Origin of the sequence: Streptomyces sp. NPDC048434 (assembly GCF_043200375.1) — a bacterium.
Taxonomy (GTDB): Bacteria; Actinomycetota; Actinomycetes; order Streptomycetales; family Streptomycetaceae; genus Streptomyces.
This window is the reverse complement of record NZ_JBICXQ010000006.1, coordinates 1-114061: the sequence shown is the minus strand read 5'-3', so window position 1 is coordinate 114061 and position 114061 is coordinate 1. Positions and strand designations below refer to the sequence as shown.

At 70.8% G+C, this 114061-nt stretch carries 100 protein-coding genes and 1 pseudogene (1 of these 101 cut by a window edge); 41 read left to right on the top strand and 60 right to left on the bottom strand.

Translation table 11 applies throughout. The features are described from left to right. From mmuM to ACGFWI_RS09385, 8 genes are all read right to left on the bottom strand, one after another. A protein-coding gene (mmuM, locus tag ACGFWI_RS09420) for a homocysteine S-methyltransferase (protein ID WP_393905341.1) crosses the window boundary here: on the bottom strand, positions 1-447 show its start. Its footprint begins 474 nt before the window's first position; the window shows 447 of its 921 coding nt (coding positions 1-447); it begins with the start codon at positions 445-447; its stop codon lies off the left edge, out of view. A gap of 168 nt (positions 448-615) precedes the next feature. Continuing rightward, entirely contained in the window at positions 616-3675 is a 3060-nt protein-coding gene (locus tag ACGFWI_RS09415) for a glycoside hydrolase family 2 TIM barrel-domain containing protein (RefSeq protein WP_393905340.1), read from the bottom strand. A gap of 130 nt (positions 3676-3805) precedes the next feature. Beyond that, positions 3806-4969, bottom strand: a complete 1164-nt coding sequence (locus ACGFWI_RS09410; RefSeq protein ID WP_393905339.1) for an LLM class flavin-dependent oxidoreductase — start codon at positions 4967-4969, stop codon at positions 3806-3808. A 48-nt stretch (positions 4970-5017) separates the two neighbouring features. After that, the gene (locus ACGFWI_RS09405) at positions 5018-6223 is read right to left on the bottom strand and encodes an SfnB family sulfur acquisition oxidoreductase (RefSeq protein ID WP_393905338.1); all 1206 of its coding nucleotides are present in this window, start codon (positions 6221-6223) and stop codon (positions 5018-5020) included. A 61-nt stretch (positions 6224-6284) separates the two neighbouring features. After that, positions 6285-6839 (bottom strand): NADPH-dependent FMN reductase, encoded by a 555-nt coding sequence (gene ssuE, locus ACGFWI_RS09400; protein ID WP_393905337.1) that lies wholly within the window; start codon positions 6837-6839, stop codon positions 6285-6287. A gap of 125 nt (positions 6840-6964) precedes the next feature. Further along, the gene (locus ACGFWI_RS09395; RefSeq protein ID WP_393905336.1) at positions 6965-8182 is read right to left on the bottom strand and encodes an acyl-CoA dehydrogenase family protein; all 1218 of its coding nucleotides are present in this window, start codon (positions 8180-8182) and stop codon (positions 6965-6967) included. Between the two features lie 45 nt (positions 8183-8227). Beyond that, positions 8228-9481: a dimethylsulfone monooxygenase SfnG gene (sfnG, locus tag ACGFWI_RS09390; protein ID WP_393905335.1), complete on the bottom strand. Its 1254-nt coding sequence runs from the start codon at positions 9479-9481 to the stop codon at positions 8228-8230. Positions 9482-9667: 186 nt separating this feature from the next. After that, positions 9668-9763, bottom strand: coding sequence for a putative leader peptide (locus ACGFWI_RS09385; protein ID WP_366414974.1), 96 nt, complete (start codon positions 9761-9763; stop codon positions 9668-9670). Between the two features lie 251 nt (positions 9764-10014). On the opposite strand from ACGFWI_RS09385, the gene ACGFWI_RS09380 reads away from it, so the two are divergent. After that, positions 10015-10935: a LysR family transcriptional regulator gene (locus ACGFWI_RS09380; protein WP_393905334.1), complete on the top strand. Its 921-nt coding sequence runs from the start codon at positions 10015-10017 to the stop codon at positions 10933-10935. A gap of 27 nt (positions 10936-10962) precedes the next feature. Here ACGFWI_RS09380 and ACGFWI_RS09375 read toward each other — a convergent pair whose 3' ends face one another. Next, positions 10963-12303 carry an SWF or SNF family helicase gene (locus ACGFWI_RS09375; protein WP_393905470.1) on the bottom strand — a complete coding sequence of 447 codons (1341 nt, stop codon included), beginning with the start codon at positions 12301-12303 and terminating at the stop codon, positions 10963-10965. Between the two features lie 2 nt (positions 12304-12305). Further along, on the bottom strand, positions 12306-15428 hold the full coding sequence (locus ACGFWI_RS09370; RefSeq protein ID WP_393905333.1) for a DEAD/DEAH box helicase: 3123 nt from the start codon (positions 15426-15428) through the stop codon (positions 12306-12308). A gap of 148 nt (positions 15429-15576) precedes the next feature. Between ACGFWI_RS09370 and ACGFWI_RS09365 the strand changes: the two genes are divergently transcribed. Next, the gene (locus ACGFWI_RS09365) at positions 15577-15759 is read left to right on the top strand and encodes a hypothetical protein (protein WP_393905332.1); all 183 of its coding nucleotides are present in this window, start codon (positions 15577-15579) and stop codon (positions 15757-15759) included. Between the two features lie 308 nt (positions 15760-16067). On the opposite strand, the gene ACGFWI_RS09360 is transcribed toward ACGFWI_RS09365, so the two are convergent. Further along, a complete protein-coding gene (locus tag ACGFWI_RS09360) occupies positions 16068-16850 on the bottom strand; it encodes a hypothetical protein (protein ID WP_393905331.1) in 783 nt (260 codons plus the stop codon). Positions 16851-16939: 89 nt separating this feature from the next. Here ACGFWI_RS09360 and ACGFWI_RS09355 point away from each other — a divergent pair, with 89 nt between their 5' ends. After that, positions 16940-17371: a hypothetical protein gene (locus tag ACGFWI_RS09355; protein ID WP_393905330.1), complete on the top strand. Its 432-nt coding sequence runs from the start codon at positions 16940-16942 to the stop codon at positions 17369-17371. A gap of 111 nt (positions 17372-17482) precedes the next feature. Continuing rightward, on the top strand, positions 17483-18379 hold the full coding sequence (locus ACGFWI_RS09350) for an oxygenase MpaB family protein (protein ID WP_393905329.1): 897 nt from the start codon (positions 17483-17485) through the stop codon (positions 18377-18379). 21 nt (positions 18380-18400) lie between these two features. On the opposite strand, the gene ACGFWI_RS09345 is transcribed toward ACGFWI_RS09350, so the two are convergent. Both ACGFWI_RS09345 and ACGFWI_RS09340 read right to left on the bottom strand, forming a co-directional pair. Further along, complete coding sequence (locus tag ACGFWI_RS09345; protein WP_393905328.1) at positions 18401-19012, bottom strand: class I SAM-dependent methyltransferase; 612 nt, start codon at positions 19010-19012, stop codon at positions 18401-18403. Beyond that, on the bottom strand, positions 19009-20490 hold the full coding sequence (locus ACGFWI_RS09340) for a purine-cytosine permease family protein (protein WP_393905327.1): 1482 nt from the start codon (positions 20488-20490) through the stop codon (positions 19009-19011). The genes ACGFWI_RS09345 and ACGFWI_RS09340 overlap by 4 nt, the downstream gene beginning before the upstream one ends. A gap of 307 nt (positions 20491-20797) precedes the next feature. Between ACGFWI_RS09340 and ACGFWI_RS09335 the strand changes: the two genes are divergently transcribed. Beyond that, on the top strand, positions 20798-21412 hold the full coding sequence (locus ACGFWI_RS09335) for an ATP/GTP-binding protein (RefSeq protein ID WP_393905326.1): 615 nt from the start codon (positions 20798-20800) through the stop codon (positions 21410-21412). 51 nt (positions 21413-21463) lie between these two features. Here ACGFWI_RS09335 and ACGFWI_RS09330 read toward each other — a convergent pair whose 3' ends face one another. Continuing rightward, complete coding sequence (locus ACGFWI_RS09330) at positions 21464-21892, bottom strand: PPOX class F420-dependent oxidoreductase (RefSeq protein WP_393905325.1); 429 nt, start codon at positions 21890-21892, stop codon at positions 21464-21466. Between the two features lie 165 nt (positions 21893-22057). On the opposite strand from ACGFWI_RS09330, the gene ACGFWI_RS09325 reads away from it, so the two are divergent. Together ACGFWI_RS09325 and ACGFWI_RS09320 are read left to right on the top strand one after the other, a co-directional pair. Then, positions 22058-22465 carry a roadblock/LC7 domain-containing protein gene (locus ACGFWI_RS09325; protein ID WP_393905324.1) on the top strand — a complete coding sequence of 136 codons (408 nt, stop codon included), beginning with the start codon at positions 22058-22060 and terminating at the stop codon, positions 22463-22465. 79 nt (positions 22466-22544) lie between these two features. Next, a complete protein-coding gene (locus ACGFWI_RS09320) occupies positions 22545-23441 on the top strand; it encodes a DUF6397 family protein (RefSeq protein ID WP_393905323.1) in 897 nt (298 codons plus the stop codon). On the opposite strand, the gene ACGFWI_RS09315 is transcribed toward ACGFWI_RS09320, so the two are convergent. Both ACGFWI_RS09315 and ACGFWI_RS09310 read right to left on the bottom strand, forming a co-directional pair. Then, the gene (locus tag ACGFWI_RS09315) at positions 23372-24241 is read right to left on the bottom strand and encodes an acyl-CoA thioesterase (RefSeq protein ID WP_393905322.1); all 870 of its coding nucleotides are present in this window, start codon (positions 24239-24241) and stop codon (positions 23372-23374) included. The genes ACGFWI_RS09320 and ACGFWI_RS09315 overlap by 70 nt on opposite strands. A 52-nt stretch (positions 24242-24293) precedes the next feature. After that, a complete protein-coding gene (locus tag ACGFWI_RS09310) occupies positions 24294-26807 on the bottom strand; it encodes a DEAD/DEAH box helicase (RefSeq protein ID WP_393905321.1) in 2514 nt (837 codons plus the stop codon). A 1001-nt stretch (positions 26808-27808) separates the two neighbouring features. On the opposite strand from ACGFWI_RS09310, the gene ACGFWI_RS09305 reads away from it, so the two are divergent. Next, positions 27809-28600 (top strand): metal-dependent hydrolase, encoded by a 792-nt coding sequence (locus ACGFWI_RS09305; protein ID WP_393905320.1) that lies wholly within the window; start codon positions 27809-27811, stop codon positions 28598-28600. A 253-nt stretch (positions 28601-28853) separates the two neighbouring features. Here the strand turns inward: ACGFWI_RS09305 and ACGFWI_RS09300 are convergent, their stop codons facing one another. Together ACGFWI_RS09300 and ACGFWI_RS09295 are read right to left on the bottom strand one after the other, a co-directional pair. After that, positions 28854-30635: an ABC transporter ATP-binding protein gene (locus ACGFWI_RS09300; protein WP_393905319.1), complete on the bottom strand. Its 1782-nt coding sequence runs from the start codon at positions 30633-30635 to the stop codon at positions 28854-28856. Continuing rightward, positions 30632-32434 (bottom strand): ABC transporter ATP-binding protein, encoded by a 1803-nt coding sequence (locus tag ACGFWI_RS09295; protein WP_393905318.1) that lies wholly within the window; start codon positions 32432-32434, stop codon positions 30632-30634. Before ACGFWI_RS09295 ends, ACGFWI_RS09300 begins: the two co-directional genes overlap by 4 nt. 223 nt (positions 32435-32657) lie before the next feature. On the opposite strand from ACGFWI_RS09295, the gene ACGFWI_RS09290 reads away from it, so the two are divergent. Further along, positions 32658-33422 (top strand): hypothetical protein, encoded by a 765-nt coding sequence (locus ACGFWI_RS09290; RefSeq protein ID WP_393905317.1) that lies wholly within the window; start codon positions 32658-32660, stop codon positions 33420-33422. 263 nt (positions 33423-33685) lie between these two features. Beyond that, positions 33686-35104, top strand: a complete 1419-nt coding sequence (locus ACGFWI_RS09285) for a cation:dicarboxylate symporter family transporter (RefSeq protein ID WP_393905316.1) — start codon at positions 33686-33688, stop codon at positions 35102-35104. 52 nt (positions 35105-35156) lie between these two features. On the opposite strand, the gene ACGFWI_RS09280 is transcribed toward ACGFWI_RS09285, so the two are convergent. Then, positions 35157-36575: a Gfo/Idh/MocA family protein gene (locus ACGFWI_RS09280; protein WP_393905315.1), complete on the bottom strand. Its 1419-nt coding sequence runs from the start codon at positions 36573-36575 to the stop codon at positions 35157-35159. Positions 36576-36906: 331 nt separating this feature from the next. Here ACGFWI_RS09280 and ACGFWI_RS09275 point away from each other — a divergent pair, with 331 nt between their 5' ends. Next, the gene (locus ACGFWI_RS09275; RefSeq protein ID WP_393905314.1) at positions 36907-38277 is read left to right on the top strand and encodes an alpha-amylase family protein; all 1371 of its coding nucleotides are present in this window, start codon (positions 36907-36909) and stop codon (positions 38275-38277) included. 72 nt (positions 38278-38349) lie between these two features. Here the strand turns inward: ACGFWI_RS09275 and ACGFWI_RS09270 are convergent, their stop codons facing one another. Next, positions 38350-41283, bottom strand: a complete 2934-nt coding sequence (locus tag ACGFWI_RS09270; protein ID WP_393905313.1) for an FAD-binding and (Fe-S)-binding domain-containing protein — start codon at positions 41281-41283, stop codon at positions 38350-38352. A 32-nt stretch (positions 41284-41315) separates the two neighbouring features. Then, positions 41316-41774, bottom strand: coding sequence for a MarR family winged helix-turn-helix transcriptional regulator (locus ACGFWI_RS09265; protein ID WP_393905312.1), 459 nt, complete (start codon positions 41772-41774; stop codon positions 41316-41318). A gap of 138 nt (positions 41775-41912) precedes the next feature. On the opposite strand from ACGFWI_RS09265, the gene ACGFWI_RS09260 reads away from it, so the two are divergent. The 3 genes from ACGFWI_RS09260 (at position 41913) to ACGFWI_RS09250 (ending at position 44747) form a co-directional block, all read left to right on the top strand. Continuing rightward, positions 41913-43730, top strand: a complete 1818-nt coding sequence (locus tag ACGFWI_RS09260; RefSeq protein WP_393905311.1) for an ABC transporter ATP-binding protein — start codon at positions 41913-41915, stop codon at positions 43728-43730. Positions 43731-43872: 142 nt separating this feature from the next. Further along, positions 43873-44268: a hypothetical protein gene (locus tag ACGFWI_RS09255; RefSeq protein WP_393905310.1), complete on the top strand. Its 396-nt coding sequence runs from the start codon at positions 43873-43875 to the stop codon at positions 44266-44268. 17 nt (positions 44269-44285) lie between these two features. After that, entirely contained in the window at positions 44286-44747 is a 462-nt protein-coding gene (locus ACGFWI_RS09250) for an ASCH domain-containing protein (RefSeq protein ID WP_393905309.1), read from the top strand. Positions 44748-44827: 80 nt separating this feature from the next. On the opposite strand, the gene ACGFWI_RS09245 is transcribed toward ACGFWI_RS09250, so the two are convergent. The 4 genes from ACGFWI_RS09245 to ACGFWI_RS09230 all read right to left on the bottom strand — a co-directional run bounded on the left by ACGFWI_RS09245 (position 44828) and on the right by ACGFWI_RS09230 (position 51648). Then, positions 44828-46018 carry a GDSL-type esterase/lipase family protein gene (locus ACGFWI_RS09245; RefSeq protein WP_393905308.1) on the bottom strand — a complete coding sequence of 397 codons (1191 nt, stop codon included), beginning with the start codon at positions 46016-46018 and terminating at the stop codon, positions 44828-44830. Between the two features lie 157 nt (positions 46019-46175). Further along, positions 46176-49382: a glycoside hydrolase family 2 TIM barrel-domain containing protein gene (locus tag ACGFWI_RS09240; protein WP_393905307.1), complete on the bottom strand. Its 3207-nt coding sequence runs from the start codon at positions 49380-49382 to the stop codon at positions 46176-46178. A 294-nt stretch (positions 49383-49676) separates the two neighbouring features. After that, complete coding sequence (locus tag ACGFWI_RS09235; RefSeq protein ID WP_393905306.1) at positions 49677-50495, bottom strand: SDR family NAD(P)-dependent oxidoreductase; 819 nt, start codon at positions 50493-50495, stop codon at positions 49677-49679. A 232-nt stretch (positions 50496-50727) separates the two neighbouring features. Continuing rightward, positions 50728-51648, bottom strand: coding sequence for an SMP-30/gluconolactonase/LRE family protein (locus ACGFWI_RS09230; RefSeq protein WP_393905305.1), 921 nt, complete (start codon positions 51646-51648; stop codon positions 50728-50730). Between the two features lie 89 nt (positions 51649-51737). Between ACGFWI_RS09230 and ACGFWI_RS09225 the strand changes: the two genes are divergently transcribed. Both ACGFWI_RS09225 and ACGFWI_RS09220 read left to right on the top strand, forming a co-directional pair. Next, positions 51738-52178: an Lrp/AsnC family transcriptional regulator gene (locus ACGFWI_RS09225; protein WP_393905304.1), complete on the top strand. Its 441-nt coding sequence runs from the start codon at positions 51738-51740 to the stop codon at positions 52176-52178. Positions 52179-52294: 116 nt separating this feature from the next. After that, complete coding sequence (locus ACGFWI_RS09220) at positions 52295-52882, top strand: NUDIX hydrolase (protein WP_393905303.1); 588 nt, start codon at positions 52295-52297, stop codon at positions 52880-52882. Here ACGFWI_RS09220 and ACGFWI_RS09215 read toward each other — a convergent pair. From ACGFWI_RS09215 to ACGFWI_RS09195, 5 genes are all read right to left on the bottom strand, one after another. Further along, on the bottom strand, positions 52776-53618 hold the full coding sequence (locus ACGFWI_RS09215; RefSeq protein ID WP_393905302.1) for a hypothetical protein: 843 nt from the start codon (positions 53616-53618) through the stop codon (positions 52776-52778). The genes ACGFWI_RS09220 and ACGFWI_RS09215 overlap by 107 nt on opposite strands. 171 nt (positions 53619-53789) lie before the next feature. After that, positions 53790-55244, bottom strand: coding sequence for a hypothetical protein (locus ACGFWI_RS09210; protein WP_393905301.1), 1455 nt, complete (start codon positions 55242-55244; stop codon positions 53790-53792). 79 nt (positions 55245-55323) lie between these two features. Further along, a complete protein-coding gene (locus tag ACGFWI_RS09205; protein ID WP_393905300.1) occupies positions 55324-55983 on the bottom strand; it encodes a lactate utilization protein C in 660 nt (219 codons plus the stop codon). Beyond that, positions 55980-57467, bottom strand: a complete 1488-nt coding sequence (locus tag ACGFWI_RS09200) for a lactate utilization protein B (protein ID WP_393905299.1) — start codon at positions 57465-57467, stop codon at positions 55980-55982. The genes ACGFWI_RS09205 and ACGFWI_RS09200 overlap by 4 nt, the downstream gene beginning before the upstream one ends. Then, positions 57464-58216, bottom strand: coding sequence for a (Fe-S)-binding protein (locus ACGFWI_RS09195; RefSeq protein ID WP_393905298.1), 753 nt, complete (start codon positions 58214-58216; stop codon positions 57464-57466). Before ACGFWI_RS09195 ends, ACGFWI_RS09200 begins: the two co-directional genes overlap by 4 nt. 122 nt (positions 58217-58338) lie before the next feature. Here ACGFWI_RS09195 and ACGFWI_RS09190 point away from each other — a divergent pair, with 122 nt between their 5' ends. Beyond that, positions 58339-59643: an MFS transporter gene (locus ACGFWI_RS09190; protein ID WP_393905469.1), complete on the top strand. Its 1305-nt coding sequence runs from the start codon at positions 58339-58341 to the stop codon at positions 59641-59643. A gap of 439 nt (positions 59644-60082) precedes the next feature. Here ACGFWI_RS09190 and ACGFWI_RS09185 read toward each other — a convergent pair whose 3' ends face one another. From ACGFWI_RS09185 to ACGFWI_RS09160, 6 genes are all read right to left on the bottom strand, one after another. Then, a complete protein-coding gene (locus ACGFWI_RS09185; RefSeq protein WP_393905297.1) occupies positions 60083-61201 on the bottom strand; it encodes an NAD(P)-binding domain-containing protein in 1119 nt (372 codons plus the stop codon). A 195-nt stretch (positions 61202-61396) separates the two neighbouring features. After that, complete coding sequence (locus tag ACGFWI_RS09180; protein WP_393905296.1) at positions 61397-62602, bottom strand: LLM class flavin-dependent oxidoreductase; 1206 nt, start codon at positions 62600-62602, stop codon at positions 61397-61399. Between the two features lies 1 nt (position 62603). After that, positions 62604-63650: an ABC transporter substrate-binding protein gene (locus ACGFWI_RS09175; protein WP_393905295.1), complete on the bottom strand. Its 1047-nt coding sequence runs from the start codon at positions 63648-63650 to the stop codon at positions 62604-62606. 292 nt (positions 63651-63942) lie between these two features. After that, positions 63943-64851, bottom strand: a complete 909-nt coding sequence (locus ACGFWI_RS09170; protein WP_393905294.1) for an ABC transporter ATP-binding protein — start codon at positions 64849-64851, stop codon at positions 63943-63945. Beyond that, positions 64824-65747 (bottom strand): ABC transporter permease, encoded by a 924-nt coding sequence (locus ACGFWI_RS09165; RefSeq protein ID WP_393905293.1) that lies wholly within the window; start codon positions 65745-65747, stop codon positions 64824-64826. Before ACGFWI_RS09165 ends, ACGFWI_RS09170 begins: the two co-directional genes overlap by 28 nt. Before the next feature lie 373 nt (positions 65748-66120). Then, positions 66121-66210, bottom strand: a complete 90-nt coding sequence (locus tag ACGFWI_RS09160) for a putative leader peptide (RefSeq protein ID WP_355780374.1) — start codon at positions 66208-66210, stop codon at positions 66121-66123. 145 nt (positions 66211-66355) lie between these two features. Between ACGFWI_RS09160 and ACGFWI_RS09155 the strand changes: the two genes are divergently transcribed. The 4 genes from ACGFWI_RS09155 to ACGFWI_RS09140 all read left to right on the top strand — a co-directional run bounded on the left by ACGFWI_RS09155 (position 66356) and on the right by ACGFWI_RS09140 (position 68445). Beyond that, positions 66356-66778, top strand: coding sequence for a secondary thiamine-phosphate synthase enzyme YjbQ (locus ACGFWI_RS09155; protein ID WP_393905292.1), 423 nt, complete (start codon positions 66356-66358; stop codon positions 66776-66778). Positions 66779-66961: 183 nt separating this feature from the next. Continuing rightward, positions 66962-67237 (top strand): putative immunity protein, encoded by a 276-nt coding sequence (locus ACGFWI_RS09150; RefSeq protein WP_393905291.1) that lies wholly within the window; start codon positions 66962-66964, stop codon positions 67235-67237. A 348-nt stretch (positions 67238-67585) separates the two neighbouring features. Beyond that, positions 67586-68200 carry a hypothetical protein gene (locus ACGFWI_RS09145; RefSeq protein ID WP_393905290.1) on the top strand — a complete coding sequence of 205 codons (615 nt, stop codon included), beginning with the start codon at positions 67586-67588 and terminating at the stop codon, positions 68198-68200. Continuing rightward, on the top strand, positions 68197-68445 hold the full coding sequence (locus tag ACGFWI_RS09140; RefSeq protein ID WP_393905289.1) for a hypothetical protein: 249 nt from the start codon (positions 68197-68199) through the stop codon (positions 68443-68445). Before ACGFWI_RS09145 ends, ACGFWI_RS09140 begins: the two co-directional genes overlap by 4 nt. A 283-nt stretch (positions 68446-68728) precedes the next feature. Here ACGFWI_RS09140 and ACGFWI_RS09135 read toward each other — a convergent pair whose 3' ends face one another. Then, positions 68729-69304, bottom strand: coding sequence for a DUF6234 family protein (locus ACGFWI_RS09135; protein WP_393905288.1), 576 nt, complete (start codon positions 69302-69304; stop codon positions 68729-68731). 1010 nt (positions 69305-70314) lie between these two features. Here ACGFWI_RS09135 and ACGFWI_RS09130 point away from each other — a divergent pair. Further along, positions 70315-70800: a DedA family protein gene (locus ACGFWI_RS09130; protein WP_393905287.1), complete on the top strand. Its 486-nt coding sequence runs from the start codon at positions 70315-70317 to the stop codon at positions 70798-70800. A gap of 590 nt (positions 70801-71390) precedes the next feature. Here the strand turns inward: ACGFWI_RS09130 and ACGFWI_RS09125 are convergent. Beyond that, entirely contained in the window at positions 71391-71654 is a 264-nt protein-coding gene (locus ACGFWI_RS09125; protein WP_393905468.1) for a transposase, read from the bottom strand. A gap of 346 nt (positions 71655-72000) precedes the next feature. Here ACGFWI_RS09125 and ACGFWI_RS09120 point away from each other — a divergent pair, with 346 nt between their 5' ends. The 3 genes from ACGFWI_RS09120 (at position 72001) to secY (ending at position 75206) form a co-directional block, all read left to right on the top strand. Continuing rightward, a complete protein-coding gene (locus tag ACGFWI_RS09120) occupies positions 72001-72507 on the top strand; it encodes a SigE family RNA polymerase sigma factor (protein WP_393905286.1) in 507 nt (168 codons plus the stop codon). A gap of 10 nt (positions 72508-72517) precedes the next feature. Continuing rightward, entirely contained in the window at positions 72518-72913 is a 396-nt protein-coding gene (locus tag ACGFWI_RS09115; protein WP_393905285.1) for a cellulase, read from the top strand. Between the two features lie 982 nt (positions 72914-73895). Beyond that, positions 73896-75206 (top strand): preprotein translocase subunit SecY, encoded by a 1311-nt coding sequence (gene secY, locus ACGFWI_RS09110; RefSeq protein WP_393905284.1) that lies wholly within the window; start codon positions 73896-73898, stop codon positions 75204-75206. 210 nt (positions 75207-75416) lie between these two features. On the opposite strand, the gene ACGFWI_RS09105 is transcribed toward secY, so the two are convergent. The 5 genes and pseudogenes from ACGFWI_RS09105 to ACGFWI_RS09085 form a co-directional block, all read right to left on the bottom strand. After that, positions 75417-75626, bottom strand: coding sequence for a hypothetical protein (locus ACGFWI_RS09105; protein WP_393905283.1), 210 nt, complete (start codon positions 75624-75626; stop codon positions 75417-75419). 119 nt (positions 75627-75745) lie between these two features. Then, the gene (locus ACGFWI_RS09100; RefSeq protein WP_393905282.1) at positions 75746-76669 is read right to left on the bottom strand and encodes a DUF2306 domain-containing protein; all 924 of its coding nucleotides are present in this window, start codon (positions 76667-76669) and stop codon (positions 75746-75748) included. Between the two features lie 166 nt (positions 76670-76835). Continuing rightward, positions 76836-77081: pseudogene (locus ACGFWI_RS09095) on the bottom strand (PadR family transcriptional regulator); the annotation flags it as partial. A 117-nt stretch (positions 77082-77198) separates the two neighbouring features. Continuing rightward, a complete protein-coding gene (locus ACGFWI_RS09090) occupies positions 77199-77816 on the bottom strand; it encodes a class I SAM-dependent methyltransferase (protein ID WP_393905281.1) in 618 nt (205 codons plus the stop codon). A 144-nt stretch (positions 77817-77960) separates the two neighbouring features. Further along, complete coding sequence (locus ACGFWI_RS09085) at positions 77961-78539, bottom strand: TetR/AcrR family transcriptional regulator (protein WP_393905280.1); 579 nt, start codon at positions 78537-78539, stop codon at positions 77961-77963. Positions 78540-78910: 371 nt separating this feature from the next. On the opposite strand from ACGFWI_RS09085, the gene ACGFWI_RS09080 reads away from it, so the two are divergent. The 10 genes from ACGFWI_RS09080 (at position 78911) to ACGFWI_RS09035 (ending at position 88323) form a co-directional block, all read left to right on the top strand. Beyond that, a complete protein-coding gene (locus ACGFWI_RS09080; protein WP_393905279.1) occupies positions 78911-79519 on the top strand; it encodes a (2Fe-2S)-binding protein in 609 nt (202 codons plus the stop codon). Then, positions 79516-80508, top strand: coding sequence for an FAD binding domain-containing protein (locus tag ACGFWI_RS09075; RefSeq protein WP_393905278.1), 993 nt, complete (start codon positions 79516-79518; stop codon positions 80506-80508). The genes ACGFWI_RS09080 and ACGFWI_RS09075 overlap by 4 nt, the downstream gene beginning before the upstream one ends. Continuing rightward, positions 80505-82646 (top strand): xanthine dehydrogenase family protein molybdopterin-binding subunit, encoded by a 2142-nt coding sequence (locus ACGFWI_RS09070; RefSeq protein WP_393905277.1) that lies wholly within the window; start codon positions 80505-80507, stop codon positions 82644-82646. Before ACGFWI_RS09075 ends, ACGFWI_RS09070 begins: the two co-directional genes overlap by 4 nt. 84 nt (positions 82647-82730) lie before the next feature. Beyond that, positions 82731-83888 (top strand): XdhC family protein, encoded by a 1158-nt coding sequence (locus tag ACGFWI_RS09065; RefSeq protein WP_393905276.1) that lies wholly within the window; start codon positions 82731-82733, stop codon positions 83886-83888. A 105-nt stretch (positions 83889-83993) separates the two neighbouring features. Next, the gene (locus ACGFWI_RS09060; RefSeq protein WP_393905275.1) at positions 83994-84581 is read left to right on the top strand and encodes a GNAT family N-acetyltransferase; all 588 of its coding nucleotides are present in this window, start codon (positions 83994-83996) and stop codon (positions 84579-84581) included. A 218-nt stretch (positions 84582-84799) separates the two neighbouring features. Beyond that, positions 84800-85297 (top strand): SigE family RNA polymerase sigma factor, encoded by a 498-nt coding sequence (locus ACGFWI_RS09055; protein WP_393905274.1) that lies wholly within the window; start codon positions 84800-84802, stop codon positions 85295-85297. Beyond that, positions 85290-85727 (top strand): hypothetical protein, encoded by a 438-nt coding sequence (locus tag ACGFWI_RS09050; protein ID WP_393905273.1) that lies wholly within the window; start codon positions 85290-85292, stop codon positions 85725-85727. Before ACGFWI_RS09055 ends, ACGFWI_RS09050 begins: the two co-directional genes overlap by 8 nt. Positions 85728-85802: 75 nt before the next feature. Continuing rightward, complete coding sequence (locus tag ACGFWI_RS09045; RefSeq protein WP_393905272.1) at positions 85803-87110, top strand: mannosyltransferase family protein; 1308 nt, start codon at positions 85803-85805, stop codon at positions 87108-87110. Positions 87111-87202: 92 nt separating this feature from the next. Continuing rightward, positions 87203-87976 carry a DUF72 domain-containing protein gene (locus tag ACGFWI_RS09040; protein ID WP_393905271.1) on the top strand — a complete coding sequence of 258 codons (774 nt, stop codon included), beginning with the start codon at positions 87203-87205 and terminating at the stop codon, positions 87974-87976. 62 nt (positions 87977-88038) lie between these two features. Continuing rightward, positions 88039-88323 carry an acylphosphatase gene (locus ACGFWI_RS09035; protein WP_393905270.1) on the top strand — a complete coding sequence of 95 codons (285 nt, stop codon included), beginning with the start codon at positions 88039-88041 and terminating at the stop codon, positions 88321-88323. A 111-nt stretch (positions 88324-88434) separates the two neighbouring features. On the opposite strand, the gene ACGFWI_RS09030 is transcribed toward ACGFWI_RS09035, so the two are convergent. From ACGFWI_RS09030 to ACGFWI_RS08995, 8 genes are all read right to left on the bottom strand, one after another. After that, entirely contained in the window at positions 88435-89844 is a 1410-nt protein-coding gene (locus ACGFWI_RS09030; protein WP_393905269.1) for a lanthionine synthetase C family protein, read from the bottom strand. Beyond that, positions 89841-93011: a lantibiotic dehydratase gene (locus tag ACGFWI_RS09025; protein ID WP_393905268.1), complete on the bottom strand. Its 3171-nt coding sequence runs from the start codon at positions 93009-93011 to the stop codon at positions 89841-89843. The genes ACGFWI_RS09030 and ACGFWI_RS09025 overlap by 4 nt, the downstream gene beginning before the upstream one ends. A gap of 92 nt (positions 93012-93103) precedes the next feature. After that, positions 93104-93244: a hypothetical protein gene (locus ACGFWI_RS09020; RefSeq protein ID WP_164993100.1), complete on the bottom strand. Its 141-nt coding sequence runs from the start codon at positions 93242-93244 to the stop codon at positions 93104-93106. A gap of 488 nt (positions 93245-93732) precedes the next feature. Further along, a complete protein-coding gene (locus ACGFWI_RS09015; RefSeq protein ID WP_393905267.1) occupies positions 93733-94761 on the bottom strand; it encodes a UDP-N-acetylmuramate dehydrogenase in 1029 nt (342 codons plus the stop codon). A gap of 309 nt (positions 94762-95070) precedes the next feature. Next, entirely contained in the window at positions 95071-96375 is a 1305-nt protein-coding gene (locus ACGFWI_RS09010; RefSeq protein WP_393905266.1) for a hypothetical protein, read from the bottom strand. Between the two features lie 284 nt (positions 96376-96659). Beyond that, the gene (locus ACGFWI_RS09005; RefSeq protein WP_393905265.1) at positions 96660-97916 is read right to left on the bottom strand and encodes an MFS transporter; all 1257 of its coding nucleotides are present in this window, start codon (positions 97914-97916) and stop codon (positions 96660-96662) included. Positions 97917-98191: 275 nt separating this feature from the next. Next, a complete protein-coding gene (locus ACGFWI_RS09000) occupies positions 98192-99205 on the bottom strand; it encodes a 2-hydroxyacid dehydrogenase (RefSeq protein ID WP_393905264.1) in 1014 nt (337 codons plus the stop codon). Beyond that, on the bottom strand, positions 99202-100371 hold the full coding sequence (locus tag ACGFWI_RS08995; protein WP_393905263.1) for a lactate 2-monooxygenase: 1170 nt from the start codon (positions 100369-100371) through the stop codon (positions 99202-99204). Before ACGFWI_RS08995 ends, ACGFWI_RS09000 begins: the two co-directional genes overlap by 4 nt. A gap of 114 nt (positions 100372-100485) precedes the next feature. On the opposite strand from ACGFWI_RS08995, the gene ACGFWI_RS08990 reads away from it, so the two are divergent. Next, positions 100486-101646, top strand: coding sequence for a PucR family transcriptional regulator (locus tag ACGFWI_RS08990; RefSeq protein WP_393905467.1), 1161 nt, complete (start codon positions 100486-100488; stop codon positions 101644-101646). A 56-nt stretch (positions 101647-101702) separates the two neighbouring features. On the opposite strand, the gene ACGFWI_RS08985 is transcribed toward ACGFWI_RS08990, so the two are convergent. Further along, the gene (locus tag ACGFWI_RS08985; protein ID WP_393905262.1) at positions 101703-102164 is read right to left on the bottom strand and encodes a MarR family winged helix-turn-helix transcriptional regulator; all 462 of its coding nucleotides are present in this window, start codon (positions 102162-102164) and stop codon (positions 101703-101705) included. Positions 102165-102261: 97 nt separating this feature from the next. On the opposite strand from ACGFWI_RS08985, the gene ACGFWI_RS08980 reads away from it, so the two are divergent. Both ACGFWI_RS08980 and ACGFWI_RS08975 read left to right on the top strand, forming a co-directional pair. After that, complete coding sequence (locus tag ACGFWI_RS08980) at positions 102262-103101, top strand: SDR family NAD(P)-dependent oxidoreductase (RefSeq protein ID WP_393905261.1); 840 nt, start codon at positions 102262-102264, stop codon at positions 103099-103101. A 663-nt stretch (positions 103102-103764) separates the two neighbouring features. Next, the gene (locus ACGFWI_RS08975) at positions 103765-104847 is read left to right on the top strand and encodes a sugar ABC transporter substrate-binding protein (protein ID WP_393905260.1); all 1083 of its coding nucleotides are present in this window, start codon (positions 103765-103767) and stop codon (positions 104845-104847) included. Between the two features lie 10 nt (positions 104848-104857). Here ACGFWI_RS08975 and ACGFWI_RS08970 read toward each other — a convergent pair whose 3' ends face one another. Continuing rightward, positions 104858-105580: an HAD family hydrolase gene (locus ACGFWI_RS08970; protein ID WP_393905259.1), complete on the bottom strand. Its 723-nt coding sequence runs from the start codon at positions 105578-105580 to the stop codon at positions 104858-104860. A 26-nt stretch (positions 105581-105606) separates the two neighbouring features. Then, positions 105607-106083, bottom strand: a complete 477-nt coding sequence (locus ACGFWI_RS08965; protein ID WP_393905258.1) for an Lrp/AsnC family transcriptional regulator — start codon at positions 106081-106083, stop codon at positions 105607-105609. Between the two features lie 319 nt (positions 106084-106402). On the opposite strand from ACGFWI_RS08965, the gene ACGFWI_RS08960 reads away from it, so the two are divergent. Continuing rightward, positions 106403-106852 (top strand): nuclear transport factor 2 family protein, encoded by a 450-nt coding sequence (locus ACGFWI_RS08960; protein ID WP_393905257.1) that lies wholly within the window; start codon positions 106403-106405, stop codon positions 106850-106852. A gap of 147 nt (positions 106853-106999) precedes the next feature. Here the strand turns inward: ACGFWI_RS08960 and ACGFWI_RS08955 are convergent, their stop codons facing one another. From ACGFWI_RS08955 to ACGFWI_RS08945, 3 genes are read right to left on the bottom strand one after another with little or no spacing between them, the layout of a single operon-like run. Continuing rightward, the gene (locus ACGFWI_RS08955; protein ID WP_393905256.1) at positions 107000-107956 is read right to left on the bottom strand and encodes an MBL fold metallo-hydrolase; all 957 of its coding nucleotides are present in this window, start codon (positions 107954-107956) and stop codon (positions 107000-107002) included. Beyond that, positions 107953-108486 carry a flavin reductase family protein gene (locus ACGFWI_RS08950; protein WP_393905255.1) on the bottom strand — a complete coding sequence of 178 codons (534 nt, stop codon included), beginning with the start codon at positions 108484-108486 and terminating at the stop codon, positions 107953-107955. Before ACGFWI_RS08950 ends, ACGFWI_RS08955 begins: the two co-directional genes overlap by 4 nt. Before the next feature lie 41 nt (positions 108487-108527). Further along, on the bottom strand, positions 108528-109313 hold the full coding sequence (locus ACGFWI_RS08945; RefSeq protein WP_393905254.1) for an SDR family NAD(P)-dependent oxidoreductase: 786 nt from the start codon (positions 109311-109313) through the stop codon (positions 108528-108530). A 217-nt stretch (positions 109314-109530) separates the two neighbouring features. Here ACGFWI_RS08945 and ACGFWI_RS08940 point away from each other — a divergent pair, with 217 nt between their 5' ends. Then, positions 109531-110022 (top strand): SRPBCC family protein, encoded by a 492-nt coding sequence (locus ACGFWI_RS08940; protein ID WP_393905253.1) that lies wholly within the window; start codon positions 109531-109533, stop codon positions 110020-110022. Positions 110023-110433: 411 nt separating this feature from the next. Continuing rightward, entirely contained in the window at positions 110434-111564 is a 1131-nt protein-coding gene (locus ACGFWI_RS08935; protein ID WP_393905252.1) for a hydrolase, read from the top strand. 217 nt (positions 111565-111781) lie between these two features. Here the strand turns inward: ACGFWI_RS08935 and rfbB are convergent, their stop codons facing one another. The 3 genes from rfbB to ACGFWI_RS08920 form a co-directional block, all read right to left on the bottom strand. Continuing rightward, positions 111782-112756, bottom strand: coding sequence for a dTDP-glucose 4,6-dehydratase (gene rfbB, locus ACGFWI_RS08930; protein WP_393905251.1), 975 nt, complete (start codon positions 112754-112756; stop codon positions 111782-111784). Positions 112757-112802: 46 nt separating this feature from the next. Further along, positions 112803-113708 (bottom strand): methylenetetrahydrofolate reductase [NAD(P)H], encoded by a 906-nt coding sequence (gene metF, locus ACGFWI_RS08925; protein ID WP_393905250.1) that lies wholly within the window; start codon positions 113706-113708, stop codon positions 112803-112805. Further along, a partial coding sequence (locus ACGFWI_RS08920; protein WP_393905249.1) for a vitamin B12 dependent-methionine synthase activation domain-containing protein occupies positions 113705-114061 on the bottom strand: 357 nt, incomplete at its 5' end. The genes metF and ACGFWI_RS08920, both read right to left, overlap by 4 nt.

Sequence of the window (114061 nt, the reverse complement as noted above, 5' to 3'; positions counted from 1 at the left end):
GTGGAAACGCTCCAGCTCGTCCACCGTCAGGCCGTAGCGGCCGCGGTACTCCGAGCCGTCCGCCAGCATCGCCCCGTACGGGCCCGCCGAAGCGGCCACATACAGCGGCCCGGCAACCCCGTCGGCCTGCGCCCGCCCGGCCGCCTCGCGGGCCAGCTCCACACTCCGGGCGAGCAGCGCCGCGGCCCGCTCCTCGCCGATACCGCGCCGCGCGAACCCCTCGAACGTCGCCTGATAGCTGGAGGTGATCGCGACCTGCGCCCCGGCCCCGTAGTACGCCAGATGCGCCTGCACCACCGCCTCCGGCTCCTCGGCCAGCAGCCGGGCCGACCACAGCGCGTCGCTGAGGTCGTGCCCGGCGGCCTCCAACTGGTTGGACAGCCCGCCGTCGAGGACGACCGGCCCCGCGGCGAGGGCGTCGGCGAGCGGCGGGATCGTGCTGACCATGGTGCAAGGCCTCTCGGTGCTGCGGGATGCGTGGGTGCGCACGCCTCACCCCGGATCGTAACGCCCGCCGGTGACAAAGCCCCTGGTCGCAGTGGTGCGCGGGGCCACGGCGTACGGCACCGTGCACCGGCCGTCACGGCATGGCGGCCTGCGCACGTCGGCGTGGATTCAGTGCAGTGACGAGAACACGAACGAGAACCGCGCCGGCGCCGGCGCCAACCGGTGCTGCGGCAGCACCCCCGGCCCGCACGACTGGCTGCCGATGCCGTGCTGCGCATGGTCGAGATGGAGCCACAGGCTCTCACCGGGCCGCAGATCCGTGGTGTGGCGGGCCGCGGCCAGTTCCTCGGTCGACCACCGGCGGGCGGTGAGGAAGAAGTCCGGGTCGCCCTCGATCCGCAGACCCGAGCCGTCCGACCGGGTCAGCTGTGCCCAGCGCACACCGGGCCGCGCACCGTTCTCCTGCGGCCGCACATACGGCGTCTGCAGCGCGTCCACCGGCATCGACCAGCGGCCCACCCGTGCGGCCGCCCGGGTGTCCGGATAGCCCTCGCCCGGCCCGCCGCCGAACCACTCCGCCAGGCCCAGGCTGCCGCACAGCTGCATCCGCACCCCCAGCCGCGGCAGCGGAACCGGCCAGTCGCCCTCGGGGTCGACGCGCAACTCCAGCCGCAGCAGGTCTCGTTGTGCCGTCCAGCGGTAGACCGTCCGCAGCGCCAGCGGTGCGCCGGCCGGGGCGACCCGGGACCGCACCACCAAGGCGTCCGGGCCGGTCTCGACGGCATCGACGCGGTGCCGCATCCGGTGCAGGCCGATCCGCCGCCACTCGGTGGCCGGCCGCGGTCCCGGCTGCCAGGGCGCGGCCTCGTCGTTGTCGGTCGGCGCCCGCCAGACATCCAGCCGGGGACCGCCGATCCGGACGCCGTCCAGATAGGCCAGTGCCCCCGTGGCGGCGTCGAAGGTCCCCGGCCCGAGGACGATCACATTGCCCTCACCGCGGCGCGGTGCCGCGGTGGGCGCCGGGGGAGCGACGGCGCGCCGCGGGGCGGCCGGCAGCTGGCCCCAGGCGACCTCGTGGCCCGCGCGCGCCCAGGCGCTGTCCTCGTCCAGCACGGCCCGGACCGTCCAGAACGCCTCCCCCTCGTCGCCCGGCTCGACCGGCGGTGTCGGCAGCGTCACCGCGACCGACTCGCCGGGCGCCGGGCGGGGCGCCGCCAGCCGGCCGTGGCCGCGCAGCTCACCGTCCAGCTCGTAGCTCCAGCGGAAGTCGAGGTGGCCGAGGTCGGCGAAGTCGTACAGATTGGTGATCCGGACCGCGTTCGCCGTGCCGTCGTCGTCGGTCTCCGCCTCGATCCGCACCGGCTCGATGACCTTCTTGAACTCCAGCAGGCCCGGGGAGGGCACCCGGTCGGGCAGGACCAGCCCGTCGCAGACGAAGTTCCCGTCGTGCAGCTCCTCGCCGAAGTCGCCGCCATAGGCGTGGAACATCTCGCCGGCGGGTGTCTGCTGCCGCAGCCCGTGGTCGATCCACTCCCAGACGAAACCGCCCTGGCAGCGCTCATAGCGCTCGAACAGCCGCTGGTACTCACTCAGCCCGCCCGGACCGTTTCCCATGGCATGCGCGTACTCGCACAGGAGGAAGGGGAGTTGACGTCGCCGGGCGTCGAGCTCCGGGTCCGGCAGCGGCGCCTCGGTGCGCTGTCCGATGCGCTCCACCTCGGCGTGGTCGGCGTACATCCGGGAGTAGACGTCGGTGTCGGCGCAGCTGGGGTCGCCCTCGTAATGGAGCGGCCGGGACGGGTCGCGCTCGCGCATCCAGGCGGCCATGGCGGACAGCCCGCTCCCCGTACCGCACTCATTTCCCAGCGACCACAACACGACGGCGGGGTGGTTCTTGTCCCGCTCGACCATCCGCCGGGCCCGGTCGAGCAGCGCCGGCTCCCAGCGCGGCTCATCAACCGGATTGTCCCGCCAGCCCTGCCCGCCGAACCCGTGCGTTTCGAGATCGCACTCCTCGACGACCCACAGGCCCAACTCGTCACACAGATCGAGGAAGGCGGGGTGCGGCGGATAGTGGCTGGTGCGCACCGCATTGATGTTGTGCTGCTTCATCAGCAGCAGATCGCGGCGCATCGTCTCGGGGCCGACGGCGCGTCCGGAGCGCGGATGGAACTCATGGCGGTTGACGCCGCGCAGCAGGATCCGGCGGCCGTTGACCTTCAGCAGCCCGCCCTCGACGCGGACCGTACGGAACCCGATCCGCAGCGGGATCCGCTCACCGGAGGTGACCAGCCCCCCGTCGTACAGGTGCGGCTGTTCGGCCGTCCAGGGACGCACCGGCACCGTCGCGCTCTCCCCGGTCGCCAGATCGAGGCCGAGCGCCGGGACGGTCACCCGGCCGGCCGGCTCGCACTCCACCCGCAGGGTGCCGTGACCCGTGACGTGATCGAACCCGGCGTGCACGAAGTGGTCGGCGACCGAACCCTCGGGACGGCGGTGGAGCGAGACGTCCCGGAAGATGCCGGGCAGCCACCACTGGTCCTGGTCCTCCAGATAGCTGCCCGACGACCACTGGTGGACGCGTACCGCCAGCACATTGCCGCGCGGCCGCAGCAGCGGCCCGACCTCGAATTCGTGCGGCAGCCTGCTGCCCTTGAAGTGGCCCAGCTCCTGGCCGTTGAGCCAGACCCGGGCACAGGACTCCACCCCGGCGAAGTGCAGCACCGCGGGCCCTTCGCCCCACCCCTCGGGCAGATCGAAGACCTGCCGGTGATCGCCCGTCGGGTTCTCGTCCGGCACCCGCGGCGGATCGACCGGGAAGGGGTAGGCGGTGTTGGTGTACGCGGGCGCCCCGCTCGGCCGCGCGGTGCCATTGCCCTCGTAGGAGCCTTCGGAGGCGAAGCGTCCCTGGAGCGCCCAGTGGCCGGGCACCCGAAGCTCCTGCCACTGCGCATCGTCGAAGTCCGGGCGGGCGAACGAGTCGTCCTCGGCGGTGGCGCTCGGCGAGAGCCGGAACCGCCAGCGGCCGTGCAGCGAGAGGCGGGCGGCATCCGATCTCGCGTACCAGGCGCGGGGCGGCAGGGCCCCGCGTCCCGGCGAGCGGTCCTCGTAGTACGGGGGGTGCCGGTGGTGGCCGGATGGGTGCGGTGCGCTGTCCGTCCCGTCGGCGGTCCGTGGCGGCTGTCGGTACGACGTGTGGTGCGGCGCGTGCGGCGAGGTGCCGGTCACTGGTCCTCCTGCTGCGGGCGAGGTGCCTGGCGGTGGGGGATCAGCTCAGCGAATCATGTGCGGCGGCGCGGCGCAGCCGGATGGGGCGGATTGGGCCAGGGGCGCCGTGGCGAGCCGCCCGGCCCAGGGGTCAGCGGCCCACCCCGGCGGCGAACGGGATCTGCGCGGCGGCCGTGGAACCCTCGGTCCGTGCGGCCGGATGCCGCCACAGCCCGGCGTCCCGCAGCACCGGCAGCACCCCCTCCCCGAACCAGTACGCCTCCTCGACATGAGGGTGCCCGGAGAGGATGAACTCCTCGATGCCCAGCCGCTGATACTCCACGATCCGCTCCGCCACCTCCGCATGGCTGCCCACCAGCGCGGTACCCGCCCCGCCCCGTACGAGCCCGATACCGGCCCACAGATTCGGCGCGATCTCCAGCCCGTCGGTGCGGCCGCCGTGCAGCGCCAGCATCCGGCGCTGCCCCTCCGACTCGCTGCGGGCCAGCCCCTCCTGCACGGTACGGATCGCCTCCGGGCCGAAGCCGTCCAGCAGCCGCTGCGCCTCGGCCCATGCCGCCTCCGCCGTGTCCCGGGTGATCACATGCAGCCGGATGCCGAACCGTACCCGGCGCCCGGCGCGGCCGGCCAGCTCCCGGATCCAGGCGATCTTCCGCTCGACCTCGGCCGGCGGCTCGCCCCAGGTCAGATAGACGTCGGCGGCGCGCGCGGCCACCTCTCCGGCGGCCGGGGACGACCCGCCGAAGTACACCGGAGGCACCGGATCGGGCACCCGGGCCAGCCGGGCGCCCGCCACCCGCAGCTGTTCCCCGGTGTGATCCACCGTCTTCCCGTCCCACAACTCCCGGACGATGTCCAGGAATTCGCCGGTCCGGGCATAACGGGCATCCTTGTCCAGGAAGTCCCCGTAGGCGCGCTGCTCATGACTCTCGCCACCGGTGACGACATTCAGCAGCAGCCGTCCACCGGAGTGCCGCTGGAAGGTGGCGGCCATCTGGGCGGCCAGGGTCGGTGCGATGATCCCCGGCCGGAACGCCACCAGGAACTTCAGCCGTTCGGTCTCGCGGGCCAGCATGGCCGTGGTGAGCCAGGCGTCCTCGCACCAGGCCCCGGTGGGGGTGAGCGCCCCTTCGAAGCCCAGGTCCTCGGCGGCGCGGGCGATCTGCGTCAGATAGCCGAGGGTGGCGGGCCGCTCCCCGCCGGCGGCCCCGGCGGGCAGGCCGTGGCCACCGCCGACGACATGACGGCTGTCGCCGTAGGTGGGCAGGAACCAGTGGAAGGTGAGGGAGGACATGCGGGCTCCGATGGGGAAGACGGGTGGGGGGCGGGTCGGGTCCGGTCGTCAGAGCAGACCGTGCCGTGGCGGCCGGGTGCCGTTGAGGAGATAGCGGCCGATGTGCTGCACCTTCCAGCGGACCGGGTCGTGCAGGGTGTGGGTGCGCGCGTCCCGCCAGTGCCGGTGCAGGTTCAGCCCGTCCAGGGCGGCCCGGGTCCCGGCCACCTCGAACAGTGCGCTGCCGGTCTCCACCGCGGCCTCCGCGGCCACCACCTTCGCCGCGGCCACCGCGATCGACGCCTCCGCCGCGGAGTCGTCGGTGAGTGCCTGCGCCGCGGCATCCACCGTGCGCGCCGCCGTGGCCAGCAGTGATTCGGCGGCCCGCACCCGTACCGCCAGTTCCCCGAACCGCTGGATCAGCAGGGGATCCTCGGCCGCGCTGTCGAGACCGCTCTCGAACCACGGCCGGCTCTTGGTGCGGACGAACGCGGCGGCCTCGGCCAGCGCGCCGGAGGCGATCCCGGCGTCGATCGCCGCGTGCAGCAACTGGGCGACCGCGCCGTGCAGTTGGGGACCCCGGAAGGTGAGGTGATGCGGTACGACCCGGTCGGCCGGCACCGTCACCTCCTCCAGATGCACCGTGCCACTGGCCGTGGTCCGCTGCCCCATGCCGCCCCAGTCGTCGACGACCCGTACCCCCGGCGCCTCCTTGGGCACATACGCCACATAGAGCGCATCGTCCCGCCCGCGCGCCAGCACCGGGATCCAGTCGGCGAACAGCGCACCGGTCGCATAGTGCTTCACCCCGCTCAGCACATACGAACCGTCCGCCGCGGAGACCAGCCGGGTGCGGATGTCCTGCACATGCCGGGTCCCCGCCTCCGACTGCGCATTGCCCAGCCGCCGTCCGGCCAGCACCTCGTCGAAGAAGAACGCCTGCTGCTCAGCGGTTCCCTGCCGGCGCAGCACATTGATGTACACGAAGTGGCTCTGCGGGATCTGGGACAGACTGGCGTCCCCGGTCGCCAGCAGCCGCACCACCTCGGCCAGCGTCTCGGTCCGTACCTGCGCACCCCCATGGGACCGCGGCACGGTGATGGCCAGCAGCCCGCTCGCCGACAGCCGCGCCAGCTCGGTGTGCGGCAGTCGGCGAACGGCGTCCCGCTCCGCGGCACCGGCCCGGAACACCTCGGCCAATTCCGCCGCGACGGCCAGGGCCTCGGCGTCATCGGTGATCACATGAGCGGTGGCGGGCCGCGCGGGAGCGGTCACGGTGCTGCCTCCAGGGGGAGTGTCGAAAGGGCGGGGACGTGGGGGACTTGGGAGCGGTGGGTCAGCTCGCGACGGACAGCAGCGGGCTGCGTCCGAGCGCCCCGGAGAACTGGGCCAGGACCTGATCGAGCCCTTCCTGCGCGCCGGGATCGACGCTCAGCGCGCCGTCGTCCCGTACGGCCAGGTGCCGGTCGAGAACGAACCAGCCCTGGACGATGTGCGCGGCTCCCATGGACGAGAGCACCGGCCGCAGCGCGTAGTCGATCGCCAGGACGTGGGCGGTGCTGCCTCCGGTCGCCAGCGGCAGCACGGTCTTGCCCGTCAGCGCGTACTGCGGCAGCAGATCCAGCAGTGACTTGAGGAGGCCGGAGTAGGCGGCCTTGTAGACGGGGGTGCCGATGACGATGCCGTCGGCCCGGGCGAAGAGTTCGGTGGCCTCGACGATCGCCGGATGGCCGAAATCGGCCCCCAGCAGCGCCTCGGCGGGCAGTTCGCGGACGTCCAGCGGAATGACGTGGTGCCCCTCGTCGGCGAGCCGGTCGTCCAGATGACGCAACAGACGGGCGGTACGCGAGGTCGCGGAGGGACTGCCGGAGACGGAGAGAACGGTGGCCATGGAGACGATCACCTCGAAGTGCGGGAGGGGGAGTGCGGAGCGTGGGGGAGGGGGCGCCCCGTGGGGGAGGGGGCGCCCGGAACCCGTCGGTGCGGCGACGGGCCGGGCGTGGGGGGCGGAGCCGGTCAGGAGTACCAAGTCGGCTCGGGGAGTTCGCCGTCGAGCACGAACCGGCCGACCTCACGGCGCTTGTAGGCCACCGGATCGTGCAGGGTGTGCGTGCGGACATTGCGCCAGAAGCGGTCCAGGCCCTCGGCGGAGGCGGTGGACCGGGCCCCGGTCACCTCGAAGATCCGCTGGGTGACCTCCAGCGCCACCTCCGTGGCGCGGGCCTTGACCGCGGCGACCCGGACCTCGAACTCGCCGCGGTCCTGCGCGGTCACCGCGTCCGGGTCCCCGTGCAGCCGCTGCCCCTCCTCGGACACCCGGTCGGCCAGCGCCTCGGCGGCCCAGAGCTTGCCCGTCAGATCGCCGTAGATGTCGATGACGTACGGCTCGTCGGCCGCCCGCTCCTGGCCGCCGTGCAGCCAGGCGCGCGCCTTGGCGCGGGTGTAGGCCGCGGCCGTCTCCAGGGCGCCCGCGGCGATACCGAGGTAGAAGTGGGCGAAGACCAGCTGGATGGTCGGTACGTTGAGGGTGTTGTAGACCCGTGGCACGAACGCCTTGTCGACGTACCCGGCGGCCGCTGACCACGGCACCCGCACCCCGTCCAGGGTGACGCCGCCGCTCTCGGTGAGCCGCTGCCCGATGTTGTCCCAGTCGTCGTGGAACGCCAGCCCGGCGCTGTCGGACGGCACGATGGCGAAGACATGGTCGTCGGTGCCTTCCAGGACCCCTTCCAGCACGGTGACATCGGAGACCTTGCTCCCGGTGGAGAACGACTTCTGGCCGGTGAAGGCCAGGGTCTCGCCCTCGTCCCGTACCACCACGTCCTTGTCGCGCGGGTTGACCGCGCCGCCGAAGAACCACTGGTGCCTCGCGGCCTCGGCCTCCACGTGCTCCCACTGTTCGCGGGTGCCGACCAGCCGCGCGGCCCAGTTCCACAGATAGTGGTAGCCGAGCAGCTGGCCGATGGACCCGTCCGCCTTGGCGACCTCCCGGATCACCCGGTACGCGGTCGGCCAGTCCTGGCCGGCGCCCCCGTGCGCGGTGGGTCCGAGGAGCGTGACCAGACCGGAGTCCTTGAGCAGCTGGACCTCGGCGTACGGGGTGGCGCCCGCACGGTCACGGGCGACGGCGTCGGTGGCGAGGACGGCGGCAACCTCCGCCGCGCGCTCGATCCAGCCCTGCGGGCCCTCGGGTGCGGGCCGGGCGGCCCAGTCGGACGGTGCGACGGTGCTCATAGGAAGTCTCCCTGGATGGTGTGGTGAGAGGGGGGAAGGGCGCGCTCAGGGCCGGACGGCGGCCGGAACCGGGCCCGACGGGGGCGCGGCGTCCGCTTCCCGCGACGGTGTGTCCCCGTCCGAGGCGTCCGCTTCTGGCGGCGGTGTGGCGTCCGGTCCAGCCGTTGCGGCGACCGGTCCCAGGTCCGCCGCCTGCGGCCCCTCTTCCTGTGCCTCCAGCTCGCGCACGAGCGGCAGCACCCGCTCGCCGAAGTACTCGACCTCCTCCAGGTAGTGGAGGAATCCGAGCAGGAACAGATCCACGCCCAGCCGCTTGTACGCCACGATCCGTTCGGCGATCTGCTCCGGTGTGCCGATCAGGCCCGTACGGAAGCCGTCGTTGTACTGGATCAGGTCCTCGAAGGCGGAGTCCTGCCACATGCCGGTGCCATCGGCCGTGGACTGTCCGGCCTGCTTGACCGCCGCGCCGAAGCCGTGCACCGCCTCGGTGTCCGCCTTGGCGATGATCTCCCGCAGCACCTCCCGGGCCTCGGCCTCGGTGTCCCGCGCGATCAGAAAGCCGTTCAGCCCGAAGCGGGGGGCCGGCCGGCCCGCTGCCGCGGCCGACGCCCGGACGTCCGCGAGCTGCTCGGTGACGCCGTCGAAGTCCTTGCCGTTGCTGAAGTACCAGTCGGAGACCCGGCCGGCCATCGCCCGCGCCGCGGTGGAGTTGCCGCCCTGGAAGATCTCCGGATGGGGGCGCTCGGTGGTGTTGAGCGGCTTCGGCTTGAGCGAGAAGTCCCGGATCCGGTAGAAATCCCCGGCCAGTTCGGCATGGTCCTCGGTCCAGATGGTGCGCAGCGCCTGGATGAACTCCTCGGCCCGCCGGTAGCGCTCGTCGTGCTCCAGCCACGGTTCCCCGAGGGCGCTGAACTCGCCCTTGAACCAGCCGCTGACCACGTTCACCGCGAACCGTCCGCCGGAGAGCTGATCGGCGGTGGCGCCGAGCTTCGCCAGCACACCCGGGTGCCACAGCCCCGGATGCACCGCCGCGATCACCTTGAGCCGTTCGGTGGCGAGCAGCAGCGCGAGGCTGAAACTCGTGGACTCGTGCTGGAATTCGGCGCCGTAGCTGGCCATATAGCGGACCTGGCTCAGCGCATACTCAAAACCGTTGTTCTCGGCCAGTACCGCCAGCTTGCGGTTGTAGTCGTAGCCCCAATCAGTGCGCTGTTCGATGGTGCTGGTCACCAGGCCGCCACTGACATTGGGCACCCAATAGGCGAAGCGTGCGGGGCCGGGGGCGGGCAGGTCGGACATCAGGATCTCCCGGTGGTGAGGAAAGCCGCGTGCAAGAAGGCGCGTCGAATTAGGCGCGCAAAGTTCGTACGGAAAGGCGCGAGGCAGCCGACGAAAGGGGAGCGACCCGGACGGCGATACAGAGATCGCCGCGGAATGCCCTTGCGGCAAAGGAATCCACGACTGGTGCGGAAGGGCTCTCAGCCGTCAGCGCTCGCGGGCGACACCGCGACAGAGCGAGCTGGAGATCCGTGCGAGATCGACGTGACGCCGTTGGGTGAGCTGCTTCTGTTGCCCGTTCATGAACGCGTCACCTCCTCGCAACAATTGCGCCGCGCCGGCCAATGGGCGACGGCCCTTGCGGCCTTTTCCGGTCAATGTGGCCGCCTCCCCGCCGAGTTTAGCGGCCAGGGTGCGAAGCGTCGATACGGCGTACGTGAGGTGGTGATAGGGTCCCCCTTGAACCGGGGGGAAGAACCCCAGGAGAAGGCTTCAAAGGCGAGTGAATCCACTGAGGTTCACCATCGGCATCGGATCACCGGGGTGCGTATTCCGTGCGGATCGAGCAACTCGAATACATAGCGGCGGTCACCCGCCTCGGCTCGCTGCGCAGAGCCGCCGAGGAACTCCATCTGTCCCAGCCCGCATTGAGTGAAACCGTCCGCAATCTGGAACGCGAACTCGGTGTGGACATCCTTGACCGCAAGCGCTCCGGAGCGAAGATCAGTGACGACGGCCGGGAGCTGCTGCCGCATATCGTCGGGGTGCTCGATGCGGTCGACAAACTGCGCCGGGCCGCGGACGACCAGCACCACATCAGCCGGATGGTGCGACTGGGCACGGTCAACGCCGCCACGGTTCCGCTGCTGGTACCGGCCATCCGTGAGTTCCGGGCCGGGCATCCGCTGACCCAGGTCGAGGTGATCGGCGCCCAGCAGGCCGAGATCCACCGCGCGCTGCTGGAAGGCAGCCTCGACCTGGGACTCGTCAACTACCTGCGCGGCGACGACCTCCCGCCGGACGTCCACACCACCGAACTCCTGCGCGGCCGGCCCGTGGTGTGCCTCCGGCCGGACAGCCCGCTGGCCGAGCTGAGCGAGGTGTCGGTGACCGAGCTGCTCGCCCAGCCGCTGATCGTGATGCGGTCCGGCTATGTCATGCACCGCTTCGTCCACCGGCTCCTCAAGGGCCGCACGCCCTCCTTCTCCTACTCCACCGACGGCGCCGAAATGGGCAAGCTGATGGTCGCCGAGGGCTTGGGCGCCACGGTCCTGCCCGACTTCAGCATCCTCGGCGACCCGCTGGAACGCAGCGGCACCATCACCTGCCGCCCGCTGGCGGACGACCGCACCGACGTCCTGATGGTGATCCAGCGCCGCCGCTCCGGCTCGGTCCCCAAGGCCGCCCGCGATCTGTACGAGCTCTTCGTACGACGGGCCGCCGCACACCGGGCGGCGGCCGGGGGCGGGAGCTGACCCGCCACACCCCCGCTTGCATCCCCCTCACCCCTCCGCCGGCAACCCCTCCGCCGACAACCCCGCCAACGCGCCCGCCGGATCGTCCGCGGCCGGACCCGCGGGCACCCACTGTCCGCCTTCCCTGCGATACGGCCACCAGCGGCCGTCCCGCCCGTAGCGCAACTGGGCCTCGCCGCCGACCACCGTCCAGCGATTGCGGGTGGCACACAGCCGCGGCCGGGTCTCGCCGTCCTCCCAGGCGGCCGCCAGCCGGCCGGTTGCCCGCGCCAGCGCCTCCGGCTCCGGTGTCCAGTCCTCCTCCAGGACCGCGAGCCCGGCCGGTCCGCCCAGCTCCCAGGCCCGTACGGCCGGCGCCAGCGCCCGCGCATCGCGCCCCGAACCGGCCGCCAGCCGCGCCGATATGGCCTCCCCGGGGACGGCCGCCGCCAGCCGCACCGCATCCTGGGCGGGCGTCAGCACGGGCGGCGGCGGGCTGTCCGGGTGGCCGGCGGCGAGTGCGTCCGCCAGCAACCGCTGGGCGCGCGCCGCCGCGTCCCGGGCCAGGAACTCCAGCGCGGCCACGTCCACCCCGGGCGCGGGCGGGGCCCCGCCACCGAGTATCGGTGGGGTGCCCGGTGTGGCGACCGGCGGCGGCGCCGGGGGCAGCGGCGGCAGAATGTCGCGCGCCGCATACGCCTCGGCCGCCGGCACTCCCGGACCGGGCCGCTCCGCCGCCGCGTCCTCGTGCGTCGGCCCCTCCGCCCGCGCCGCGCTGCGTACCTGCAGCTCATCGAGCAGCTCCCGCTCGCCCCGGCCACGCAACAACAAGAGAACGAACGGGTCCTGGTCGAGCAGCCGCGCCAACTGGTAGCACAGCGCGGCCGAATGTGCGCAGTGGTCCCACGCGTCGCAGCTGCACTCGGACTCCAAGTCGCCGATGCCCGGCAACAGTTCGATCCCGGCGGCGGACGCGTCCTCGACGAGTACCGGCGGCATGTCACGGTCCAGCAGCGCCGCGATATGCCCGGCCCGGTCCGCGACCATGTCGAGAAAGTGGTCCCAGTCCGCGTCGCTCAACTGCTGCAGCAGCACATCGGACCGGTGCCGCGTACGGTCGCTGTCCTGGACGACCGCGGTGATCCGGCCGGGGCGCACCGACACCGCGCCGACCGCACCGGCCCGCGCATGCCGCCGGCCCAGCCTCAGCTGCTCGCCGTCCAGCGCGGTGTCCTCCAGCGCCTTGAGCCACGCCTGCCCCCACCAACTCCGCGCAAAGGCCCGCCCGCGCGCCGCAGGCAAGGCACCGAACGTCCGCTCAGCGGCCGCCGCGTCCCCCTCGCCCGACCTCTCCCGGCCCAGGTGCATCGCTTCTCCCTCTCCGGGCATCGTCATCGCTCACTCCCCCGCAGTGCGACCAGGTCCGCCAGCTCGGCGTCGGTGAGTTCAGTCAGCGCGGCCTCGCCGGACCCCAGCACCGCATCGGCCAACTGCTGCTTACGGGAGAGCATTTCGGCGATCCGGTCCTCGATCGTGCCCTCCGTGATGAACCGGTGGACCTGCACCGGCTGGGTCTGCCCGATGCGGTACGCGCGGTCGGTGGCCTGCGCCTCGACGGCCGGATTCCACCAGCGGTCGAAGTGCACGACATGCGACGCCCGGGTGAGGTTCAAACCGGTACCGGCAGCCTTCAACGACAGCAGGAACACCGGCGCCGCGCCGTCCTGGAACCGCTGCACCATCTCCTCGCGGCGGGCCACCGGCGTGCCGCCGTGCAAGAACTGCGTGGGCACCCCGCGCGCCGCCAGATGGCTCTCCAACAGCCGCGCCATCTGCACATACTGCGTGAACACCAGCACGCTGGAGCCCTCGGCCAGGAGGGTGTCCAGCAGCTCGTCCAGCAGCTCGACCTTCCCCGAACGCCCCGCGATCCGCACCGCTCCCGACGCCCGGCCGTCGTCCGCCGGACCGCTTTCCTTCAGGTACTGCGCGGGGTGGTTGCAGATCTGCTTGAGCGAGGTGAGCAGTTTGACCACCAGCCCACGGCGGGCGAACCCGTCCGTCCCGGCGATCTCGTCGAGCCCCTCGCGCACCACGGCCTCGTAGAGCCCGGCCTGTTCCCTGGTCAGTGCCACCGCACGGTCGGTCTCCGTCTTGGGCGGCAGCTCCGGCGCGATCCCCGGATCGGACTTACGGCGGCGCAACAGGAACGGCCGCACCAGCCGGGCCAGCCGCTCGGCCGCCGCACCTGCCTCCGGGGACGCCGCCGCGCCGCCCTCGATGGCCTGCGCATAGCGCGTACGGAAGCGGCCCAGCGGCCCCAGCAGTCCGGGCGTCGTCCAGTCCAGGATCGCCCACAGCTCCGACAGGTTGTTCTCCACCGGGGTGCCGGTCAGAGCCACCCGGGCCTTGCCGGGCAGGGTCCGCAGAGCCTTGGCGGTCGCGGAGAAGGGGTTCTTGATGTGCTGTGCCTCGTCGGCGACGACCAGCCCCCAGCCCACCTCCGCCAGCTTCCCGGCGTCGAGCCGCATCGTTCCGTAGGTGGTGAGCACGAACGCGCCGTCCGCCAGATCCGCCAGGCTGCGCCGCCCGGCGTGGAAGCGGCGCACCGGCGTGCCCGGCGCGAACTTCTCGATCTCCCGCTGCCAGTTGCCCATGAGCGAGGTGGGGCAGACGACAAGCGTGGGGCCGGCCGCCCCGGGGACGCTCTGCCGGTGCAGATGCAGGGAGATGAGCGTGATCGTCTTCCCCAGGCCCATGTCGTCGGCGAGACAGCCGCCCAGCCCCAGCGACGTCATCCGGTGCAGCCAGCCGAGTCCGCGCAACTGATAGTCGCGCAGCGTCGCGGTGAGCGCCGCCGGCTGCCGGACGGCTGTGGCGTCGCCGCCCTCCGGGTCGGCGAGCCGGTCGCGCAGCCGGGCCGGCCATCCGGTGGCCTCCACCGCCACCCGGCCGCCGTCCGCGGCCTCGGCGGTTCCGGTGAGTGCGGCGCCGAGCGCATCGAGCGGCGTGATCTTACGGTCCGGCCGGTCCCGGGCGGCCCGCACCGCTTCCGGGTCGATCAGCACCCACTGGTCGTGCAGCCGCACCAACGGCCGTCCCGCCTCGGCGAGCCGGTCCAGCTCGTGCCGGTCGACCTCCTGGCCGCCCACCGCAAACCGCCAGCTGAAGGAGAGCAGGGCATCCGCCGACAACAGCGAAGGCAGCCCCGACTCCGGTCCTTCCCACCCGTCACCGTCGCGCGCGCCGGGCGGCCCCACCACGGCCCGGCTGGTCAGCTTGCGCGCCAGCTCCTTCGGCCAGTGCACCTGCACCCCGGCGGCGGCCAGCGCACGGCCGGCCGGACCGAGCAGTTCGGCGACTTCTTCCTCGGCGAGATCCAGCGCCCCGGGCACCGCGGCGGACAACAACGGGGTGAGCGGCGCCCAGACATCCGCCGCACGGCGCAACGTCAGCAGTGTGTCCATCCGCGCCCGCGACCCGAGGGCCTGCCCGGCGGGTGACGTCCCCGCCCATACCTCGGCGGCATCCGCGACCAGCATCGGGTCGGTGAGGCTGTGCAGCTGGAGAACGGCGGAGAAGGTGATGCGGTCAGCTGCGGGGTCCGCGCCGACGTCGCCGCCCGCATCGCGCGGACCCGTTCCCCCGCTCCGCACCGCCGGCGGCGTCCCGGACGCACCGGCCGCGGCCGGTTGCCCGTCGTCCCGCCCGTCGACGCTCATGAGCCCGTCCCGGTCACGGAGCCGCGCCGCCTGCGCGCCGTGCACTTCCACCCGCAGCGAGATCCGTACGCCCGCGTCATGCCCCGCGGCGACGTCGGCGGCCCAGGCGCGCTGTTCGGGGATGTGCTGTGGAGCGGACACCGCGAAGGCCGGCGCTCCGGTGACCAGCGCCGCGCCGGGGGAGCGCGGCAGCCCGTCCGCCACCGCGTCGAGGAAGGCTCGCAGCTGCCGCTCGGGGTCCGGCAGCGCCAACGGGTCGGAATCCGCTAGCGGGACGGCGTGTGCGTACGGCGGCATCGCTGCCGCGAGATCGCGCAGCCGCTCGATGTCCTCCGGGTCGAGCGGACCCAGCCGCCAGGCGTCATACCCGTCGGGACTCACCCCGGGCAGCAGCCGGCCGCGGGCTGCGAGCTGCAGCGCCAGTACGGACGCGGCTCCCCAGAAGGCGGCAGCCGGATGGGCGCCCCGTGCGGCCCGCGCGCGGGTGAGCACCGGAACCGCCTCGGCCACCGTCAGGACCAGGGCGGGCACCTCGCACAGGGAAACGCCGCCGTCCTCGTCCGGCAGGACGACATCCAGCCGCTCCGTCGCCTCGTCCTCCCCGTCCGTCGCGTCGTTCCCGTCTTTCCCGCCCGCCGCGCCGTCCGCGGCGCGCGCCGCCCCCACGGGCTCGCCATCGGGGCGCCAGAAGGCGACCCGCCCCGCTCGCGGCGGATCCGACGGCAGGAACACCGCTGCACAGCGGGACAGGGCGGAGAGCTGAGCGGGCGTGACCGCGGCGGGGGGTGTCACTGGTTCCCGAACTCCTCAAGTTTGACTACTGGCGCCTGGAGCGCCCGAGAGTACAGGACGGCATGCCCGTTCCTGGAACCTGCGGCGCGAAAACGGCGTTCAATGGAGTACACAGAGCGCGGCGTATGCCGCGGAAGGGGCGTGAAGGATGTCCACACAGGCGAAGGTCGCGGTCGGCGGCGTCGCGGTGGGAGTGATCCTGCTGTGGCTGCTGCCCTTCTGGGCGGCCCTCTTGGTCATCGTTGGAGTGCCGGCCGTCGCCTATCTGACGCTCGACTCCTCCCAGCGCCGCCGGCTCCGCCGCGTCGGCCGCAAGCAGATCGACCGCTGACCGGGCGGACTCCCGCGCCGCGCCGTCCGCCCCAAAGCCGGGCGGCGCCCTCGCCCGGCCCCGGCTCGGCCCCCTGCCTCACCCCGTCAGGCCAGGCGCGGGGTGGTGGGCGTGGGCATCGCGGCTGCCGTGATCCGTGGCTGGGGCCGGTGCGCGGCCGCTTCGCCGTCCGGGGGCCGGTGGACGTGGTGTGCGGCTGAGGCCGTTTCGCCCCCACGGAAGAGCGCACCCCCGCTACGGCGTCATCCCGCACCGGCCGCGGCGCACCGCGACCCCCGTATACGGCACCACCCCGCGCAACGACCCGCTCAGACCGGCCGCGCCGCCAGCTCGTCGAGGGACGTCAGCAGGTCGGGCAGCTCGGGCCCCCGGCCCACCGGATGTACCTCGCCCGGCTCGTCGTCCAGCAGCACGAACGCAATGTCGTCGGTACGGGCGACCATGCTCCAGCCGGGCCCGTCGACCCGCAGCGTCCGTGCCTCCCCGGCCGCGAACGACGACCGCACCCGCCCGGGCGGCGGCGGCTCGTTCACATAGCCGCGCGCCTCCTCCAGCACCCGCCGCACGCCCTTGTGCGCATGATCTCCCGGCTCGGCAAAGCTGTCCTCGTCATCCACCTCCGCGCGCCACGCCGCCCACTGCATCGCGATCTCGTCCGCGCCGAGCCGCCGTTGGGCAGGCCCCCACTCCTCGGCGTCCGGCGGCGTGAGCGGCGCCGGGTCGCCGTCCTCCGGCTTCGGATCATGCGGCTGCGGCACACCGGGCGCCGATACGGCGAGCGAGAGCGGCCAGCCGGGCAGCGCCCCGACGATGCTGTCCTCCCCGGGGGACAGGTCGTACTCCATCCCGCAGTCCCAGGCCGCGATCGCACAGGCCACCAGCGACACATCCTCCGTCGCCACCGTCCAGCGCGCGCCGTCACTGTCCTGACCGAGGACCAGCCCGTAGCCCTCCGCGTACGGTTCGAGGCCTAGGCCACCACACACCTCGGGGTAGTCGTCGCCGAGCACGCTCGGGAACTGCGCGGGCGTCAGCAGCACCGCCGTCAGCACGAACAACTGGTCGTTGTCGGCGCTCTCGGTCGTGGGCACGCGGGCCTCCCCATCCAATCCATTGCGGAGTACGTCGGCGCACCTTAATTGGCTTGGGACAAGCTTGTCACCAGCCGTACGCTGCGCAGATGTGTTTTTACAGCAGCCGGATGCACTTCGTGTGCCTGGCCTGCCGGGCCGCGTGGAAGAAGACGCCGGTCTCGCAGGGCCCGGACCGCTGCACCCAGTGCGGCGCCGAGCTGATCAACGCGGGCGCCGATCTGGCGGTCCCCAAGCGGCGCGACGAAGCCGGCTGGCGTGCCCTGGAGGCCGTCCTGCGCGCGGGACTGACCTTCCACGGCGGCTGCTGCGGTACGGGGCCGGGCTACCGCCCGCGCACCCCGCGCGAGGTCCAGGAGCGGCTGGCGCTCGCCGACCGCACCGGCATGCCCGTCAAGAAGGCGCTGGCCGTGGTGGACCCGACGCTCACGGACCGCTACGGCGCCGACGCGCGCACCCCGGGGCGCGGTACCCGCACCGCACGGCGCACGACCGGCGTGCCCCCACGCGAGACCCCCTGACACTACGGAATCCGGCCACCGCACGGCCCGATCTGGCGCCCGTCACGCCCACTCAACTACCGTCCGCACCCCTAAAATTGGCCCGTCGGCGAACGAAGGGACGGATGTCAGGTGCGGCGCTACGACTGGTTGAGGGAGATCCTGCGGCTCGACCCGGAGCGCGACTTCCTGCGGATCTACCGCATCATCGCGAACCATGAATTCCCCTGGGACTTGACCCGGGCCCTGGAGCTGGCGCTCTACCGCACCTACGCGGTGCCGAGCATCGGCCGGCTGCTCTCCGAGACCGCCGAGCTGACGGGCCGCACGCAAAAGCGCTACGACGACACCGCCCTCCTCCTGGACGCCGTCGTCGAGCACGGCTTCGACGGCGAGGACGGCCGGACGGCGATCCGCCGCATCAACCAGATGCACCGCAGCTATGACATCAGCAACGAGGACATGCGCTATGTCCTGTGCACGTTCGTGGTGGTGCCCAAGCGGTGGCTCGACGCCTACGGCTGGCGGCGGCTGACCGCGCACGAACGGCATGCCGTCGCCGTCTACTACCGCACCCTGGGCCGCCATATGGGCATCACCGAACTCCCGGAGACCTACGAGGACTTCGAACGGTGCCTCGACGCCTACGAGGAGGCGCACTTCGGCTGGGACGAGGGCGCGCGAAGGGTGTCGGACGCCACGCTGGATCTGATGGCGGGGTGGTACGGCCCGCTCGCTCCGGTGGTGCGCGGAGCCAGCATGGCCCTCCTGGACGACACGCTGCTGGAGGCGTTCCGGTACGAGCGGCCCAAACCCGCGGTCCGGAAGGCGGTGCGCAGCGCTCTGAAGCTGCGCGCCAGGGCCGTGCGGCTGCTGCCGCCCCGCCGCACTCCGCACTACGCCCGCCAGAACCCCGAGATCAAGGGCTATCCGAACGGCTTCCGGGTGGCCGAGCTCGGGACCTTCCCCGCCTCCCGCAGCACGGGCAGCTGCCCGGTGCCCCATGGGGAGGGCCCGGCGGCGTCCTGAGGGGCGTTCACCGGCGGCCCGTCACCCCCGGCGTACCGCCAGTGCCAGGTAGCGGGAGTCGCCGTCCTCGTACCGGATCAGGTCCCAGCCGCAGTCGGCCAGGAGGGGCCGCAGATTCGGCTCCGCCCGTAGGTCGTCGGGGGTGATCGCGCGGCCCTTGCGGGCGGCGAGCGCGGCCCGCCCGATGGGGTGGAAGAGGGCCAGCCGGCCACCGGGGCGTACGGTCCTGGCGAGTTCGGTGAGGCCGCCCGCCGAGTCCGGCAGGTGGGAGATGAGCCCGGCGGCGAAGACGGCGTCCAGCGCGGCGTCGGGCAGCGGCAGCCGGGTCACATCGGCGAGCAGGAGCGCCGCGTAGCGGTCGCGCCCGGCCCGTACGGCGGCCCGCAGCATCTCGGGCGTGACATCGGCGCCCAGCACCGTTCCGGGCGCTCCCACGGCCGCCCGCAGCGCGGGCAGCGCGCGCCCCGTACCGCAGCCGGCGTCCAGCACCCGGTCGCCCTCCTGGAGGCTCAGTTCCGCGGCGCCCGCCTCATAGGCGGGACCGTCGTCGGGAAACTTCGTGTCCCAGCCGGCGGCGCGTGGTGCGAAGAACGCCCGGACCTCGTGCGGCCGGTCGGCGTGGTGGTCGGTCATCGGGCTCCTCCAGTGGCGGGGCGGTCGGCGAGAGGGGCGGTGCAGGCGTACAGGGCGCCCGCGACAGCGAGGGCCACCACGACGCCGAGGTTCATGGCGCCCAGCGTGCCCCGTGCGGCGCTGTCGGTGAGCAGAAAGCCCACGGCCTGGGCGATATGGGGATCGCCGGACGTGATCAGGCCGAGTCCGACGGCGGTGGCGACGGTGAGTGAGAGCACCGCGGGCAGGCCGAGGGCCCGTACGGGCGTCAGCGCGAAGCCGGTGTGGCGGCGGCGCCACTGTTCCACCAGGAAGACGGCCGTCCAGGCGGCCATCGCCACCCCGATGACGGACAGGAACGCCTGGAAGGTGGCGAAGAAACTGGGGGAGACGAACAGCACGTACCAGCCGCCGAAGGCCATCAGCACACCGTCCACCAGGACGGCGAGGTGCCGGCGGACGGGGATGCCCAGGGCCAGCATCGACATGCCCGAGCTGTAGATGTCCATGATCGCCCCGGAGGCGAACCCGCCGATGGCGGTGAGCAGATACGGCACCAGAAACCAGGTGGGCAACTCGGCCGCGAGGGCGCCCACGGGGTCGGCGGCCGCGGCCGCCGCGAGCTTCGGGTCACCGGCGTTCAGGAGTACGCCGAAGATCAGCAGGGCCAACGGGGGCAGCACCCCGCCCAGTGTGGTCCACCGGGTGATCGCCCGGCCGCTGCTCGAACGCGGCAGATAACGGCTGTAGTCGGCGCCGCAGTTGACCCAGCCCAGGCCCAGGAGCGTCATCGCGAACACGACGCCGCCGACGCATGTGCCGAGGCCGGCGGCGGGGCCGTCCGCGAGGGCGGACGGATCGATACGGTCGGCCATCAGCACCATGTACACCACGGTCAGCACGGTGATCGCCGCGGTCAGATACTTCTGCACCTTCATGATCAGCGCGTGCCCGAAGATCCCCACGACCACGACGGAGACGGCGGTCACCGCGAAGCACAGCGCCTGCGCCGTCGTCGTCGGCGTCCGGCCGTCGGCCCGGGCGAACGCGTCGGGCGCCACCCGCGCCAGGATCGCGGAGCCGCCGAGCGAGGAGAGCGCGACCAGTACGGTCTCCCAGCCGACGTTGGAGATATAACTGAACAAGGTGGGCAGCTTGTTGCCCTGTGTCCCGAAGGAGACCCGGCCGATGGCCATGGTGGGTGCGCCCGTGCGCGCTCCGGCGACCGAGACCAGACCGACCAGGACGAAGGACAGCACATAGCCGAGGGCCCCGGTGACGATCGTCTGCCAGGGACTGAGCCCCAGGCCCATGAGGTAGACGCCGTAGGCGATGGACAGCAAGGACAGCCCGGAGGCGGCCCACGGCCAGAACAGGGACCTGGGGCTGCCGTGCCGTTCGGAATCCGGCACCGGGTTGATGCCGTTGCGCTCGACGGTACCCGTCGAGGGGGCCGCCGCCGGTGGACCGGTCCGCTCCTGTGACTGCTGTGGCGTCATGCGCTCATGATTCCGCACCGGCCGGGCCGGCCGCCGGGCGAACGTGTTCTGCCCGGCGCGGCCCCTCCCCAAAGCTCGCGCGGTGGTGCGCCGCAGAGGGCCAACTATCACGCATGTGGCGGCTGATGGGCTTCTTGATCGAAAGACGTGACGGCTTTGGCAAATCCGGGGAAATCCCGATCAGCCGGGGGTACGGTCCTCGCCATGGATTTCGGGCGGCCCTCCGCCGCCGAAGGCTCCCCTCGTCGAGCCGTGGATCCGTATACCCCGTGACGCGCAGGAACCTGCATCCTGGAGGAGACGGCCGATGAACTCCGCACAAGGGGCACCGGAGGACGCAGCCCCGGACCCCGACGCCGAGTTGACCCTGAAGATCTTAGTCGCGGGCGGCTTCGGCGTGGGCAAGACCACCCTGGTGGGCTCGGTCAGCGAGATCCACCCGCTGCGCACGGAGGAGCGGCTCAGCGAGGTGGGCGAGACCGTGGACGACACCGGGGGAGTGGACGACAAGGGCACCACCACGGTGGCGATGGACTTCGGCCGCATCACCATCAGGCAGGGTCTGTCCCTCTACCTCTTCGGCACCCCCGGACAGGACCGCTTCTGGTTCTTGTGGGACGACCTGTCGGAGGGCGCGCTGGGTGCCGTGGTGCTGGCCGATACCCGGCGGCTGCAGGACTGCTTTCCGGCCGTCGACTACTTCGAGCGCCGGGCGATCCCGTTCCTGGTGGCGGTCAACTGCTTTGCGGAGGCGCGGTCCTACGGGGCCGACGAGGTGGCCCGCGCGCTGGACCTGGACCGTAGTACCCCGGTCGTGCTCTGTGACGCGAGGGACCGCGACTCCGGCAAGGAGGTGCTGGTCCGGCTCGTCGAGCACGCGGGGCGCCGGCACTCCGCCGGGGTGCTGGATTCGGTGGGGTGAACCGGCGGCCGGCCGTGGCGCGGAAGCCGTACGGCCCGCGCCACGCACCCCTCAGCCCGCGACGGCCGCGAGGGCGATGACCTTGTCGACCCTGACCCGGACCACCACTTCGCCCGGAACGCCGTTGCGGGCGCCGTACTCCTCCGCACGGTCCTCGCCCATGTAGCGGGCCGCGATCCGGGCCGCCCAGTGACGTACGTCCGCCAGATCGTCGCTGATCTCCGCCGTTCCCTGCACGGACACGAAAGCGAACGGCGGCCGTTCGTCGTCGACGCACAGTGCCACCCTGCCGTCGCGGGCGAGATTGCGGCCCTTGACCGTGTCCGCGCCGGTGTTGAACACCAGCTCAGCACCGTCCATGAGGAACCACACCGGGGCGATGTGCGGGCTGCCGTCGGCCCGTACGGTCGCCAGCTTGCCGGTGCGAGTGCCCTCGGAAAGGAACCTCTGCCACTCATCCTTCGTCATCTTGTGTGCCATGCCGACATCCTCAGCCATGCGGTACGCACAAGCGCCGCGTGGCACGCCGGGCTTTGGGGCCGCTTGCCGAGACGGCGGAGGTGGGACAGGCTGGCACGGCAGTTCGCGGACCGCGGGCTGCTGTCCGGCCAAGAGTGCGGACGGGGACACGGGGAGGAAGCAGCAATGGCATTGAGCAGCGGACTCGACTGGCTGCTGGACGATCTGACCAAGCGGGTGCAGAAGGTACGGCATGCGTTGGTGCTCTCCAACGACGGGCTGGTGACCGGCGCGAGCGAGGGGCTGGAGCGGGAGGACGCCGAGCATCTCGCGGCGGTCGCCTCGGGACTGCACAGCCTCGCGAAGGGGTCGGGGCTCCACTTCAGAATCGGTCGGGTGCGTCAGACCATGGTGGAGTTCGACGACGGGGTGCTGTTCGTGACGGCGGCCGGGGACGGCAGCTGTCTGTGCGTGCTGGCGGGCGCCGACGGCGACATGGGTCAGATCGCCTACGAAATGACGCTGTTGGTCAATCGCGTCGGGGAGCATCTGGGCGTCGCGGTCCGCCAGCCGGAAGGTTATCCACAGGTCTGAGGCGGGGTTTGACCCGCTGTCATCGTCTGCGGCTACAGTCGTCACTGTCAGTGATCGACCGAGTTGCGGGGGAAGCGACATGACAGTGGTGTGCGACGGACAGCGGACGCTCACGGCGGGGCGAGCGGCCCGCGAACTGGAGCTGAGGAGCGGCGAGTTCGAGCTCGCCACCCAGCTCGGAGAAGTACGGACGGCGCCGGCCGGGACCGACGGCCGGCCGGGAGGCGTTGGATCGCTCGGACGGCGCCGGGTCCCGGCGGAGGAGATCGCCCGGCTGCAGGCCGAGCCGGGCTTCCCGGACGCGCTCCGCGCACGGATCCGCGCGGTCAGCACGACCGAGGCCGCGGCGCTCATGGGCATCGGGCCCGGCCGGGCCGTGCGTCTGACCCGGGCCGGCTGCCTCGGTCCCGTCCGGTTCTACGTCAACCGCTTCGGCGCGGTGGTCTGGCTCTATCTCGCGGCCGAGGTCGCCGACTTCGCCGACCGCGAACCCGACCTGATGCGGGGCAACACCCCGGCGGCGATGCGGGTGATGCTCGACAGCGGACAGGACTGGCGGGCACGCCAGTGGCGCAGCCGCCGGGTCGCCCAGCTCATGGGACAGACCGACGACCCCTGGGAAGCGGCAGGGGTGATCGCCGCCGTGCTGCCGCCGGAGGAGCTGGCTTCGGTGGCCGAGGAGCCGCTGGAGCGGTCCCTGCTGCGCCGGCTGAGGCCCACCATGGCCTCCGTGATCACGGTGACACCTGCCGCCCGGGAATCCTTCGAGCGCGTCCTGACGGCGGATGAGTTCGACGAAGTGCTGTGGTACCGCGTCCATCTCTCCCGGTGCCTGGAAAGGGCCCGCAGGGAAGACCCGGGGCGGCTGCGGAAACCGGCCGCCGTACCCTCCGGCGCCCGCCCGGGTCAGTCGCCGAGCTTTCTGAACAGTCCTTCCTGGACGACCGAAACCAGCAGCCTGCCCTCGCGGTCGTAGATCCGCCCGCGGGCCAGGCCCCGTCCTCCGGTGGCGATCGGTGACTCCTGGTCGTAGAGGAACCACTCGTCCGCGCGGAACGGACGGTGGAACCACATCGCGTGATCGAGCGAGGCCATGTCGAACCCGCGCGGCCCCCAGAGCGGTTCGAGCGGGATGCGGACGGCGTCCAGCAGCGTCATATCGCTGGCGTAGGTCAGCGCGCAGGTGTGCACGAGCGGATCGTCGCCCAGCGGACCGACCGCGCGCATCCACACCGCGCTGCGCGGCTCCGCACCCTCGATCTCCTCCGGGGTCCAGCGCAGCCGGTCGGCATAACGGATCTCGAACGGCATCCTGCGCGCCATCCGCTCCAGCGATACGGGCAGATCGTGCAGACGCTCGCGGACCTCTTCCGCGACCGTCGGCAGCTCCTCCGGGTCGGGCACCACCCGACGCAACGGCAACTGATGATCGAAGCCGGGTTCCGGCTTGTGGAAGGAGGCGGTCAGATTGAAGATCGTGCGTCCCTGCTGGACGGCGACGACCCGGCGGGTGGTGAAGGAGCGCCCGTCGCGGACCCGCTCGACGAGGTACACGATCGGCACCCCGGGCCGGCCCGGCCGCAGAAAGTACGCATGGAGCGAGTGGACCGGGCGGTCCCCTTCCGTGGTGCGCCCGGCAGCCACCAACGCCTGGGCCGCGACCTGCCCGCCGAAGACCCGCTGCAGTGATTCCTGCGGGCTGCGGCCCCGGAAGATGTTCACCTCGATCTGCTCGAGATCCAGCAGATCGACCAGCTTCTCGGCGGGATTGGTCATGACCGGTGGCCCTCCGTCAGATCCTTCGGCGGCCTCGGTCGAAGCCGTCGCCTCACAACTGACCCACATCCGTGACCCGTACGACCGCGCGCCCCTCGTCGTCGGAGGCGGCCAGATCCACCTCCGCGGAGATGCCCCAGTCGTGATCACCGTTCGGGTCGGCGAAAGTCTGCCGCACCTTCCACAGTCCGTGCTCGGCATCCTCCTGAATCTGCAGCAGCTTCGGGCCGCGGGCGTCCGGACCGGTGCCCAGCTCGTCGTATTCGTCCCAGTAGGCGTCCATCGCGTCGCCCCAGGCATCCACGCCCCAGCCGGAATCGGCATCCATCTCGCCGAGCTCCTCGACCTTGTCCAGCGCCGCCAGCTCCACCCGCCGGAACATCGCATTGCGCACCAGCACGCGGAACGCCCGCGCGTTGGACGTGACCGGCCGCACCTGATCGGCCCGCTCCGCGGCCTGCTCCGCCGTCTCCACCTCAGGGTTGGCAAGCTGTTCCCACTCGTCCAGCAGACTGGAGTCGACCTGCCGCACCATCTCGCCCAGCCAGGCGATGATGTCCTGGAAGTCCTCGGACTTCAGATCGTCCGGCACGGTGTGGTCCAGCGCCTTGAACGCACTCGCCAGGTAACGCAGCACGATGCCCTCGGTGCGCGCCAGCTCGTAGTGGGACGTGAACTCGGTGAAGGTCATGGCGCGTTCGTACATATCGCGGATGACCGACTTCGGCGACAGCGGGTGGTCGCCGACCCACGGGTGACTCTTGCGGTACAGGCCGTAGGCGTGGAAGAGCAGCTCTTCCAGCGGCTTGGGGTACTCGACGTCCATGAGCCGTTCCATGCGCTCTTCGTACTCGACGCCGTCGGCCTTCATCTGCGCGATCGCCTCGCCCCGGGCCTTGTTCTGCTGCGCGGCCAGGATCTGGCGCGGATCGTCCAGCGTGGACTCCACGACCGAGACCATGTCCAGCGCGTAGGAGGGCGACTCCGGGTCGAGCAGGTCGAACGCGGCCAGGGCGAACGTCGACAGTGGCTGGTTGAGCGCGAAGTCCTGCTGAAGATCCACGGTCAGCCGGACGATCCGGCCCTCCGCGTCCGGCGCCGGCAGCCGCTCCACGATCCCGCCGTCCAGCAGCGAGCGGTAGATCGCGATGGCCCGCCGGATGTGCCTGAGCTGATTCTTGCGCGGCTCATGGTTGTCCTCGAGGAGCTTGCGCATCGCCTCGAAAGCATTACCCGGCCGGGCGATCACGGACAGCAGCATCGCGTGCGTCACCCGGAAGCGGGAGTTCAGCGGCTCCGGATCGGCAGCGATCAGCTTCTCGAAGGTGTTCTCACCCCAGTTGACGAAGCCCTCCGGTGCCTTCTTGCGCACCACCTTCCGGCGCTTCTTGGGGTCGTCGCCCGCTTTGGCCAGCGCCTTCTCGTTCTCCACGACATGCTCGGGGGCCTGGGCGACCACAAAGCCCGCGGTGTCGAAGCCGGCCCGGCCGGCCCGGCCCGCGATCTGATGGAACTCCCGTGCCCGCAGCGTCCGCACCCGCGTCCCGTCGTACTTGGTCAGCGCGGTGAACAGCACCGTGCGAATGGGGACATTGACGCCCACGCCGAGGGTATCCGTGCCACAAATGACCTTCAGCAAACCCGCCTGCGCCAGCTTCTCGACGAGCCTGCGGTACTTCGGCAGCATGCCGGCGTGGTGCACGCCGATGCCATGACGGACATACCGCGACAGGTTCCGGCCGAACTTGGTGGTGAACCGGAAGTTCCCGATGAGCTCGGCGATCTGGTCCTTCTCGGCGCGCGTACACATATTGATGCTCATCAGCGCCTGCGCCCGCTCGACGGCGGCGGCCTGCGTGAAGTGCACGATGTAAACGGGGGCCTGACGGGTTTCCAGCAGCTCGGTGAGCGTCTCCGTCAGTGCCGTCGTCCGGTACTCGTACGACAGCGGCACCGGCCGGGTCGCCGAGCGCACCAGCGACGTCGGCTTCCCCGTGCGCCGGGTCAGATCCTCCTCGAAGCGCGACATATCGCCGAGCGTCGCCGACATCAGAATGAACTGCGCCTGCGGAAGTTCCAGCAGCGGAATCTGCCAGGCCCAGCCACGGTCCGGCTCGGCATAGAAATGGAACTCGTCCATCACGACCTGGCCGATGTCGGCGTCCTTGCCGTCCCGCAGCGCTATCGAGGCGAGGACCTCGGCAGTGCAGCAGATGACCGGTGCGTCCGCGTTGACCGATGCGTCTCCCGTGAGCATGCCGACGTTCTCGGTGCCGAACAGCTTGCACAGATCGAAGAACTTCTCCGAGACCAGCGCCTTGATGGGTGCGGTGTAGAAGGTGACCTGATCCTTGGCGAGCGCGGTGAAGTGCGCGCCGGCCGCCACCAGGCTCTTTCCGGAGCCGGTGGGGGTGGACAGGATGACGTTCGCCCCGGAGACCACCTCGATCAGCGCCTCCTCCTGGGCAGGGTAGAGCGAGATGCCCTGCTGCTCGGCCCAGCCCGAAAAGGCTTCGAAGAGGGCATCGGGGTCGGCGTCGTTCGGGAGATGATCGATGAGGGTCACGCCCCCATACTGCCTGTCTTCGGCCCGGATCAGGGAACCGGCGGCGCAGACGGAGATCGGCTGAAGATCGACAACGCCCGAAGCCGTCCGCCCCCAAGGCCCCCGATCCCCGCCCACCCGGCCCCGGCAGCGGCCCGCGACGTCGTTCCGGCTGGCCTGAGCTGCGGAAACCTGCCCCGCCTCGGCGCGGGCCGGAGGAGAGCGCGGTGCAGCGCCATCACCCTCCGTACGAAATCGAAGGCGCGGTGTCGTTGTCGACGATCACTCTCTGCGCTGACGCGCAGCCGGTACGTGGGGGAGATCACGCAGCGTCCGCAAGGTATGCGGCAGGCAGGGCAGCCAGGGCAGGCAGCCGGGGCAGCCAAAGTAAGCAGGGCAAGCAGGGGAAGCGGGGAACGCGCCTTGTCCGGATCTGGAAACCCGATCAAGCAACCCGATCAAGAACCGGGATCGAGAACCGGGATAAAGAGACGGGATCAAGAAACCCCATCGGGCGGCCAAGCGAAGAAGAAGGGGATCAGGAACCCGGTCGGGAGGTCAAGCGGAGAAAAATCCGGATCAGGAGGCCAGCGGCGAGGCGGAACGCGCGGCCCGTTCCGGCGGCGGACGTCGGCCGCCTCGGGGGTGATGAGTCTCGTGAGGCGGCGCCCCCGTAGGTGACGGGCCACGGCAGCGAGATGTCCGTCCCAAGGGCGTTGACCACAAGCACAGTTGGTGCGGCAGGTAGGGCGCATCCCGAGGATGTGTCGTCCGTGACCAGAGTCAGGGAGGGGCCTGTGGTGAGCAGTTGCCCCGTGGGCCGGCACCCGTCCGGCGGTCGGTCCTGCTGACCTTCCGCCCCTGCGCCGTACAAGAGGTTGGCTCACCCCCTCCTCATATGGAGATCATCTGACGCTACGCTGAGTCGCCGACCGGGCGTCAAGGGCGCGGCTCAGCAGTGCGAGAGGCACACCGTCACGCGCAGGTGAACGAGCGCAAGAGAACAAGGGGTGGGAACAACCATGATGGGACCGGCACACTCGCTGTCCGGGGCCGCGGCCTGGCTGGGCGTGGGCGCGGCGGCCGCTGCCGCCGGACACCCGATGCCCTGGCCGGTGCTCGTCTGCGGAGCTCTGATCTGTGCCGGTGCGGCGCTCGCCCCGGACCTCGATCACAAGTCCGCGACCATTTCGCGGGCCTTCGGGCCGCTCTCCCGGTGGCTGTGCGAAGTGGTCGACGCGATCTCGCACGGGGTCTACAAGGCGACCAAGATGCGCGGTGACTCGAACCGCAACGGAGGCCACCGCACACTCACCCACACCTGGCTGTGGGCCGTACTGGTCGGCGGCGGGATGTCGCTGCTGGCGATGCAGGGCGGTCGTTGGGCGGTACTCGGCATCCTCTTCGTTCATATGGTGCTCGCCATCGAGGGTCTGCTGTGGCGGGCGGCGCGGGTCTCCAGCGACGTGCTGGTGTGGATGCTGGGCGCGGCCTCGGCCTGGATCCTGGCCGGCATTCTCGACCAGCCGGGCAACGGTGCGAGCTGGCTGTTCACCGAACCGGGGCAGCAGTACCTCTGGCTGGGCCTGCCGGTCGTGCTCGGCGCGCTGGTCCACGACATCGGCGATGCCCTGACCGTCTCGGGCTGCCCCGTCCTGTGGCCCATCCCGATAGGCCGCAAGCGCTGGTACCCGGTCGGCCCGCCCAAGGTCTTGCGCTTCAAGGCCGGCAGCTGGGTGGAGCTGAGGGTCCTGATGCCGGTGTTCATGGTGCTGGGTGGACTGGGCGGTCTGGGCGCGCTCGGTTACCTCTGACGTGCGCGGCCCGGTCACCGGCGGCTGACGCGCGGGGTGCCGACGGAGCCGTGCGGCGCGGCCTCCGTGGGGTCCGCGATACATGAGCGATCGCGAACCCTTGCCCTGGGGCGTGGCGTCGGCATGGGAAGGCGTCGGCGCCCCCGACGCCATCCGGTTCTTCCGGCCGGCGGCCGGCCGGAGCGGACCGTGCAGCCAACCCAGCCAACCCAGCCAACCCAGCCAACCCAGCCCCCCACGCCCATCTCCCGCATCAGCCGTGCCAGGACCGCCAGAGTGCCGCGTACGCGCCATCGGCGGAGACCAGTTCGTCGTGACTGCCCAGTTCACTGATGCGGCCTCCCTCGACGACCGCGATCACATCGGCGTCATGGGCGGTGTGCAGCCGGTGCGCAATCGCCACGACCGTACGGCCGTCCAGCACCCTGCTCAGCGAGCGCTCCAGATGGCGGGCCGCCCGCGGGTCGAGCAGGGAGGTCGCCTCGTCCAGCACCAGGGTGTGCGGATCGGCGAGCACCAGCCGGGCCAGTGCGATCTGCTGGGCCTGGGCAGGCGTCAGCCGGTGGCCGCCCGAGCCCACCTCGGTGTCCAGCTCCTTGGCCAGGGCCCGCGCCCAGTGATCGGCGTCCACCGCGCCGAGTGCGGCCCACAGTTCGGCATCGGGCGCACCGCTGCGCGCCAGCAGGAGATTGTCACGGAGCGAGCCGACGAAGACATGGTGTTCCTGGTTGACCAGCGCCACCTGCTCGCGGATCCGCTCGGCCGGCATCGCGGAGAGCTCGGCCCCGCCCAGGGTGACGCTGCCCACCCGGGGGCCGTAGATCCCCGCCAGCAGCCGGCCCAGCGTCGACTTGCCGGCGCCGGACGGCCCGACCAGGGCGAGCCGGGTCCCCGGACGGACCCGCAACGAGACCTCCCGGAGCACATCGACGCCCGCGCGGTAGCCGAAGCTGACCCCGTCGGCGTGGACGTCCCGGCCGTCCGGGAACCGCTCCGTATCGGCGGCCTCCGGCTCGATCTCCCGGACGCCGACGAGCCGCGCGATGGACACCTGGGCCACCTGCAGCTCGTCGTACCAGCGCAGGACCATGCCGACCGGCTCGATCATCATCTGCGCCAGCAGCGCCCCCGTCGTCAGCTGCCCCGGAGTGATCCACCCCTGCATGACGAAGGCTCCGCCGAGCAGCAACACCGAGCCCAGGAGCAGCACATGCGTCAGATCGACGACGGGGAAGAGCACCGAGCGCAGAAAGAGCGTGTAGCGCTCCCACTGGGTCCACTCCCGGATCCGGCGCTCCGACAGGGCGATCCGGCGGGCGCCCAGCCGATGGGCCTCGACCGTACGCCCCGCGTCCACGGACTCGGTGAGCACCGCGGCCACCGCGGCGTAACCGGCCGCCTCCGAACGATAGGCGCTCGGCGCCCGTTTGAAGTACCAGCGGCAGCCGACGACCAGCAGCGGCAGTGCGATGAGCACGGACAGCGCGAGCGGCGGCGCGGTCACCGTCAGCCCGCCGAGCAGCAGCGCCACCCACACCACGCCGATGGACAGCTGCGGTACGGCCTCGCGCATCGCGCTGGAGAGCCGGTCGATGTCGGTGGTGATCCGCGACAGCAGATCGCCGGTGCCGGCCCGCTCCAGGACGCCCGGCGGCAGCGCCACGGACCGTACGAGGAAGTCCTCGCGCAGATCCGCCAGCATCCGCTCGCCGAGCATCGCCCCGCGCAGCCGGACCGTCCGGACGAACACCGTCTGGGCGGTCAGCGCTACGGCGAACAGTGCGATGGTGCCCTCCAGTTGGAGGTCCCGGGCGCCCGCGGACAGCTTCTCGACGACGCCGCCGAGCAGATACGGGCCGACCATGGACGCGATCACCGCGGCCGCGTTCACCACGACCAGCAGGGTGAACGCCCCGCGGTGACGGCGGATCAGGCCGCCGACATAGCTGCGCACCGTGGCCGGTGAGCCGACGGGAAGGGTGGTGAGGGTCTGCGGGGCGTCCGGATCGTGCTCCGGCGGCGCCAGGCCGATCATGCGCTCTCCTCGATCTGGCCGGTCGACAGCGCCGGCTCGGGGTCCGTTTCGCGGGTGACGATCGCGCGGTAGGCGGGGTGGCTGTGCAGCAGTTCGCGATGGGTGGCCCCGGCGACGGCTTTGCCCTCCTGGAGGAACACCACCTGTTCGGCCCGGTCCAGCAGGAGCGGGCTGGAGGTGAGCACGACGGTCGTACGCCCCGTCCTGATCTCCCGCAGGCTGTCGGCGATCCGGGCCTCGGTGTGCGCATCGACGGCGCTGGTCGGCTCGTCGAGCACCAGCGCCTCCGGGTCGGCGACCAGTGACCTGGCCAGTGCGAGCCGCTGGCGCTGCCCGCCGGACAGCGACCGGCCGCGCTCGGTGATGTGGGTGTGCATCGGGTCTCCCGAGTCGTCGACGGACGCCTGCGCCAGCGCGGTCAGCACATCGCCGCACTGAGCCGCGGCCAGCGCCTCCGTCGCCCCCACCCGGCCGGAGGCCGGTACGTCGAGCAGTTCGCCGAGCGTGCCCGAGAGCAGCATCGGGTCCTTGTCCTGGACGAGTACGGCAGCACGGGCGGCGTCGCGTGGCAGCTCGTCCAGCGGGGTGCCGCCGAGCACGACGGACACCAGGCCGGTGCCGTCGCCGCCGTCTTCGTCGTCCTGCGGAGGGTGTCCGCCGAGGCGTTCGGCGAGCCGCCCCGCGGTGTCGGGGTCGCCGCAGACCACCGCGGTCAGCCGGCCGGCCGGGGCGGTCAGGCCGCTGACCGGGTCGTGCAGATCGCCGGTGGGTGTCGCCACCCGGTCCCTGTCCTGCCCGCCGGCCGGCCGGCTCTGCGCCAGTACGCGGGCCGTGCGCTTCGCCGACGGCTTGGCGAAGGAGTAGGCCTGGGCGATCTCTTCGAAGTGTCTGAGGGGGAAGAGGAGGAAGGTGACCGCGCTGTAGATGGTGACGAGATCGCCGACGGAGATCGTGCCGTCGAGGGCGAGCCGGGTGCCGTACCAGACCACCGCGATGAGCAGCAGGCCCGGCAGCAGTACCTGGACGGCCGAGATCAGCGACCACATCCGGGCGCTGCGGACGGCGGCCTCGCGTACTTCCTGGGAGGCGCTGCGGTAGCGGTCGAGGAAGAGTTCCTCGCCGCCGATGCCGCGCAGTACGCGCAGTCCGGCGACGGTGTCGGAGGCCAGCTCGGTGGCCTGGCCGGCCTTCTCGCGCTGTGCGTCGGCGCGTCGGGTGGCGTGCGGCAGCAACGGCAGGACGGCCAGCGCCATGACGGGCACGCCGACGGCCACCAGCACTCCCAGTTCCGGCTGGTAGAGGACCAGGGCAACGGAGACGCCGACCGCGGTGACCGCGGCGGCACCGAACCGGGAGATCGCCTCGACGAACCAGCCGATCTTCTCCAGGTCGCCGGTGCTGACGGCGACGATCTCGCCGGCCGCCACCCGCCGGGTCATGGCCGAGCCCAGTTCCGTGGTCTTGCGGGCGAGCAGCTGCTGCATCCGGGCGACGCTGGTGATCCAGTTGGTGACGGCCGCGCGGTGCAGCATCGTGCCGCCGAGCGCGATCAGCATGCCCAAGGCCATGATCAGGCCGCCGGCCAGGATGAGCCGGCCGCCGTCGCGGTCCACCACGGCCTGCACGGCAAGACCCACCGGCACCGGGGAGGCGGCGATGGCGCCGACGTTCACCAGCCCCCAGGCGAGGGCCTTGAGCTGCCCGCCGAGCTGTTGTTTGTAGAGCCACAGGAGAAACGCGCCGCCGGTACGGACGTCCGGGACGCCCGGGTCGGGATGCGGAAGGTCACGAATGTGCATGATGTCCCAGGCGAAGTCGTGGTGGTGGGCGGCAACAGGCCGTTCCGGCAGGCGAAATGCCCTCTCGCCCGTCTCGTCTCCGGCGGAGGTCCTGGAAGATTGGCCCGCGGCGTGGGCTGATTTCAAACGGTTTTTCCGCTGTGGCCCGGCGATTCGGACAATTGTGTGGTGGCCTGTACACGGCGGGCGGGTAAGGAACGGCCGTCGGAGGGGCGGTGCGACCATGGGGGCCATGCGAACAGCGGGCAGTGCGATGCGGATGGCGGCGGTGGCCGCGGCGGGGCTGGCTCTTCTGGCGGGCTGCGGCGGTGCGAGCGGCGCCAAGAGCGGGGACGGCAAGGGCGACGGCGCGGGCAAGGGGGAGCGTCCCGGCGGCCCGGCCCGCGGGGCGTCGACCACCACTCACCTCAAGAACATCCCCGAGGTCGGCACCGCCCTGCGGTCGCGGATCCCGGCCGGCTCCCGGCAGGTCGTGGCGGTCTACGGCAAGGGCGTGAACTCCGCCGACGCCACCGTCGTCCTCTACGGCAAGGGCGCCAAGGGCTGGGACCGCAAGGGCAGTTGGGCCGCCCACAATGGACGGCGCGGCTGGACGGCCGATCACCACGAAGGGGACAAGCGCAGCCCCGTGGGGGTGTTCCCGCTGACTGATGCGGGCGGGGTGCTCCAGGACCCCGGCGCCAAGCTGCCCTATGCGCACTCATCGGCGTTCACCCCGCCGTCGTACTGGTCCAAGAACACCCGGCACGACTTCGACTACGTCGTCGCGATCAACTACAACCGCGTCCAGGGGACCTCCCCGCTGGACCCGACCCGTCCGCAGGGTCAGTCCAAGGGCGGTGGAGTCTGGCTGCATATGGATCACGGCAGCGGTACGTCGGCGTGCGTCAGCGTCCCGAAGGCCGGGATGCAGGCATTGCTGCGCGCCCTCGACCCGGCTCGGCACCCTGTCGTGGTCATGGGGGACAGGGCGCACCTGGCGGCCTGAGCGTTCGAGGCACGGTGAGCGGACGAGGCGCGCTGCGAGCGTGCGAGGCGCGGCGCCGGGTGGCATCGCAAAGCAGGAGGATTGCGAACACAGCGGTCACCCCTGCCCGAAATCGGATGGCCCGTGCGCTCCTCCTTGGATCAAGCTCCAAGATTTCCCGGGAAGTTACACAGACCTCTTTCGTGGTGAACAACAAGCGGCCATAGTGACGGATCGTGGAAGTCCGCTTCCGCATCCCAGAATCCGTCCATGGAGGAGTGCCCGTGCCGCACGCCACCGGAAGCCTCACCCGCCGCGCAGGCCGTCTCCTGCGCACCAGCCTGTTCGCGCAGGTACTCATCGCCCTGGTCCTCGGTGTTCTCGTCGGACGCCTGTGGCCGCAGGCGGGATCTTCGCTCCAGCCGCTCGGTGACGGCTTTGTACGCCTGATCAAGGCGATGATCGCCCCGCTGGTCTTCTGCGTGGTCGTCGCCGGGATCACCAAGGCGGGTGACCTCAAGGCGTTTGGCCGGATCGGGGTCAAGGCCTTGATCTGGTTCGAGGTGGCGACCAGCATCGCGCTCGTCGTCGGCCTGCTGGCCGGCAATGTCTTCGCGCCCGGCGCCGGCATGCATATCGACCCGGCGTCCCTGGACAAGGGCGCGGTGGACGCCAAGACGGGCGGCGGACAGCTGCCCTCCGCCGCCCAGTTCGTCCTGGAGTCGCTGCCGGACAGCGCGGTCGGCGCATTCGCCGAGAACTCGCTGCTCCAAGTCCTGGTGCTGGCCTGCCTGGTGGGCGCCGCCCTGCTGCACCTCGGGCAGAAGAAGGCGCCGCAGATCCTGCCGCTGATCGAGCAGGCTCAGGACGTCGTGTTCACCATCGTCGGCTTCCTCATGAAGCTCGCCCCGCTCGCGGTCTTCGGTGCCACCGCCCACCTGGTGGGGGAGTACGGCCTGGGCGCGATGTCGACGTACGGGAAGCTGATCGCGGTCTGTTACGGCGTTGCGCTGGTCTTCCTCGTGCTGCTCGGCGGTGCGCTCAAGGCCGTCACCGGGCTGAGCCTGTGGAAGTTCGTCCGCTACACCCGCGAGGAACTTCTGCTGGCGCTCGGCACCGGCTCCAGCGAGACCGTGATGCCCCGGATGATGCAGAAGCTGCGCGCCGCGGGCTGCCGGGACGACGCGGTGGGGCTGGTGCTGCCGACCGGCTACTCCTTCAACCTCGACGGCGCCTCGATCTACCTCTCCATCGGCACGCTGTTCATCGCCCAGGCCATCGGTGTGGATCTGTCCCTCGGCCAGCAGATCACCGTCGTGCTGGTACTGATGCTGACCAGCAAGGGCATGGCGGGCGTGCCGGGTTCGGCGTTCCTCGCGCTGTCCGCGACGGCCTCCGCGCTGGGCGTCATCCCGGCCGCCGCGGTCGCCCTGCTGCTCGGCGTCGACCGGATCATGGACTCGATGCGGGTGGCGACCAATCTGCTCGGCAACTGTGTCGCGGTCTTCGCCGTCTCCCGCTGGGAGGGGGCGCTGGACCGGGTGACGGCGAAGAAGGTCCTGAACGGCGAGCTGCCGGCCACCGCGGCTGCCGACCGGCCGGGGGAGCAACAGGAGCCGGTGGCACAGCGGGCCGAGCAGGACCCGGCGAAGCCGCACGAGGCGGGCGAGGGCGCCGCCTCGGTCACCACCCGCGACACCTGACGCGCCGGGCCCGGCCGGCGCACCGCCGCCCGCCGGGCCCCGCCTCCGGCCCTTACTCCTCCGGCTTTTGGGAGTCCATCCCCGGCCGCGCCTTCTTCCACAGCCCGCGGGTGAAGTCGGGAATCTCCTGCGGGGCGCCGTTCGCCTTGATCGAGAGGTCGCTCAGCGGCACCGGTGCGGTCCAGGTCGCGGCGTCATAGACGTCGAAGTCCGGTACGAGGCCGAGCCGCATGCACTGCATCAGCCGGAAGATCAGCATGTAGTCCATGCCGCCGTGCCCGCCGGGCGGATTGGCGTGCTCCTTCCAGAGCCAGTGGTCCCACTCCGCGTACTTGGCGAAGTCGCCCCACTCGTCGTTGCTCTGGTCCGGCTCCAGATAGATCCGCTCGGGGTAGTCCTCGAAGAGGCCCTTGGTGCCGCCGAGGCTGTTGATCCGGCTGTAGGGGTGCGGGGTGGAGACATCGTGTTCCAGCCGGATCACCCGTCCCTTGGCGGTCTGGACGAGGCTGATCGTCCGGTCGCTCTCGATGTACGACTCCTTCCAGCTGGGGTCGTTCGCCGGCATGTGCTCTTTGCGGTACTTGGCGAGGCCGAGGGCGGGCGTCCCGACGCTGGAGAGGCGTACGGCGCGGTCCCCGCGGTTGATGTCCATGTAGTTGGCGACCGGGCCGAAACCGTGGTTGGGGTAGAGATCGCCGCGCAGCCGGGTGTGCCACAGCCGCCGCCACGGCCCCTCGTAGTACGTGGGGTCGAACATCAGGCCGCGCAGATCGTGGATATACGCACCGGCACCGTGCAGCAGATCGCCGAACAGGCCCGCATGCGCCATCCGCAGCACCCGCATCTCGTTCCTGCCGTAACAGCAGTTCTCCAGCTGCATACAGTGTCTGCGGGTGCGCTCGGAGAGATGGACCAGCTCCCACAGCTGGTCCAGACGCAGCGCGATGGGGCATTCCACGCCCACATGCTTGCCGTTGAGCATCGCCGTCTTCGCCATCTCGAAATGCCAGTCCCAAGGGGTGGCCGCGTAGACGAAGTCGATGTCGCCGCGCTTGCAGAGGTTCTCGAAGTCATGGTCGCCGTTGGTGTAGACGGCGGGCGCGGGCTGCCCCGCGGCGGTGACCTTCTTGGCGGCCTTGGCGGTCTTGTCCTTCACCGGATCGCACAGGGCGACGACGCGCACGCCCGGCATCGCGAGAAAGAGGTCGATCATGCTGCCACCGCGGTTGCCGAGGCCGATGATGCCGACGCGTACGGTGCTGCGCCGCTCGAACGGCACCCCGATCATGGTCCTGCCCTGGGCGTCGGGGGAGGCGGCGGACGTCGTCGAGGGTGCGGCCGCCGCGGCCGGTCCGGACGACAGGCCGCCGAGCCCCAGCCCGGCACCCGCCGCACCGGCGGTCCACAGGACCGAACGACGGCTCGGGGCCGCCTCGTTGTGGTCGTGGTTCTGCGATGGTGCCTCGTTCATCGGTCCTCCAGGGGAGCGGTGGTGTGCCGGGGCATACGTGAACCTCGGTCAGGACCCTGTCGGCCGACGGCCTGAGGCACAAGAGGGCCGATTGGACTCTTGATGCGGCACTCTTGGACTCTTTGCCGCAATACCGGACGGCTTACGGCAACACCGGAGGTGTCGCCGTCAGTACCTTTCGCAAGTCACTGAAAAGCCTTGCGGAAAACCTTGACGTGTCCACGAGGTAAACGGCAGGCTCCGATGCGGAATCCCCCACGGCGGCCTGGCGCGTGGCTGCTCTCGTGGGCGCGGTGTGTGGTGCCGCGCCCCATGACGAAGGAGCCGCAAGATGCAGCGACGTTCCCGTGTGCTGGGCGGGGCCCTGGCCGGAGTGCTGGCCGCGGCCGGCCTCGCCACCTTCGCCCCGTGGTCCTCCCAGGCCGCCCCGCCCGGTGAAAAGACCGTCACCGCCACGCTGTTCGAGTGGAAGTACGCGGACGTCGCCAAGGCCTGCAGCGATCAGCTGGGCCCGGCCGGCTACGGCTATGTCGAGGTCTCTCCCGCCTCCGAGCACATCCAGGGTGACCAGTGGTGGACCTCGTACCAGCCCGTCAGCTACAAGATCGCCGGACGACTGGGCGACCGGAGCGCGTTCGCCTCGATGGTCAGCGCCTGCCACGGCGCGGGCGTCAAGGTCATCGCCGACGCCGTCATCAACCACATGGCGGCCGGATCCGGTACGGGCACCGGCGGCACCCAGTACACCAAGTACCACTACCCCGGCTCCTACCAGGACGAGGACTTCCACGGCTGCCGCAAGAGCATCTCCGACTACGGCGACCGCAAGGACGTCCAGACCTGTGAACTGGTGGGGCTCGCCGACCTCGACACCGGCAGCGAGCACGTCCGTACCACCATCGCCAAGTACCTCGACGACCTGCGGTCGCTGGGTGTGGACGGCTTCCGGGTGGACGCCGCCAAGCACATCTCCGCCACTGACCTCGCCGCCATCAAGGGCAAGATGCGCGACCCGGGTTACTGGGCGCAGGAGGTCATCTACGGCGCCGGCGAGGCGGTCCAGCCCGAGGAGTACACCGGCATCGGCGATGTCGACGAGTTCCGCTACGGCAGCCACCTCAAGAGCGCCTTCCAGGGCGGCAACCTCGCCCAGCTCAAGTCCGTCGCGGACGGCAAGCTCCCCGGAGACAAGGCCCGCACCTTCGTCGACAACTGGGACACCGAGCGCAACGGCTCCACGCTGACCTACAAGGACGGCGCCGCCTACACCCTGGCCAATGTCTTCATGCTCGCCTCGCCCTACGGCTCACCGAACGTCCACTCCGGCTACGAGTGGTCCGACAAGGACGCCGGGCCGCCCAGCGGCAGCAGCGGCTGGACCAACGAGCACGCCAAGCAGGCGATCACCGGGATGGTGGGGTTCCGCAATGCGGTGGGCTCGGCGGAGCTGACGGACTGGTGGGACAACGGGGGCAGCGCCCTCGCCTTCGCCCGGGGCGGCAAGGGGTTCGTGGCCCTCAACAACGGTGACGACGAGCTGCGTCAGACCTTCGCGACCTCGCTGCCCGCCGGCACGTACTGCAATGTCGTCGCGGCCGCGCCGTCCTCGTGTGACGGCCATACGGTCACCGTCGGGGACGACGGGAAAGCACAGCTCTCGGTCCCGGCCAAGGGAGCGGTGGCCCTGCACGTCACCCGCTGACGCGCAGCCTCACCCGCCGAACGGGCCCGGCCCGAGCGGCGGGTGAGGGCTCCGGCGCCCGGTGGGCAGCGGCTAGGGAGCAGGGCGCGTAGCCCGCTCCAACGCCAGGAGGGCCGAGTAATAGCCCCGGCCCTCCGTCGCATGATCCATGCCGATCTCGCACATCCGGTTCGCCGACAGATGCACGTCGAAGTGCCGCGCGGTCACCTCGGCCGCCTCCTTCGCGGTGGCCGACTCCGTCAGCTGCCTGTGCAGCATTCCGCGGTCACCGGCGAAGGCGCAGCAGCCCGTGTCGTCCGGCACCACCACCTCCCGCGCACACGCCTCGGCGACCCGGCGCAGCTGCGCCTCGTCCCCCAAGTGCTGCATGGAACAGGTGGGATGGAGCACCGCGGAGCCGACCGTGCGCACCACCTCCAGCCGCGGCAGCAGCTCCTCGGCGGCCCAGACGACCGAGTCGACGACCGTCAGCTCGGTGTGCAGCGCGGCATTGTCAGGTGTCAGATACGGCACCACCTCACGGGCGAGGCCCAGGGTGCACGAGGACGCGTCCACCACCAGCGGCAGACTGCCGCCGGCCGTCCACCCCCAGGCCGCCTCGACGATGCGGTTGGCCATCACCGTATTCCCGCGCTCATATCCCTTGGAGTGCCAGATGGTGGCGCAGCAGGTCCCGGCCACGTCCGACGGGATCCACACGGGCCGTCCCGCCCGCTGTGACACCGCCACCACCGCCTCCGGCAGCGACGGCCCCCGATACCCGGCCGGCTCACCGAAGATCCGGTTCACACACGCCGGGTAGTACACCGCGGCCGCCCCGGCCCTTCGTGTCACGGGCAGCGTGCGCGCCGCCGCGCCGGGGATCCGCGGGAGCCACTCGGGCACCAGATCGGGGCGTACGGCCCTGCGGGCGGCGCGGGTCAGCGACGCCGTCAGCCGGTCGCCGATCCGGTCGGCGGCGGCCACCGCCAGCCGTGCCGCCTTCTCGACGGCCTCGAACCGCCGGGCGGACTGCGCCGCGATCCACTCCTCGCGCGGTGTGTGGCGCCGGTGCCGGAAGTCCTTCATCAGCGCGCCGGTGTCGATGCCCACCGGACAGGCCAGTTGGCAGACGGAGTCACCGGCGCAGGTGTCCACCGCGTCATAGCCGTACGAGTCCAGCAGTGCGGTGGTGACCGGGGAGCCCGGCTCCTGGCGCTGCATCTCGCGGCGCAGCACGATCCGTTGGCGGGGCGTGGTGGTCAGATCCCCGCTGGGACAGGCCGGCTCGCAGAAGCCGCACTCGATGCACGGGTCGGCGACGGCCTCGGTCTCCGGAAGGGTCTTCAGCCCGCGCAGATGCGCCTGCGGATCGCGGTCGAGCAGGACGCGCGGCGCCAGAATGCCGTGCGGGTCCACGGTCTCCTTGATCCGCCACATCAACTCCGTTGCCCGCGGACCCCATTCGAGTTCCAGGAACGGTGCGATGTTCCGGCCGGTGGCATGCTCGGCCTTCAGCGATCCGTCGAAGCGCCGGACGGTCAGCTCGCAGAAGGCGTCCATGAACGCGGCGTAGCGCGCCACATCCGCCTGTTTCGCCGCGTCGAAGGCGAGCAGGAAGTGCAGATTGCCGTGTGCGGCATGGCCCGCGACCGCCGCGTCGAAGCCGTGCCGCACCTGCAGTTCCAGCAGGGCCGTACAGGCGTCAGCGAGCCGGTCCGGCGGTACCGCGAAGTCCTCGGTGATCAGCGTCGTACCGGACGGCCGGGTACCGCCCACCGCGGTCACGAACGCCTTGCGGGCCTTCCAGTAGCCGCCGATGACCGCCGGGTCCCGGGTGAAGGCATTGGTGACGGACGCGACCGGAGCGACCAGTTCCAGCTCCGTCAGCACCTGTGCCGCGGCTCGCTCGTACGCCTCCTGGGCGGCCTCGTCGGGCGCCCGGAACTCCACCAGCAGTGCGGCGGTCTCCTTGGGCAGCGCCGCCCAGTCGGCGGGCACCCCGGCCACGCGCACCGAGGCGCGCAGTGTATTGCCGTCCATCAGCTCCACGGCGCGCGCGTCCGCCGCGTTGAACCGCGCCACGGCCGCGGCCGCGGCACGGAGCGTCGGGAAGAACAGCAGCGCACTGGAGGTGTACCGGTCCAGCGGCAGGGTGTCGAAGACCGTCTCGGCGATGAAGCCGAGGGTGCCCTCGGAGCCGACCATCAGCCCGCGCAGGATCTGTACCGGTGTCGTGCCGTCGAGAAAGGCGTCCAGGCGGTAGCCGTTGGTGTTCTTGATCCCGTATTTGGCGCGGATCCTGGCCACCAGCTCCGGATCCGCCTCGATCTCCGCCTTCAGTGCCAGCAGGCCCGCGCACAGCGCCGGTTCGGCCTGCGCCAGTTCCGCGTCGGCGTCCGGTTCCGCGGTGTCCACGATCGTGCCCGACGGCAGGACGAGGGTGACCGAGGCCAGCGTCCGGTAGGAGTTACGGGTGGTGCCGGCCGTCATCCCGGAGGCGTTGTTGGCGACCACGCCGCCGAGGGTGCAGGCGAGGGCGCTGGCCGGATCGGGGCCGAGCAGCCGGCCGTACCGGGCCAGGGTGGTGTTGGCACGCAGCACGGTGGTGCCGGGCCGGATCCGGGCGCGGGCACCGTTGTCGAGGACCTGGATCCCGCTCCAGTGCCGGCGGACGTCGACGAGGATGTCCTCGCCCTGCGCCTGGCCGTTGAGCGAGGTCCCGGCGGCGCGGAAGACGACGTTGCGGCCCCTGCCGTGGGCGTAGGAGAAGACCGTGGAGATGTCGTCGAGGTCCTCGGCCACCACCACGACCTGCGGGACGAAGCGGTACGGGCTGGCGTCGGAGGCGTAACGGACCAGGTCGGAGATCTTGTGGAGTACCTTGTCCGGCCCCAGGAGCGCGATCAGTTCGCCGCGCAGCGGCTCCGGAGTGCCCGAGGCCCGTTCGCCGGCCACCCGGTCGTGCGCGGGGCTGCCGGTGGCGGTGGGGCGCAGGGCCTGGGGGTTGGGCTCCAGCAGGGGCATGGCGGCACTCCTCCGGTTGACTCCGCGTCAGCTCAGTGCGGTCTGTCCGGCCCGTCGACCAGGGTGGACAGCAGGCCGCCGAGCACCTCGCGCTGATCGGCGGTCAAGGGGGCCAGGATCTCCTCCGCCGCGGCCCGCCGCGCGCTGCGCAACGCGCGCAGTGTCGAACGGCCGGTGTCGGTCAGCTCGATCCGTACGACCCGGCGGTTGGCCGGATCGGGCACCCGGCGCACCGCGCCATGTGCCTCCAGCGCGTCCACCAGTGTGGTCACCGCCCGGGGGACGACCTCCAGCCGCTCGGCGAGGTCGGTCATCCGCGGCGGGGTGCCGCGGTAGTGGCCGACGATCCGCAGCAGCCGGGACTGCGCGGGGGTGAAGGCGATGTCCACATGCTCCAGGTGGTGTTTCTGGGCGCGGTGCATCCGGCGGGTCAGCCGTACCAGCTGCTCGGCGAGGTTGGTGGTGCTGACCGTCGGCTCGGGGGAGGGCATGGCGCGAGGATAGCGGATGACAGGACTTAATTCATTGTGAGCATAGGTAACAATGAGCTAAGCTCCACGATGCTTGTCCCGGTATCCGCATGCCTGTTGTCCCTCCCCCCCGGGAAGCCGCACCCCTCGAAGGAGCCCATGCGCAGCGCCGAACCCCAGTGGACCCCACCGCCCAAGGACCCGGAAAATCCGGTCCCACTGCGGCGGATCCTCGCCCTCTTCCGCCCCTACCGCGCCCGGCTGGCCCTCGTCGGCCTGCTCGTCGGCGCCTCCTCGCTGGTCTCGGTCGCCTCTCCCTTTCTCCTCCGCGAGATCCTGGACGTGGCGATACCCGGCCGGCGCACCGGACTGCTGACCCTGCTCGCCCTCGGCATGATCGCCACCGCCGTCACCACCAGCGTCTTCGGCGTCCTGCAGACCCTGCTGTCCACCACCGTCGGCCAGCGCGTCATGCACGATCTGCGCACCGCCGTCTACGCCAAACTCCAGCGGATGCCGCTGGCTTTCTTCACCCGCACCCGCACCGGCGAGGTCCAGTCCCGGATCGCCAACGACATCGGCGGGATGCAGGCGACGGTCACCTCCACCGCCACCTCCCTGGTCTCCAATCTGACCTCCGTGATCGCCACCGTCTGCGCCATGCTCGCCCTCGACTGGCGGCTGACCGTCGTCTCGCTGCTGCTGCTTCCGCTCTTCGTCTGGATCAGCCGCCGGGTCGGCAGCGAACGCAAGAAGATCACCACCCAGCGGCAGAAGCAGATGGCCGCGATGTCCGCGATGGTCACCGAATCCCTCTCGGTCAGCGGCATCCTGCTCGGCCGCACGATGGGCCGCGCCGACTCCCTCACCCAGACCTTCGCCGGTGAGTCCGAGCGGCTGGTCGGCCTGGAGGTCCGAGCCAACATGGCCGGCCGCTGGCGGATGGCCACCATCGGGATCGTCATGGCCGCCATGCCCGCGCTGATCTACTGGGCGGCCGGCATGGTCCTCCAGTTGGGCGGCCCGGCCTTCTCCCTCGGCACCCTGGTCGCCTTCGTGTCGCTGCAGCAGGGCCTGCTGCGGCCGACCGTCTCGCTGCTGTCCACCGGCGTACAGATGCAGACCTCGCTCGCGCTCTTCCAGCGCATCTTCGAGTACCTCGATCTGCCGGTCGCCATCACCGAGCCCGCCGAGCCGGTCCGCCTCCCGGCGCCGCGCGGCGAGATCCGCTTCGAGAACGTCCGGTTCCGCTACGACCCCGAGGCCGCCCTCACCCTCGACGGCATCGATCTGACCGTCCCGGCCGGCGGCAGCCTGGCCGTCGTCGGACCGACCGGCAGCGGCAAGAGCACCCTGAGCTATCTCGTGCCGCGGCTCTACGACGTGACCGGGGGCCGGGTCACCCTCGACGGCACGGACGTCCGCGACCTCGACTTCGACACTCTCGCCCGCTCGGTCGGCGTGGTCTCCCAGGAGACCTATCTCTTCCACGCCTCGGTCGCCGACAACCTCCGCTTCGCCAAGCCCGACGCCACCGACGACGAGATCGCCCGCGCGGCCAGGGCCGCCCAGATCCACGACCACATCGCCGCCCTCCCCGACGGCTACGACACCCTCGTCGGCGAGCGCGGCTACCGCTTCTCCGGCGGCGAGAAACAGCGTCTCGCCATTGCCCGCACCATCCTGCGCGACCCGCCCGTCCTCGTTCTGGACGAAGCGACCAGTGCCCTGGACACCCGCACCGAACACGCCGTACAGCAGGCCATCGACGAGCTGTCCGCGGGCCGCACCACCCTCACCATCGCGCACCGCCTCTCCACGGTCCGCGACGCCGACCAGATCGTCGTGCTGGACGCCGGCCGGATCGCCGAGCGCGGCACCCATGACGAACTGCTCGCCGCCGGGGGCCGCTATGCGGCGCTGGTACGGCGTGACGCACACCTCACCCCGGCGGACGATCAAGTGATGGCCCCGTAAGTGACCCGCGGGTAAGGTCGGAGTCGCGGCGGCCAGTTCAGTGGTCGGGGTGGCCGCCGCACCCATTCCTCGGCCGCCGGGCCCGGTGACCGGCCGGCCCGCCTCCTGCCTTCGCTCCGTCCGTCCGATCCGGGAGCTCTCCGTGACAGCTGACGACCGATCCGCCCGCGCGCTGGCCCGTCTGCTGGCGGGGATGGGGACCCTGCACTTCCTCGCACCGAAGCCGTTCGACGCGATCGTGCCCCGGCAGCTGCCCGGCAGCCCCCGCACCTGGACGTACGCCAGCGGCGTCGCCGAACTCGCCGTCGCCGCCGCGGTCGCCCTGCCGCGCACCCGCCGGGCCGGCGCCCTGGCCGCCGCGGGCCTGTTCGCCGCGGTCTTCCCGGCCAACATCAAGATGGCCCACGACTGGCGGCACCGCCCGGCGCCGCTCAAGGCCCTGGCCTATGCACGGCTGCCCGGCCAGCTCCCGCTGATCGGCTGGGCCCTGCATACCGCCCGCGCCGCCCGCGGGACCACACCCGCACCCCGCCCGTAGCGCCTACGCTGCGCGATATGCCCCCGCACCAGGATCACCTCGACCTCCCGCAGTTCTTACTCGGCTTCCCCGGGCCGTTGCGCGACCGGCTCGTCGCCGCGGTGCTCTCCGGCGCCAAGACCGCCACGACCGGTCTGCTGACCGAGTACGAGCGGGGCGAGGAGCCGCTGCCGTCCGCCGGTCAACGGTCTGTCATGCCCGACTCCGCCGGCCGGCCGGTGGCCGTGATCGAGGTGACCGGGGTACGAGTGGTCCGCCTGGCGGAGGTCGACCGGGGGCACGCCATGGCCGAGGGCGAGGGTCATACGACGGTGGCCGCCTGGCGGTCCGCCCACGAGGACTTCTGGCACGGCCCGGACCTGCGCCATGAGCTCGGCGACCCGGAATTCACCGTCGACGACGACACTCTGGTCGTGCTCGAAACCTTCCGGATCGCCGAGCGCCTGGAGCGCGGGAGTGCCTCCGCTCAAGAGAGGTGAGGTGAACCGGGCGCCGGGAACACTGGGGCCTCCCTCGGATGAAGGCGTCGGATGCAGGCTCCGGCACGCGCCTGCCGGGATCAGAGTGCGTCCACGTCGACGGCGTCAGCCATGACCCGGTAGCCCTCGTCGTTGGGGTGTTTGTGGTCACCGCTGTCATGGGCCGGCGCGAGCGCGTCCGGGTCCGCCGGATCGGCCAGCGCCGCGGCGAAGTCGGCCACCGCATCGAACTCGCCCGAGGTGCGCATCCAGTCATTGACGTCGCGGCGCTTCGCCTCGGCGGCCGGTGTGTGGTACTCCGAACCCTTGAACGGCATGATCGTCCCCCCGGTGACCCGCACTCCCGCGGCGCGGGCCATACCGATCAACCTCCGGTACCCGACGATGAGTTCACCGACGGAGCGATCCGGATTGGGCCGGTACGTCGGCAGCTCGATCTCGCTGAAGCCGATGTCGTTGAGGCCCACCAGCACCACCACCGAGCGCACGCCCGGCTGGTCGAGCACATCGCGGCGGAAGCGGTCGCCGGCCCGGTCGCCGAACCATGCCGAGTCGCTCAGCAGCAGATTCCCGCCGATGCCCTGGTTGAGCACGGGGCGTGGGGTGCCCCGGGCGGCCAGCCGCTCGGCCAGTGCGTCCGAGTAGCGGTGGTTGCCGTCGATGGCCGAGGCGAAGCCGTCCGTGAGGGAGTCGCCGAAGACCACCACCGTGTCTTCGCGCGCCGGACCGCCGTCCGCCAGCTCCACGGCGGCGAGGTAGTACCAGGACACCGTCGTCTCGCCGAACACCGCCGGATCGGCCGCCGCGAGCTGGTCGCCGGCGGCCCGATAGGCGGTTGAGTACGCCTGGGCGTGGAACGAGGCCGGGCCGGTCGGCCGTGCGAAGTACAGCGACACCGTCAGCGACTCGAACGGCGCCACGCTCACCTCCGCGGCATCGCTGTAGACCTCCCCGCCCGCCGGGATCCGCACCTCATCGGCCCCGCCGAAGGTGAGCCGACGCACCGTGCCGGTCTGCTCGGCCGCTCCCCGATCCGTACGGGCGATCGTGGCACCCGCCACCTCCAGCGGGCTGCTCCCGTAGCGGTGCGAGAGCTTGATACGGGCCGAGGTGCCGGTTCCGGTGACCCGCACGACCTGGCGTACGGTCTGGTCCGCGAACCCTTCCCGCGCCCAGTTCTTGTGGAAGCCCTCGCTGGGACGCTGGACGGCCGCGGTCCAACCTGAGCCCCAGGAGGGGGCGTTGACGTGGACCTCATCGATGCGGTTCATGATGCCGGGTGCCTCTCTGTCGTGTGCCGCGTGGCGATGACAGAGAGTCTGCGGGCGGACGCGGGAGCTACCCAGACCTCTGGTCTTGGTACGCACCCGATGCCTACCAAGACCAGGGTCACCCTTCTCTCCCGTCCCTCCCGCTCCTCCCGTTCCTCTAGACGGGCGACAGCCGGTACCCGTAGCTGTACGTCCGGTCCGCGTGCAGCAGATACTTCTCCAGCGGCGGCGCTCCCCACGAGTCATTCCCGCCGACGCCCATCTGCCGGTGGTTGACGCCCAGTTGTGTCTCGCCCCGCCGCTTCAGCTCGTACGGATGCCGCGGTCCGTCCAGGTCCGCCGGGGTGTGGTGCAGCGCGCTCAGCTCCAGCAGCGGCGCGTCCGCGCCCGGTTCCGCGCAGATCCGCAGGCCCGTGCCGTCCCGGTCGGTGAGGGAGGCGGTGCGCACGTCGGTGACATTGCCGGTCTGCTGGGGGCGTATGTACGGCCCGTACTGGGCGTCGACGGTGCTGCGATAGCGGCCGACGAAAGCGGCGGTGCGCCGGTCCCAGTAGTTCTCGTGCGGGCCGCGGCCGTACCAGTCGAAGGTGTCCAGCCCGGCGGGGACGGTGAGCAGTGCGCCGACCATCGGCAGGTCGGGCAGCCGGCCACCGGGCCGCAGGGTGTGCTTGATGCGTAGTTCGCCGTCGCCGCGCACCGTCAGGACGGTGTCCCACTGGGAAGTGAGCGGCGAGGTGGGCAGTGTGACGGTGATGTCGATGGTCACCTCGGAGGGGGACGGCTGGGCCGCTCGCACGGCGGTGACGGTGCGCCGGGCGCCGGCGTCGCGCCAGGTCCGCAGGGAGTTCTGGGCACCGCGCCCGATGTCGTTGTCGGTCGGGCCACGCCAGAAGTTGGGTACCGGGCCGCCGGTGAGCAGGGTGCGGCCGCGGTGCCGGTAGGAGGTGAGGGAGCCGGTGGCCTTGTCCAGGACGAGTTCGGTGTCCCGGCCGCTGACCGTGACGGATGTGCCGGTCTCGGAGAGCGTCAGTGGGGGGAGGGCGGCGGGCCCCGGATCGGCGGGGGCCGGGGCGGACCAGGGGAGGGCGAACTGCTCGGCGGCGACGCTGTGTCCGGCGTGGGCCCACCGGGTGTCCCGACGTAGTACGAAGGACAGGTTGAGCCAGTACGCGGCGCCGGGCTCGGGCTGCCGGGGGCGCTGCAGCGGCAGCGTCACCGTGACATCCGCGCCGGGTGCGGCGTCGGGAGCGGGCCGGGTGCCGTGCTGCAGGCGCTTGCCGTCCCGGGTGACCTCCCAGCGCAGCTCATAGGCGTCCAGGTCCAGGAAGAGCTGCCGGTTGGTGACCTTGACCGTGCCGGCGGTGAGATCGGCGGCCGCCATTCGCACCGCCTGGTACACCTTCTTGACCTCGTGGATCGCCGGGTGCAGCTCCCGGTCGGAGGAGACGATGCCGTTGCAGGAGAAGTTGCCGTCGGTGGGGTAGCCGGGCTTCCAGTCCCCGCCGTAGGAGAGGTAGGTGCGCTGCCCGTCGCCCGGGACGGGGCGGCGGATGGCCTGGTCGACGAAGTCCCAGATGAAGCCGCCGTGGAGGTTGGGGTAGCGGTCGAAGACGTCCCAGTACTCCTGGAAGTTGCCGGTGCTGTTGCCCATCGAGTGGGCGTACTCGCACAGCATGAAGGGTGTCGGATTCCCCGACTTGCCGTACCTCTCCACCTCGTCGGGCTTGCTGTACATCTCGCTGTGGAGATCGGCGACCTCGTTCATGCCCTCGTAGTGGACCGGACGGGACGGGTCGCGACGGTGCGTCCAGTCCGCCATCGTCCGGAAGGTGCTGCCCTGGCCCGCCTCGTTGCCCAGCGACCACACGACCACACAGGGGTGGTTCTTGTCGCGTTCGACCAGTGAGCGCATCCGGTCCAGACAGGCGTCGGTCCACTCCGGCAGGCTCGCGGGCAGCCGGTCGCGGACGCCGTGCGACTCCAGATTGGCTTCGCCGACGACGTACAGGCCGTATTCGTCGCACAGATCGAGCCAGTGCGGATGGTTGGGGTAGTGGGAGGTGCGCACCGCATTGATGTTGTGCTGCTTCATGATGCGGATGTCCTGCAGCATCCGCTCCTTGGTGACGGCCTGGCCGTGGTCCGGGTCGGACTCATGGCGGTTGACGCCGCGGAAGACGATCGGCTCGCCGTTCACGGTGAAGGTGCCGGGGCCGTGGACGACGCTGCGGAAACCGAGGCGGGTGCGCTGGATGTCGACGGTACGGCCGGCGGGGTCGGTGAGGGTGAGGACGAGCGTGTACAGGTGCGGGGCCTCCGCCGACCACAGGGCCGGTGCCTTGACGGTGGTCTTCGGCGCGACCGTCACCTCGTTGCCGTCGTCGAAGGCCAGGGTGGCGGTGAGCGGCTTCGGCAGGACGGGTGTGCCGTCGGCGTCGTAGAGGGTGGCGGTCAGGCGGTGTTCACCGGCGGCCCGTGGTCTGCCGGCACCGGGCGGGTGGCCCGTGCCCCGGTCGTGGACCGTCGCGGTCACCGTCAGTTCGGCGTCCCGCCGGGCGTCGTCCAGATCGGTGCGGATGTGCAGATCCTGGAGGTGTGTCCCGGGTATGGAGTAGAGGTAGACGTCGCGGAAGATCCCGGACAGGTCGATCATGTCCTGGTCCTCCAGCCAACTGCCGTCGGACCAGCGGTATACCTCGACCGCCAGTGAGTTCTCGCCGTCCTTCAGCCGGTCGGTGAGGTCGAACTCGGCGGGGGTGTAGCTGTCCTCGCTGTAACCGACCCGCTCACCGTTGACCCAGACGAAGAACGCGGACTTCACGCCCTGGAACGAGATCAGGGTGCGGCGGCCGCGCCAGTCCTTCGGCACGGTGAAGCTGCGGCGGTAGGAGCCGACCGGGTTGAAGCCCTCCGGGACGTGCGGAGGCTCGGGGGTCTCATAGCCGATCCACGGGTAGCGGATGTTGAGGTAGATCGGCTCGGGGTAGCCCTCGATCTCCCAGTTGGCGGGCACGGTGATCCGGTCCCAGCCGCTGTCGTCATAGCCGGGCCGGTGGAAGTCCTGGGGGCGTTCGTCCGGGTTCTTCGACCAGTGGAAGCGCCAACTGCCGTTGAGCGAACGGTAGTAGGGGGACCGCTCGACGTCCCCGGCGAGCGCCGCTCCGGTGGTGTGGAACGGGATGAGCCGGGCGCGGGCCGCCTCGCGGTTGACCTGGAAAACCCTCGGCCGGGCATTCCACTCACCGCCCTCGGCGGCAGCGGCCTCGGCCGCGAAGGACTGCTTCTGCGCGGAGAAGGCCGCCCAGCCCGCGAGGGCGGTGCCGGCGGCGAGGAACGATCGGCGGCTGACACGGTGTGCGCACATTCCACAGCTCCGAACGCAAGGCAACAGGAAGCAGCAGGATCGAACATCCTCCGCGCCCAAGACAACCCTTGCGCACGCCACTTCACAAAGAACCGCTTCCACATCTCCGCTCACACGAAGAGCGATTCCGTGGTCCGCGGTGGCGGGGCGTGGTGACGCCGTGCGGGCCGTGCGCCCGGCCTTCACGGCAGCCAGGGAGCGGCTGGTCCGCTGGATCACGACATCCCGCGTCGCTGTCGCCGAGGTCTCCGCGCCGGCCGTCGCCGGCGCGCGTTGCACCCCTGGTCCCGCAGCTCAGGCCCGGTCGATGAGGTCGTTCGTCAGCTTCATCAGGCGGTCCCGGGCTTCGGCGTCGTATGCCTGGGCGTGTGCCCGGGTAGCGGTGAACTGGTCGAAGTAGCGGCCCGTGGTGGAGGCGAGGTCCGGGTCGAGAAGCAGCCGGACGGTCGGGCGAACCCCCTCGTCGATGTCGGTGGCCGGGGTCAGGCCGTACTCGCGCACTCCCTTGGTGTCCATCAGATGGGCCGGATGGAGAGTGTTCACCGTGACGCCGGTGCCCTCCAGCTCGGCGGCTAGATGGAAGGTCGCCATGATCAGCGCGAGCTTGCTCTTGCAGTAGGCGCGCAGCCCCTCGTAGTCCCGCTCCAGCATGATGTCGTCGAAGTCGAGGGCCTCCTGACCGATCGAGGCGACGTTGACCACGCGGGCGGGCGCCGAGGCGGTCAGCAGCGGCAGCAGATCGCGGGTGAGGGCGTACGGGGCGAGGTGATTCACGGCGAAGCGCAACTCGTAGCCCTGGTAGCTCAGTTCGCGGGTGAGCGGCTCGGCGCCGCCGCCCGCGACGGCGTTGTTGATCAAGCCGTCGAGCCGGGGTTCCGCCGCACGGATCCGGGCGGCCATCGCGTGCACCTGGTCGAGGTCGGCCAGATCGGCGAGGTAGGTACGGACGGTGCACCGGGGGGCGGCGGCCCGTACTTCGGCCGCCACGCTCTCCAGCCGGGTGCGGTCGCGGCCGTGCAGCAGGACGGTGCCGCCACGGGCCGCGAGATCGAGTGCGAGGCCGCGGCCCAGGCCCTGGGTGGCGCCGGTGATCAAGGTCGTGGATGGATTCATGAGAGCCAGCCTGACAGCACGGCGCGGTGACAGGGGGGTGTGAGCTGAGCCTGGTGTCGTCACCACCAGGCACCGGGCCGTCTTCGGCGACGACACGCCGGACAGGCTCCGGGCCGGCGGTCCGTCCGTCCGCGGAGGCCGGCCGGCGGTCCGTCCGTCCGCGGAGGCCGGCCGGTGGGCCTCGGCAGGGTCGGTGCGGACCTCGACCGGGGCAGCGCCGGCCCTGACGGGATCAGCGCGGACAGCGGATCCGGGGCGCCCCCGTCACCGACATCACCAGTGAGTACAGCGTGGTCGTCGCGGTGATGAAGAGGCGGTTGTTCTTCGGGCCGCCGAAGGCGATGTTGGAGACCGCCTCGGGGACGCGGAGCCGCCCGATCAGGGTGCCGTCCGGGTCATAGCAGTGCACCCCACCGGACATGGCGGCCGCCCACAGCCGCCCCTCGTCATCGAAGCGGATGTTGTCGAACCGGCTCTGCCCGTCCGTGGTTTCGGCGAAGATTCGGCCGTCCGACAGCGACCCGTCCGTTCGTACGTCGAAGACCCGGATCTGACCGGCGCGGGTGTCCGAGACGTACAGCTGCTCTTCGTCGGGGGAGAGGACCAGTCCGTTCGGTCCGCCGAAACCGTCCGCGGCAAGGGTGACGGTGCCCGTCGAGGGATCGATCCGGTAGACATGACACGCGCCGATCTCGCTCTCGGCGCGGTGGCCCTCGTAGTCGCTGGTGATTCCGAAGTCCGGGTCGGAGAACCAGATGGTGCCGTCGGAGCGCACGACCGCGTCGTTCGGGCTGTTGAGCCGCTTGCCTTCGAAGCGGTCGGCGAGCACCGTGAGGGTCCCGTTGTGCTCGGTGCGGGTGACGCGGCGGTTGCCCTGCTCGCAGCTGATCAGCCGGGACTGGCCGTCGAGGGTGTTGCCGTTGCTGTGTCCGGCCGGGGAACGGAAGACGCCGACCGTGCCGGTCGGTTCGTCCCAGCGCAGCATCCGGTCGTTGGGGATGTCGCTCCAGATCAACTGGCGCCAGGCGGGCAGATAGACCGGGCCCTCGGCCCAGCGGCAGTTCTCGTACAGCTTCTCCAGGCGTTCGTCGCCGTTCGCGCACCTTCCGGTCCGGAAGCGGTCGTCCAGTATCTCGTATGGCGAAGTCGCCAAGGAATTAGACACAGTTAAGCCTCTCGGGTGAGAACCTGAACCACATTCGGCAGTGTAGTGATATCTCGGAACGAGATATGGTGGCAAGCATGGATGACGTCGACCGCGAACTCGTCGCCCTGCTCCAGCAGGACGCCACCCAGGCCTATGCGGCACTCGGCAAGGCGGTCGGCCTCTCGGCCGGTGCCGCCCATGAGCGGGTCCGCAAGCTCCGGGAGCGCGGCGTGATCCGCCGTACGACCGTGGACGTGGACCCCGTGGCCCTCGGCCGCGGAGTACTGGCGTTCGTCATGGTCGAGTCCTCGGCATGGATGGGCGATTCGGCTGCCGCCTTCCTGGCCATCCCCGAGATCCAGGAGGCCCATGTGATCGCGGGCAGTGCCTCCGTCCTGGTGAAGGTGCGAACCGCCACCACCGAGGGGCTTCAGGACGTCCTGCGCAGGCTGTATGCGATCGAGGGGGTCAGCGGAACCCAGGCGACCGTCTCGTTGGAGACCTTCTTCGAGCGCCCGGTCTCCCCGCGGGGGTAGTCGCCTCACGGTGCTCCGGCGGGTGTCCCCGGAACCGGCCCGTAGCTGAGTCATCGCCGGTACGGTGGACCTCCGCCACGGGCCTGCGCCCGTCTCTTCGGATTGCGAGATGTCCGATGAACCAGATTGCAGCCGACACTTATCTGGCCGCGGCGGTGGTGGTGCATGAGGCCAGTGTGCTGATCGTGCGCCGTAGCTACCGCGAGCGTTTTCTGCCCGGCGCGTGGGGTGTGCCGTGCGGGAAGCTCGATCGTGGGGAGTTGGCCGAGAACGCCGCCCTGCGGGAGCTGAAGGAAGAGACCGGTCTCCTCGGCACCATCGTCGCGCACACCGGATCCGCCAGCTTCCTGAGCGACTATCAGGGCCGCCGGGTCCGCAACCACCAGGAGAACTTCCTCGTCCGCCCGCTGACGCTGGACGTCGTTCTGCCCAGCCCGGATCAGGCCTTTTTGTGGGCACGGCCCGCCGAGCTGGCCCAGATCGGGGTGGACGCCTACAACCTCGACGTGATCCGCCAGGCACTGGGCGGCGGGCTGGACGCCGCCGGGCTCCGGGTCATGACGGCCCGTTTCGGGCGCCCGGCCGCGCAGCCGCCTTTCAATAGCCCAAAGAGCCTGCCAGGGAACCGAGTTCGGCAAGGTAGACGGCCGGTGGCAGCGGAGTCTTGGGCGGCGGATCCACACGCTCGGCGCCGCCGGTCCTGAGGGCGCCGCCGATCCGGTCATCGCCGCTGTCCGTGGCGGAACCGCTGTCCGTGGCGGAACCGCTGTCCGTGACGGGGCCGCCGTCTGCGGCCGGGCCGCTGCGCCCGGCACCGCTGCCCCTGACACGGTTGCTGTTCCTGACGTAGACATCGGTCACCGACCGCTGTGGGGCGGTCTCCAGGAACAGCGTCACCGTCGGCTCCTCGCTCACCACGCGGTGCAGCGTACAGGCGGCCAGGCCGTAGCTCCGCCCTGCGCCGTACTGCTCCGTACACACCAGCCGCAGCCGTGCGTCCCCGACCCGCCGCAGCCGCCAGGCACCGCCGGGGCCGTCGATGGTCTCCCGGTAGGCGGTCGCGGGCACACCGTCAGCGGCCGGCTCGTAGCACTCCATCCGGACGCGTCCGCGCACCACCGCCGAGGCGATCGCGCACCGGTGGTTGTGGATGTCCTCGGGGACCGGGCCGGGCCCGCCGTGCCAGAAATGGACCCGCAGCATGAACCGCGGCGCACCGGCCAGCAGTAACAGTTTGTCGAAGCCCAGCACATGGCGGTACGAGAGCCGGGTGCACTCCGCCAGATCGAGATCGCCGGCGGATAATCGGCGCACCAGCGGACCGAGGGTGTCCGGGTGCGCCAGCTGGGCGGTCACCGCGCGCGCCGACTCGGGCGACGGCGGCGACGGCCCGCCGCCCAGCCGTTCCGCCAGCAGTCGCCGGGCTTCCTCGACCTGCATGAGTCTGACTCCCCTTCGCCGCCCCCGACCGTCCCGCCGCTCACCACCCGCACCCGGCCGCCCCGCCCCTGGCCCCTCACCCGGGCCATGAGCAGCACCGCGCCGCGGCCCCTCACCCGGCCATGAGCATCACCGCCCCCTACTCCCCGCCTTCGCGGAACCCGGCCCGCCTCATGGCCGGTAGACCATCAACGCATGCCGCCGCAGTACCGAAAGGCCCTGATACGCCATCCACACCGGGTGCCCCATGGGCCCGTCGTCCCACCGCCACACCCCGCCCCGCTGCATACCCTGCACCCGCGCCACGGCCGTGGTCAGCTGTGCCTCCCAGGCCGGCAGTCCCACTTCCCCGGCCGCGACCTCGCGGGCTCCGTCCGTCATCAGCGCACGGGCCACCCACGCGGCCGCGAAATGCCGCACCGACAGCAGCTCTTGATGCAGCGGATCCTCCTCGTCCGGCCGCCGCACCTCTTCCTGACAGTTCTGCAGATCGGCCACGCCACCCGACGGCGCCGCCGGGCCGGCCAGCAGCCAGCGCAGCCCCTCCTCGCGCACCGTGCGCTGCCGCTCGTCCTCGCCCAGCACACGTGCGGCCCGGTCCAGCGCCACCACGGCCCGCGCGGTGTGCGCAGCGGACGGCGCCGGGTTGCCGCGGCCGGTGGCCAGCGCGGCGCCCCAGCAGCGGTGATTGCCGCGCGCCGGGTCGGCCGTGGCGCCGTTGACCAGCACCTCGCGCAGTCCGTCCAACGCGCTGGAGCCGGGGGCCGCCCGCAGCAGCCCGCGCAGGACATTCGTCACGACATAGGTGTTCGCCAGCCCGGAGGCGTCATGGTCGGGGTTCCACAGCACCTCGCAGGAGCGTATTTCGGCCTCCAGCAGCCGTGGATCGGCGCCGGCCCGCGCCAGCGCACCCAGCACGACCGCGGACACCTCGGGCCGGGCCCCGCTGCCCTGGGAGCGGGCGGCCCATCCGCCGCCGGGAAGCCGCAGCCGCCACAGTGTCTCAGCCACCTGCCCCGCCCGTATGCGGCCGTCGTACGGCGCGATGTCGAGCAGCAGATGCAGCCCGTACGCCGTACCGAACGCCGTCGGATGCACCGGTGGATCGCTCTCGGCGAGAGAGTGCGGCCAGCCGGTGAGCGGCCCGCGCCCGGACACCTCGATCACCGACAGGCCGCGCCGCAACGCCTGGTACGTGCCGTCCATCAGCTCGGGAAGCGATCCGGCGGGTGAGGGCGCGGGGCCGGGCGGGGGTGCGGCGATGGCGGCCGCCGCCGCGGCCCGCGTCCGCAGCAGGGCGGCCGCCAGCCACACCACCGCGCCGACCCCGGCACCGGCCGTTGCCGCCACGCAGTAACGCGCCGCCTCGCCCGCGAGATTCTGCGGCAGGATCCCCAGCAGTGTCTGGAACACGGCGAACGCGGCGGCCGGGACGCCCAGCCGCCCCAGCCAGGTCAGCAGCCGGGAGGGTGCGGAGTCCTGCGGAGCGGCAAGGGACGGCGCTCCGGGCTCCGGTGCGGGTGAGCGGCCTGCCGCGCCGGAACGCCGTGGTGGTAAGACCTGCCGCAGCACCATCTGCTCCCTCCCCCCGGATGCGCACCCCCGCACCGCGTGTGCGAAGGACATCCCGATCAGTGTAGGAATCCCCACTGACAACGGGGTCGCACACCTGTCGCAGCCCCTCCGCGGCCACGGCCGCTCCCTTTCAGTCCGCTTTCTGATCCGTCGCCAGCAGAATCACCTCCAGCGTCCGCGGCCCGTGCACCCCCTCCACCCGGTCGAGTTCGATGTCGCTGGTCGCGGACGGACCGGAGATCCAGGTCAGCGGGCGGTCCGGCGCCACCCGCGGCAGCGCCTCCGGCACCGAGCCGACCACCTGGTCAGGGGCGCGGACGACACAGAGGTGATGGTCCGGTACCAGCGTGATCCGGCGTCTGCCCTGGTCGGGTCCCGCATCCAGGATCAGCGTGCCGGTCTCCGCGATGGCCACCGCGCAGCCCGTCAGCACACTGTCCACGGCGTCGAGTTCACGGGGCGTGCTCGACGCGCGGTCCTCGACGCGGGTGACGTCGGTGCCGGTCGTCCAGGAGGCATCCAGGCCCGGCGGCACCAGCACCGTCCGCGCCCCGCGCTCCGCCAGCAGCCGGCCGATCAGCCCCGGCAGGCCCTTCGCGTCGGTGCGATGCACGATCGCCCGGTAGTCGGCGAGATTCTCCGCGAGCAGATCGACGGTCTGCTCGGGCGTCCGGGCCCCGTGCACGCGGTGGTAGTCCCGGGCCACCGGCGGACCGCCCGGTCCCTCGCCGCCCGGCACATCCGCCAGCGCCTGCCGCACCCGTGCCAACACCACATCCCGGCTGGTCACCTGGTCTCCCCTCGCTCCGACGATGTGCCACGGGTGCGCTGCCACCAGTCGCGGAAGGACTCGGCCGGCACCACGGGAAGATCGCGCGTCTGCGACCAGGCGCGGCCCGGTCCCGGCAACCGCCGTGGATGCAGCCGACGGGTGCGGGCCGCCAGCCGCATCCCGGTACGCAGCGCGCCCGGGTGATCGAACGCCCAGCCCGCCGCCCGCATCGCGGCCCGCTCCGCGGCATGCCCCTTGGCCGGTTTGAGGACGGTGCGCGCCCCGCCCCGGGTGACCGGCCCGCCCTCCACGACCCGCTCCCGTAGGTGCACCAGCACCTCGGGGATGTCGATGGCGACCGGGCACACCTCGTAACAGGCCCCGCACAGCGACGAGGCATACGGCAGCGAGGCCTCCAATGAGCCTTCCACACCCCGCAGTTGGGGAGTGAGGATGGCGCCGATGGGGCCGGGGTACGGCGAACCGTACGCATGCCCGCCGGCCCGCTCGTACACCGGGCAGACGTTCAGACAGGCCGAGCAGCGGATGCAGCGCAGCGCCTGCCGCCCGACGGTATCGGCGAGCGTGTCGGTCCGCCCGTTGTCGAGCAGCACCAGATGGAAGGTCTGCGGCCCGTCGCCGTCCGTGGTGCCCGTCCATGTGGAGGTGTACGGGTTCATCCGCTCGGCGGTGGAGGAGCGGGGCAGCAGCTGCAGAAAGACCTCCAGGTCCTGCCAGCTGGGCACCACCTTCTCGATGCCGACGACGGAGATCAGTGTCTCGGGGAGGGTCAGACACATCCGGCCGTTGCCCTCGGACTCCACGACGACCAGCGTGCCGGTCTCCGCGACCATGAAGTTGGCTCCCGAGATCCCGACCTTCGCGGACAGGAACTTCTCCCGCAGATGCAGCCGCGCCGCCTCGGCCAGCTCCGCGGGGGAGTCGGTCAGCCCCTCCGGCGCCGGGCGGCCCCAAGAGCCCATCTCCCGCACGAAGATGTCGCGGATCTCCGCGCGGTTGCGGTGGATCGCCGGGACCAGGATGTGCGACGGCAGATCGTGGCCGAGCTGCACGATCAGCTCGGCCAGGTCCGTCTCGTACGCATGGATACCGGCCCCGGCCAGCGCCTCGTTCAGCCCGATCTCCTGCGTCGCCATCGACTTGACCTTGACGACCTCCGTCTCGCCGGTCTCCCGCACCAGCCGGGTGACGATCCGGTTGGCCTCGTCGGCGTCCACCGCCCAGTGGACCTGCCCGCCCGCGGCGACGACCGCGGACTCCAACTGCTCCAGATAATGGTCGAGATGGCGCAGGGTACGGTCCTTCACCGCGGCGCCCGCGGCCCGCAGCTGCGCCCAGTCGTCCAGCTCCGCAACGGCCTTGGCGCGTTTGTCGCGGATGGTGTGGGTGGCATGGGTGAGGTTGGCGCGCAGCCGGGTATCGCGGGTGGACGCGGCGGCGGCCCGGGGGAACGCCGGCATGCCCAGGTAGGTGCCGCTCACAGCACGCTCCCTTCCGTACTGGCCAGGATCTCCGCGATATGGACCGGGCGGACCGCCGCGCCCTGGCGGGTGAGGGTGCCGCCGATGTGCAGCAGACAGGAGTTGTCGACCGTGCAGACCGCCTCGGCCCCGGTACCGACGATGTGGCGGACCTTGTCGGCGCCCATCGCCGCCGAGACCGCCGGGTTCTTCACCGCGAAGGTGCCGCCGAACCCGCAGCACTCCTCGGCGCCCGGCAGTTCCCGCAGCTCCAGCCCCTTGACGTGCTCCAGCAGCCGCCGCGGCCGGTCGCCCAGCCCCAGCATCCGCAGCCCGTGGCAGGTGGGGTGGTAGGTGACGGTATGCGGGTAAGACGCACCGACATCCTCCACCTTCAGCACGTCCACCAGGAACTCGGTCAGCTCGTACATCTTGGGCACCGCGACCGCCGCCGCGTCGACGAGTCCCCGGCCGCGCCCCTCGGCGGCCGCCTTCGCGCCGATCCGCGGATAGTTGTCACGCACCATCGCGGCACACGAGCCGGACGGGGTGACCACATACTCGTAGTCCTTGAACGCCCGGTCGAAACGGCGCACCAGCGGCTCGGTCGCATGCCGGTATCCGGTGTTGAACTGTGGCTGGCCGCAGCAGCTCTGTTCGGCGGGGAAGCCGACCTCCACCCCCAGCCGCTCCAGCAGCGTCACCACCGCCTGCCCCGTCCGCGGATGGAGCATGTCGTTGATGCAGGTGACGAACAGTGCTACACGCACATTGCCATCTCCTTTCGGTGGCCACAGCCTCTGGCGGCCATCCGCTTCCGCGGTACATGATCACCTGTCGGCTCATCCTGCCCCAGCCGCAGGCCCAGGAGAAGAACCAGGAGCGGAGGACCATGTCGAGTGCCGAGCACATAGCCAAGGACCAGGCGCCGAGCGGTGCCCGCCCGCCATCACGCCTGCGGCAGCTGGCCGCCGCCTCCATCGGTAACGCCGTTGAGTGGTACGACTGGTACGCGTACTCCTTCCTCGCGGTCTACTTCGCCGGGCAGGTCTTCCCCGAGGGCGCCGGCAACTCCCTGGTGCCGCTGCTCTCCACCTTCGCCGTCTTCGCGGTCGGCTTCTTCATGCGCCCGGTCGGCGGGCTGCTGATGGGCGCGATCGCCGACCGCCGCGGCCGACGGACCGCACTGACCCTGACCATCCTGCTGATGGGCGGCGGCAGTCTGCTGGTCGCGCTCACCCCGACCTACGCGGCCACCGGTCTGCTGGCCCCCCTCGTCCTGGTCGTCGCCCGTCTGGTGCAGGGGCTGTCGGTGGGCGGCGAGTTCGCGGCCTCCACGACCTTCCTCGTCGAATCGGCGGGACCGGGCAGGCGCGGGCTGTTCTCCAGCTTCCAGTACGTGTCCACGACCCTCGGCCAGCTGCTGGCCTCCGGCACCGCCGCGCTGCTCGCGGCGCTGCTCACCGAGCGGCAGATGGGGCAGTGGGGCTGGCGGGTGGCGTTCCTCGTCGGCGCCCTGCTGAGCCTGCTGGGGCTGTGGATCCGGCGGGGCGCCCAGGAGACCCGCAGCGCCGAGCAGCAGGCGGCCGACCGCCCCGGCCTCTTCGAGGCGCTGCGCCGCCACCCCCGCCAGTCCCTGCTCATCTGCGGTATCACCGCCGGCGGCACCATCGCCTACTACACCTGGACGACCTACCTGCCCACCTACGCACAGGTCAACGCGGGCTTCGACAAGGGCGATTCGCTCATCGTCGGCACCCTCTCGCTCGTCTTCTTCGCCCTGCTCCAGCCGCTCGGCGGAATGCTCTCGGACCGCATCGGCCGCAAACCACTGCTGCTCGGCTTCTCGCTGGGTTTTGCCGTCCTGGCCGTACCGCTGCTGCACCTGGTCAGCGACGCGTTCTTCTCGCTGCTGCTGGTGCAGTGCGCGGGCATGGTGCTGCTCACCGGCTACACCTCGGTCGCCGCTGCCGTGAACGCCGAGGTGTTCCCCGCGCGGGTGCGTGCCGCCGGCATCGGCTTCCCGTACTCGCTCACCGTCGCCCTCTTCGGCGGCACGGCTCCCTACGTCGGCACCTGGTTCAAGCAGGCCGGCCACGCCGACCTCTTCCCCTGGTACGTGGCCGCGCTGTGCCTCGTCTCGTTCCTCGTCTATCTGACCCTTCCGGAGACCTCCCGGCAGAAGCTGGAGAAATAGCCCGCCGGAACACGGACAAGCGCCGCCCGTCCCGGGACAGGGAGGGGCGGCGCCTCGGGGCGAGGTCTGTCAGACGAGCCAACCCACGAGGTGGAGGACGTTGGCCAAGAGAGCGGTGAGGATGTCCATCGGGATCTTCTCCTTGAAGTTGTGGGACTCAACTCCCCGGCCCAGCAAGGGGGATGGACCGGAGGCGTGGTAACGGTCTGCAGCCCGCCGCTCGCGCCCCGTCATCATCGCCGGTTGCAGCGAGTCAATTGAACCCCTCCCCTCCTCGATCATGCTTACCGGCGAACAACTGCTCCCGGGAGCAACTGTTCGTCCGAGAATTCGCATGGGGGTTCCCATGGGGAGGGTCTTTGTGGCGTTTTGTCGCGTGGGCGTTTCGGCGGCTTATCGGACTACGGCTGTGCCGCCCCGTCGAGCACGTGGCCCCGCCCTACGAGGCGAGACTGTCGGCCAACCCCCGCTCCACACGGGCTGGTTGAACGGTGGCGGCGAGCATGCGACGGATGTCGCCGACCGCGGCACGTCCCGCGCGGCTGGCGCCGATGGTGCTCGCCGACGGCCCGTATCCGACGAGATGGATCCGCGCATCGCGCAGCGTACGGGTGCCGTCCATCCGGATACCGCCGCCCGGCTCGCGCAGCCGCAGCGGGGCGAGATGGTCGATGGCGGCGCGGAAGCCCGTGGCGTAAAGGATCACATCGGCCTCGGCCGTGCGTCCGTCGTCCCAGATCACACCCGTGGGCGTGAGGCGCTCGAAGAGCGGCAGCCGCTCCAGCGCGCCGCTCTCCCGGGCCTGCCGGATGGCCTCGGTCATCGGCAGCCCGGTCACGCTCACCACGCTCCGCGGCGGCAGCCCCTGCCGGACCCGCTCCTCCACCAGGGCGACCGCGGCCCGGCCCTGCTCCTGGCCGAACGGGCCCTCGCGGAAGACCGGCGGCCGGCGCGTCACCCACGTCGTCGCGGCCGCGACCGGCGCGATCTCCAGCAGCTGCTGTACGGCCGATGTCCCGCCGCCCACCACCACGACCCGCGCGCCGCGGAAGCCCTCCGGACCCTCGTACTGAGAGCTGTGCAGCTGACGGCCGCCGAACGTCTCCTGTCCGGGAAACCGCGGCCAGAACGGCCGGTCCCAGGTCCCGGTCGCATTGATCACGGCCCGTGCCGCATAGTCCCCTTCCGACGTCGCGACCAGCAGCCGGCCGTCGTCGCCCTCGCGCACGGCCGTCACGCTCACCGGCCGGTGCACCCGCAGCCCGAAGGTCTGCTCGTAGCTGTCGAAGTACGCGCCGATCACCTCGGACGACGGGCGCCGTGGATCGGCACCGGTCAGTTCCATGCCCGGCAGCGCATGCATGCCGTGCACCTTTTCGTACGTCAGCGTCGGCCACCGGAACTGCCAGGCCCCGCCGGGGCGCGGAGCGTGATCGAGCACCACGAAGTCCCGGTCCGGTGCATAGCCGACCCGCCGCAGATGAAAGGCGGCGGCCAGACCGGCCTGCCCGGCACCGATCACCACGACCTCGACCTCACGCACCCCGGTGTAGTTCATGATTCACCTAACCCGGGGAGGGCTGATTGTCTTCCCCCGGGGCGCGGGCAGTTTCCGCGGCCTGTCGCGCTGTGCCCTTTCCCGGTGCGCACCGCATCGGCTTCGGTACCGGCAGCAGGATCGGCCGACGGCCGCGGGGGTGCGCTCAGCGGCAATGACCGCCGTGCGTCCCCCCACGGCCCCACGGAATCCGGTTCAGCGGCCGCCGGCGATCAGCAGCGGCGCGCCGCCCGGTGCGGACGCCGGGCGGCCATGGGCGGCCGGGACACCGTCCAGGGGAGAGGGCCCGGCATCCAGCAGCCCGCGGGCGGCAAGCTCCGGCCGTACGCCCTCACCGAACCAGTACGCCTCCTCCAGATGCGGGTAGCCGGAGAGCACAAAGTGCTCGACGCCCAGGGAGTGGTACTCCTCGATCCGGTCGGCCACCTCGGCATGACTGCCGACCAGCGCGGTGCCGGCGCCGCCCCGTACCAGGCCGACCCCCGCCCACAGATTGGGCGAGATCTCCAGCTTGTCGCGCGAGCCGCCGTGCAGCGCCAGCATCCGCTGCTGCCCCACCGACTCGCTCCTGCCCAGCGCCTGTTGCGCGGCCGCGACCGTCTCCGGATCGAGGTCGTCGAGCAGCCGGCCGGCGGTCGCCCAGGCCTCCTTGGAGGAGTCCCGGGAGATCGTGTGCAGCCGGATACCGAACCGGACCGTCCGGCCCTCCTTCTCCGCCAGCCCACGAATCCAGTCGATCTTCTGCTTGACCTCCTCGGGCGGCTCGCCCCAGGTGAGGTACACATCCACATTCCGTGCGGCGACCGGCCCCGCCGCGGCGGACGAGCCGCCGAAGAAGATCTGCGGCAGCGGGTCCGGCGGCAGTGCCGTCAGACCGCCCTCGACCTGATAGTGCTCGCCCCGGAAGTCGAACGGTTTCCCGCCCCACACACCACGTACGACCTGCAGAAACTCATCCGTACGGGCATACCGCCGGTCATGGTCGAGATGATCGCCGAACCTCCGCTGCTCGGTCGAATCGCCCCCGGTCACCACATTCAGCAGCAGCCGCCCGCGCGAGATCCGCTGATAGGTCGCGGCCATCTGGGCCGCCAGCACCGGCGAGATCACCCCCGGCCGGAACGCGACCAGGAACTTCAGCCGCTCGGTGACCTGGGTGAGCGCCACCGTCGTCAGCCAGGCGTCCTCGCACCACGTACCGGTGGGCGTGAGCACCGCTTCAAAACCCAACTGCTCCGCAGCCTTGGCGATTTGGGCCAGATACTCGATGTCCGGGGCCCGTACCCCGCTGACCGGGGTGATGCGGTCACGCCGGACGCCGCCGTCGGTATAGGCATGGCGGTCGACGAGGGTCCGCCCGTCGCCGCCGGTCGGCAGAAACCAATGCAGGTGTACGGACATCTCACTGACCCTTTCCATAGGTACGCGGCGCGGTGCTCGAAGGCGGCAGGTCACCGTTGAAACGGGGGTCGACGAACTCCCCGAAGTCGAAGGAGCGGGGGATCAGCTTCAGCGCCGCGAACGAGTCGACGATCTGCTGCTCGGAGGCGACGGCGGCCTTGTCCACGGCGACCGTGACCGCCGTCCCCCGGGTGCGCTTGACCGCGTCCAGGGCCACCTTGTCCGGCAGCCCGGTCTCCTTCGCCCAGGCCTTCGCCCAGACGTCGGGGTGCTTGAACACCCAGTTCTGTGCCCGCCGCAACCGGTCCGCGTAGTCCTTCAGCGCCGCCGACTCCTTCTTGTCGTGCAATGCGGCGGGCGCGGCAACCTGGAAGCTCAGTCCGTTGACGACCCCTTGCCCGGTGGTCAGCACCCGGGCATCGGCCTGGTCCAGGGCCTGCGCGGTGTACGGGTCCCACACCGCCCAGGCATCCACCTTCCCCCGGGTGAACGCGGCGAGCGCATCGGCCGGCTGCAGGTAGTTGAGCGTGACGTCCTTCGGCGTCAGCCCGGCCTTCTTCAGCGAGGCAATCAGCTGGTAGTGCGCCGAGCTGCCCTGGGCAACGGCGATCGACTTGCCCTTCAGCTGCGCCGGCCGCTTGAGCGGGGAGCCCTTCTTCACCAGGATCGACTCACCGTCCGACCTGCTGTGCGTCCCGGCGATCACCTTGATCTTCGACTTCGCCGCGGCGGCGAACACCGGCGGGGTGTTGCCGACCGCACCAACATCCACCGCTCCCGCGTTGACCGCCTCCAGCAGCGGCGGCCCCGAGGTGAAGGTCGACCACTTGATCTTGTACGGAAGGTCGTCCAACTCTCCGGCGGCCCGCAGCAACGCCTCCGAACCACCCTTCTGATCACCGACGTTGAGCGTCTGCGACCCCTTGCCGTCGGTCCCACTGCCGGTCCCCCCGCCGGCCCCCTTGGCCCCCGACGAACCATTGCAGGCGGCCAGCAGCAGGGTGAGCGGGAGCAGCAGGGCGGCTGGGGCGATATGGCGTGCTCTCATGGGGTGTTGTCCGTTTCGTTCTTGGGGTGGGGAGGGGTGGAGCCGGGGGTGGGCTGGAGCGGAGGTGGGGGAGTGGGGTGACGGGCTGACGGGGTGACTGGTGCTGGGTGTCGGGTGGGTGTGTTCGGTTGCCGGGCTACGGTTGCCGGTTCCAGGAGCCTGCGGTTACGGCCGTGATCGGGCTCAGAATCCGGGGTGCATCGGGCCGGAACCGGCCCGTATCGGGTCGGTCGGGGCGGGCGACTGCGCGGCGATGACGGCCGGCTACCTGCCGCTCAATCCGCGGGCGGGGTCAGACGGCGGTAGGAGAAGCGTCGGCCGTGCGGGGCCTGGCGGCCTCAGGCTCGCCTCCAGCACCTTCACCGCCCTCCACGGCCTTCACGCTCTTCACACTCTCCCTGCCTTCCTCGCCCACCACGCCGTCCTCCACATCGGGTTCGTCCTCCACGCCGAGCCGGTCGAGCAGCTGGGCGCGCAACGCACCGAAGCGCGGATCGGAGATATCGCGCGGCCGCGGCAGATCCACCGTGGTCTCGTACGCGATCCGGCCGCCCTCCATCACCAGCGCCCGGTCCGCGAGCAGCAGGGCCTCCTCCACGTCATGGGTGACCAGCAGCACCGCGCAGCCGCGCTCCTGCCACAGCTCGGCCACCTGGCGCTGGGCCTTGATCCGGGTCAGTGCGTCGAGGGCACCGAACGGCTCGTCGAGCAGCAGCAGATCGGGTTCACGCACCAGGGCGCGGGCGAGCGACGCACGCTGGGCTTCTCCGCCGGAGAGCGTCTTGGGCCAGGCGTCCGCCCGATGGCCGAGTCCGACTTCTTCCAACGCCCGTGCGGCAGTGCTCCGTTCCGGGCGGCCCGGCAGCCCCAGCAGCACATTCCGCCAGACCCGCTTCCAGGGCATCAGCCGCGGCGCCTGGAACGCCACGGCCTTGCGGCGCGGCACCAGCACCTCGCCCTCGATCTCCTGGTCGAGCCCGGCCAGAACCCGCAGCAAGGTCGACTTGCCGCAGCCACTGCGCCCGAGCAACGCCACGAACTCGCCCGGCTGGATGGACAGGTGAAGACCGTCGATGACGGCTCGTCCGCCGAAGGCCCGTACCAGCCCGCCGACCTGTACGGCGGCACCGGAGACCGCGGCGCGCGAGCTCTGCCGTCCCTGCTCGTTATCGGTCACTGACCCGTGAACGTCGGTCGCCATTGCAGCAGCAGCCTTTCGAGAGTACGGACGAGAAAGTCGGCAATGAGCCCGAGGATCGCGTAGACCACCAGGCACACCACGATCACGTCGGTGCGGAAGAATTCCCTGGCCTGGTTCATCAGAAAACCGAGGCCGTCATCGGCGTTGACCTGCTCACCGAAGACCAGCGCGAGCCATGCGGTGGCCAGCGAATAGCGCAGCCCGGTCATGGCGCCCGGAAGCGCGCCGGGCAGTATCACATGCCCGATCAGGCCCCACCGACTCAGCCCGAGCGACTGCCCCGCCTCCACCAACTGGGCATCGACGCCACGAATTCCGGCATAGACATTCAGATACAGATGGAACGCCACACCGAGCGAGATCAGCGCAATCTTGGGCGCCTCGCCGATGCCCAGCCAGATGATGAACAGCGGAATGACGCCCACCCAGGGAACGGAGCGCAGCATCTGCACGGTCGCATCGACCAGATCCTCGCCGAGCCGGGAAAGCCCCGACACGAGCGCCAGCACCACACCGGTCACGCCACCCAACAGCAGTCCGACCGCAACTCGTTGAAGAGAGACCAGCATCGCCGACGGCAGTGTTCCGTCCGAGATCAGGTCTCCGCCGGTGGCGGCGATGGTCCCGGGCGACGCCAGAATGTCGGACTCCAGCGCACCGCTCGCACTGAGCACCTGCCACAGCGCCAGCAGCGCCACGGGCCCCACAGTACGGCGCAACCACCGCGGCACCGACCACCGGCGACCGGAAACCGGATCAACGCGAACAAGCTCCAGCCCCTCGACGCCGGACCCGGACTTCACCCCCGTCTCCACACCCTTCGCAAGGGACGGACGCACCGCTTCATCGGATATATCGGGTGGGCCATGGCGCGCCACGGCCTGATCGAGAGTCATGAATGCTCCACGGGAGGGGGAAAGGCGGGGGGGCGGGAGAAGGAAGGCGCTCCCCCGCACGCACGACGGACACCACAGGCCGCAGGGCACAGGCGGAGGCAACAAAAGCACCAGCGAAAACGCCAGCGCGCCAAACGGCCAAACGGCCAAACGGGCAAACGAACAAACCCGCATTCCAGCGAATAGCTACGAGCGAAACAATCTGCAACAGTCGCTGCGAAGCACCAAAAGGCAACCACAGCAGAGCAAGACAGAGGGAGACAAGGCCTCGAAACGGTCGCACATAGCCGCAACAAGCCGCGCGTGACCGCAAAGCACCGCGAAACGCGAAACCTGGAACGGCCTCAGCAACGGCAACAGCGGCGCAACGGCATCAACAACAGCCGCCGCGGCGACACGCCGCAGAGGCCACCCGCAGCAGGTCGATGTGACCGCGCGTGGTGAGCAGGGCTGATGTAGACATGTCGCTGAACGTAGCGGTGCGCTGCGAGAGGGGTCAAACGTCATCTCGGCTGGTGGACTTTTGTTGCCGGAGTATTGAGGTGGCATTGCGAGAGAGGCCCGCGGGGTTGCGGACCCGGGCAGGCTGTCCGTACGAAAATGAACGTATGAGCACCGCATTCACCACCCGCACCCTTGACGTCACCACGGGCTCGGCAGAGACCGTCGCCGACCTCACCGCCGACTGCGCCGCATTCCTCCGGGAGACGGCAGACGGCCGCGACGGCCTGCTGAACATCTTCGTTCCGCACGCCACCGCCGGCATCGCCGTCCTCGAAACCGGCGCAGGCAGCGACGAAGACCTCCTGGCCGCCCTGCACGACCTCCTCCCCGCCGACAACCGCTGGCGCCACCGCCACGGCAGCCCCGGCCACGGCCGCGACCACGTCCTGCCCGCCCTCATCCCACCCCACGCCACCCTCCCGGTCATCTCGGGCCGGATGGCACTCGGCACCTGGCAGTCCGTCTGCTTGGTGGATACCAATATCGACAACCCGAACCGGCAGGTGCGGTTGAGTTTTCTCGGCTAGTGAGCTTTGACCACGACGGTTGTGGGCGAAGTTGGGGCATGTTCTGGTGATGAGGGCGGTCTCAATCCGTCAGCGCATCACCCGCGAGCCACGCTGGCGCGACCGCGGTTCGCTGACGGAACGCCTTGCAGACGGCCGGTCGACGGTGTTTGAGCCGTGCCAACTGAGTCGGACAAGATCGCGATGAGCGAACACGAACTTCGTGAGATCGCGGGCTACGCGGTTGATTGTTCGCGCAGGGCGCTGTCGAACTTCGAACAGAGCCTTCCTGCTGACACGCTCCCTCGCGACGCGATGGACACGCCTTCGCCGGGGGCGGCATGCCGCCCCCGCGCTCTGCGACAGAGCACGTGGGCCGCCTGCAAAGCGGCGCAAGAAGCCGATTCACCCGCTGCGGGTGAACACATTCTCGGTGCGGCGGCGCATGCGGCCGCGCGGAAGAGTTGGCATTCGGAGTAGAACAGCCTGTCCGTGCGGGGGCACCGTCTTCTCGGTGAGCCGATCGAGGATCGCGCGAACAGGTGGCCAGGGCCGCGCCGTCCACCCTTCGCGCTGGTCCCCAGGCTCATGGGCCGGCCGTGGCGGGGCCGAGCGGAGTAGTCGGAGCGGACGGGTGGGGGCCGTAAGCGATCCGGCGAGGGGGCAAGAAAGAGCAACCAGTGGTGCCTACGGACGGCTGCGACCACAACGGTCGTCCGCTGTTTCTCACTGCTTGCGGGTGAACCACGACGCCACGCCCTCGTACCGACCGAAACTGGACGATTGTGGCTGATATTGTCAGTTCTTATGCCGTTGAGTTGTGCGTTTGTGAACCTCAAGCCCGGCGTCGGAAAGACGACGAGTGCTGTGTGGCTGGCCCACGCGCTTCATGAGTCGGGACTGTCGCCGCTGCTGGTCGACGGTGACCCAGCCTCTTCCGCGCTGCGCTGGAGCGAGCTGGCCGGTGGCTTTCCGTTTCCGGTGATCGCCCTGCCGGTGGGGGACGTCCACCGGCGCGTGAACGACTTCCTCGGCAACCGGCAGGCCGTCGTGCTCGATGCGCCTCAGATGGAGGACCATCCCCGCATTACCCGCAGCATCATGAGGTACGCCGGCGAGTGGATCGTGCCCGTGACCCCCGCCCCCATCGAACTGGACCGGATGGCACCCATCCTCGGCGAGATGGCGGACGTGCAGTCCCTGCGTGCCGAGCCGGCCCGCAGGGCGGTCCTGCTCAATCGCACCAACCGTCCGGATGCCACGCGCACCGGGCCCGATGCCGACGCTCGTGAGGCACTCACCGAGCGGGGTTTCGAGGTGCTGGACACCCAGATCGCGCGGCTCGACCTGTACGCCCAGTCATTTGGGAACCCTGTGCAGGCCAAGGGTTCGGCGTACATGGACTTCGCGGAGGAACTGATCAAGCGTCAGGATGAGGCATGAGTCAGCGCAAGGAAAGCTACCGCGCGGCATTGCAGCGCGGTCAGGACGTTGCCGCACCCCGGGCCACCAAAGTCACCACGCTACAGACCAGATACCTCCGGGTGACCGTCGAGGTGGATCCCGACCTGCGAGGCGATCTGACGCGATGGGTGGCATGGCCGGTCTCCTCGGCAGTGGTCGTCGGCACGACCGTCCTGCGTACCCTGGCCGCCACCGTCGGCATGGTGACTCGGCCCGGACGCTAAGGGTTGGTTGGCCCCGCCCCTCGGTTTCATTCCCCGGCGACGAGCCCGGCTGCCTCGGGGGCGTCGGCCAGGCTCAGCCTTTTTCCGGGGGGCCCTGGCTCCGCCATGGAGCCCGTGAGCGGGCCTGTCCGGTAGTCCGCTACAGGCGTGGGGTGCGTGCCTCGATCCGGTGGTCGAAGGCGGCACCGCCGACGCCGACCGACGTAGGACGCGGCGGGCGACAGTAGCCAGTCGATCGCCTCCTCGGCGACCTCCACCGGATCACCCGGCCGCCCGGCGGGAGTCAGCCCCTCCGACGGAGTGGCAGCGGCGAGCGTGGCCTGGCCGTGTCTCGCCCATTCGACAGTGCAGCGGACTGCTCGGTGATGTGGGTGAGACGTTCGGTGATGGCACGCAGCCTCGGCCGATCTCGGGCGGTCCAGCACTGGCCGACGACGTCAAGAGGAGGTTCGGCACGTAGGTGCAGTGGTTCCGCAATACGTCGGCAACAGGTGACAACGTGGCTCGACCCAGGCGCGGCGATCTCAGCAGTTCGCGCTGTAGTGGATGCAGCCGGGGGCGGGGCGTGGCTGTGGTCCCACTCGTGCTGCGCGGCCGTCAGCGATCCGCCCGCCAGGAGGGCCACCAGCAAGTGTGTGATCACCATCCAGCGAGCACGGAAGATTGCTGCGAGAACTGCCAGGATGAGTACGGCGATCAGCAGCATCCGCACCCGCCCGATGTGGGCGAGGCCGGCCGCGTCGATTTGTTCTTGTTCGCCTTGTGCTGCCCATACGTCCAGGCCGTAGCCGTATATCCAGTCCAGCACGAGCCACGCGGTCTCCAACAGGAGCAGCGGGATTGCGAGGGTGAGGTCCACGCCCAGGCGTGTTCGGTGGGACCAGGGGCGCCTGCGGTCGGGGGCTGGAAGGGGGTCGGTCATGGGTGCAGGGTGCCCCGGCTGATGACGATGCGCATGAGTACCCGCACTCAACTCTGGTCCGGTGGAGCGGCAGGTGATGGGGGACTTCGTCAAGTGATCGTCTCAGAACGAGATCCACTGTCGGGCTCGGCCAGTTGTGGGCGCGTGGCCCCGTTGCTTCCGCCCCGTCCTTGGCGTTGTCGTCGCTATACCGGCCGTGTGCCGGTGGACGACCCGGCGGCTCTTCGCGGGATCGGGGGGCGAGGTCGTGATTCACCGCCAGCCCGTCCCGCGCCGCCTCCCTGTACTTGACGTGCATGTCAGGCGCCTCGGATCCGAAGGGTGTCACCGAGTATCGTGCGGGTTGCCTTGACCCCAGGCCGCCACCGAGCAGCGCGAGCCAGTCGCCGCGCCCGGGGTTGTTCGTGTCGCCGGCATTAAACAAGTTCTTTGGGAAGCCCCCAAGGTACGCACCGAGACATTCTTTCGTGGCTACGCCGACGGAACACACATAGCCATGTCGCGCCACACACCCGACGCGGCCGGCTCCAATCTCTTCCCGGCCACGCCATGCGCTGACACTCCGCGCCACCTCCCCAGAGGCGGACTTCTTTGGAAGGCCCTGCCGCATGCCCTTGGGCGACGACTGCTCTCGGCGAAGCGGGAGGGCCCCTCGCATCGGCCGTAGGACGGCCATGTACCCGGGGTACGCATGTTCGCTTAATCTGGGTGTGCCGGGTGGCCCTGACAAGAGGTCGTACCCGGAAGGCCCCAGGACGCAGGAACGTTCTGCGTCGTGCTGGGGAACCAGTGCCCCTTCGACACGCATGCAGGGACGGACCAGCAGATGCAGGTGAGGTATGAGACCAGCCTCGTGCCCTTTGCGAGCCCGCTGGGGCGAGAATCGCGACATCGGATGACGGGAGAAGCACTCCACGGCGAGGGCCCGGCTCGGCGGGCGAGCCGTCGTGGATAAGGTCGCGCTCACAGCTGCCGGTCTCTACGCCATCGTCCTGCTGCGTGCCGGAGGGACCTTCGCCGTCGGCTGGCTCGCCGGGGCCGGTGCCAGGCGTGGCAGGCTCGCGGAGCGGATCTCCACGCCCAAGTTCCGACGCGCCGAGCGGGCGATTCAGCGGTGGGGCGCACCGGTGGTGGCCGCCTCCTTCCTGACCATCGGATTCCAGACCGCTGCCAACTTCCTCGCGGGGAGTATGCACATGCCGCTCTCGCGCTACCTCCCCGCACTGTTCGTGGGCGGAGCGGGCTGGGCGCTGGCGTACGCGACGGTCGGGATCGGCGCGCTGGAACTGCTGGCGAGGCTGTTTGCCGAGCAGACGGTGATCGGTGTGGGCGCGGTCACCGTGCTCCTCCTCGCGATGAGTGGCGTGATGGTGTATCGCCGTAGAAGAGCTGCCTCGACCAGCAGCAACCCTGCGGCCGACGAACTTGGCTGAGCTGTCTATCGCCTCGATTGGCGGTTTCAGAACGGCATGGAGGGAGGGCAGGCATCCGTTACCTCTGCTACCGCTACCGTCCCCAATGATGAACGTAGTAGCTAGTGACGGCAGTGTGCCGGCGCCCCCACTGGGCGCGCCGCCGCTGATGTCCAGCCAGCCGCCGTTGGTGTTGCTGTAGTTCCTCAGGATGTGCGCCACATCGCCGGTGCGGATGGCGCCGCCTTGGGGCGAGGGGGTCTCGGCGAAGAGGAACCACTCGCTGCTGGTGCCTTCACGGTTCGGCATCGCCGATGTGTAGACGCCGTATTTTCCGCCGGTGGAGCCGAGGCGCCCTCGGATCCGAAAGGTGTCACCGAGTATCGTGCGGGTTGCCTTAACGGAGTTTCGCGGACACGAATATCGATAATCCCAACCGTCAGGTGTGATTGAGCTTCCTGGGGTGACATTCCGGTCTTCCGAGGAGCACCCCTTGTCGGTCGATCCGTGGTTTCGGGGAAGTCGAACGTCGTCCCACGCATGACGCAAACAGTGTGATGAGGGCGCGTTGTCCCGATGCATGCGTCATGGAGTGTTGATGTGATGACGCATCATGTGGAGTGCGTGGTGATTCTGGAGCCGGTGAAGTAGGGCTTCTGAGTTGGGGTTTTGTGGGTGCGCACTATGAGCTCGTAACACGATCTTGTTGAACGACCCTGTTCGGTTCCTGCAGCGCCGAGGCTGCTTGGTTGGACTCGTGGACTTCGGTCCAGGCCGCGGCGAACCTGGGTGATGTCGTTGACGTTGGCGGAGGTCGTGATGACGTGCAGCGGGGTGCCCTTGCCATCGCAGATCAGGTGGTGCTTGCTGCCCACCTTCCGCCGGTCGATCGGCGACGGACCGGTCGCGGCAACGTTCCTCGACGGCTTCATCGCCGAGACCGGCTTCGTACTCGAATCGCTGTAGCTCCAGTCATTCAAGGTCAGTAGTGCCTCTGAATTGGCAGGCCCCCGAAGCTGGGTCGTCTGCCGGTGGGGTCGGGGTAGACGGCGGGACATGAGAGTGATGAACGCCCACGGGATGTGCGCTTCGGTGTGGGAGCTTCCGCACGGGGCTGAGGTGGGCATGTGAGGCAGCTCACGCTCGGGAACTGCATAGCGGGACGTGGGTCAGTGCCTTTGTAAGGGCGTAGGCAAGTGATCGAGACGAGGGATGGCGTTGATGGGGCAGTTGCGGGCCGATGCGTTCGACCGGTTCGTCGCGGCTCGTTGGTCGGCACTGCTTCACCTGGCGCATCTGCTCACCGGTGGAGATCGGCATCGGGCCGAGGATCTGCTGCAGGAGGCGCTGGTGAAGCTGTGGTTTGCGTGGCCGAGGGTGGCCGAGCAGGCGCCGGAGGCGTATGTGCGCCGGGTGCTGGCACGTGCGGCGGCTCGCTCGGCGCGACGTCGCTGGTGGGGCGAGCGTCCGATGGAACGGTTGCCGGAGCTTCCCGAGGCCGGCGATGTGGCCGCTGCCGTGGAGGAACGAACTCGGTTGGAGGCCGCGCTGGCATTGCTGCCGGTGCGGCAGCGCGCCGCGGTGGTGCTGCGCTATTACCAGGACCTGTCCGAGGTGCAGGTTGCCGAGGCGCTGGGGTGTCCGGTGGGCACCGCCCGGTCCCTTACGTCACGGGGCGTGACGCGGTTGCGGCAGCTCCTGGGTGACGCCGTCGAGCCGGTGAAGTGAAGGAGACATCATGGAAGACTTCGAACACGAACTCGCGCGGATGATGCGCGATACGCAGGCAAACGCCCCCTTTGAGGACCAGCACCGGCAGCGGCTGCAATCTGGGGTCCGTGCCCGTCGGCGTGCCCGGACGGTCTGGATGGCCACCGGCTCGGCGCTGACGATCGCCGGGCTCGGCGTCGGGCTGGAAGTCCTGCCGAGCGCTTCCGCTCAAGGCGGGCCCACCGTTCCTCATCACCAACCCACCTCCACGACCGCGCCGGTCCCCATTCCGACCCGCACCTGCACGACCGTGCCGGTCCCCATTCCCACCCACACCTCAACGACCGTGCCGGTCCCGATCCCCACCCGCACCTGCACGACCGCGCCAGCCCCGCTCCCGACCCACACCACAACGACCAAGTAGCGCTGGCCAAGGTTCGGGCTATGGCGCAGGAGCGGACGGTAATGGCAGGAATGCCGAGACCAAGGCGCGGGGATCTTGGAGCGGCATCGACCCGCTGGCGGAGCAGCCTGAGGCCAAACTGACAGCGCGCGCCCGGGATGGAGGAGAGGGAGCGGGAGTGCCGTAAGCACGCTTCGAAACTCGCCGCTTACCTGCGCGACTCCGTTCCACAGCGGCATTGGCTCCGGGTCGAGGAGCACCTCGCCCCATGCGAACGCTGCGCCGCACTGCTGCTGGAGCTTCGAGTCGACCACCACCGACCGCCCGCCGACCGGCAGATCCGCGAGCCACCGGTGATATCCGTGTTCCCGCCGCGTCGGTTGCCCACGCCCGCGACCAGGTCACCGGGCCGCAGCGGGTCAGGCCACTACCCGAACCAACTTCCCGTCGACATCCACATGCTGGCACCTACGGCAGCAACTATCTGACGGAACACGATCACCAGAATCTCCACATCAGCAACAACGACGCTGCCACGGTGCCTGTTGGCCCCACCGCAACCGCGCAGCCGTTTAATTCACAGGCAACCAGCCACTGAGATGGTCGCCGCTGGCGAAGGCGCCAACCAAGAGATCGCGATGCGGTTCCGCTATCAATGACGTGCCCAGCGCCACGAGTTCCATGACTTCACGTCAGTCTTGACTGCACTCAGAAACGTTCTCTTGGCCAGCGGCGACAGCTGCCTGCAACTGGAATATTGAGGCGCATCCAGATTGGCGGAAGCCATTGGCGATCAGTCCGCGAAGACAACCATGCTCGACTCAACTCTTACCCGTGCTCCTTGTGGGACTGATTACTTCAGGAACCGAATGACCGTACCCCAGCGAGCCGCCGTTAACGGATGCTCCGACCACCGAGGTGGAAGCAACTCGTTGGGCAAGGACAGTCGGGAATCAGCAGCAAATGCTCTATCAACTTGCGAGAGTAAGGACGATTTGAAAAAGTGCCTACCGTATTCGTCAGGGTTTTCAAAGCGCCCGGTCTTCGCAAAAAGATACTCTTCACGCTGGGAATCCTTCTTCTCTATCGGTTGGGGCAGAACGTCCCGGTCCCCGGGGTGGATTACCGGAGCGTTACGCAGTGCATCAAGGGGGGTGTCGGCAACGACGGCCTCTTCGGGCTGATCAACACGTTCAGCGGTGGTGCGCTACTGGAGCTCACCATCTTCGCCCTGGGGATCACGCCGTACATCACGGCGAGCATCATCCTTCAACTGCTGACGGTGGTCATTCCGCGTCTGGAGGCGCTGAAGAAGGAGGGGCAGGCGGGCACTGCGAAGATCACCCAGTACACCCGGTATCTGACGCTGGGCCTGGCAGGGCTCCAGGGCGCCGCCTTGGTGGCCAAAGTCCAAAGCGGTGGGCTCTTCCCCACCTGCCAGGTCCGCGCCCAGATCGTCCCGGACACTTCGATCTTCCGGACCTCCGTCATGGTCATCACCATGACCGCCGGCACCGCCGTAGTGATGTGGCTCGGAGAACTCATCACCGACCGCGGCATCGGCAACGGCATGTCAATCCTGATGTTCACCTCCCTCGCAGCCAGCTTCCCGGCCAACCTGGGGGGGATCAAGAAGTCGGGTAAAATCCTGGGCGGCTGGGGCGAGTTCGCCATCGTGATCGTGGTCGGCCTCTGCATGGTTTGCCTCGTGGTCTTCGTCGAGCAGGGGCAGCGTCGGATCCCGGTCCAGTACGCAAAACGAATGATCGGCCGCCGTTCATACGGCGGCACTTCGACCTACATCCCGCTGAAGGTGAACCAGGCGGGTGTAGTTCCCGTCATCTTCGCCTCATCACTGCTCTCCATCCCCAGTTTGATCGATCTCGGCGGCAACTCGGCGTCAGGATGGGCCCGGTGGATCGCCACCAACCTCGCCAGAGGTGACCAACCAATCTATCTGACACTTTACTTCCTGCTGATCGTCTTCTTCGCGTTCTTCTACGTCGCCATCTCCTTCACCCCCAAAGAAATTGCCGACAATATGAAGAAGCATGGCGGGTTCATTCCCGGTATCCGGGCTGGCCGACCCACGGCTGACTACCTGGGCTACGTGCTCAACCGGATCACCTGGCCGGGAGCGCTCTACCTGGGGCTGATCGCCCTTGTGCCCACAGCGGCACTGGTGCTGTTCAACGGCAGCAATTTCCCGTTCGGCGGCACGAGCATCCTCATTATCGTGAGCGTCGGTTTGGAGACCGTGAAGCAGATCGAGAGTCAGCTCCAGCAGCGCAATTACGAAGGGTTCCTGCGCTGACGCGCATTGTCCTGGCTACGATGGCCACCGTAGCCAGGACGAACAATCGCGGAATGCCGACTCAACCTCGCTCTTTCAGAGGGGGAGCTGTCCGAGTCTCGGCCAGAAGAGCGGCGGGCGCATTCCTCCTCCTGCGGCAACAGGACTTGCTGAGGGGTCCGTTGACTGTGAGGAACGAAGCACTTTCCAGGTGAAGAAGCGTCTTGGGTCCTACCCGTGTGTCCGCGTTGAGGACTTCCAGGCACCGAAGGTGCGGCCGGTGAGACTCACGGCCGCCAGGAGCGCGCCGACCACGATGCTGATCACCCCCACGGTGGTGGCCAGCATCGCCGTTCCCGGGGTCAGTTGGCGGCCACCGGGCTCCGAGGAGAGCCGGACCTCGGGTTCGGTGGTGCCGGGCACGTCCGTGTCGTCAGTCATCTGTGCTCCGTCTCCAGGCGGGCGGTTCCGTCAAGTTCCCTGAAATCATGTGGACTTACGTGGCCTGATGGCCTGATGGCCTGATGGCCCGTGGGCACTGGGGCCACGTGCCTCAGCGGCTACGCGAGCTGCGAGGGAGCCGGGCGGGTGCGGGGGGCCGCGGCCAGGTCTTGCCTCTTGACCAGTTCGCGGCCGTACATGACGCGCAGGCTGACCACGGTGTTCGCGGCGAACGCCAACATGCCGCAGCCGATGGTGACTCCGGCGGACAGCGCCGTCTGCCGGTCGAGGCCCAGGTACTGCTCGAACGGCAGCGCCGCGGAGGCCGAGAGCGCGGGTGCCAGGCACAGGGCGGTCAGGTGCAGGCGCCACTCCTCGCGCGCCCAGCTTCTGCCTTCCAGGGCCGCGTGTCGCTGGCGCACGGACATGACGAGGTATGTCGCGGCGTACGGGATCAGGTACGCGAGGAGCAGGCGCCGGCCCTCGGCGCCCCAGCCCAGATAGGACCTGGTGATCCACGCCAGGGCGACCGCGCCGGCGAGATGTGCCGCGGCGAGCACCGGCATGGGCGCCCACGTCCCGGCCACCCCCGGAACCGTCACCCGCCTGTCCCTCGCGCGGGAGGCGGCCAGCGCGCCGAAGGCGACCACGGAGCCGAGGTGCATGATCGCGACCCGGTTGATGTCCTCCATCGGCAAGCCGGGCAGCAACCGGGGGAGCGCGCCCCATTCAAGGCGCAGCAGTGGTGCGGTCATGAGGAAGCCGTAGCAGAGCAGCATCCACCGCTGGTGCAGGTCGGGGAAGCGCCCGACGGCGGCGAAGATGCCGAACGTCACGCTCAGCACGGTGCCGACCAGGATGGTGGTGAGCACGATCCAGAACGCCGCCCCGCTGAACGCGTCGCCCGGCGCGGTGCGCACCAGATAGAGCGCGGCGCCCGCCATCGAGACGTACACGGTCAGCGCGAACACCACCCCCATGGCACGGTGCAGCCGGATGCGCCGCCGTACCGCCGAGAGCAGCTGGACCGGCCCGAGCAGCATCAGTGCGCCACCCAGGACCGAATGCGTCCGCGAGTGTACGGTGATGGTCGTCGAGCTGAACCGGAGCAAGTACCTCCGGACGGGCGCCGAACCACAGCTTCAGGATGCCGCGCTCGCGCGCTTCGACCGGTACGAAGGCCGGGTCGGCGAGCCACTCCGCCAAGGCCGCCCGGCCCGCCGCGGTCAGCTTTATCAGCCGCCGGTTCCGCCCGCCCGACTGCCGGACCTCCGACAGCAGGCCCGCCTCCACGAGACGGTCGCACTGCGCGTATACCTGCGCATGCGGCATCGACCAGAACGGCGCCACCGTGCGGGCGGCCTCGACCTTCACGTCGTACGGACTGGCCTCGCCCAGCTTGTCGATGATGCCGAGCACGAGGAACGAGGGCGTGGTCAACCGGGCGTCAGCCATGCCCGTGACCGTATCGCGGTGGCCGGTCCGGGAGCCGGGCTGCCCTGGATGAGCCGATCCTGTGGTCACCGGGCGGCGATACGTGTCCCTCCGGGGAAGGACCTGCTGCGGCGGCCTTCAGCGCACGGCTTTGAAGGCGACGAGGCTCCGCAAATCGCTACGGGTCACGTCGGTGAAGAGTGTCCGCAGCGCATGCTCGATGCGGTCGAGTTTGTCATCGGGCAGGCGCAGTCGCCGGGTCAGGGGGCCCGGGGACGTACCGCCGTGCCATGCGATCACCACCGCACCGCCGGGACGTACGACGCGGTGCAACTCCCGGAGCCCGGCCTCCAGGTCCGGCCAGATGCCCACGTTGTTGACCGACACGACGCGGTCCGTGCTCTCCTCGGCGAGGCCGGTGTGATCCGCCGTGCCGAGGTCCAGGACGACCCGGCCGGTGCGGACCGCACCGCGGTTGGCCCTGGCAGCGGCATGGCGCATCTCGGGTGAGGGGTCCACGCCCCGGATGACGGCCGCCTCGGTCCGGTCGGCCAGCAGCCGCACCAGCCGGCCGGGGCCGTACCCCACCTCCAGAACCGTGTCGCCCGGCTGGACGTCGAGGACGTCGAGCAGGTCGTCCTGTCTGTTGGTCCACCGCATGAACCGCCCGGCGAGGCGCCCGGCCGTGCCGCTGGGGCGCGCGAACGGCGAGGCGACAGGCCGGTCATCGGCCCACGAACGCAGAGGTGTGTCCATACCGGCAGGATGCCGCACCTCGTGAACCGGCGCGCCGACGCCCCCGGGAACGTCCCCCGCGTGACCGAATCCTTGGCTCGACGACGGGTCAGGTCTTCCGCGAGAGTCTCGCGGCCGACCTCGCGGTGAGCGGGGGTGCGTGGGTCACGCTCCGGGAGCGCCGGCGCGCAGCCCGTCCATGACGAGGTCCAGGAGCCGTCCGGCGCGCGATTGCCAGTCACCGTGTGGATCGATCTGCCAGAGGCCGGCGATGGCGAGTACGAAATCGTCGGGGGTCACTCCTGGACGGATGGTGCCGGCCTCCTCGTTCGCCTTCAGCAGGAGGGTGACGGCTGAGGTGACGGGACCGTGTCCCAAACTGGCCAGGGCGTTCTGTTTGCTGGTGGCCCTGCGCATCGCGTCGGCCAGGCCGGCTTTGGCCATGGCGTACTGGGCGAGGCGGTCCATCCACTCCCGCAGGGCCTGGTCGGGTGTGCGGATCTCCAGCAACTGGGTCGCGGTGTCGGCGACCTGCTGGACTTCGTAGCGGTAGACCTCCAGGACCAGTGACTCGCGGTTGGGGAAGTGGCGGTAGAAGGTCCCCTGCCCGACGCATGCCTTCTTCGCGATCGAGCTCAGCGGGGCGTCGGCCGACTGCGTCAGCTCCGCGAGGGCCACTTCCAGGATGCGGTCGCGATTCCGTTGCGCGTCCGAGCGCAGTGGCGCGTCCTTCTTCTGCTGCACTCGTCCTCCTTCCGGAATCCACGGATGGCCAGCCTTGCTAACCGGACAACTGTCCGGTAGGTTACGAAGGTAATGGACAGTTGTCCGCTTAGGTCCACCATAGCTGCAGATGCGGCCGCTATGAACGACCGGCAGCCACCATGACCTGCTTTCTCGTCCAGCGCCTACGCCGTCGGCGCCCGAGCTGACGGCGCTCCGCACCACACCGTCTCCTCCTCGACCGTCTTCCGAACTTTGACTCCGGGACCGCCTCGTCCGGCCCTCCCGCTCCCGCGTGACAGGGACCGCTCGACCAGCGGTTCGACCACGTCGGCATCAGGGTCCGTGCCCCGACGCCCGCCGCGCCTCACATACGCGAAAGAAGGCTGATCATGGCCCTATCGACGTCCAGCGCCATCACCCTGAACATCAACGGCGAGAAACACACGCTGCCCGTCGACCACCGCACCACTCTGCTCGACGCGCTGCGCGAGAAGCTCGATCTGACAGGTACGAAGAAGGGCTGTGACCACGGCCAGTGCGGGGCCTGTACGGTGCTGCTCGACGGGCGCCGGGCCGTCTCGTGCCTGCAGCTCGCGGTGGCCGCCGAGGGGCGCGTGATCACCACCATCGAGGGCGTGGCGGAGGGCGAGCGGCTGCATCCCGTGCAGCAGGCGTTCCTCGACCTGGACGGCTACCAGTGCGGCTACTGCACACCGGGGCAGATCTGCTCCGCGATCGCGGTGATCGAGGAGCATGCGGCGGGCTGGCCGAGTGCCGTGACCGATGACGTGCGGCCCGAGGCGGGAGTGCCGACGCTCACCGCCGAGGAGATCCGGGAGCGGATGAGCGGCAACCTGTGCCGCTGCGGCGCATATGTGTCGATCGTGCAGGCGGTCGCGCAGGCGGCGGCCGCTGGGCCGCAGTCCCCTCCCGCACCGCGGCACGAAAGCGGCTCCTCCGAGGCTGCCGGCACGGACGACGTGGAGATGACGGCATGAGGGAATTCGGCTATCAGCGCGTCTTCGACGTCCCCGGTGCGGTCGCCCTGCTCGGCTCCGATCCCGATGGGCGCTGCCTCGGCGGCGGCACCAATCTCGTCGACCTGATGAAGGCCGGGGTGGAACGGCCCGCGCTGCTCATCGACGTACGTGAACTTCCCCTCGGCCGGATCGAGGTGACGGACGGCGGCGGTCTGCGCATCGGTGCGACCGTCACGAACAGCGAGCTCGCCGCCCATCCCGAAGTGCGGCGCCACTACCCGGCGTTGGCGCAGGCCGTGCTGTCCGGCGCCTCGGGGCAGCTGCGCAATATGGCCACGATCGGCGGGAATCTGCTCCAGCGTACCCGCTGTGGCTACTTCACCGACTCGGCCAAGCCGTGCAACAAGCGGGTCCCCGGCAGCGGCTGTCCCGCCATCGAGGGCGAACACCACAACCATGCGATCCTCGGCGCCTCCGAGCACTGTGTGGCCATCCACCCGTCGGACATGGGGGTGGCGCTCACCGCCTTCGATGCCGTCGTCGAGTACGAAACCGCGGACGGACCGGGGGAGTTGCCGCTGGCGGAGTTCTATCTGCCCGTGGCGGACACCCCGTATCTGGAGACGGCGCTGCCACCCGGCGCGCTGATCACCGGTATCGCCCTGCCGCCGGCTCCGGTCGCCGCGCACTCCCGCTACCGGAAGGTGCGCGAGCGTGCGTCGTACGCCTTCGCGATCGGCTCGATCGCCGCGGCCCTCGATGTCCAGGACGGCGTGGTACGCGAAGTGCGCCTCGCCTTCGGCGCGGTCGCGTCCCGGCCGTGGCGGGCCCGGGAGGCCGAGCGGGTGCTGACCGGGGGACCGGCGGACGCCGCCGCGTTCGCCGCCGCCGCGGACGCCGAGCTGGCAGCCGCCGAGACGCTGCCCCACAACGGATACAAGGTGACGCTGATGCGCAACCTCGTCGTGGCCCTGCTGACCGAACTCACCGAGGAGGCCGCCCGATGACCACGACGACCGGAACGAGCGCGGTGACGAGGGCCGTCGGTATCGCGCACACCCGCATAGAGGGCCGGGACAAGGTCACCGGAACGGCACGGTACGCGGGGGAGATCCCCTTCGCCGAACTCGCCTATGGCTGGCTGGTGTTGTCGACCATCGCCCGCGGCCGCATCCGCTCCGTGGAGTCCGATCCCGTCCTGGCCATGCCCGGCGTCCTCGCCGTCCTGCACCATGGCAACGCCCCCCGTGTCGACGGGAACTACACCGGCATGTTGGGGCGGCCCGACCCCACCCTCCTGGTCTTCCAGAGCGACCGCGTGCCCTCTGCGGGCTGGCCGGTGGCGCTGATCGTCGCCGAAACGTCCGAGCAGGCCCGGGAGGCCGCCGAGGCGCTGGTGGTCCGGTACGACCAGGAGCCGCACGACGTGGCGTTCTTCGCCGGACGCCCCGGTACGTACACACCGGAGGGTTCCCCCGGCGCACAGTCGGAGACGGAGAAGGGCGACGTTCAGGCCGAACTCGCCGCGTCCGCCGTCGTCGTGGACGCGGAGTACACCACACCGGAAGAGCACCACAGCGCGTTGGAGCCGCATGCGGCGACGGCTCATTGGGACGGCGGACGTCTCGAAGTCGTCGACTCGAATCAGGGCAGCATGTGGGTGGCGGAGGAGCTCGCGAAGCTGTTCTCCCTCGATCCGGCCTCGGTACGCGTGCGCTCGGAGCATGTCGGCGGCGCCTTCGGGGCCAAGGGGGTCCGCCCCCACCAAGTCTGCGCCGTGATGGCCGCGACCCTCCTCCACCGCCCGGTCCGGGTTGTCCTGACCCGCCGTCAGACCTTCTCGCTCGTCGGCTATCGGAGCCCGACGGCGCAGCGGGTCAGGCTCGGCGCCGATGCCGACGGGCGGCTGCGTGCCTTCGACCATCAGGCCCAGAGCCTCACCTCGACGGTGCACGAATTCGTCGAGCGGAGTGCCGAGCCGGGGCGCGTGATGTACGACGCCGACGCGCACCACACCGTGAACCGCCTGGTGAAGCTCGATGTGCCCACTCCGACCTTCATGCGCGCACCGGGCGAGGCGCCCGGCTCGTTCGCGCTGGAGTCCGCGCTCGACGAGCTCGCCGAGAAGTGTGGTATCGATCCGATCGCGCTGCGCGCACGCAACGAGCCGGACGCGGGGCCGGTCTCCGGCCTGCCGTTCAGCAGCCGCAATGTGCTCACCTGCTTCCAGGAGGGCGCCCGCCGGTTCGGCTGGGCGGACCGGGACCCGCGCCCCGGCACGCGCCGCGACGGGCGCTGGCTGCTCGGTACCGGCACGGCCGCGGCCTCGTTCCCTTCGAGGGCCATTCCGTCCACGGCCGCCGTGACGGCGGAGGCGGACGGCACCTTCACCGTACGGATCACCGCGGCAGACGTGGGGACCGGAGCGCGGACGGCGCTGACCCTGATCGCCGCGGAGGCGCTGGAGGTGGCACCGGCGCGCATCCGGATGAAGATCGCCGACAGTGACTTCGGCCCGGCGATGATCGCCGGCGGCTCGATGGGCACCCGCTCCTGGGGCTGGGCGGTCACGGCCGCGGTGAGCGAGCTGCGGGAGCAGCTGGCCCTGGGCGGTGACATCCCGCCGCAGGGGATCACGGCACGGTCGGACACCGGCGCGGCCATCGGCGCGCTGGCGAACAAGGAACGGCACTCCTTCGGGGCGCAGTTCGCCGAGGTCGCGGTGGATGTGACCAGCGGTGAGGTCCGCGTACGGCGGATGCTCGGCATCTTCGCCGCGGGCCGGATCATCAACCCGCTGACCGCACGCAGCCAGCTCATCGGCGGAATGATCTGGGGCCTTTCCATGGCGCTGCACGAGGAAGCGATCAGGGACCAGGCGTCGGGCGGCCATGTCGGCGCCGACCTCGCGGGCTACCACTTCGCCGCGAACGCCGACGTACCGCTCATCGAGGCGGACTGGGTGGACGATCCGGACCCGGACGACCCGGTCGGGATCAAGGGCATCGGCGAGATCGGAATCGTGGGAGCCGCGGCGGCCATCGCCAACGCGGTCCGGCATGCGACCGGGGTACGCCACCGGGATCTGCCGATCCGCCCGGACCGTGTCCTGCTGGCGGGAACCGGGGGCAACGGGACCGGCTGAGCCCGCCCGGACGTCCGGGGCTCGGCACCCGTCCCGCCGGGCAACGGCCTGCGCACCAGGCCCGCACACCAAGAGGAGACCGAGATGCTCGACATCGCCGACGAGTTGAACCGATGGATGGAGGAGGGGCGGGACTTCGCCGTCGCCACCGTCGTGGCCGTCGCCGGCAGCGCACCGCGCAACCCTGGCGCGGCCCTCGCCGTCGACAGCCGGGGCGTGGTCATCGGCTCGGTCTCCGGCGGCTGTGTGGAAGGGGCGGTGTACGACCTGTGCACCCAGGCGCTCCAGGACGGCGGGACGGTCGTCGAGCAGTTCGGCTACAGCGCCGAGGACGCCTTCGCGGTGGGACTGACCTGCGGCGGGGTGATCGAGGTCCTGGTCACGCCGGTACGGGCGGACGCACCGGGCAGAAAGGTGTTCGCGGCGGGGCTGTCGGCCGCCGCCCGGGGAGATTCGGCGGCAGTCGTCCGGGTGGCCCGGGGCCCGGCCGAACTGCTCGGCAGGGCACTGCTCGTCCACCCCGACGGCTCGTACGAAGGAGGTCTCGGCGGGCATCCGGAGCTGGACCGCACGGCGGTCGCGGAGACCCGCGCCCTGCTGGACGCCGGTCGCACCGCCGCCCTTGCCGTCTCGGAGAGCGGATCGCGCTGCGCGGCCGATCTGACACTGTTCGTCGAGTCGAGCGTGCCGCCACCCCGCATGATCGTCTTCGGCGCCATCGACTTCGCCGCGGCGCTGGTACGTACGGGCAAGTTCCTGGGCTACCACGTGACCGTGTGCGACGCCCGCCCCGTCTTCGCCACCCGGGTCCGCTTCCCGGAAGCCGACGACATCGTGGTCGACTGGCCGCACCGCTACCTCCAGCGCACCGCGACCGATGGCCGCACGGTCCTGTGCGTGCTCACCCACGACGCCAAATTCGACATTCCCCTGCTGCAGGAGGCCCTGCGGCTGCCCGTCGCCTTCGTCGGCGCGATGGGCTCACGCCGAACCCACGAGGACCGCAACCGCAGACTCCGCGAAGTGGGGGTCACCGACTCCGAACTGGCCCGCCTCCACTCGCCGATCGGGCTCGACCTCGGCGCCCGCACCCCCGAGGAAACCGCGCTGTCCATCGCGGCCGAGATCGTCGCGGCACGGCAGGGCGGCACGGGCGCCCCGCTGACCGGCTCGCGGACACCGATTCACCGGGACGGGGGCGAGGGGGGAAGCGGAGTGGCGGGGGCGTGGGCGGTGGCGTGAGTCGGCCATGCCCAGCCTGGTCCGTTGCCGTGACACCGATTTCGTCGTACGGCGGGCGGCAGCTCTCCCGGCGCTCTGCGCCAGGCCGTGGGACATGATGCGCTCATGACCTTGGCGATGGCACCCACGATCCCGGCCGGGACCCTCTCCCGTACCTCTCAACCCTCCCTCCCGTCGCACGACGGTGAGTTGCTGCTGCGGCCCTGGGAGGTGGACGACGCCCCCGCCCTGCAACGCGCCTTCCAGGACCGGACGATCCAGCGCTGGCACGTACACCATGTGACGTCGCCGGACGAAGCCCAGGAGTGGATCGCCGCCACCCACCGGTCCTGGCAGCAGGAGCAGGACGCTCAATGGGCCATCACCCGGGCCGACGACGGCGAGATCCTCGGCCGGGCGGCCCTGCGCCGGATGAACCTTGTCCACGGCCTCGCCGAGTGCGCTTACTGGGTCCTGCCGAACACCCGCGGGGCCGGCGTCGCCCCCCGCGCCGTCGCCACGGTGACCGCCTGGGCGCTGGACGAGGCCGGCTTCCACCGCCTCGAACTTGCCCACTCGGTCAGCAACGAGGCCTCCTGCCGGGTGGCCACCAAGTCGGGCTTCGCATGGGAGGGGACCCTGCGCGGCGCGCATCTGCAACAGGACGGCCGGCACGACACGCACCTTCACGCGCGGGTCCAGGGCGACGCCTGAGATCGGCCGTCGGCCGGTCGGACCGCCGGCGAAGGGCGCCTGCCGCACATAGCTGACACGCAGCCCCCGGCCGAGGGGCGGAGCTCGGCAGGGGCCGTGTGTCAGCTGCACCGTGGCCTGTGATGACGGTCACGCTGGAATCTTTGGGGCCGGTGTCGACCGGACGCCGTGTGCCAGGCGTATGCCTGGTGAGACCGAAAAGATCCGGGGAGTGGCTGTTGACCGTCGAGGAGTTCGAAGAGTTTTACGCGCAGACGGTCGCACGGCTGACCGGGCAGCTGTACGTGATGCTCGGCGATCAGCACGAGGCGCAGGATGTGGTGCAGGAGGCGTTCGCCAAGGGCTGGAGCCGGCGGCGTCAGCTCGACCGGAACGGTCAGCCCGAGGCGTGGATCCGCACGGTCGCCTGGCGTCTGGCGGTGAGCCGGTGGCGCGTACGGCGCCGTACCGCGGATGCGTGGCAGCGCAGCGGTGCCCCGCCGCATGTCGAGGGGCCCGGGCCGGAGTCCGTGGCACTGGTGGAGGCACTGCGGCAGCTGCCGGTCAAACAGCGTCGGACCATGACGCTGCACTACGTGTGCGACCTGACCGTCGAGCAGATCGCGGGTGAGACCGGGTTGTCCGCCAGCACCGTCAAGACGCATCTGGTCCGGGGCCGCACCGCGCTCTCCCTTCGTCTGCAGGACCCGCGTATTGAGGAGGCCCCCGGTGCCTGAACCCCATGACCTGCTGCGGTCGTTGTTCCAGGAAGCCGCCTCCACCGGACAGGCCCGTGCGCGGTTCGCGCCGGTCTCGCTCGTCACCCGGCGCGGGGAGCGGATGCGCCGGCGCCGGATCGCCGCGCTCGCCGCCGGCGCCTGCCTGGTCTTCGCCGGCACCGGTGCGGCCGCGGCCGTACTACTGCCCGGCCACTCGGGCACAAGTGTCCCGGCCGTCACGCCTTCTCCCTCCAAGCCGACTCCCACGCCGACCCCCGTACCGACGTCGTCCCGCAGCACCTCACCCGGGACCGGTGTGCCTGTTCCCGGCCGGACCTCAACGGAAGCGCCCACCACCGCGCCGCCCCGGACCGGCCAGGGCACTTCGGGAGCCTCCGCCACCGCCACGCACGGCGTGTCCCCGCCGTCCACCGCGCCACCGCGCTGACTCCTCCGCACCCTGACCCGGCGGTCGGCCGCCGGGTGGTCCCACACGCCCGAATCCCCAGCAGGAGATCCCGTCATGCCCGTTTTGTCGCCCCGCCTGCGCCGGAAGCATCCACCTCTCGCCGCCGGCCGCGTCGCCGGACCACAACGGCGATCGGCTCCGCCGCGCACGGTCGGTACCGCCATAGCGGCCGGCACGGTCGACCGCTCTCGTTCGCCCCACCCCGGGGATGTGGTCTCCCGCCGCCGACGATTCGTCCCGGGGCCGGCCGACCGTGAGGTGCTGTGGCTGTATCTGCTGACCCGGGTGGGGATCTGGACCACCGCCTACTGCACCCGGTGGCTGTTCCCCGACGACCGCAAGACCCCTCACGTGGCCGACTTCCTCGCGCCGTGGCAGCAGTGGGATTGGGGGCACTTCCTGCACATCGCCCGGGACGGTTACTTCCCCGGTCAGGCCGGGCCGTGGATGAACGGCTGGGACAACAGAGAAGCCTTCTTCCCCGGCTTCCCTCTTCTCCTGCGGGCCGTCCATACCGTCATCCCGCACTGGACCACGGCAGGCCTGCTGATCTCCTTTGTCTCCGGAGCCGTTGCCGTCCTGGCCCTCGCCCGGCTCACCCGGCTGCATCTGCCCGACGTGAACGCCGGTCAGCGCGCGGTCCTCTTCTTCCTGCTCTCACCGTGCGCGATATTCCTGGCGGCGGGGTACACCGAAGCGCTCTTCCTCGCGCTCGCCCTGCCGGCCTGGCTCGCCGCCCAGCGGCAGAACTGGCCCGCCGCAGCCGGTCTGGCCTGTCTGGCCACCAGCGTCCGCGTCAGCGGCCTCTTTCTCGCCGCCGCCCTCGCCGTCCACTTCGCCGTCACCGCCCGCACCCGTCGGCAGTGGCGCGCACTGCCCTGGCTGGCGCTGCCCGCACTGCCGGCCGTCGTCTACAGCTGGTATCTCCGGATCCACACCGGCGACTGGATGGCCTGGAAGCACGCCCAAGAACGCGGCTGGTACCGCGACTTCCACGCCCCCTGGGAAGCCTGGCAGAACACCTGGCATGCCGCCTTCGCCGAGTCACTGCCCACCGGGTACGCCCTGATGTCCCAGGCCGAACTCCTCGCCATGATCGCCGGCCTGCTGCTGGTCGGGGTGCTGGCCCGGCAGCGCCGCTGGCCGGAGGCCGTCTATGTCGGACTCAGCCTGTGGGCACTGGGCACCTCGTACTGGTACACCTCCATCCCCCGCGCCACGCTGCTGTGGTGGCCCCTGTGGGTGCTCCTGGCCGCATGGAGCCTGCGGAATCCGCGCGTGAAAACCGTGTATCTCTGCCTCGCGGCGCCGCTGATGACCGTCTTCGCCGTGACCTTCCTGTCGGGGCGCTGGGCCGGGTGAAGCGGTGTCCATGGTGCGGACGAGCTCCGCCGGCCGGTCCCCTACGAGCGACGGCTGATAGTCACCGCCCCGGACCGGGCAGGCATCCGGCCATGACCGTCCTCGTCGGTACCTCCGGCTGGCAGTACAAGGACTGGCGCGGTGTCCTCTACCCGACGGACCAGCCGCAGCGGCTGTGGCTGGAGGCGTACGCGCGGCAGTTCGCCACCGTCGAGAGCAACGCCGCCTTCTACCGGCTGCCCGAGGAGAAGACCTTCGCGAACTGGCGGGACCGTACCCCCGACGGGTTCGTGATGGCCGTCAAGGCCAGCCGCTATCTGACGCACATCAAGCGGCTGCGGGAGCCACAGGAGCCGGTCGGACGCCTGATGTCGCGCGCCGCCGCCCTGGGCCCGCGGCTCGGGCCCGTCCTGCTCCAGCTGCCACCCACGCTGCACGCGGACGCCGGGCTGCTGGACGCCTGCCTCGGCTGCTTCCCCGCCGGCGCGCGAGTGGCGGTCGAACCCCGCCACACCTCGTGGTGGACCACGGAGATCCGTGCCGTGCTGGAGCGGCGCAGCGCCGCGCTGTGCTGGGCGGACCGGGGCTCCCGGCCCGTGACGCCCCTCTGGCGGACCGCCGACTGGGGGTATCTGCGCTGCCACGGCGGCCGTGCGGAACCCGAGCCCCGCTACGGCAGGCAGGCGCTCACCACCTGGGCACGACGGATCGCCGACACCTGGCCGGACCGGGCCGACGTGTACACGTACTTCAACAACGATGTGGGTGGGGCGGCTGTCCTCGACGCCGTCCACTTCGCCCGTGCCGTCTCGGCCGCCGGCCGCTCCGTGAGCCGTACGCCGTCCGGGCGTGCCTCCGCCCCCTGACCGCGGGGCCGGGATATATCTGCGCTCGTACCGCCGGGGCGAGCGAACGAGGTGAGGCACGGATGATCCGCAGACGGGTGGTGGTCTCCGGAGACGTGCAGGGTGTGTTCTTCCGCGACACCTGCCGGCGCACGGCCGACGAGCAGGGAGTGGCCGGCTGGGTGCGCAATCTGCCGGACGGGACGGTGGAGGCCGTGTTCGAGGGGGAACCCGAGCCCGTTCAGAAGCTGGTGGACTGGGCCCGCGAGGGTCCGCCCATGGCGACCGTCAACACCGTGTCCGTCCATGAGGAAGAGCCGGAGGGGCTGACGGGCTTCGAGAACCGGCCGACGCCTGGCGGGTACTGACTCGCCGGGTTTCACCGGTGCTTTCACCGTCGTCGTCGGGTGCGCCTCCCGCCGCCGACGGCTCGCCGCCCGGGCCCCGGAACCGCCGTGCCGGTGGGAAAGCGAGTTCCGTCAGCCCATGAGGAGCGCCGCGTCCCAGCCGTTGTGCGCGGCGGGTGCGGTTCCCCGGCGGGCGTCGGCGTAGTCGGCCAGTACGAGGGCGATGCCGGTGGCGCCGTCCAGCAGTCCGGCGTTGTCGACGCGGTGCGGGGCGGGGTTCGGGGACGGTGTCGGCGGTGGTGCGGGTGGCAGAACCTGGGTGTAGCCGAAGGGAGTTCGCTCGTCGAAGTCCGCGACGAGTTCCCGGGCGAGGTCGTCCGCGGCCTCCCACCAGTCCGTACGTCCGGTGGCGGTGGCCATGCGGACGGTGGTGTGGAGGATGCCCGCACGGCCGTGGCACAGGCCCGGGTCGTCGGCCGCCGGCCCGTCGGGTGCGCGGTGTGCGAGAGCGCTGACCGCCTCCTCGGCCACGGCCGTCATCCGGTGGTCGCCGAGCGCCTGCCCGGCCAGGCGGAGGGTCCAGGCGATGCCGGACGTCCCGTAGCACCACCCGGGTCTGCTGCGCGCTCCTGTGGTCGGGGAGGGCCGGGAACGGGGAGGCTCTCCGGGGCGGCCGGGGAAGGCGACGCGGCCGGGCCACTGCATGCCCCGGCCGTCGGTGTACCCGATGCTCAGCACCCAGTCGGCCATGCGTCGGATGGCGTCCTGCATCCCCGGCACCCGGTGCCCGGAACGGTGGGCCAGTGACAGCAGGGCGAGCGGGCCACAAATCCCGTGGGCGACACCGATGTTGAAGTCGCCCCGCGGGAACTCCTGGCGGTCGCGCGGGACGAGGTACCGGTCGGGTGCGCACCACCAACCCGGCACCTCGGTTCCGTTTCCTCCGGCCGGGCGGACGGGGTGGCTGATGCCGACGAGAAAGTCCAGGACGTCGCCGAGTGCCGAGGCGCACCGCTCGTCGCAGTGGTCGGCCGCCAGCAGAAGGCCGCGTCCCTCTCCCGCCAGGCCCGCGATCACGTCGTAGTCGCCGTACGCCAGCCCGGGGCCGTGTTCCTGCCGCCGTGCGACGAGGCGGGCGACCCGTGCGCGGACGTATGCGGCATGTACCTCGGCGCTGCGTGCCAGCAGCCTGGCGTATCCGCCGTGTGCGTCCGCGTGCAGCCGCGCGGGCAGCAGCAGGTCACCGACCGCGGCCGGGCCGACGTCGGTGGCCGCCGCCACGGCCGCCGCGAGATGGGCGTGGCCGAGGGCCGCGTACCGGGCGTCCTTCCGGGCGCATCTGGTGTGCAGCAGCGCGATGCCGGGGTGTCCGATCAGCAGCGAGGCGGGCTGCCAGCCGGCCCGCGGCAGTGGGGGCGGCAGCGCGGCGCAGGCGCCACGGGCGGCCTGGGCCACCTGCTCCGGGAGGCTCAGCAGGTCGGCGACGCGGTGGGCGATGTCCGACGCCGCGTCGCACAAGGCATGGGGTGCGGTCGCGGTCACCTGTTGTTCCTCTTCCGGCCGAGCCACAGCGCGAGCGCCTCACGGGCCGTCACATGCGCCGCCAGTTCCTGTTCGGGGCGCGGGCCTAGCAGCCGGTTGCAGTGCATATGCGTCAGGCTCAGGGCGATCCGTCCCGTCCGGTCGGGGTCCGTCCCGGCGGCGGAGAGCGCCTCGCGCAGGCCGGTCAGCGCGGGAGCGCGGGTGCTCCATCCCACGCCCCAGCCGTCCGCGGCGGCCGGCGGCCGGGGCCTGCCGTGGGGATCCAGCAGGGCGGCGAGGGCCTGCTTCCGGGATCGCGGTACGTCTCCCCGGCGCTCCAGTACCGACGGGCGGCTGAGCCAGCCGAGCGCCTGGTCCGGGTCCCCGAGGTGGGTGAGGATGTCGAGGACGCCCAGCGCGGCCGGCAGCGTCGGATCGCCCAGCCGGTCGGGGGCCATGGCCAGGAGGGTGACGGCGGATTCGCTGTCGCTGTGGAAGAAGCGCTCGGCGTGGCCGATGGCGGCCGGGCCGCCGTACCGCTCGACCTCGGGCTCATAGGTGTCCAGCACCACCTTCCCGAGCAGCCCCGCCTCCTCGCGCGCCTGCGCCCAGGAGCGGAGCTCGGGCAGCAGCACCGGCCACAGGGATTCCGGCTTGCCGTGGAAGCGCAGCCGGATGTGGGGTGCCGGATCCTCGTAACGGAGGAAGAACCAGAGGTCGGCGCCCGCCCTGCGGAGCAGTCCGGGGTCGGTCAGCGGTGCGAGGTGACGGGCCAGCACCTCCGTCTGGCGGGCCCGGGGTACGTAGATCTTGGCGTAGAGCCATTCGCCACCGGGCAGGTGAGCCCGCGCTCCGCGGCCGCTGTCCGTGTCCCTCGTCGCGAGCGGGAGCGGGAGCGGGACCGGGACCGGCGCCGCCGTGGGGGTGTCGCGCGCGGTGTTCCGGCCGGTGGGCCTGGCGAAGACGGGGAAGAAGAACTCTGCGGCATGGGAGCCTTCGGGGCCCCGGAACCACTGCCGCTCGGCTCGGCCTCCGAACTGCTCCACCACCGTCAGGCCGGGCGCCCGCCGCACCTCGTCGCGGAAGGCCATGAGGTGCAGGGGGTCGTCGAGGTCGGCCGCGACGCGGTGGTCCGCTTTGGTGAGCAGCACCTGCCGTGGGACGTCCCAGCGCCGCCGCCACTGTCCGACCCCTGCGCGCCATTCCTCGTCCCCGCGGTCGGCCGCGGCGCGCAGGGCCCGGTCCGGCAGCCAGCGTGCCGGGGAGAGCACCGTCCGGCCGTGGCGCACCCGGGGCAGCACCGGCGCCGAGGCCCAGCTTCCCCAGCTCCACGGCGCACAGAAGGTCCGCCCTTCCTGCCCGACTTCCAGCAGGAACCGGGCCACGTACGGAAGATGACCGCTGCTCGGGTTGAGCATGGAGTACGACAGGGGCCGCACCCTTCGGCCGGTCGCGCTGTCGACGAGCCGGAGGCCGTCCGCGTCCGCGTACACCGCCAGGTTCTCCAGGCGCAGATCGTGTGCGGTCTCCGACGCGGCGGGGCCGACGCCCAGCGGGATGCGGTGGGGCAGCCACTGCGGGACGGCGGACACATTGCCGGAACGCGCCACCCTGGGCCGGTAGGCGACACACGCCGGGATCTCGTCGTGCGGCGCGGTCCGCACGGTGTGCAGGGCCAGATCCTGAATCTGCCCGGCCGACCGGCCGCCGACCACCGGGGCGAACCGGCTGAACATCGCCCCGGCCAGGGGGGACACCGCATGGGGCCCGAGCACCAGATGGAAATCCCCGCCGCACAGGGCGTCCCAGCCCGGTGTGACCAGCTCGGCTCCCACCTCCATGCTCAGGGGGGCCGGTCCGCGCCCGGCCGGTTCCAGTGCGCTTACGGTCTCCTCGTCGAGCACCACGTCGCGGCTGCCGTGACGGGCGGCGTCCATCAGCAGTTCGCCGAGGACGCGGTCGCGGGCGGCGCTATCGGGGGAGGGCGGGACGGGCGGCGGGCCGCCGCGCCGCCGGTAGTCGCGGGGCAGCCCCAGTCCCCGGGCCTCGTCGAGCAGATCCAGGACCGGGACCGGCCTGTCGGTGCCGTACCGCTCAAGGAAGGCCAGGTGGTAGTCGCGGAGGTACGGATTGCCCCGGTGAACGGGAGAGGTCCGCGACAGCACCGTCGCGGCGCGCTCCGCTTCCCGGGCCACTTCATACGGCAGGGTCAGCCGTACCTCCAGCGCCAGGTCGGCCTGGAGGACGTCAGCGGCCGGCCGTACCGCCCGCATCCGCTCGGAGACCGCGGTCAGCCGGGCTCGCCGGGAGTCCGGTGGCGTGCCGTCCAGCGAGGTCAACTCGGCTCTGATGCCGCGCAGTTGGTGAGCTGTCGGATGATTGAGTCCGTACAAGTGGTCGCATACGTGGTCGAGAGGGGCGGTGCAGTCGGGCGGCGGCGTCAGATCGCTGAGCAGGAAGCGACCGCGTACGAGCTGCCCGATGCTGCGTTCGACCGCGCCCTCGGGTGCCTGGGGGAACTGCCGCTTTCCCTCCTCCACCAGCTCGGGATAGGGCGTGGCCTGCGCCGCGGCCGCCAGGAGGTGCCGGACCACCCGGGTATGGCGCACCGAGCCCGCCAACTGCCGCTCCCCGGTGCGGTCATGGTGGTCGACCAGCACCAGCCGGCCGTCTCGTACGGTGCGCAGGTTGGTGGCGGTGAGCCGGGAACGTTCCAATACGGCCGGGACATCGAGCAGCGTCTCCAGGACACCGTCCAGCCAGTCCGCGTCCGGCCGGGTCACGCTGTGCCCGCCACCGACCATCTCCCGTGCCGGCGCGGATCCGAATCCGGCGACACCGACCCCCGCGAAGAAGCCGAACGGGGTGGGGCGGTGGGACATCCGGGAGTGGTACTTCGTCAGTGACACCGCGATACGACGAAGCGACTTGAGCCTGAGCCGTTCGCCCGTGACGACTCGGGCGACCTCCGCCGCGAGGCCCGCGCTGGCCAGGCTCACCGCCTCCATGAGCCGTGGGTCGGCGGCGAGTTGGGTCACCTGACGGCGCAGCCAGCTCTCTTCGTGCGGGTCCCCGGCGGCGGGCCGGGGCCGCCTGGCCGGTGCGTCGTCCGAAGGCAGGGGGAGGGCCGCGGCTCGCACCAGAGCCACCGTCCCGCACTCGAAACCGACGTCACTCCTGCCGCCCACGATTCTCTCCGCCCCGCTCCGCGCGCCCTGCTTCGCCCGACGACGGTGCGGGGCGGCGGACGAAGTCCTCGGCGCCGCCCCGCACCCCTGTCTCAGCAGCTCCAGGAGGTGACCGGACAGACCTGCGTCATGAGCTTCGACTCCTGCGCACTCATGGCGACCGTGGCCGAATCCGTGATTTCCATGTCGAGGTCGAGGTCGAATTCGTCCATGCTGGTGATGATGTTCTCCATGGTCCCCTCCAAAGAAAGATGTTTTAATCCCGGAGCATTTCCGGTTGTTGCAGAGATTTCGCAACCGTCGGATATTCCATCGGGGGTGCATGTCGTGTCAAGCGTATGGAGGATGCGCTCCGCTTCGTGCGGCCCGCGGAATGCGGGGATCCGGTTCGTCCCGACTTCCCTTGCCGACGGCCTGAGTTCACCGGCGAATTGCCACCATTGTCCGGTGCGCGGTGGAGCGGACGGGCGCTTCCGGCCCTCTCGGCGAGCCATCAAGAGGGCCGGAATATCACCTCGGGCAAAAGAACTTGCGCGCACCTGAGGAGAGTGCGTTCGGGAAAAGAGACCCGGCGGAATGCCGGTTTGCGTTCGACCGGCCCGTCAACTGCGCCCCTCGCCTGCCGTCCGGACATTGACGTTCCCCGCAATGCCGAATCGTTCAGGGTGGGAAACGGGCGAAGAGGCGTGAGTTCTCTCACTCCGGGAGCGGGCGGCCGAGTTCAGAGGAAGTCGATTTCGGCGGTGAGCCGTACTCCGGTACGGCGCAGGACCTCCTGGAGCACGATCTCGACCGCCTGGGTGAAGCCGGCGGCGCTCGCACCCTCCTCGGCGACCAGGGTGTAGTGCAGTGAGGAAATGCGTACGCCCGTGACGATCGGCCGACGCAGCTCGAATCCGGCCTGCCGGATGAGCCAGCTCGCACTGACCCGGATCGAGCCGTCGGGGAAGCGGTTCACCGGTGCGTTGCGCGCCCGCAGGCGCTCGGCCTGGGCGGGGGAGATCTCGGGGCTCAGGAACACACTGCCGACCGAGCGGTCGTCGGTGCCGCTGCACCCCAGCACCATCCCCTTGCTCTTCCGGACGGCGAGCACCGCCTGGGCCACCTCGTCCAGTGGCACCCGGCGACCGACCGGAACGTCGAGCTCGGCGGCGACCGTCCGGTAGGTGAGCGGCGCGCTCAGCTCGGACCGGCGCAGCGCAAAGACCAGGCTCAGCAAGGTCCATCGGCGGGAGCGCTTGAAGACGCTGGTGCGGTGGCCCAGCCCGCAGGCCGCGGCATCCATGGTGACCGTGCGGCGCAACGTCCAGTCCCATGCCGTCACTTCCACCAAGGTGTCGGCGGTCTCCTGGCCGTAGGCGCCGACATTCTGCACCGGTGTGGCGCCGGTGGTCCCGGGGATGCCCACCAACATCTCCATACCGGTGAGGCCCTCGGCGACGGTGGTGTCGACCAGATCGGCGAGCGGATGACCGGCCTGGACCTCCACCAGCACCCGTCCGTCGGCGGTGCTCCCGGCCATGCGTACGCCCTTGGTGCTCATCCGCAGCACGGCGCTGTCGCATCCGGCGTCGCTGACCAGCACATTGCTTCCTTCGCCCAGACAGACGGGCTCGCCGGGGAAGCTGCCGGCCAGTGCGACGAACTCGGGGAAGTCCGCGGGGTCGTGCAGCTCGATGAGGGCCGCCGCCGGTCCGCCGAGGCCCAGCGTCGTCATCGGGGCAAGCGGTGCCTCGTGGGTGACTCGCATATGTTCCTGTTCTCCTGGATGCCGTTCCGGGTCTGGGGGTCCCGCCAAGGAGGCGCGCGGCGGGAGGGGCCGTCCTTCAGTGTGTGACGACCAGGGCCCGTGCCCGTGCCACTGCACCGCCGGTGTGGGCCGACGGCCTGCCGAAGGCGTCACCACGGCACGGCGGCCGCCTCCCGGCCACAGCCGCGGTCCGTGTTCCGCGCCGGTTCCGCGCCCTGGCCACCGCGTTCCCGGCCACCGCCGCACCGGCCGGCCGGCCGTCCACACGCTGACCGCCAGCGCTCACTGACACACCTCGGGGTTCACCCTCTAGCACGTCGCCCGTGTCCGATCCACTTCCAGCAGATCGTCGGCCCGTTGCACGATCTCGCGCGCCACCGCACTGTCATATCGCACGAACCGCTGCCGCAGAGCCATCAGCCGGGAGTGGGCGCGCTGCGAGCTGATGTTCTCGGCCAGGGTCAGCGCCTCCGCGGCGGCTTCCGCGGCACCGTCGACCTCGCGGTGCGCCAGTCGTGCCTCGGCCAGCGAGGTGCTGTGCAGCAGCAGATTGCGCGGCTGGCTGCCCTGGAGCAGGTCGATCCCGTGCGCGAGATGCCACTCCGCCTGTTGGGGGCGCCCCAACTCCAGCCAGGCCCGCCCGGCATCGGCCACCATGACCGCGGGCGTGAGCCAGTACGCCCATGGCGGCTCGGACGAGGGCCGGCCGGCCCGGCTCAGCTCGGCGGCCTCGTCCAGGGCGCGCCGGCAGCCCGCCTCGTCGCCGAGGCCCGCACGGGCTCTGGCCTCGCGCGTGGCCAGCAGCGCCTGACCGATGCCCATGTCCTCTTGCGCCGTTCCCTTGCGGGCGATCCGGATCAGACGCAGCGCCTCTTCCGTCCGCCCGGCCCAGACGGCCCGGTAGCTCATACAGGAGATGATGTACGCGGCGAGCGGCCGGTCGCCGGCGGTACGTGCGGCGCTCAGGGCGCTCAGAAAGCGGGTATTGCTCAGCTCGTCCATGCCCTGGTCGGCGGTCAACCAGGCGGTGAGCTGGCCGAGTTCGGCGATGATCCGGTGCAGTCGCAGACCGGTCGAGGTGTCGTAGGAGTAGGTGGCGGCCAGCTTCTTCGCCCACTGCAGGTCCTGGAGCGCCCAGTCCAGTACGAGCCCGCTGCTGCAGCTGTCGTCCAGCTGACGCAACTGCTGGATCCTGACGGTCAGCACCTCGACCGCGACCTCGGGGACCTCCTCGCCGCGCGTCCGGGAAGGCGGCGGCGCGTCGTCGGCCACCAGCCAGTCCACCGAGGCGGTGACCGGATCCAGGGCGGCGGCCTGCGGCGGCACGGACGTCATGGGGCGCCGTTGAGCGGGGATGCGCTGAGGTGACGGTGCCGCGGGGAAGTGCCGGGGCCACAGCGCTTCGACCGCTATGGGCTCGCCGAGCTGGTCGGACAAGATCTTGGCGACGATGTACGGCAGCCGGCGCCGGGGGCAGGCCCCCTTCAGCCAGTTGTAGGGGGCCTTGCTGCTGATGGTGCCGCTACCGCACCGCTTGTTGATCTCCCGGGCCAGCCGCTCCGGCGGCCAGGATAATCGCGCCAGGCACGACGCTAAGACAGCTACCTCGTTCATCGGCGGCGAACCTCGACCGCAGCGGCACTCGACGCTGAAGTGGTGGTGTCTGGGGCAGGATCGGTCAGCTCCGGCGACTGCTGCGGATGCCCTGGCGCTGTGTCAGGCCTGAGCGGAAGAGGGCCGACAGTGTGCATAGCTGCTTTCCACGCCCCCCTGCCGAGAACTGCCCACCCATACTAGGGATTCCCGGGCGTCAGGTGTCGAATCTGTGATGACGGACACAGCAACTGCCCATCATGTGCAGGTGCGTTGCCTAAGCACAAGGAGGCTTGCCGAGGACCTCAGACTCGGTGCAGCTGCCGGGCCGGGCCGGAGTCCGGCACCGCGGCCGGGCGCAGCGCCAGCCAGTACAGCGCCACCCCGCAGGCCAGCACCGCGACCGCGAACAGGAACGGCGCTTCGAACGATCCGGTCACCTGCGCCAGCCGGCCGGTGAGCAGCACACCACCGGCCGTGGCCGCCGTATTGAGGAAGTTCATCAGTCCGCTGACCGCTCCCACCGTCCCCGGCGGTGCGAGCAGCCCCGGGAGGCTCCAGGCGACGGGCGCGGCAATGGCCAGCCCCGCCAGGGAGACGGACATCCAGACGACGGCGACGGCGGGTGACCCGGCGCTCCCGGCGGCGCCGATCGCCGCGCCGAGCGCCAGCCCGCACGTCAGAACCGTTTTGCGGACCGTCCACGGCTGGTGGCCCCGGCGCACCAGCCGGTCCACCAGCCAGCCTCCGACGATGAGTTCGGCCACCGTCGCCACCGCCCACGGAATCATCGAATAGAAGCCGGACTGCAGCAGCCGCACATGGAACTCCCGCTGGAGGAACTCCGGCATCCAGGTCAGCACGATGTTGATGGTGTAGCCGTAACAGGCGAAACCGCACGACAGGATCCAGATCCTGCCGGAGCGCAGCGCCACGCGGAACTGCTCCGCCCCGCCCCGGTCGACGTCCCGGGCCCCGCCCTTGAGGATGAACTCCCGCTCCGCCGGACGCAGCGACCGGTACGCGGACGGGTCCCGGTACCCCCACCACCACACCGCGGTGAACAGCGCGCTGACCACGGCGGTGAACAGGAACCCGGCCCGCCAGCCCCACTCGCTCATCACGAACGCCAGGACGGGGAACGCCACCATGTTGGCCAGCTTGGTGGCGCCGTCGAACATCGCCGTCGCCCTGCCGCGCTCGCCGAGCGGGAACCACGCCGCGGTCGCCTTGGAGGCGCCGACCATCGAGGGCCCCTCGGCGACCCCGAGCAGCAGCCGGGCCGCGATGATGGGGCCCACCCCGCCGGCCACCGCGGTCAGCAGCCCGGCAACGGCCCACAGTGCGGAGGCGATCCGGGTCAGCCGCGAGACGCCCAGGAGGTCCACCAGCAGACCGGCGGGTAACTGGACCAGACAGTACGACCACGTGAAGGCCGAGAGGACCACACCGAGTTGCTGGAGGTCCAGCCCGAAGTCGTCGGCGATCGAGGAGCTCGCCACCGATATCGCGGTGCGGTCGAGGAAGTTGACGAGGATGCCTCCGGCGAGTAGCCCACCCATCGCCCAACGGGTGCGTCCACGGGGTTCCACGAGCGTGCACCGGCCTTTCCTGTTGATCGGCGAGACGGTCCATGGTGATCACAACAGAGCCGGACCGGTACGTCACCGATGCGCCGAACAATGGCTGGAATGCAGGAAAGAGCGATGTGCGGAAGCCGGGGGGGCGGCCGGGGCGAGGACCCGAAGGGGCATCGGCATCCGGCTGCTCCCGCACGAGCGCGGCTTCGGCCGGTCGGGCGGGAGCAGCCGGCGGTGGGCGGCCGTGGCGCGTGCCGTTACGAGACGACGTCCCGCAGCGGCTTGCCCTCCAGGTGGTCGATGACGTTCTGGACCGCGGCTAGGGCGATACGGACCAGCGTCTCGCGGGTGACTCCCGCGACGTGCGGGGAGAGCACCACGTTCGGGGCCTTGAGCAGACGCAGGGCCGCCGTGGGCGGTTCGGGGTCGAAGACATCGACACCGGCCCCGGCGAGGGTGCCGGCGGCCAGGGCGTCCGCGAGGGCGTCCTGGTCGATGAGGGCGCCGCGGGCGGTGTTGATCAGGAAAGCGGTGGGTTTGAGGAGGGCCAGGCGCTCCGCGTCGAGGAGGTTGCGGGTCCGGTCGGTGAGCGGGGCGTGCAGGGTGATGTAGTCGGAGGTGCGCAGCAGTTCGTCGAGGCTCAAATGGCGGGCGCCGCCGAGGCGGGCCGCGGTCTCCGGGGCGACCGGCTTCGGCCCGGCGTAGACGATGTCCATGTCGAACGCGACGGCCCGGCGGGCGACTTCCTCGCCGATGTGTCCGAGACCGACGATGCCGAGCGTCTTGCCGGACAGCTCGGTGATGGACCGCTGCAGGCGCGGCAGCGCCCAGTCGGCCTCGACGAGCGCCGTGTGGGCCGGGACGAGCTGCTTGGCCAGGGCGAGCATCAGGGCGAAGGTCTGCTCGGCGACGTTCTGCTTCTCCGCGCCGCTGGAGCCGATGTTGCAGACCGGGATGCCCCTTTCGCGCGCCGCTTCCAGGTCCACGTAGTCGAAGCCGTGACTGGCGCACTGGACGAGCTCCAGATCCGGTGCGGCGGCGAGATGTCCGGCCGTGACCGGGGCCAGGCCGGTGATGAGGAGATGGGCCTCGCGCAGCGCCGCCGGGTCCTCGTCGGTCCTCTCGACGACGGTGACCCGGGTCTGCCCGGGGAAGAGGCCGGCCAGCCCGGCGCCGGCGGCGCGGCCTCCGACATGCGGCGAGACGACGGCGAGGACGTTCCGCACGGTGTGCGGCTCCGTGGTGGGGGAGGGGTCCGGCGAGGTGGTCATGCGGATTCCTTGATGAGGTCGTCGGCGGTCAGCGTGGCCGGGCGGGAGTGCCCGGACAGCGCGAGGGTCAGGTCGAGCTCGGCGAGCAGACAGCGGATGACATGCTCGACGCCCGCCTGGCCGTCGAGGCCGAGCCCATAGGCGTACGGGCGCCCCACCAGCACCGACTTCGCGCCCAGGGCCAGCGCCTTGAAGATGTCGTCGCCGGTGCGGATGCCGCTGTCGAAGAGCACGGTGAGCCGGTCGGCCGCCGCCTCGACGACGCGGGGCAGTGCATCGGCGGCGGCGACGGAGCCCGCCACCTGGCGGCCGCCGTGGTTGGAGACGACCACCCCGTCCATGCCGGCCTCGGCGGCCCGCAGGGCGTCCTCCGGGTGCAGGATGCCCTTGAGCACGATCGGGCCGTCCCAGTTCTCGCGCAGGAACGCCAGGTCCGGCCAGGTCTTGGCGGGGTCGGCGAACATTCCCAGGAAGTGCATGACGGCCGCGTTCGGGTCCTCCTGCACCGGCTTGGCGAGCCCGGCACGGAACGCGGGATCGGTGAAGTAGTTGGCGGTGCCGACGCCGTGCAGGAACGGCAGATACGCCTGGTCGAGATCGCGCGGCCGCCAGGCGAGGAGCGGGGTGTCGAGGGTGACGAACAGCGCGGTGTATCCGGCCGCCTTCGCCCGGTTCAGAAAGCTCCTGGTGACCTCGCGGTCCTTCGCCCAGTACAGCTGGAACCACCGCTCCCCGTCGCCCATCGCCTCGGCGACCTCCTCCATGGGGGTGCTGGAGGCGGAGGACAGGATGTACGGAACGCCCTGGGCCGCGGCGGCTCGTGCGGCGCCGGGCTCGGCCTCCGGATGCATGATCGACAGCACGCCCACCGGCGCCAGCGCGAGCGGCGCGGGCAGCGCCCGCCCCAGCACCTCCACGGACAGATCGCGCTCGTGCACCTCGCGCAACATCCGCGGGACGATCCGCCGGCGGTGCAGTGCCGCCCGGTTGGCGTCGGCGGTGCTGCCGGTGCCCGCGCTGCCCGCCACATAGCCGACCGGGCCGGGGCCGAGGCGCCGCTCGGCGAGCTCCTCCAGCCGCGTCAGATCGGTCGGCAGCCGCGGTACGGCGCCGGTCATGCCGTGGAGATAGATCTCGTACTGGAAGTCCGCCCAGTGCTTCGCCATCCGTACGTCCCGCCTCTCGTCGCTGAGACTGCGTGCTCACCGAGATCCTGGCGACAGTGACAACACCCGTCCACCGCGATGCGCACAACACGCGGGTGGAATCATCACCCTGTGATGAAGGAACGGGAGCGTGTACGGCAGCAGCTGCTCGCCGATCCCAGGGTGGTCGCGACGATCGTCGCCGCCGTGCGCGAGCAGGTCCCGGCCTATGCCGCCCTCGATGACGGCCGCCTCCACGAGGTGCGGGCCATCGCCGCCTGGGCGCTGGACCGGTTGCTCCATCTCTGGGCCACCGACAGCGCACTCACCCCGGCCGACGTCCGCAGGTTCCGCGGTATCGCGGCGGCGCGGGCCGCGGACGGCCGCCCGATGCAGGCGGTCCTGCGGGCCTACCGGGTCGCGGCGACGGTGATGACCGACGAGGTTGCGGCCGCCACACCCCCGCCGGGCGCACCGGACGCCTTCGCGCTCGCGCGGATGGCGCTGACCACCCTTGACACCCTCTCCGAAGAGATGGCCACGGCCTACACCGCCACCAGCGAAGATCTCACCGCGGACCGCGACCGGGCGCTGCGGCTGCTCCTCGACGACCTGATCGCGGGACGGCACGCTTCCATCGGCGCGCTGACCGACCGGGCCGCGCGGTTGGGCAGACAACTCCCGGACCCCTACTGCCTCTTGGTGGCGGAGCCCGCCGACGCGGACGGCGCCGTCGTGACGCAGGAGGCGGCCCTCGGGCTCCTTGCCCCGCTCGACGGCCACGGTGGCGACACCCCGCTGGTGACGGTCCGGGGCTCGCGCGCCGTCCTGCTGCTGCCCGCCGCGGCCGGTGGGGCCGTGCCCCGGGCCCTGGGCGAGCGGGGCCTGCGCGGCTGTGCCATCTCGGGGGAGAGCCTGGACCGGATCGCCGTCGCCTACCGTCTGGCGGCCGACGCCCTGGAGACGGCACCCGCGCACGCCCACCACCCCGCGCGGGTCCTGACGGACGGCGACGCCCAGGTGCTGGCGCTCCTCGGCGGACGACCCGCCACCACTCCCGAACAGATCAGCCGACTGATCCTCGGCCCGCTCGTCCAGCCCGGCCGCCGGCACCTCTTGGAAGCGCTCACCACCTACCTGGACACGGGCTCCGCGACCGCCGCCGCCCGGAGGCTCGGCCTCCACCCCCAGTCACTGCGCTACCGGCTGCGCCGCATCGGCGAGCTCACCACGCGTGACCCGCGCGACCCCTGGCAGCGACTCACCCTGGACATCGCCCGGACGATCGCGCACTGAGGCGCCGGCGGCTCCGCCCGGCCCGCCTTGATCCGTGAGGCGGTCCAGGGCCGTCCTCAGCCGTCCTTGTTGGCCTTGAGCTTCTGCCACACCGCGCTCAGCGCTTCGAGGTCCTCCTGGTCGAGGAGATCGGTGAACACCGGGGCCAGACACGAGCGGCGGGTGGCATCGGCCTCCTCGAAGAGCCGGCGGCCTTCCGGGGTGAGGGACACCTCGACGGAGCGTGCGTCGCGTGCGGACGGGGTGCGGGTGACCAGCCCGCGGCTCTGGAGGGCGTCCACGACACGGGAGACCTGGCTGCGGCTGAGCATGGTGCTGTTGCCGAGCACGGAGGCCGGGACCGGGTCCGGGCTGGAGGCGAGCCAGAGCATCACCTCGAACCAGGAGACCGGTAGGTCGTGGGCCTTGCTCAGGGCGCGGTCCACGCGTTCGGTGAGGACGGTTCCGGCCCAGACCAGCCCGTAGAAAGCGTGGTCGGCCACGGGCATCTCGGCCTGGGTGAGCTTCCTTTTTGCCATACCGCAAGGCTACCGGTTGCGTGTGCGTACACATAATGTCTATGGTGTGTGTACACGCACGTAAATTGCTCCGTCACACGGGGCCGAAAGGTTTGCCATGTCTTCCAAGGTTGTTCTGATCACCGGCACGTCCTCCGGCATCGGCCTGGCTGCCGCCGTCGCCGCGGCGCAGGCGGGCTGGCGGGTCGTGGCCACGCTGCGCGATACCGGCCGCGCCGACGCCCTGCGCAAGGCGGCCGGGGAGGCGGGGGCGGAGCTCGATGTCCGACAGCTCGATGTCGTCGACGAGGGCTCTGTCGCCACGGCGGTCGACGGAGTGATCGCCGATTACGGCCGTCTCGACGCCGTGATCAACAATGCGGGTGGCGGACACCTCGGCACGCTGGAGAACGAGACCGTTGCCGAGGTGCGCACGGTGATGGAGGTCAACTTCTTCGGCGTGCTTCATGTCTCGAAGGCGGCGCTGCCGCATCTGCGCGCCTCCGGCGGCCGTCTGATCACCGTCACCAGCGTCGGCGGGGTCGTCGGTCAGCCCTTCAACGAGGCCTACTGCGCGGCCAAGTTCGCCGTCGAGGGCTACATGGAGAGCCTGGCGCCGGTGGCGGCGGAGCTCGGGGTGACGGTCTCCGTCGTCGAGCCCGGCGCCGTGGCGACCGAATTCGTCAACAACATCGGGGTCGACCTGGCGGGCGAGGTCGCCGCGGCGGGCCCTTACGCGGACGCGCTGCAGGCGTACCTGGACCGCACCGTCGCCCAGTTCCTCGGCAGCGCGCAGACCCCGGCCGAGGCCGCTGAGGCCGTGCTGGAGGCGCTCACCGCGGACCGGCCCGCGTTCCGTATCCAGACGTCGGACTGGGCACGCGGCTTCACCGGCACCAAGCTCACCGACCTGGACGGCTCGGCGGTGCTCGGCCTCACGGGCGGCTGGGTGGGCTGACCCGGTGCGGCTGCGCCGGACGTCCCGGCCGGGCCGCGCACAGTGAGCGAAGCGGGTCAGAGATCGTCATGGCCCGGGTTCTCGTGGTGAGGACTCGGGCTCAAAAAATTAAGCTAAAGACATTCCCAGGGATTCCCCATTTCTGCCGCCGCATTTGGTTGCGGTGCGGGAAAAGCGGCCGGCGCCGTCGTCGCCGCGACGCCGTCGGCCCGGTTCTGAGTGGTCTTGACCAATTCCCGGCCCGGCTCCCTGGCCATCCCCGAAGGCTGCGCCCGGCACCTATTTCTCGCGCTTCCCGCGATCCGGCAGGCGCGGTGAAAGGCCGAGCAGGTGTTCGCACGTGCGGCCGACGCGCGTTACGGTCGCCAACTCCACTGGGATATGCCCTGGTTGACGGGACGACCGGCGGTGCGGGCCCCGGTGTCCGCCCGCTTCCCGCCGCCGAAGTGGCAGGGGTGAGGACCGGAGCGTTACGGAGTGTTCCGGAATGAATTGACCGTTTCGGGACCGGCCGGAAGGCCTGCCGAGCGGCGGGGTTTCAGAGAGTCAAATCACGGCTCACTCCCACATCGTTATTGCTTCGATTCTTGACGGTAGGGCCGGAGATGACGTTCAATTCAGCCGTTCTGGGCCGGTCAGGCGGCCCCTTTGGAGGTACCGGGAATGAATGCAATAATGCGGCGCGCCCTCACCGGCGCAATGGCGCTCTCGCTCGCAGCGCCCTTGGCGGCCTGTGGAAGTGATCACCAGGACGCCGGTGCCGGCAAGGACTCCATTGGGCTGCTCCTTCCGGAGAGCAAAGCCGCCCGGTACGAGAAGTTCGACCGCCGCATCATTTCCTCGCGCGTTGCGTCCCTCTGCCTCGAATGCAAGCTCGACTACCACAATGCCGAGCAGAAGGTCGACGCCCAGAAGAGACAGTTCGACGCCCTGGTGAAGAAGGGCGTCAAGGTCATCATCCTGGACCCGGTCGACGCCGCGGCGGCCAAGAACTGGGTGGACTCGGCCGCCAAGAAGGGCGTCAAGGTCATTGCGTACGACCGGCTCGCCGAGGGCGATGTCGCGGCCTATGTCTCCTACGACAACGAAAAGATCGGCCGGCTCCAGGGGCAGGGGATTCTCGCCGCTCTCGGTTCCCAGGCGGCCGCTTCCGACGTCGTCATGATGAACGGCTCGCCGACCGACCCGAATGCGCCGTCCTACAAGAAGGGCGCCCATGACGTCCTCGACGGCAAGGTCCGTAAGATCGTCTATGAGAAGGACATCCCCGACTGGTCCGCCGCGACGGCCAAGAAGGAGATGACCGACTTCATCAACGCCCATGGCGCCGCGGGTTTTGACGCGGTCTACTCGGCCAATGACGGTATGGCGGGCGGTATCGCCGCGGCGCTCAAGTCGGCCGGTGTCAAGAATGTGCCGGTCGGTGGCCAGGACGCCGAACTCCCCGCGCTGCAGCGGCTGATAGCCGGTACCCAGTCCTTCACCATTTACAAGGAAGTCAGGCCGGAGGCCGAAACCGCCGCCGAAATCGCCTTCCGTCTGCTGCGGGGCAAGAGCATCAAGTCCCTGACGTCGGACACCGCACACAGCAACAGCAAGTCCGCTGTCCCCGCCCAGCTGTTCAAGGCGCAGATCGTCACCAGGAAGAATATGAAGGACACCGTCGTCCGCGACGGCACCGTCCGGACCGACCTGCTCTGCGCCGGCGATCTCGCCGCCGAATGCAAGTCCCTCGACCTGGAGTGACCCACCCCGGTCAGGGGGAAGACCGGACCGGCTGCCCGAGCCAGTCGTATGCGGCCCGCGCCGTGAATTCCCCCTGACCGCCCTTGAACAGCAGCCCGGCGCTCGCGAAGGCCGGGTCGTCGGCGGTGGCGGCCACATACGGGACGGCGATGCACCGCATTCCCGCCCGGTGTGCCGCGAGCGCGCCGGGCGCCGCGTCCTCCAGCACCACACAGCGGGCAGGATCGACACCCAGCCGGCGCGCCGCCTCCAGGAACACATCCGGCTCGGGCTTGCCGTGCGCCACCTCCTCGGCGGACACGACTGTGGTCAGCAGCGCATCGAGCCCGGTACCGGCCAGCACCGCCTCGATCGCGGCCCGCGACGAACCGGATGCCACGGCCATCGGGTGCCCGGCCGCCGACAGGCGCTCCACGAACGCGCGCATCTCGGGGAAGACCTCGGTGTGCGCCCGTGCCAGCTCCAGGTAGGTACGGTTCTTGCCCGCCAGCAGCTCGTCGAGCGGCGCGGCGATGCCGAACTCCTGGCTGAGAATCTCCAGGGTCTCGCGGGTGCCGATGCCGATGAAGCGGGTGTGGTGCTCCCAGCTGAAGTCCGGCACACCGTACCCGGCCAGCAGCCGGCGCCCCGCCTCGTAGTAGTTGGGCTCGCTGTCCACCAGCGTGCCGTCGAGATCGAAGATCACCGGAGCGGGTGGGGCGGCCGTGACCCGGGATGCGGCGGAGGTGCTCATACCCACCAGCATGCCAAGCGGCCGGCTCATCGCGACCCGGCGGTGCCGACCTCCTCGACCAGCGGCAGCATGCGATGCGGCACCCGCTCGCGCAGCGCCACCTCCGTACGGGTGCGGACCACGCCCGGCAGGCTGATCAACCGCTGGATCACATCCTCCAGATGCGCCGCGTCCCGTGCCACCACCCGGGTCAGCAGATCCCCGCCACCGGTCGTCGAGAACGCCTCGATGATCTGCGGGACCTCCGCCAGCGCGTCGGCCACCTCCTCCAGATGGCCCTGGGTGACCTCGATGTGGACGAAGGCGAGCACGGGATGGCCGAGCGCGGCGGGGGACAGCAGGGGGCTGTAGGCGGTGATCACACCGTCCCGTTCGAGGCGGTCCAGGCGCGCCTGGACGGTTCCCCGGGCGACGCCGAGGAGACGTGCGTACTCCCGCACACTGGTGCGCGGCTGCTCCAGCAGCAGCCGGAGGATCTTGGCGTCGAGGGCATCCACGGCCATGGTGCAACGGCCTCCTCACGGGGCGGCGAGCTTCCTGGGGCTCGTGACGGTACCAATGGCTCAGTGAATGCAGTATCGGGTGGGCCATCTGCCTGCCCGGCCCGGCGTGCTTCCTTCGCTGCTCCCCGGCCTCCTCTCCCCGGCCTCCACTTGCCGGCCTCCTCTCCCCGGCTTCCTCTCGTCGCCGACCGCAGCCTGCCCGCGGTCGACGGCCGCCGAACTCCAGCGGCGCTGGAGAGGTACTGCAGCCCCGGGCGGAAGAGTGGGCCGTGGCCCGGTCGCCGTCCGTGGCGGCCGGCGGTCAGCGGAGGGAGCAGCCGTGTCGCAGGTGGTACGGACAACGGAACGTCAGGTCACCGGGGACCTCTACGCCGAGGTGCGGACCTTCTACGCGCGCCAGATGCGCCGCGTGGACGCCCTGGACATCGAGGGCTTCGCCGAGACATTCGCCGAGGACGGTGAAGTGCTGCACGCCAACGGCGAGTTGGCGAAGGGGCGGAAGGCCATGGTCGCCGGGATGCGTGCGGCCCTGCCCCGCTACCGCGACATCGCGGTGCGGCACTGGTTCGACCATCTGCTGATCGAGCCCGTCGACCCCACGGGTGAGGAGCTGAGGGTGTCGTACTACTCCCTGGTCACCCGGACCGACCGGGCGGGCGTCGTGACCTTCGAACCGACCTTCACGGTCGAGGATGTGCTGGTGCGGCGGGACGGGCAGCTGCTGACGCAGTCACGGGTCATCCACCGCGACAGCCCGGCCGCCGTCTGACGACACGTCTCCCGGTACGGCAGGAGCGTCGGAAACGGCAGGCACGGAGGGGACGGGGGAAGGTGCACATGGGTGAGGGCGGTGGGAGATCTCCCACCGCCCTCACACATGTGCACGCAGGCGGCCGCGCGCCCGGGGGAGTGGCCGTCAGGCGTGGCAGGCCGGGAGGTGGCCGAGGAAGGTGACCATCTCCTGGAACGAGGCCGCGACGTCGATACGGGCGCCGGGCGCGAGGCCCGTTGCCTCGGCGTAGGCGCGGTGCAGATTGCCGACCAGACGCTCGGCGTCCACCAGGCCGGCGAAGCGGCCCAGATCGGCGGCGCGGGCGGTCTCCAGCGGGGTGCGGCCGGCGCGCAGACCGTCCTCGGCCAGCTGGGCCAGCCAGCGCAGATAGTCCTCCGTGGCGTCCAGTATCCCGGGCCCGGCCACCGGGCCGTGGCCGGGGACGACGGTCTCCGGCCCCAGGGCGCGCAGCCGCTCCAGGGCACGCAGGGAGCCGGCGACCGAACCCATCAGGACGTAGGGCGTCACCTGGGACCACACCACATCGCCGGTGAACAGCACCCGGCGTTCGGGCACCCAGACGACCACGTCGTGGGCGGTGTGGGCCGGGCCGACATGGAGCAGCTCGACGTGCAGCTCGCCGACGCGCAGCGTCAGCCGCTCGGTGAACGTCAGATCGGGGAGGGCGAGGGTGATCTCGCCCCAGTCGACGCCCGGCCACAGCCGGCACAGGCCGAGCCCCGACTCGGCCATGTCGCCGCGGGCCCCCTCATGGGAGATGACGGTGGCGCGGGGGGTGAAGAGGGAGTTGCCGAAGACATGATCGCCGTGGAAGTGGGTGTTGACCACGGTGTCCGGGCCGCCGGGCGCCACGCGCGTCACCTCGTCGCGCAGTCGCTCGGCCCTGGCGCGGGTCGCGACCGTGTCGACGAGGACGCACCGGCCGCCTCCTGTGATCACTCCGGCGTTGTTCAGGCACCAGCCGCCGTCGGGCTGTTCGTAGACGAAGACGCCGTCGGCCAGCTCCCGCAGCGTGGGTGCGCCGGCCGCCGGCCGGGGGGTGCGGGCCGTGGTGGTGCCGGCGGCCGCGGGGGCGTTCACGCGGTCTCCTGGGTGCCGGACAGCCGGGTGTAGCGGCCCTGGTGGAAGACGAGCGGGCGGGCCTCGTCGGGCGCGCGGTGCACGGCCACCACCCGGCCGATCAGCAGGACGTGGTCGCCGGCCTCGTACTCGGTGTCCAGCCGGCATTCGAAGGCGGCCACGGCGGACGGGATGACAGCGTTGCCGGTGGTGCCCTCGACGGCGCCGATACGGGCCATCGCCCGCTGCCCCTCGGGGCGGTCCGGGCGGGCGAACTCCGTGGAGAGCCGGTGGTGTTGCTCGCCGAGCACGTTGACGGCGTAGCCGCCGCCGCGCCGGATCCTCGGCCGCATCCGTCCGTCCTTCTTCACGGACACCAGGATCAGCAGCGGGTCGAGGGAGACCGAGGCGAGGCTGTTGAGCGTCATCACGATCGTCCGGTCGCCGCAGCCCTGGGTCAGCAGGGTGACGCCGGTGGGGAACGTTCCCATGGCCGCCCGGAACGTGGCGGTGTCGGGATGGTCCAGGAGGGTGGTGCCGGGGTCGGTCATCGGTGGGGCTCCGTCTCTGTCGTCCGCGGCGGGGTGCCGGATCAGTAATTGCCGAGTCCGCCGCAGACGTTGAGCGCCTGCGCGGTGACCGAGGCGGCGGCATCGGTGGTCAAATAGCCGACCAGACCGGCCACTTCCTCGGGGGTGACATAGCGGCCGGTCGGGATCCTGGCCTCGAACTTGTCCTGGACGTCCCGTTCCGAGATGCCGAAGTGCTCGGCGTGGCCCTGGCGTACGCGCTGTGCCATCGGCGTCTCGACGAAACCGGGGCAGACCGCGTTGACGGTGATCCCGGTCTTGGCGAGCTCCAGGCCGACGGCCTTGCTGAAGCCGACGACGCCGTGCTTCGAGGCGGAGTACGGCGCCGCCAGCACCACACCCTGTTTGCCTCCGGTCGACGCGATATTGATGATCCGGCCCCAGCCGCCGTCCTGCATCCGCCCGGTGGTCAGCACCTCGCGGGTGACCCGGAAGACGCTGTTGAGGTTGATGTCGATGACATCGAGCCAGGTCGCGTCGTCGATCTTCGCGGTCTCGCCGCCGCCGTTGCGGCCCGCGTTGTTGACGAGGATGTCGATGCGTCCGTAGGTGTCGACGGCCTGCCGCACCGCCGCACGGATCTGCTCCGGCGAGGAGACGTCGCAGGTGGTCCCGGAGACCTCCAGCCCCTCCGCGCGCAGTCGCTTGACGGTGCTGTGCACATTCTCCTCGCCGCGGGACACGCCGAACACGGCACTGCCCTGACGGGCCAGCAACTCGGTGACGGCCAGGCCGATCCCGCTGGTGGCGCCGGTGACGAAGGCGACTCGTCGTGGTGCGTCAGTCATGGTGCTCTCCCGTTGTCGTGGCCGCGGACTGCCGACGGTGGCGGCGCGGCCTTGCGCGCGTCTCGACTGCCTCTGGAGCGCCGCGGGCGGTCGCGGGCGGGGGAGAACCCGGGTGGGCAGGCATACGGCGGCGGGTCGAGCGGGACTCGACGCGGTGTCGAGGCGAGCGGGTCAGCGTGCGGGTGCGCCCAGCCACGAAGGACATGAAGGAGGAGCCGTGCCCGAGCAGACACAGGCACCGACCCCGCCGCAGACGATCCCGGACGTACGCAAGTCGGTGACGGTCGCGGCCACACTTGAGCACTGCTTCAAGGTGTTCACCGAGCGGCCCGCGGACTGGTGGCCGCCGTCGCACATCCTCGTCAAGAAGGAACGCGCCGGCCTCGCCTTCGAACCCGGCGTCGGCGGCCGCTACTACGAGTGGGACGTGGACGGCAACGAGATCGCCTGGGGCCGCGTCCTGGAGTGGGACCCGCCGCGCCGCCTCGTGATGACCTGGCGCATCGACGGGCACTGGCAGTCGATCCCGGACGACGAGCGGGCGAGCGAGATCGAGGTCGACTTCACGGCCGTCGACGACCGCACCACGAAGGTGGAGCTGGCCCACGTCAAGCTGCACCGGCACGGTGAGGGCGCGTTCGGCATCTTCAAGGCGCTGGACGGGCCGAGCCCGGGGGAGACGCTGGAGCGGTTCGCCCGCGCCATCTGACAGCCACCGGCAGACGGGACCGAGCGGCCGCCGGCTTCCCCCGGCCCGCCTCTCCCGTCCGCCCACCCGCTCCCGCGGCGGTGCCCCGCCGCCGTGTGGCGCGCGGTGCGTCCACCACCCCGGGGCGCGCCGTGCCACCGCGCAGGGACGCCAGCACCCCGTACGCCCCTGCCTTCCGAGGCCCCGGACCCCAACGGCGCGGTCCGGGGCCTCGCCGGTTCTGTCCGCGCCGGTCCCGGCCGCCGCGTTGCCTTCGCCCCGGCCGAGGTCCAGGGCCGGTGCAGCCGACCTCTAGGCGGTGTCGTCAAGCTCCTTTCCGGCTCGACGGGAGGGTGACGACACCCCCCGGCCCGCCCCCCCACCCGACCGGTCACCGCACCGCAAGGCCCGTCATCACAGGAGGACATGAGGATGCCTGCCGATACACAGCTGGACACCGGGCTCGTCCCGGCCGCGGAGAAGGTGCGCATCCTCGCGGCCGAGCACGCGGCCGAGGCGGACCGCACCGGAACGCTCTCCCCCGACGTCATCGACGCCCTGCGCGGCGCGGGCTTCGCCCGGCACTTCGTGGCCCGCTCCCTCGGCGGCGCCGAGGGCACGTTCGCGGAGCTGACCCGCGCGGTCCTCACGATCGGAGAGGCCTGTGCGGCGACCGCCTGGTGTGCCTCGCTGAGCGCCTACTCGGCCCGTTTCACCAGCCATCTGCCCGCCCGCGGCCATCAGGAGGTCTGGGGAGCGAGCCCGGACCCGGTGATCGCCACCGCGCTGATGCCCGGCGGGCGTGCGGTGCCCGACGGCGACGGCTGGCGGCTCTCCGGCCGTTGGGCCTACGTCAGCGGCATCGACTTCGCCGACCGGGTGCTGGTGTGCGCCACGGTGGCCGGCGGCCCGGACGGCGGCGACGGACCGCCCCTGATGCGGTTCTTCGCCCTGCCGCGCGCGGTCTGCACCGTCGAGCGGACCTGGGACAACGTGGGGATGCGCGCCACCGGCAGCCATACGGTGTCGGTGGACGGGGTCGCCGTCCCCGGTCATCTGTCGTTCGACCGGGCCGACATGCTGACCGGCCGCAGTGCCGACTCCGATGTGGCCGCTCACAACGTGCCGTTCCAGGCCGTCGGCGGACTGACCTTCATCGCGCCGGTCGTGGGAGCCGCCGCCGGCGCGCTGGCGTCGAGCGCGGCGACCATGACCGGCCGGCGTCGCAACCCGTCGAACGAGCTGCTGCTGGTCCGGGCCTCCGGCCGGATCGACGCCGCACGCCACCTCGTCGAGGAGAACGCCGAGGTGCTCGACGAGCGCCGCTTCACGCCCGAGCACATGGCCCGCAACGAGCGCAACGCCACCTTCGCCGCGGAGCTGTGCACCGACGCCGTCGGCCTGCTGGTCCGTGCGGCGGGCACCGGTGGCCTGGGGGAGTCCGCACCGCTCCAGCGACTGTGGCGGGACGTCACCTCGGCGGCCGGTCACATTGCGCTCCAGTACGACACGGCGGCCCGCAAGAACTACTCGGCGGTGCTGCTGGCGGCGGCCGGGGGCTGACCGGCCCGGGGAAGCAGCGAGGAGGGGTGGGGGGGGGCCCCGGGCCCCCCCCCCCCCGCGGGGGGGGGGGGGGGCCCCCCCCCCGGCGCCGCCCCCCCGCCGGGAGGGCCCCCCCCGCGGGCCGCACCACCCCTTGCGCGTGGGACGTTCGACAGCGCCCGGTGCGCGGCCGCCCGTCAGGGAAGCCGCGCACCGGGCGCCCGGCGGGCCGCACCGTTCACTGCGTATCGCTCTTCAACGGCTTCCACCACGCCGGGTTGTCCCGGTACCAGTCCACCGTCTCGCCCAGGCCCCGCGCGAAGGAGACCGCCGGCGCATACCCCAGCTCACGGCGGATCTTGCCGTCGTCCAGCGCATAGCGCAGATCGTGGCCCTTGCGGTCGGGCACCCGGCGCACCAGCTGCGGGTCCGCATGGCACAGCTCCAGCAGCAGCTCGGTCATCTGCCGATTGGAACGCTGGTTGCCCTGGCCGATGTTGTAGACCTCGCCGGCCTCCCCACGGGTCAGCACCAGCTGGATGGCCCGGCAGTGATCGTCGACGTGCAGCCACTCCCGTACGTTCCTGCCGTCCCCGTACAAGGGCACCGGTTCTCCCTGCAGCAGGTTCGTGACGAACCGGGGGATCAGCTTTTCGGGGTGCTGGTAGGGGCCGTAGTTGTTGGAGCACCGGGTGATCGACAGATCGAGACCGTGGGTGCGCCAGTACGAGCGGGCGACGAGATCGGCGGACGCCTTGGACGCGGCGTAGGGGGAGTTGGGCAGCAGCGGGTGGTCCTCGGTCCAGGCGCCCTCGGCGATCGACCCGTACACCTCGTCCGTGGAGATGTGCACGACCCGCGGTATGCGGGCGGCGACACAGGCGTCGAGCAGCGTCTGGGTGCCGCCGACGTTGGTGCGGACGAACGCGCCGGCGTCGGTCAGGGAGCGGTCGACATGGGACTCCGCGGCGAAGTGGACCACCGCGTCGTGGCCCGGCAGCAGGTCGAGGAGCAGTCCCCGGTCGCAGACGTCCCCCTCGATGAAGGCCAGCCGGGGGTGACTCGCCGGCAGGTTCGCCCGGTTGCCCGCGTAGGTGAGTTTGTCCAGGACGGTCACCGAGGCCTTCTCATGGCCCGGGTAGCCGCCGGCGAGGAGGGTGCGGACGTAGTGGGAGCCGATGAATCCGGCTCCGCCGGTCACCAGGAGTTTCATGTGCCGGCCTCCGCAGGGACGAGGGGATGCATGGGGTGTCCTCTTCCTAGTGTCGGTCCGGTTGCCGCTGTGGGACGGCGGTGGACAGGCCGAGGTTCTGGTGGATCTCCAGTGTCGCGGTGGACCGGTTCAGGGTGATGTAGTGCAGGCCCGGCGCTCCTTCGGCCAGCAGCCGCTCGGCCATCATGGTGGCGTGCTCGACGCCGATGCGATGGGCTGCCGCGGGGTCGTCACGGGCCGCCTCCAGCCGGTGCGCCAGATCTTCGGGGAACGCCGCATGGCTCAGCTCGGCGAAGCGGCGGATCTGGCGTACGTCGGTGGCCGGCATGATCTCGGGAATGACCGGGGTGTCACACCCGGCCGCGGCGACCCGGTCCCGCAGCCGCAGATAGTCCTCCACGCGGAAGAACATCTGGGTGAGGGCGTAATCGGCGCCGGCCCGGCATTTGGCGACGAAATGACGGATGTCGCTGTCCCAGTCCGGCGAGGCGGGGTGCCGTTCGGGGAAGGCGGCCACGCCGACGCTGAACTCACCGGACTCCTTCACCAGCCTCACCAGCTCCTGGGCATGGCGCAGCCCGTGCGGATGCGGACGCCAGGGACCGTTGGGGGCGCCGGGCGGATCGCCGCGCAGGGCGAGCACATCGCGTACGCCCGCGTCCGCGTACTGCCCGATGATGTGCCGCAGCTGGGCGACCGAGTGGCCGACGGCGGTGAGATGGGCCACCGGCCGCAGTGTGGTCTCGGCGGCCAGCCGCTTGGTGACCTCGATCGTCCGGTCGCGGGAGGAACCACCGGCCCCGTACGTCACGGAGACAAACGTCGGCGACAGCGCCTCGATACGGCGGATGGCCTGCCACAGTGCCCGCTCGCCGGCCGCGGATTTGGGCGGGAAGAACTCGAAGGACAGCGAGCGCGCTCCCGTGGCCAGCGTGTCGCGCAGGGCGTTCATCCCCGGCCTCCCGCATTGAAGTAGCCGGCTTCGGGGTGGTGGATGACGAGGGCGTCGGTGGACTGCTCGGGGTGCAGCTGGAACTCCTCGGAGAGCTCGACACCGATCCGTTCCGGCCGCAGCAGGACCGCGATCTTGGCGCGGTCCTCCAGATCCGGGCAGGCGGGATAGCCGAAGGAGTAGCGGCAGCCCTGGTACTCGGTGCGCAGCATGCCGTCCAGAGTGTCCGGGTCTCCGGAGCCGATGGCGAGTTCGCTCCGGACCCGGGCGTGCCAGTACTCGGCCAGGGCTTCGGCCAACTGGACGGACAGGCCGTGGAGTTCGAGGTAGTCGCGGTAGGAGTTGGCCTCGAA

Coding starts and splice junctions, on each gene's coding strand:
- ACGFWI_RS09060 (WP_393905275.1), top strand. CDS start 83,994: ATGACCTTGGCGATGGCACCCACGATCCCGGCCGGGACCCTCTCCCGT.
- ACGFWI_RS09040 (WP_393905271.1), top strand. CDS start 87,203: ATGACCGTCCTCGTCGGTACCTCCGGCTGGCAGTACAAGGACTGGCGC.
- ACGFWI_RS09015 (WP_393905267.1), bottom strand. CDS start 94,761: ATGCGAGTCACCCACGAGGCACCGCTTGCCCCGATGACGACGCTGGGC.
- ACGFWI_RS09120 (WP_393905286.1), top strand. CDS start 72,001: ATGGGGCAGTTGCGGGCCGATGCGTTCGACCGGTTCGTCGCGGCTCGT.
- ACGFWI_RS09140 (WP_393905289.1), top strand. CDS start 68,197: ATGAGTCAGCGCAAGGAAAGCTACCGCGCGGCATTGCAGCGCGGTCAG.
- ACGFWI_RS09280 (WP_393905315.1), bottom strand. CDS start 36,575: ATGAACGAGGCACCATCGCAGAACCACGACCACAACGAGGCGGCCCCG.
- ACGFWI_RS09295 (WP_393905318.1), bottom strand. CDS start 32,434: ATGCACATTCGTGACCTTCCGCATCCCGACCCGGGCGTCCCGGACGTC.
- ACGFWI_RS09150 (WP_393905291.1), top strand. CDS start 66,962: ATGAGCGAACACGAACTTCGTGAGATCGCGGGCTACGCGGTTGATTGT.
- ACGFWI_RS08935 (WP_393905252.1), top strand. CDS start 110,434: ATGCCTGCCGATACACAGCTGGACACCGGGCTCGTCCCGGCCGCGGAG.
- ACGFWI_RS09305 (WP_393905320.1), top strand. CDS start 27,809: ATGATGGGACCGGCACACTCGCTGTCCGGGGCCGCGGCCTGGCTGGGC.
- ACGFWI_RS09010 (WP_393905266.1), bottom strand. CDS start 96,375: ATGAACGAGGTAGCTGTCTTAGCGTCGTGCCTGGCGCGATTATCCTGG.
- ACGFWI_RS09325 (WP_393905324.1), top strand. CDS start 22,058: ATGGCATTGAGCAGCGGACTCGACTGGCTGCTGGACGATCTGACCAAG.
- ACGFWI_RS08990 (WP_393905467.1), top strand. CDS start 100,486: ATGAAGGAACGGGAGCGTGTACGGCAGCAGCTGCTCGCCGATCCCAGG.
- ACGFWI_RS09185 (WP_393905297.1), bottom strand. CDS start 61,201: ATGAACTACACCGGGGTGCGTGAGGTCGAGGTCGTGGTGATCGGTGCC.
- ACGFWI_RS08975 (WP_393905260.1), top strand. CDS start 103,765: ATGAATGCAATAATGCGGCGCGCCCTCACCGGCGCAATGGCGCTCTCG.
- ACGFWI_RS09265 (WP_393905312.1), bottom strand. CDS start 41,774: ATGCCCTCCCCCGAGCCGACGGTCAGCACCACCAACCTCGCCGAGCAG.
- ACGFWI_RS09395 (WP_393905336.1), bottom strand. CDS start 8,182: ATGAGCACCGTCGCACCGTCCGACTGGGCCGCCCGGCCCGCACCCGAG.
- ACGFWI_RS09225 (WP_393905304.1), top strand. CDS start 51,738: ATGGATGACGTCGACCGCGAACTCGTCGCCCTGCTCCAGCAGGACGCC.
- metF (WP_393905250.1), bottom strand. CDS start 113,708: ATGAACGCCCTGCGCGACACGCTGGCCACGGGAGCGCGCTCGCTGTCC.
- ACGFWI_RS09410 (WP_393905339.1), bottom strand. CDS start 4,969: ATGTCCTCCCTCACCTTCCACTGGTTCCTGCCCACCTACGGCGACAGC.
- ACGFWI_RS09175 (WP_393905295.1), bottom strand. CDS start 63,650: ATGAGAGCACGCCATATCGCCCCAGCCGCCCTGCTGCTCCCGCTCACC.
- ACGFWI_RS09340 (WP_393905327.1), bottom strand. CDS start 20,490: ATGACGCCACAGCAGTCACAGGAGCGGACCGGTCCACCGGCGGCGGCC.
- ACGFWI_RS08985 (WP_393905262.1), bottom strand. CDS start 102,164: ATGGCAAAAAGGAAGCTCACCCAGGCCGAGATGCCCGTGGCCGACCAC.
- ACGFWI_RS09375 (WP_393905470.1), bottom strand. CDS start 12,303: ATGCCCGGAGAGGGAGAAGCGATGCACCTGGGCCGGGAGAGGTCGGGC.
- ACGFWI_RS09245 (WP_393905308.1), bottom strand. CDS start 46,018: ATGAACCGCATCGATGAGGTCCACGTCAACGCCCCCTCCTGGGGCTCA.
- ACGFWI_RS09115 (WP_393905285.1), top strand. CDS start 72,518: ATGGAAGACTTCGAACACGAACTCGCGCGGATGATGCGCGATACGCAG.
- ACGFWI_RS09070 (WP_393905277.1), top strand. CDS start 80,505: ATGACCACGACGACCGGAACGAGCGCGGTGACGAGGGCCGTCGGTATC.
- ACGFWI_RS09100 (WP_393905282.1), bottom strand. CDS start 76,669: ATGCTGCTCGGGCCGGTCCAGCTGCTCTCGGCGGTACGGCGGCGCATC.
- ACGFWI_RS09345 (WP_393905328.1), bottom strand. CDS start 19,012: ATGACCGACCACCACGCCGACCGGCCGCACGAGGTCCGGGCGTTCTTC.
- ACGFWI_RS09385 (WP_366414974.1), bottom strand. CDS start 9,763: ATGAACGGGCAACAGAAGCAGCTCACCCAACGGCGTCACGTCGATCTC.
- ACGFWI_RS09365 (WP_393905332.1), top strand. CDS start 15,577: ATGTCCACACAGGCGAAGGTCGCGGTCGGCGGCGTCGCGGTGGGAGTG.
- ACGFWI_RS09190 (WP_393905469.1), top strand. CDS start 58,339: ATGTCGAGTGCCGAGCACATAGCCAAGGACCAGGCGCCGAGCGGTGCC.
- ACGFWI_RS09235 (WP_393905306.1), bottom strand. CDS start 50,495: ATGAATCCATCCACGACCTTGATCACCGGCGCCACCCAGGGCCTGGGC.
- sfnG (WP_393905335.1), bottom strand. CDS start 9,481: ATGTCCGACCTGCCCGCCCCCGGCCCCGCACGCTTCGCCTATTGGGTG.
- ACGFWI_RS09275 (WP_393905314.1), top strand. CDS start 36,907: ATGCAGCGACGTTCCCGTGTGCTGGGCGGGGCCCTGGCCGGAGTGCTG.
- ACGFWI_RS09240 (WP_393905307.1), bottom strand. CDS start 49,382: ATGTGCGCACACCGTGTCAGCCGCCGATCGTTCCTCGCCGCCGGCACC.
- rfbB (WP_393905251.1), bottom strand. CDS start 112,756: ATGAAACTCCTGGTGACCGGCGGAGCCGGATTCATCGGCTCCCACTAC.
- ACGFWI_RS09330 (WP_393905325.1), bottom strand. CDS start 21,892: ATGGCACACAAGATGACGAAGGATGAGTGGCAGAGGTTCCTTTCCGAG.
- ACGFWI_RS08970 (WP_393905259.1), bottom strand. CDS start 105,580: ATGAGCACCTCCGCCGCATCCCGGGTCACGGCCGCCCCACCCGCTCCG.
- ACGFWI_RS08980 (WP_393905261.1), top strand. CDS start 102,262: ATGTCTTCCAAGGTTGTTCTGATCACCGGCACGTCCTCCGGCATCGGC.
- ACGFWI_RS09005 (WP_393905265.1), bottom strand. CDS start 97,916: ATGGGTGGGCTACTCGCCGGAGGCATCCTCGTCAACTTCCTCGACCGC.
- ACGFWI_RS08945 (WP_393905254.1), bottom strand. CDS start 109,313: ATGACTGACGCACCACGACGAGTCGCCTTCGTCACCGGCGCCACCAGC.
- ACGFWI_RS09215 (WP_393905302.1), bottom strand. CDS start 53,618: ATGCAGGTCGAGGAAGCCCGGCGACTGCTGGCGGAACGGCTGGGCGGC.
- ACGFWI_RS08995 (WP_393905263.1), bottom strand. CDS start 100,371: ATGGCGAAGCACTGGGCGGACTTCCAGTACGAGATCTATCTCCACGGC.
- ACGFWI_RS09250 (WP_393905309.1), top strand. CDS start 44,286: ATGCCCCCGCACCAGGATCACCTCGACCTCCCGCAGTTCTTACTCGGC.
- ACGFWI_RS08965 (WP_393905258.1), bottom strand. CDS start 106,083: ATGGCCGTGGATGCCCTCGACGCCAAGATCCTCCGGCTGCTGCTGGAG.
- ACGFWI_RS09355 (WP_393905330.1), top strand. CDS start 16,940: ATGTGTTTTTACAGCAGCCGGATGCACTTCGTGTGCCTGGCCTGCCGG.
- ACGFWI_RS09220 (WP_393905303.1), top strand. CDS start 52,295: ATGAACCAGATTGCAGCCGACACTTATCTGGCCGCGGCGGTGGTGGTG.
- ACGFWI_RS09155 (WP_393905292.1), top strand. CDS start 66,356: ATGAGCACCGCATTCACCACCCGCACCCTTGACGTCACCACGGGCTCG.
- ACGFWI_RS09045 (WP_393905272.1), top strand. CDS start 85,803: ATGCCCGTTTTGTCGCCCCGCCTGCGCCGGAAGCATCCACCTCTCGCC.
- ACGFWI_RS09210 (WP_393905301.1), bottom strand. CDS start 55,244: ATGTCCTTCGCACACGCGGTGCGGGGGTGCGCATCCGGGGGGAGGGAG.
- ACGFWI_RS09180 (WP_393905296.1), bottom strand. CDS start 62,602: ATGTCCGTACACCTGCATTGGTTTCTGCCGACCGGCGGCGACGGGCGG.
- ACGFWI_RS09320 (WP_393905323.1), top strand. CDS start 22,545: ATGACAGTGGTGTGCGACGGACAGCGGACGCTCACGGCGGGGCGAGCG.
- ACGFWI_RS09160 (WP_355780374.1), bottom strand. CDS start 66,210: ATGTCTACATCAGCCCTGCTCACCACGCGCGGTCACATCGACCTGCTG.
- ACGFWI_RS09035 (WP_393905270.1), top strand. CDS start 88,039: ATGATCCGCAGACGGGTGGTGGTCTCCGGAGACGTGCAGGGTGTGTTC.
- ACGFWI_RS09170 (WP_393905294.1), bottom strand. CDS start 64,851: ATGGCGACCGACGTTCACGGGTCAGTGACCGATAACGAGCAGGGACGG.
- ACGFWI_RS08950 (WP_393905255.1), bottom strand. CDS start 108,486: ATGACCGACCCCGGCACCACCCTCCTGGACCATCCCGACACCGCCACG.
- ACGFWI_RS09165 (WP_393905293.1), bottom strand. CDS start 65,747: ATGACTCTCGATCAGGCCGTGGCGCGCCATGGCCCACCCGATATATCC.
- ssuE (WP_393905337.1), bottom strand. CDS start 6,839: ATGGCCACCGTTCTCTCCGTCTCCGGCAGTCCCTCCGCGACCTCGCGT.
- ACGFWI_RS09000 (WP_393905264.1), bottom strand. CDS start 99,205: ATGACCACCTCGCCGGACCCCTCCCCCACCACGGAGCCGCACACCGTG.
- ACGFWI_RS09075 (WP_393905278.1), top strand. CDS start 79,516: ATGAGGGAATTCGGCTATCAGCGCGTCTTCGACGTCCCCGGTGCGGTC.
- ACGFWI_RS09270 (WP_393905313.1), bottom strand. CDS start 41,283: ATGCCCCTGCTGGAGCCCAACCCCCAGGCCCTGCGCCCCACCGCCACC.
- ACGFWI_RS09300 (WP_393905319.1), bottom strand. CDS start 30,635: ATGATCGGCCTGGCGCCGCCGGAGCACGATCCGGACGCCCCGCAGACC.
- ACGFWI_RS09105 (WP_393905283.1), bottom strand. CDS start 75,626: ATGACTGACGACACGGACGTGCCCGGCACCACCGAACCCGAGGTCCGG.
- ACGFWI_RS09065 (WP_393905276.1), top strand. CDS start 82,731: ATGCTCGACATCGCCGACGAGTTGAACCGATGGATGGAGGAGGGGCGG.
- ACGFWI_RS09020 (WP_164993100.1), bottom strand. CDS start 93,244: ATGGAGAACATCATCACCAGCATGGACGAATTCGACCTCGACCTCGAC.
- ACGFWI_RS09260 (WP_393905311.1), top strand. CDS start 41,913: ATGCGCAGCGCCGAACCCCAGTGGACCCCACCGCCCAAGGACCCGGAA.
- ACGFWI_RS09290 (WP_393905317.1), top strand. CDS start 32,658: ATGGGGGCCATGCGAACAGCGGGCAGTGCGATGCGGATGGCGGCGGTG.
- ACGFWI_RS09315 (WP_393905322.1), bottom strand. CDS start 24,241: ATGACCAATCCCGCCGAGAAGCTGGTCGATCTGCTGGATCTCGAGCAG.
- ACGFWI_RS09335 (WP_393905326.1), top strand. CDS start 20,798: ATGAACTCCGCACAAGGGGCACCGGAGGACGCAGCCCCGGACCCCGAC.
- ACGFWI_RS09090 (WP_393905281.1), bottom strand. CDS start 77,816: ATGGACACACCTCTGCGTTCGTGGGCCGATGACCGGCCTGTCGCCTCG.
- ACGFWI_RS09080 (WP_393905279.1), top strand. CDS start 78,911: ATGGCCCTATCGACGTCCAGCGCCATCACCCTGAACATCAACGGCGAG.